Annotated in this window: 105 protein-coding genes and 1 tRNA gene (2 of these 106 cut by a window edge); 62 read left to right on the forward strand and 44 right to left on the reverse strand. The window is 67.9% G+C overall.

Going from position 1 to position 111,054, the window contains the following annotated elements; all coding sequences use genetic code 11:
* On the reverse strand, window positions 1-1,827 hold the 5' portion of the coding sequence (locus ACK4E3_RS10900; protein WP_409700474.1) for a PAS domain-containing sensor histidine kinase. 609 nt of this gene lie to the left of the window's left edge; 1,827 of the gene's 2,436 nt are visible here — the first part of the coding sequence; its start codon is at window positions 1,825-1,827; its stop codon lies off the left edge, out of view.
* 160 nt (window positions 1,828-1,987) lie between these two features.
* On the reverse strand, window positions 1,988-2,593 hold the full coding sequence (locus tag ACK4E3_RS10905) for a hypothetical protein (protein ID WP_409700477.1): 606 nt from the start codon (window positions 2,591-2,593) through the stop codon (window positions 1,988-1,990).
* 187 nt (window positions 2,594-2,780) lie between these two features.
* On the opposite strand from ACK4E3_RS10905, the gene ACK4E3_RS10910 reads away from it, so the two are divergent.
* Together ACK4E3_RS10910 and ACK4E3_RS10915 are read left to right on the forward strand one after the other, a co-directional pair.
* Entirely contained in the window at window positions 2,781-5,003 is a 2,223-nt protein-coding gene (locus ACK4E3_RS10910; protein ID WP_409700480.1) for a TonB-dependent hemoglobin/transferrin/lactoferrin family receptor, read from the forward strand.
* A 24-nt stretch (window positions 5,004-5,027) separates the two neighbouring features.
* Entirely contained in the window at window positions 5,028-6,026 is a 999-nt protein-coding gene (locus tag ACK4E3_RS10915) for a DUF6607 family protein (protein ID WP_409700483.1), read from the forward strand.
* A 91-nt stretch (window positions 6,027-6,117) separates the two neighbouring features.
* On the opposite strand, the gene ACK4E3_RS10920 is transcribed toward ACK4E3_RS10915, so the two are convergent.
* The gene (locus tag ACK4E3_RS10920; protein WP_409700486.1) at window positions 6,118-6,528 is read right to left on the reverse strand and encodes a CBS domain-containing protein; all 411 of its coding nucleotides are present in this window, start codon (window positions 6,526-6,528) and stop codon (window positions 6,118-6,120) included.
* Between the two features lie 97 nt (window positions 6,529-6,625).
* Here ACK4E3_RS10920 and ACK4E3_RS10925 point away from each other — a divergent pair, with 97 nt between their 5' ends.
* From ACK4E3_RS10925 to ACK4E3_RS10940, 4 genes are all read left to right on the forward strand, one after another.
* Complete coding sequence (locus ACK4E3_RS10925) at window positions 6,626-8,128, forward strand: aldehyde dehydrogenase family protein (protein WP_409700489.1); 1,503 nt, start codon at window positions 6,626-6,628, stop codon at window positions 8,126-8,128.
* Between the two features lie 77 nt (window positions 8,129-8,205).
* Window positions 8,206-10,047 (forward strand): monovalent cation:proton antiporter-2 (CPA2) family protein, encoded by a 1,842-nt coding sequence (locus ACK4E3_RS10930; protein WP_409700493.1) that lies wholly within the window; start codon window positions 8,206-8,208, stop codon window positions 10,045-10,047.
* Between the two features lie 32 nt (window positions 10,048-10,079).
* Window positions 10,080-11,084: a tRNA dihydrouridine(20/20a) synthase DusA gene (gene dusA / locus ACK4E3_RS10935; RefSeq protein WP_409700496.1), complete on the forward strand. Its 1,005-nt coding sequence runs from the start codon at window positions 10,080-10,082 to the stop codon at window positions 11,082-11,084.
* Entirely contained in the window at window positions 11,081-11,917 is an 837-nt protein-coding gene (locus ACK4E3_RS10940; RefSeq protein WP_409700499.1) for a sulfite exporter TauE/SafE family protein, read from the forward strand. Before dusA ends, ACK4E3_RS10940 begins: the two co-directional genes overlap by 4 nt.
* A gap of 3 nt (window positions 11,918-11,920) precedes the next feature.
* On the opposite strand, the gene ACK4E3_RS10945 is transcribed toward ACK4E3_RS10940, so the two are convergent.
* Together ACK4E3_RS10945 and ACK4E3_RS10950 are read right to left on the reverse strand one after the other, a co-directional pair.
* A complete protein-coding gene (locus ACK4E3_RS10945) occupies window positions 11,921-12,379 on the reverse strand; it encodes a TIGR02281 family clan AA aspartic protease (RefSeq protein ID WP_409700502.1) in 459 nt (152 codons plus the stop codon).
* 99 nt (window positions 12,380-12,478) lie between these two features.
* Window positions 12,479-12,712 carry a DUF1289 domain-containing protein gene (locus ACK4E3_RS10950; RefSeq protein ID WP_409700505.1) on the reverse strand — a complete coding sequence of 78 codons (234 nt, stop codon included), beginning with the start codon at window positions 12,710-12,712 and terminating at the stop codon, window positions 12,479-12,481.
* Window positions 12,713-12,939: 227 nt separating this feature from the next.
* On the opposite strand from ACK4E3_RS10950, the gene ACK4E3_RS10955 reads away from it, so the two are divergent.
* Window positions 12,940-13,089 (forward strand): hypothetical protein, encoded by a 150-nt coding sequence (locus ACK4E3_RS10955; protein ID WP_409700508.1) that lies wholly within the window; start codon window positions 12,940-12,942, stop codon window positions 13,087-13,089.
* 130 nt (window positions 13,090-13,219) lie between these two features.
* Entirely contained in the window at window positions 13,220-14,023 is an 804-nt protein-coding gene (locus ACK4E3_RS10960; RefSeq protein ID WP_409700511.1) for an enoyl-CoA hydratase-related protein, read from the forward strand.
* Window positions 14,024-14,028: 5 nt separating this feature from the next.
* Here the strand turns inward: ACK4E3_RS10960 and ACK4E3_RS10965 are convergent, their stop codons facing one another.
* From ACK4E3_RS10965 to ACK4E3_RS10980, 4 genes are all read right to left on the reverse strand, one after another.
* Entirely contained in the window at window positions 14,029-15,042 is a 1,014-nt protein-coding gene (locus ACK4E3_RS10965; RefSeq protein WP_409700515.1) for an HlyD family secretion protein, read from the reverse strand.
* A 27-nt stretch (window positions 15,043-15,069) separates the two neighbouring features.
* The gene (locus ACK4E3_RS10970) at window positions 15,070-15,825 is read right to left on the reverse strand and encodes an ABC transporter ATP-binding protein (RefSeq protein WP_409700518.1); all 756 of its coding nucleotides are present in this window, start codon (window positions 15,823-15,825) and stop codon (window positions 15,070-15,072) included.
* Window positions 15,822-16,997, reverse strand: a complete 1,176-nt coding sequence (locus tag ACK4E3_RS10975) for an ABC transporter permease (RefSeq protein ID WP_409700520.1) — start codon at window positions 16,995-16,997, stop codon at window positions 15,822-15,824. The genes ACK4E3_RS10970 and ACK4E3_RS10975 overlap by 4 nt, the downstream gene beginning before the upstream one ends.
* A gap of 61 nt (window positions 16,998-17,058) precedes the next feature.
* Entirely contained in the window at window positions 17,059-17,754 is a 696-nt protein-coding gene (locus ACK4E3_RS10980; RefSeq protein WP_409700523.1) for an HAD-IA family hydrolase, read from the reverse strand.
* A 147-nt stretch (window positions 17,755-17,901) separates the two neighbouring features.
* Between ACK4E3_RS10980 and glmU the strand changes: the two genes are divergently transcribed.
* From glmU to tdh, 8 genes are all read left to right on the forward strand, one after another.
* Window positions 17,902-19,239: a bifunctional UDP-N-acetylglucosamine diphosphorylase/glucosamine-1-phosphate N-acetyltransferase GlmU gene (gene glmU, locus ACK4E3_RS10985; protein ID WP_409700526.1), complete on the forward strand. Its 1,338-nt coding sequence runs from the start codon at window positions 17,902-17,904 to the stop codon at window positions 19,237-19,239.
* Between the two features lie 3 nt (window positions 19,240-19,242).
* The gene (gene rpiA / locus ACK4E3_RS10990; RefSeq protein ID WP_409700529.1) at window positions 19,243-19,929 is read left to right on the forward strand and encodes a ribose-5-phosphate isomerase RpiA; all 687 of its coding nucleotides are present in this window, start codon (window positions 19,243-19,245) and stop codon (window positions 19,927-19,929) included.
* Between the two features lie 33 nt (window positions 19,930-19,962).
* Entirely contained in the window at window positions 19,963-21,345 is a 1,383-nt protein-coding gene (gor, locus tag ACK4E3_RS10995) for a glutathione-disulfide reductase (protein ID WP_409700532.1), read from the forward strand.
* Between the two features lie 85 nt (window positions 21,346-21,430).
* Window positions 21,431-22,804, forward strand: a complete 1,374-nt coding sequence (locus ACK4E3_RS11000; RefSeq protein ID WP_409700535.1) for a class II 3-deoxy-7-phosphoheptulonate synthase — start codon at window positions 21,431-21,433, stop codon at window positions 22,802-22,804.
* A gap of 4 nt (window positions 22,805-22,808) precedes the next feature.
* Complete coding sequence (locus ACK4E3_RS11005) at window positions 22,809-23,354, forward strand: prephenate dehydratase domain-containing protein (RefSeq protein WP_409700538.1); 546 nt, start codon at window positions 22,809-22,811, stop codon at window positions 23,352-23,354.
* Between the two features lie 76 nt (window positions 23,355-23,430).
* A complete protein-coding gene (locus ACK4E3_RS11010) occupies window positions 23,431-24,384 on the forward strand; it encodes a DUF4232 domain-containing protein (protein WP_409700541.1) in 954 nt (317 codons plus the stop codon).
* Window positions 24,385-24,469: 85 nt separating this feature from the next.
* A complete protein-coding gene (kbl, locus tag ACK4E3_RS11015) occupies window positions 24,470-25,675 on the forward strand; it encodes a glycine C-acetyltransferase (RefSeq protein ID WP_409700544.1) in 1,206 nt (401 codons plus the stop codon).
* 8 nt (window positions 25,676-25,683) lie between these two features.
* Complete coding sequence (tdh, locus tag ACK4E3_RS11020) at window positions 25,684-26,724, forward strand: L-threonine 3-dehydrogenase (RefSeq protein ID WP_409701256.1); 1,041 nt, start codon at window positions 25,684-25,686, stop codon at window positions 26,722-26,724.
* A gap of 36 nt (window positions 26,725-26,760) precedes the next feature.
* Here tdh and ACK4E3_RS11025 read toward each other — a convergent pair whose 3' ends face one another.
* Entirely contained in the window at window positions 26,761-28,176 is a 1,416-nt protein-coding gene (locus tag ACK4E3_RS11025; protein WP_409701259.1) for a DEAD/DEAH box helicase, read from the reverse strand.
* 284 nt (window positions 28,177-28,460) lie between these two features.
* Entirely contained in the window at window positions 28,461-29,489 is a 1,029-nt protein-coding gene (locus ACK4E3_RS11030; RefSeq protein WP_409700547.1) for a DNA topoisomerase IB, read from the reverse strand.
* Between the two features lie 98 nt (window positions 29,490-29,587).
* On the opposite strand from ACK4E3_RS11030, the gene rlmJ reads away from it, so the two are divergent.
* Window positions 29,588-30,412, forward strand: coding sequence for a 23S rRNA (adenine(2030)-N(6))-methyltransferase RlmJ (rlmJ, locus tag ACK4E3_RS11035; RefSeq protein WP_409700549.1), 825 nt, complete (start codon window positions 29,588-29,590; stop codon window positions 30,410-30,412).
* A gap of 23 nt (window positions 30,413-30,435) precedes the next feature.
* On the opposite strand, the gene ACK4E3_RS11040 is transcribed toward rlmJ, so the two are convergent.
* Window positions 30,436-31,542, reverse strand: coding sequence for a PA0069 family radical SAM protein (locus tag ACK4E3_RS11040; protein WP_409700552.1), 1,107 nt, complete (start codon window positions 31,540-31,542; stop codon window positions 30,436-30,438).
* Window positions 31,543-31,670: 128 nt separating this feature from the next.
* Here ACK4E3_RS11040 and ACK4E3_RS11045 point away from each other — a divergent pair, with 128 nt between their 5' ends.
* From ACK4E3_RS11045 to hisIE, 8 genes are read left to right on the forward strand one after another with little or no spacing between them, the layout of a single operon-like run.
* Complete coding sequence (locus ACK4E3_RS11045; protein WP_409700555.1) at window positions 31,671-31,982, forward strand: YerC/YecD family TrpR-related protein; 312 nt, start codon at window positions 31,671-31,673, stop codon at window positions 31,980-31,982.
* Window positions 31,979-32,866: an ATP phosphoribosyltransferase gene (hisG, locus tag ACK4E3_RS11050; RefSeq protein WP_409700558.1), complete on the forward strand. Its 888-nt coding sequence runs from the start codon at window positions 31,979-31,981 to the stop codon at window positions 32,864-32,866. Before ACK4E3_RS11045 ends, hisG begins: the two co-directional genes overlap by 4 nt.
* A 3-nt stretch (window positions 32,867-32,869) precedes the next feature.
* Window positions 32,870-34,177, forward strand: coding sequence for a histidinol dehydrogenase (hisD, locus tag ACK4E3_RS11055; protein WP_409700561.1), 1,308 nt, complete (start codon window positions 32,870-32,872; stop codon window positions 34,175-34,177).
* On the forward strand, window positions 34,174-35,523 hold the full coding sequence (locus ACK4E3_RS11060; protein ID WP_409700564.1) for an imidazoleglycerol-phosphate dehydratase HisB: 1,350 nt from the start codon (window positions 34,174-34,176) through the stop codon (window positions 35,521-35,523). The genes hisD and ACK4E3_RS11060 overlap by 4 nt, the downstream gene beginning before the upstream one ends.
* Entirely contained in the window at window positions 35,520-36,137 is a 618-nt protein-coding gene (hisH, locus tag ACK4E3_RS11065; protein ID WP_409700567.1) for an imidazole glycerol phosphate synthase subunit HisH, read from the forward strand. Before ACK4E3_RS11060 ends, hisH begins: the two co-directional genes overlap by 4 nt.
* Window positions 36,131-36,844 carry a 1-(5-phosphoribosyl)-5-[(5-phosphoribosylamino)methylideneamino]imidazole-4-carboxamide isomerase gene (gene hisA / locus ACK4E3_RS11070; protein WP_409700570.1) on the forward strand — a complete coding sequence of 238 codons (714 nt, stop codon included), beginning with the start codon at window positions 36,131-36,133 and terminating at the stop codon, window positions 36,842-36,844. Before hisH ends, hisA begins: the two co-directional genes overlap by 7 nt.
* On the forward strand, window positions 36,834-37,601 hold the full coding sequence (hisF, locus tag ACK4E3_RS11075; RefSeq protein WP_409700573.1) for an imidazole glycerol phosphate synthase subunit HisF: 768 nt from the start codon (window positions 36,834-36,836) through the stop codon (window positions 37,599-37,601). Before hisA ends, hisF begins: the two co-directional genes overlap by 11 nt.
* The gene (hisIE, locus tag ACK4E3_RS11080; protein WP_409700576.1) at window positions 37,598-38,254 is read left to right on the forward strand and encodes a bifunctional phosphoribosyl-AMP cyclohydrolase/phosphoribosyl-ATP diphosphatase HisIE; all 657 of its coding nucleotides are present in this window, start codon (window positions 37,598-37,600) and stop codon (window positions 38,252-38,254) included. Before hisF ends, hisIE begins: the two co-directional genes overlap by 4 nt.
* Before the next feature lie 14 nt (window positions 38,255-38,268).
* On the opposite strand, the gene ACK4E3_RS11085 is transcribed toward hisIE, so the two are convergent.
* Both ACK4E3_RS11085 and ACK4E3_RS11090 read right to left on the reverse strand, forming a co-directional pair.
* Window positions 38,269-39,708 carry an aldehyde dehydrogenase family protein gene (locus tag ACK4E3_RS11085; RefSeq protein WP_409700579.1) on the reverse strand — a complete coding sequence of 480 codons (1,440 nt, stop codon included), beginning with the start codon at window positions 39,706-39,708 and terminating at the stop codon, window positions 38,269-38,271.
* Window positions 39,705-40,961, reverse strand: coding sequence for an NAD(P)/FAD-dependent oxidoreductase (locus tag ACK4E3_RS11090; protein WP_409700582.1), 1,257 nt, complete (start codon window positions 40,959-40,961; stop codon window positions 39,705-39,707). The genes ACK4E3_RS11085 and ACK4E3_RS11090 overlap by 4 nt, the downstream gene beginning before the upstream one ends.
* 137 nt (window positions 40,962-41,098) lie before the next feature.
* Between ACK4E3_RS11090 and ACK4E3_RS11095 the strand changes: the two genes are divergently transcribed.
* Together ACK4E3_RS11095 and ACK4E3_RS11100 are read left to right on the forward strand one after the other, a co-directional pair.
* A complete protein-coding gene (locus ACK4E3_RS11095) occupies window positions 41,099-41,404 on the forward strand; it encodes an SCP2 sterol-binding domain-containing protein (protein WP_409700584.1) in 306 nt (101 codons plus the stop codon).
* Window positions 41,405-41,545: 141 nt separating this feature from the next.
* Window positions 41,546-42,751 (forward strand): acyl-CoA dehydrogenase family protein, encoded by a 1,206-nt coding sequence (locus ACK4E3_RS11100; RefSeq protein ID WP_409700587.1) that lies wholly within the window; start codon window positions 41,546-41,548, stop codon window positions 42,749-42,751.
* Between the two features lie 354 nt (window positions 42,752-43,105).
* On the opposite strand, the gene ACK4E3_RS11105 is transcribed toward ACK4E3_RS11100, so the two are convergent.
* Complete coding sequence (locus ACK4E3_RS11105) at window positions 43,106-43,726, reverse strand: sigma-70 family RNA polymerase sigma factor (RefSeq protein WP_409700590.1); 621 nt, start codon at window positions 43,724-43,726, stop codon at window positions 43,106-43,108.
* Window positions 43,727-43,915: 189 nt separating this feature from the next.
* Here ACK4E3_RS11105 and egtB point away from each other — a divergent pair, with 189 nt between their 5' ends.
* Both egtB and egtD read left to right on the forward strand, forming a co-directional pair.
* A complete protein-coding gene (egtB, locus tag ACK4E3_RS11110) occupies window positions 43,916-45,202 on the forward strand; it encodes an ergothioneine biosynthesis protein EgtB (protein WP_409700593.1) in 1,287 nt (428 codons plus the stop codon).
* Window positions 45,203-45,216: 14 nt separating this feature from the next.
* A complete protein-coding gene (gene egtD / locus ACK4E3_RS11115) occupies window positions 45,217-46,158 on the forward strand; it encodes an L-histidine N(alpha)-methyltransferase (RefSeq protein WP_409700596.1) in 942 nt (313 codons plus the stop codon).
* 16 nt (window positions 46,159-46,174) lie between these two features.
* On the opposite strand, the gene ACK4E3_RS11120 is transcribed toward egtD, so the two are convergent.
* Entirely contained in the window at window positions 46,175-47,179 is a 1,005-nt protein-coding gene (locus ACK4E3_RS11120; protein WP_409700599.1) for an endonuclease/exonuclease/phosphatase family protein, read from the reverse strand.
* Between the two features lie 119 nt (window positions 47,180-47,298).
* Between ACK4E3_RS11120 and ACK4E3_RS11125 the strand changes: the two genes are divergently transcribed.
* The 3 genes from ACK4E3_RS11125 to ACK4E3_RS11135 all read left to right on the forward strand — a co-directional run bounded on the left by ACK4E3_RS11125 (window position 47,299) and on the right by ACK4E3_RS11135 (window position 49,116).
* Window positions 47,299-47,760 (forward strand): DUF4112 domain-containing protein, encoded by a 462-nt coding sequence (locus tag ACK4E3_RS11125; protein ID WP_409700602.1) that lies wholly within the window; start codon window positions 47,299-47,301, stop codon window positions 47,758-47,760.
* Window positions 47,761-47,827: 67 nt separating this feature from the next.
* Window positions 47,828-48,388: a sigma-70 family RNA polymerase sigma factor gene (locus tag ACK4E3_RS11130; RefSeq protein ID WP_409700605.1), complete on the forward strand. Its 561-nt coding sequence runs from the start codon at window positions 47,828-47,830 to the stop codon at window positions 48,386-48,388.
* Window positions 48,385-49,116, forward strand: coding sequence for an anti-sigma factor domain-containing protein (locus ACK4E3_RS11135; RefSeq protein WP_409700608.1), 732 nt, complete (start codon window positions 48,385-48,387; stop codon window positions 49,114-49,116). Before ACK4E3_RS11130 ends, ACK4E3_RS11135 begins: the two co-directional genes overlap by 4 nt.
* A gap of 205 nt (window positions 49,117-49,321) precedes the next feature.
* Here ACK4E3_RS11135 and scpA read toward each other — a convergent pair whose 3' ends face one another.
* Together scpA and ACK4E3_RS11145 are read right to left on the reverse strand one after the other, a co-directional pair.
* A complete protein-coding gene (gene scpA, locus ACK4E3_RS11140; protein ID WP_409700611.1) occupies window positions 49,322-51,496 on the reverse strand; it encodes a methylmalonyl-CoA mutase in 2,175 nt (724 codons plus the stop codon).
* Window positions 51,493-52,938, reverse strand: coding sequence for a methylmalonyl-CoA mutase family protein (locus tag ACK4E3_RS11145; RefSeq protein ID WP_409700614.1), 1,446 nt, complete (start codon window positions 52,936-52,938; stop codon window positions 51,493-51,495). The genes scpA and ACK4E3_RS11145 overlap by 4 nt, the downstream gene beginning before the upstream one ends.
* Window positions 52,939-53,164: 226 nt before the next feature.
* Here ACK4E3_RS11145 and ACK4E3_RS11150 point away from each other — a divergent pair, with 226 nt between their 5' ends.
* The 6 genes from ACK4E3_RS11150 (at window position 53,165) to ACK4E3_RS11175 (ending at window position 56,681) form a co-directional block, all read left to right on the forward strand.
* The gene (locus ACK4E3_RS11150; RefSeq protein WP_409700617.1) at window positions 53,165-54,889 is read left to right on the forward strand and encodes a DUF2793 domain-containing protein; all 1,725 of its coding nucleotides are present in this window, start codon (window positions 53,165-53,167) and stop codon (window positions 54,887-54,889) included.
* 1 nt (window position 54,890) lies between these two features.
* Window positions 54,891-55,031, forward strand: coding sequence for a hypothetical protein (locus ACK4E3_RS11155; protein ID WP_409700620.1), 141 nt, complete (start codon window positions 54,891-54,893; stop codon window positions 55,029-55,031).
* Complete coding sequence (locus ACK4E3_RS11160; protein WP_409700623.1) at window positions 55,028-55,246, forward strand: hypothetical protein; 219 nt, start codon at window positions 55,028-55,030, stop codon at window positions 55,244-55,246. Before ACK4E3_RS11155 ends, ACK4E3_RS11160 begins: the two co-directional genes overlap by 4 nt.
* Window positions 55,243-55,893: a lysozyme gene (locus ACK4E3_RS11165; RefSeq protein ID WP_409700626.1), complete on the forward strand. Its 651-nt coding sequence runs from the start codon at window positions 55,243-55,245 to the stop codon at window positions 55,891-55,893. Before ACK4E3_RS11160 ends, ACK4E3_RS11165 begins: the two co-directional genes overlap by 4 nt.
* A gap of 190 nt (window positions 55,894-56,083) precedes the next feature.
* Entirely contained in the window at window positions 56,084-56,455 is a 372-nt protein-coding gene (locus ACK4E3_RS11170) for a hypothetical protein (RefSeq protein WP_409700629.1), read from the forward strand.
* 4 nt (window positions 56,456-56,459) lie between these two features.
* Entirely contained in the window at window positions 56,460-56,681 is a 222-nt protein-coding gene (locus ACK4E3_RS11175) for a hypothetical protein (protein ID WP_409700632.1), read from the forward strand.
* A 16-nt stretch (window positions 56,682-56,697) separates the two neighbouring features.
* Here the strand turns inward: ACK4E3_RS11175 and ACK4E3_RS11180 are convergent, their stop codons facing one another.
* Entirely contained in the window at window positions 56,698-57,597 is a 900-nt protein-coding gene (locus tag ACK4E3_RS11180) for an SDR family NAD(P)-dependent oxidoreductase (RefSeq protein WP_409700635.1), read from the reverse strand.
* Window positions 57,598-57,861: 264 nt separating this feature from the next.
* On the opposite strand from ACK4E3_RS11180, the gene ACK4E3_RS11185 reads away from it, so the two are divergent.
* A complete protein-coding gene (locus tag ACK4E3_RS11185; protein WP_409700638.1) occupies window positions 57,862-59,010 on the forward strand; it encodes an OmpA family protein in 1,149 nt (382 codons plus the stop codon).
* A 431-nt stretch (window positions 59,011-59,441) separates the two neighbouring features.
* On the opposite strand, the gene ACK4E3_RS11190 is transcribed toward ACK4E3_RS11185, so the two are convergent.
* Complete coding sequence (locus tag ACK4E3_RS11190) at window positions 59,442-59,648, reverse strand: hypothetical protein (RefSeq protein ID WP_409700641.1); 207 nt, start codon at window positions 59,646-59,648, stop codon at window positions 59,442-59,444.
* Window positions 59,649-59,787: 139 nt separating this feature from the next.
* Between ACK4E3_RS11190 and ACK4E3_RS11195 the strand changes: the two genes are divergently transcribed.
* A complete protein-coding gene (locus ACK4E3_RS11195; protein ID WP_409700644.1) occupies window positions 59,788-59,910 on the forward strand; it encodes a hypothetical protein in 123 nt (40 codons plus the stop codon).
* A gap of 9 nt (window positions 59,911-59,919) precedes the next feature.
* On the opposite strand, the gene ACK4E3_RS11200 is transcribed toward ACK4E3_RS11195, so the two are convergent.
* Window positions 59,920-60,591 (reverse strand): OmpA family protein, encoded by a 672-nt coding sequence (locus ACK4E3_RS11200; protein ID WP_409700647.1) that lies wholly within the window; start codon window positions 60,589-60,591, stop codon window positions 59,920-59,922.
* 286 nt (window positions 60,592-60,877) lie between these two features.
* Here ACK4E3_RS11200 and ACK4E3_RS11205 point away from each other — a divergent pair, with 286 nt between their 5' ends.
* The gene (locus tag ACK4E3_RS11205; RefSeq protein WP_409701262.1) at window positions 60,878-61,786 is read left to right on the forward strand and encodes an isopenicillin N synthase family dioxygenase; all 909 of its coding nucleotides are present in this window, start codon (window positions 60,878-60,880) and stop codon (window positions 61,784-61,786) included.
* On the opposite strand, the gene ACK4E3_RS11210 is transcribed toward ACK4E3_RS11205, so the two are convergent.
* Window positions 61,787-62,500, reverse strand: a complete 714-nt coding sequence (locus tag ACK4E3_RS11210; RefSeq protein ID WP_409700650.1) for a tRNA1(Val) (adenine(37)-N6)-methyltransferase — start codon at window positions 62,498-62,500, stop codon at window positions 61,787-61,789.
* Between the two features lie 285 nt (window positions 62,501-62,785).
* On the opposite strand from ACK4E3_RS11210, the gene ACK4E3_RS11215 reads away from it, so the two are divergent.
* The gene (locus ACK4E3_RS11215; protein ID WP_409701265.1) at window positions 62,786-63,754 is read left to right on the forward strand and encodes a polyprenyl synthetase family protein; all 969 of its coding nucleotides are present in this window, start codon (window positions 62,786-62,788) and stop codon (window positions 63,752-63,754) included.
* A gap of 4 nt (window positions 63,755-63,758) precedes the next feature.
* On the opposite strand, the gene ACK4E3_RS11220 is transcribed toward ACK4E3_RS11215, so the two are convergent.
* Window positions 63,759-64,982 (reverse strand): pyridoxal phosphate-dependent aminotransferase, encoded by a 1,224-nt coding sequence (locus ACK4E3_RS11220; protein ID WP_409700653.1) that lies wholly within the window; start codon window positions 64,980-64,982, stop codon window positions 63,759-63,761.
* 86 nt (window positions 64,983-65,068) lie between these two features.
* On the opposite strand from ACK4E3_RS11220, the gene ACK4E3_RS11225 reads away from it, so the two are divergent.
* From ACK4E3_RS11225 to ACK4E3_RS11260, 8 genes are all read left to right on the forward strand, one after another.
* A complete protein-coding gene (locus ACK4E3_RS11225; protein WP_409700656.1) occupies window positions 65,069-65,494 on the forward strand; it encodes a hypothetical protein in 426 nt (141 codons plus the stop codon).
* Between the two features lie 12 nt (window positions 65,495-65,506).
* Window positions 65,507-66,229: a TVP38/TMEM64 family protein gene (locus ACK4E3_RS11230; RefSeq protein ID WP_409700659.1), complete on the forward strand. Its 723-nt coding sequence runs from the start codon at window positions 65,507-65,509 to the stop codon at window positions 66,227-66,229.
* Between the two features lie 225 nt (window positions 66,230-66,454).
* Window positions 66,455-67,495, forward strand: coding sequence for a rod shape-determining protein (locus ACK4E3_RS11235; protein ID WP_409700662.1), 1,041 nt, complete (start codon window positions 66,455-66,457; stop codon window positions 67,493-67,495).
* A gap of 157 nt (window positions 67,496-67,652) precedes the next feature.
* Window positions 67,653-68,708 carry a rod shape-determining protein MreC gene (mreC, locus tag ACK4E3_RS11240; protein WP_409700665.1) on the forward strand — a complete coding sequence of 352 codons (1,056 nt, stop codon included), beginning with the start codon at window positions 67,653-67,655 and terminating at the stop codon, window positions 68,706-68,708.
* 8 nt (window positions 68,709-68,716) lie between these two features.
* A complete protein-coding gene (locus ACK4E3_RS11245; RefSeq protein ID WP_409700668.1) occupies window positions 68,717-69,223 on the forward strand; it encodes a hypothetical protein in 507 nt (168 codons plus the stop codon).
* Window positions 69,220-71,280, forward strand: a complete 2,061-nt coding sequence (gene mrdA, locus ACK4E3_RS11250; RefSeq protein ID WP_409700671.1) for a penicillin-binding protein 2 — start codon at window positions 69,220-69,222, stop codon at window positions 71,278-71,280. Before ACK4E3_RS11245 ends, mrdA begins: the two co-directional genes overlap by 4 nt.
* A complete protein-coding gene (rodA, locus tag ACK4E3_RS11255) occupies window positions 71,277-72,428 on the forward strand; it encodes a rod shape-determining protein RodA (RefSeq protein WP_409700674.1) in 1,152 nt (383 codons plus the stop codon). Before mrdA ends, rodA begins: the two co-directional genes overlap by 4 nt.
* Window positions 72,425-72,901 carry a DUF6173 family protein gene (locus ACK4E3_RS11260; RefSeq protein WP_409700677.1) on the forward strand — a complete coding sequence of 159 codons (477 nt, stop codon included), beginning with the start codon at window positions 72,425-72,427 and terminating at the stop codon, window positions 72,899-72,901. The genes rodA and ACK4E3_RS11260 overlap by 4 nt, the downstream gene beginning before the upstream one ends.
* Here ACK4E3_RS11260 and pip read toward each other — a convergent pair.
* Window positions 72,898-73,872 (reverse strand): prolyl aminopeptidase, encoded by a 975-nt coding sequence (pip, locus tag ACK4E3_RS11265; protein ID WP_409700680.1) that lies wholly within the window; start codon window positions 73,870-73,872, stop codon window positions 72,898-72,900. The genes ACK4E3_RS11260 and pip overlap by 4 nt on opposite strands.
* Window positions 73,873-74,072: 200 nt before the next feature.
* Here pip and ACK4E3_RS11270 point away from each other — a divergent pair, with 200 nt between their 5' ends.
* Window positions 74,073-75,239 (forward strand): MFS transporter, encoded by a 1,167-nt coding sequence (locus tag ACK4E3_RS11270; protein WP_409700683.1) that lies wholly within the window; start codon window positions 74,073-74,075, stop codon window positions 75,237-75,239.
* Here ACK4E3_RS11270 and ACK4E3_RS11275 read toward each other — a convergent pair.
* From ACK4E3_RS11275 to ACK4E3_RS11285, 3 genes are all read right to left on the reverse strand, one after another.
* On the reverse strand, window positions 75,215-75,856 hold the full coding sequence (locus tag ACK4E3_RS11275) for a hypothetical protein (RefSeq protein WP_409700686.1): 642 nt from the start codon (window positions 75,854-75,856) through the stop codon (window positions 75,215-75,217). The genes ACK4E3_RS11270 and ACK4E3_RS11275 overlap by 25 nt on opposite strands.
* A 122-nt stretch (window positions 75,857-75,978) precedes the next feature.
* Entirely contained in the window at window positions 75,979-78,834 is a 2,856-nt protein-coding gene (locus ACK4E3_RS11280) for a tipN (protein ID WP_409700689.1), read from the reverse strand.
* A gap of 223 nt (window positions 78,835-79,057) precedes the next feature.
* Window positions 79,058-79,237, reverse strand: coding sequence for a hypothetical protein (locus ACK4E3_RS11285; RefSeq protein WP_409700692.1), 180 nt, complete (start codon window positions 79,235-79,237; stop codon window positions 79,058-79,060).
* A 277-nt stretch (window positions 79,238-79,514) separates the two neighbouring features.
* On the opposite strand from ACK4E3_RS11285, the gene ACK4E3_RS11290 reads away from it, so the two are divergent.
* On the forward strand, window positions 79,515-80,897 hold the full coding sequence (locus ACK4E3_RS11290) for a phospholipase D-like domain-containing protein (protein ID WP_409700695.1): 1,383 nt from the start codon (window positions 79,515-79,517) through the stop codon (window positions 80,895-80,897).
* Here the strand turns inward: ACK4E3_RS11290 and ACK4E3_RS11295 are convergent.
* Genes ACK4E3_RS11295 through folD form a run of 4 tightly spaced genes read right to left on the reverse strand, consistent with a single transcriptional unit; the run spans window position 80,870 to window position 83,920 of the window.
* The gene (locus ACK4E3_RS11295) at window positions 80,870-81,625 is read right to left on the reverse strand and encodes an endonuclease/exonuclease/phosphatase family protein (protein WP_409700697.1); all 756 of its coding nucleotides are present in this window, start codon (window positions 81,623-81,625) and stop codon (window positions 80,870-80,872) included. The two genes, ACK4E3_RS11290 and ACK4E3_RS11295, sit on opposite strands and share 28 nt — an antisense overlap.
* Window positions 81,626-81,675: 50 nt before the next feature.
* Entirely contained in the window at window positions 81,676-82,332 is a 657-nt protein-coding gene (locus ACK4E3_RS11300; protein WP_409700699.1) for a hypothetical protein, read from the reverse strand.
* Window positions 82,332-82,955: a TPM domain-containing protein gene (locus ACK4E3_RS11305; RefSeq protein WP_409700702.1), complete on the reverse strand. Its 624-nt coding sequence runs from the start codon at window positions 82,953-82,955 to the stop codon at window positions 82,332-82,334. Before ACK4E3_RS11305 ends, ACK4E3_RS11300 begins: the two co-directional genes overlap by 1 nt.
* 32 nt (window positions 82,956-82,987) lie before the next feature.
* The gene (folD, locus tag ACK4E3_RS11310; protein WP_409700705.1) at window positions 82,988-83,920 is read right to left on the reverse strand and encodes a bifunctional methylenetetrahydrofolate dehydrogenase/methenyltetrahydrofolate cyclohydrolase FolD; all 933 of its coding nucleotides are present in this window, start codon (window positions 83,918-83,920) and stop codon (window positions 82,988-82,990) included.
* 138 nt (window positions 83,921-84,058) lie between these two features.
* Here folD and ACK4E3_RS11315 point away from each other — a divergent pair, with 138 nt between their 5' ends.
* A complete protein-coding gene (locus ACK4E3_RS11315; protein ID WP_409700708.1) occupies window positions 84,059-85,975 on the forward strand; it encodes a PPC domain-containing protein in 1,917 nt (638 codons plus the stop codon).
* Between the two features lies 1 nt (window position 85,976).
* Here the strand turns inward: ACK4E3_RS11315 and hutH are convergent, their stop codons facing one another.
* Together hutH and hutU are read right to left on the reverse strand one after the other, a co-directional pair.
* Window positions 85,977-87,515 carry a histidine ammonia-lyase gene (hutH, locus tag ACK4E3_RS11320; RefSeq protein WP_409700711.1) on the reverse strand — a complete coding sequence of 513 codons (1,539 nt, stop codon included), beginning with the start codon at window positions 87,513-87,515 and terminating at the stop codon, window positions 85,977-85,979.
* 6 nt (window positions 87,516-87,521) lie between these two features.
* Window positions 87,522-89,210 (reverse strand): urocanate hydratase, encoded by a 1,689-nt coding sequence (gene hutU / locus ACK4E3_RS11325; RefSeq protein WP_409700714.1) that lies wholly within the window; start codon window positions 89,208-89,210, stop codon window positions 87,522-87,524.
* A 58-nt stretch (window positions 89,211-89,268) separates the two neighbouring features.
* Here hutU and ACK4E3_RS11330 point away from each other — a divergent pair, with 58 nt between their 5' ends.
* The 3 genes from ACK4E3_RS11330 to ACK4E3_RS11340 are packed head-to-tail and all read left to right on the forward strand — an operon-like array spanning window position 89,269 to window position 93,054.
* Window positions 89,269-90,216 carry an arginase family protein gene (locus ACK4E3_RS11330; protein WP_409700717.1) on the forward strand — a complete coding sequence of 316 codons (948 nt, stop codon included), beginning with the start codon at window positions 89,269-89,271 and terminating at the stop codon, window positions 90,214-90,216.
* Window positions 90,209-91,438, forward strand: a complete 1,230-nt coding sequence (hutI, locus tag ACK4E3_RS11335) for an imidazolonepropionase (protein ID WP_409700720.1) — start codon at window positions 90,209-90,211, stop codon at window positions 91,436-91,438. The genes ACK4E3_RS11330 and hutI overlap by 8 nt, the downstream gene beginning before the upstream one ends.
* Window positions 91,435-93,054: a phytoene desaturase family protein gene (locus tag ACK4E3_RS11340; RefSeq protein WP_409700723.1), complete on the forward strand. Its 1,620-nt coding sequence runs from the start codon at window positions 91,435-91,437 to the stop codon at window positions 93,052-93,054. The genes hutI and ACK4E3_RS11340 overlap by 4 nt, the downstream gene beginning before the upstream one ends.
* 8 nt (window positions 93,055-93,062) lie before the next feature.
* Here ACK4E3_RS11340 and ACK4E3_RS11345 read toward each other — a convergent pair whose 3' ends face one another.
* Window positions 93,063-93,440 carry a response regulator gene (locus ACK4E3_RS11345; protein ID WP_409700726.1) on the reverse strand — a complete coding sequence of 126 codons (378 nt, stop codon included), beginning with the start codon at window positions 93,438-93,440 and terminating at the stop codon, window positions 93,063-93,065.
* Between the two features lie 232 nt (window positions 93,441-93,672).
* Between ACK4E3_RS11345 and ACK4E3_RS11350 the strand changes: the two genes are divergently transcribed.
* Window positions 93,673-93,747, forward strand: a tRNA-Val gene (locus tag ACK4E3_RS11350).
* A gap of 80 nt (window positions 93,748-93,827) precedes the next feature.
* Here ACK4E3_RS11350 and ACK4E3_RS11355 read toward each other — a convergent pair.
* The 9 genes from ACK4E3_RS11355 to ACK4E3_RS11395 all read right to left on the reverse strand — a co-directional run bounded on the left by ACK4E3_RS11355 (window position 93,828) and on the right by ACK4E3_RS11395 (window position 102,471).
* Window positions 93,828-94,217 (reverse strand): hypothetical protein, encoded by a 390-nt coding sequence (locus tag ACK4E3_RS11355; protein ID WP_409700729.1) that lies wholly within the window; start codon window positions 94,215-94,217, stop codon window positions 93,828-93,830.
* Between the two features lie 70 nt (window positions 94,218-94,287).
* Window positions 94,288-94,827: a copper chaperone PCu(A)C gene (locus ACK4E3_RS11360; protein ID WP_409700731.1), complete on the reverse strand. Its 540-nt coding sequence runs from the start codon at window positions 94,825-94,827 to the stop codon at window positions 94,288-94,290.
* 53 nt (window positions 94,828-94,880) lie between these two features.
* Window positions 94,881-96,179, reverse strand: a complete 1,299-nt coding sequence (locus ACK4E3_RS11365) for a PepSY-associated TM helix domain-containing protein (protein ID WP_409700734.1) — start codon at window positions 96,177-96,179, stop codon at window positions 94,881-94,883.
* An 84-nt stretch (window positions 96,180-96,263) separates the two neighbouring features.
* Window positions 96,264-98,249, reverse strand: a complete 1,986-nt coding sequence (locus tag ACK4E3_RS11370; RefSeq protein WP_409700737.1) for a TonB-dependent receptor family protein — start codon at window positions 98,247-98,249, stop codon at window positions 96,264-96,266.
* Window positions 98,250-98,317: 68 nt separating this feature from the next.
* Complete coding sequence (locus ACK4E3_RS11375) at window positions 98,318-98,704, reverse strand: hypothetical protein (RefSeq protein ID WP_409700740.1); 387 nt, start codon at window positions 98,702-98,704, stop codon at window positions 98,318-98,320.
* Window positions 98,705-98,753: 49 nt separating this feature from the next.
* Window positions 98,754-99,371, reverse strand: a complete 618-nt coding sequence (pth, locus tag ACK4E3_RS11380; protein ID WP_409700743.1) for an aminoacyl-tRNA hydrolase — start codon at window positions 99,369-99,371, stop codon at window positions 98,754-98,756.
* A gap of 77 nt (window positions 99,372-99,448) precedes the next feature.
* Window positions 99,449-100,090, reverse strand: coding sequence for a 50S ribosomal protein L25/general stress protein Ctc (locus ACK4E3_RS11385; protein ID WP_409700746.1), 642 nt, complete (start codon window positions 100,088-100,090; stop codon window positions 99,449-99,451).
* Window positions 100,091-100,281: 191 nt separating this feature from the next.
* Window positions 100,282-101,364 carry a hypothetical protein gene (locus ACK4E3_RS11390; RefSeq protein ID WP_409700749.1) on the reverse strand — a complete coding sequence of 361 codons (1,083 nt, stop codon included), beginning with the start codon at window positions 101,362-101,364 and terminating at the stop codon, window positions 100,282-100,284.
* A 171-nt stretch (window positions 101,365-101,535) separates the two neighbouring features.
* Window positions 101,536-102,471: a ribose-phosphate pyrophosphokinase gene (locus ACK4E3_RS11395; RefSeq protein ID WP_409700752.1), complete on the reverse strand. Its 936-nt coding sequence runs from the start codon at window positions 102,469-102,471 to the stop codon at window positions 101,536-101,538.
* A 267-nt stretch (window positions 102,472-102,738) separates the two neighbouring features.
* On the opposite strand from ACK4E3_RS11395, the gene ACK4E3_RS11400 reads away from it, so the two are divergent.
* The 4 genes from ACK4E3_RS11400 to ACK4E3_RS11415 all read left to right on the forward strand — a co-directional run bounded on the left by ACK4E3_RS11400 (window position 102,739) and on the right by ACK4E3_RS11415 (window position 109,324).
* Window positions 102,739-103,587, forward strand: coding sequence for an outer membrane protein assembly factor BamD (locus ACK4E3_RS11400; RefSeq protein ID WP_409700755.1), 849 nt, complete (start codon window positions 102,739-102,741; stop codon window positions 103,585-103,587).
* 51 nt (window positions 103,588-103,638) lie between these two features.
* On the forward strand, window positions 103,639-105,342 hold the full coding sequence (gene recN / locus ACK4E3_RS11405; protein WP_409700758.1) for a DNA repair protein RecN: 1,704 nt from the start codon (window positions 103,639-103,641) through the stop codon (window positions 105,340-105,342).
* Window positions 105,343-105,422: 80 nt separating this feature from the next.
* Window positions 105,423-107,651, forward strand: a complete 2,229-nt coding sequence (locus tag ACK4E3_RS11410; protein ID WP_409700761.1) for a S9 family peptidase — start codon at window positions 105,423-105,425, stop codon at window positions 107,649-107,651.
* Window positions 107,652-107,797: 146 nt separating this feature from the next.
* A complete protein-coding gene (locus ACK4E3_RS11415; protein ID WP_409701269.1) occupies window positions 107,798-109,324 on the forward strand; it encodes an amidase in 1,527 nt (508 codons plus the stop codon).
* A gap of 4 nt (window positions 109,325-109,328) precedes the next feature.
* Here ACK4E3_RS11415 and ACK4E3_RS11420 read toward each other — a convergent pair whose 3' ends face one another.
* On the reverse strand, window positions 109,329-109,823 hold the full coding sequence (locus ACK4E3_RS11420) for a GAF domain-containing protein (protein WP_409700764.1): 495 nt from the start codon (window positions 109,821-109,823) through the stop codon (window positions 109,329-109,331).
* 317 nt (window positions 109,824-110,140) lie between these two features.
* On the opposite strand from ACK4E3_RS11420, the gene ACK4E3_RS11425 reads away from it, so the two are divergent.
* A protein-coding gene (locus ACK4E3_RS11425; RefSeq protein WP_409700767.1) for a tetratricopeptide repeat protein crosses the window boundary here: on the forward strand, window positions 110,141-111,054 show its 5' portion. The gene runs 487 nt beyond the window's last position; only the first 914 of its 1,401 coding nucleotides appear in the window; its start codon is at window positions 110,141-110,143; its stop codon lies beyond the right edge, outside the window.

The following is a 111,054-nucleotide window of genomic DNA, read 5'->3' on the forward strand; positions in this document are numbered from 1 at the left end:
GAGGATGTCCTTGGCGTAACCCTTGTATCTCGGGTCGCCGAGGGGGCCGAACATCTCGGTGGACATGATCTCGGAGAAGCCGTTGATGGCGTTGAGCGGCGTGCGCAACTCGTGGCTCATGTTGGCGAGGAACTCGCTCTTGGCCTGATTGGCCGCTTCGGCGCGCGTCTTGGCGACCTCGTACTTGCGTGCGAGTTGCGACAGGTGCTCCTGGCTTTCTTCCAGCCGGTCAACCATGCGCTGAAGCTCCTCGGCAGCGAGGCGACGGTCTTCTTCCTGGCGCTTGATGGGTGTGATGTCGGCGGCGATCACCACCGAGCCGCCGTCGCCGGTCAGGCGCTCTGACACCTGCAGCCAGCGCCCGTCGTGCAGCTCGACCTCCTGCACGCCCGCCCGGCCCGAGGTCGAGGGGGCGCTGGAGCGGATCGCCAGGCTGGCGATGCGGTTCAGGTCATCGCGCGGCGCACCCACCTTCAGCACCTTGGCCGAAAAACCGAAGGCGTCCTGAAAGGCCTGATTGCACAGGATCAGACGACCGTGGCGGTCGAACAGCACAAAGGCATCGGAGATGCTCTCGATGGCATCGCGCAGCCGGTTCTCGGCGGCCATGGCGCGTGCTCGCGTGATGCGGGCCTCGGTCACGTCGATGGCCACGCCTATGATCTCGTCATAGCCATCGTGGGCGCGCGTCCCCTGGGCCTGACCGCGCGCATCGAGCCAGCGATAGGCACCGCCTTCAAGCTCGACGCGGAAACTGACCTCGAAGGTGCCATAGGCCGCCGCCTGCCCAAGGGCATGGATCACCCGCTCGCGGTGGCGGGGATGCACGTGCGCCAGAAAGTCGTCGCCGCTCAGCCTGCCGCCGGGTTCCAGCCCCATCATGTCCGCCATGACGTCCGAGAGCATGACGCGGTCATCGCTCAGCGACCATTGCCAGACCCCGCAGCGCGCCGCCTCGACAGCCATGCGAAAGCGCCGCTCGCTGTCGGCCCAGATGCGGTTGGCCGTCTCGGCGCGACGGCCCTGCACCAGCAGCAGCACGGTCAGCCCCACCCCGATCACCAGTGGACCCAGCAGGATCCACACACTGCCCAGCAGCTCTGTGAAAGTGCCCATGGGCGTGGGCGCAGGCCGGGCAGCCAGGGCGAGCAGCGGCATCTGGCCCACGGGCCGCACCGCGGCGCTGATCCGATCGTCGGACGCGGCCAGGGCATCGGAGCGGCTGGCCTCTTGCACGGCTTCGAGGGTCAGGCCGTAAAGCTCGCTTACGTTGGCGATGCCGCTGCGGGTGCTGCTGGTCAGGATGCGCCCGTCAGGACTGGCCAGCGACACGACCACGTCACGCTCGATGGCGATGGGACGGGGCAGGGTCACGCGCGCAACCACATGGCCGCCTCCATCGAGGCGAAGGGCGACATAGACCTGGCCCGTGCTGTCCGCCGGAGCGATCTGAAGCTCGGCGGCCGGGTCGTCCAGACGCCTGATCACGCCCTCGAACCCCTCGCCTGTGCTCGCCACGACGCGCCCGCCAGCGGCAAGCTGCGCCATCGGGGTGTCCACGAGGCCCGCTGATGCGGTTTCCAGCGCCTCCATGGGGTTGCGCCCGGCGCGGGAAAGGGCGCGCTCTGCGGTCGAGAGGGAGGCGACCACCGGACCAAGGGCAGCTTCGGCATCGGCGGCGGCGAGGCGGGCCTGGGTGTTCAGAAGGCGCGCCGTCTCCAGACCCTCGGTGGTCGGGCGAGAGCCGATCTGCTGGGCGTAGAGCAGGGTGAAGATGGACAGGCCCACCGCCGCGGACAGGATCAGGATACGAACCCAGGCGGGCATGGCGACGCCCGCGCGGGCGCCCGCGTCATGATCTGTGGACCGGCGACCGGGCCGGTTATGGCGGCGTTCCTTGCCGCGCACCCGCAGCTCTCCCCTGATGATTCGACCCGTTCAGGCGAGGGTAGGCTGCGTCGCAGATTCGTGTCGAGCCGTTATGCGCTCAGGCGGCGCGCTCGCGCGCGGGGCTGGCGGACCCTGCGGTCATGGGGCCGGGTGAGGCCGGCTCTGACACATCGACGGTGCGCAGCACCTCTCGGATGGATTTCAGCGCCGCCTCGGCCTCGCGGGCCAGACGGCGCATTTCGGGGGGCGCATCCTCGGGGCTTTCGGCCACGGCATCGCGCATGGCCTCGGCCAGCTTCATCAGCCGGGGCGCCGCCGCGATCAGGCGGGCCTGAAACTCGATCTTCTCGGGATCGCGGTCGTATTCCGCACCGGGCACGCGCCAGCCGCCCCAGTCGGCCTCGTCCGTCACCACGATGGGATAGGTGCCCGGATGGGGATGATGCAGACAGTCCTCGGGCGCCTGCCACTTGTTACGCCCGCGCATCAGTCGCCAGTGATCTCCGGCCTGCTGGTCGGCGTCGTCGCCGGGAAGCAGCAGCTCGTGGGGCAGGAACTCGCGCCCGAGCCCGACGTCGTAGGTGACGCGCACCGGCTCATCAAAGCCCTTGGCCCAGACAGGCCGGACCTTCTCGATGTGGGCCCATGCGCCGACGCATTCGACCCAGACCTTCTGGCCTTTCTGAAACTGAGCGCGCGCCATCCATCAAACCCTTTTCTGATACAGCCCGGCGAGTTTGCCCCAGCAGGGTTAGCGGGCCGTTTCACGCGGCACAGTTTTTCGAATTGATATTGCGTCTGATAATCGTTCGCAGTAATTGCCCCCGGCATAGTCGGAATCGCCGTTCGGGAGCGCGGCGGGACCGACACACTCAAGGATCATTTTCCCAATGCACAACGCTTCCCACAGCCGCCCCCAGATCGCATCGGCGTCCCTGCTGGCCCTCGCCCTGTCCGCCGGACTGGCCTGTCCGGCAGCGGCCACAGAGCCCGAGCCCGGCGAGGGCGCAACGCGCGTTGCCCCCGTCACCATCATCGCCACCCGCAGTCCCGAGAGCGTCGACACCGTTCCCGCCACTGTGAGCGTGATCACCGAAGACGAGATCGAGGCCAACATCGTCACGGACCTCAAGGATCTGGTGCGCTACGAGCCGGGCCTGAGCGTGCCCACAAGTCCGGTTCGCTTCTCGGCGGCCCTTTCGGGTGCGGGGCGCGACGGCAACTCGGGCATCACCATACGCGGCCTTGGCGGCGACCGGGTGCTGATGGTCGTCGACGGCGTGCGCGTGCCTGACGGCTTCAGCTTCGGTGCCCAGAACGTGGGCCGGGGCGGCTATGCCGATCTGGACACCATGAGCCGCGTGGAAATCCTGCGGGGCCCGGCCTCGGCCCTCTATGGCTCGGACGGCGTGGCCGGGGCGGTCAGCTTTACCACCCGCGATCCCGAGAGCCTGCTGGGAGAGCGCAGCTTCGCGGGCCGTGCGCGCATCGGCTACACCTCCGCAGACGAGGGGCTGGTCGGCAGTCTCAATCTGGCCGCGCGCGCGGGCAGCCTGTCGGGCCTGGTGTCCTACACCCACCGCGAGGCGAGCGAGACCGACAATCAGGGCACCGTGGACACCGAGGACGCCAGCCGCACCCGCCCCAATCCGCTGTCGCTTGCCTCGGACGCTTGGCTAGGCAAGCTGGTGTGGGCTCCCGCCGACAATCACCGCCTGCGCCTGACGCTGGATCACTTTGATTCGCACATGAGCGGCGATGCGCTCAGCTCACGCTCTGCGACCGTGCGCCAGGTGCTGGCCGAGGACGAGATGAGCCGCACGCGCGTCAGTCTCGATCACCGTTTCGAGCGGGCTCTGGGCCTCGATCAGGGCTTCTGGTCGCTCTACTGGCAGCAGTCCGAAAGCCGCCAGTTCACCTATGAGGACCGCGAGCCTCTGGTGGACCGCACCCGCGATGTGACCTTCGACAACCGCGTGGTCGGTCTGGCGGTGGAAGGTCAGCGCAGCCTTGCCCTCGCAGGAGTCGAGCACCGGCTGGTGTTCGGCGGCGATGTCTCGCGCACCCGCCAGGAAGGCATTCGCGACGGCACTGTGCCGCCAGCGGGCGAGACCTTTCCCGCCCGCGCCTTTCCGATCACCGACTATACGCTGGCTGGCATCTTCATACAGGACGACATCCGCCTGATGGGTGGCCGGCTGATCGTGACACCGGCCCTGCGCTTCGACGCCTTTGAACTGACCCCGCGCGATGACGCGCTCTACACCGGTGCCATCGTGGGCCGCAGCGACAGCCGCCTGTCGCCCAAGCTGGGTCTCATGTACTGGGCCACGCCCAACCTGGGGCTCTATGCCAGCTATGGCTCGGGCTTCAAGGCGCCCACGCCGCTACAGGTGAACAGCGCCTTCTCGAACCCCGTGTTCGGCTATGTCTCCATCCCCAATCCCGATCTGGGGCCGGAGACCAGCGAGAGCGTGGAAGCGGGTTTCCGCCTGCGCGACATCGAGACCTTCGGCGCGCGCTGGGCGCTCTCGGTCACGGCCTTTCATGCCGACTATGACGACTTCATCAGCCAGCAGGTGGTGGGCGGCAGCTTCACGCCTGCGGACCCGGCCATCTATCAGTATGTCAACCTGACGGCAGTGCGGGTGCGGGGGCTGGAGGCGCGCACCTCGCTGGACTGGGACAACGGCGTGGGCGTCTTCGCGGCCCTGTCCCTGACGGAGGGCTGGCAGTCGACGCCAGCGGGTGAAGTGGCCCTGGCGAGCGTCGATCCGGTGCGTCTGGTGGCGGGCCTGACCTATACGGCCCCTTCGCGCCGCTGGGGCGGACAGTTGTCCGTCAATGCCTCGGGCACCCGCTCCAATCTGCAGACCCGGGCGCTGTCCTGCTACCCCGGCTGCTACCGGGGTGACGCCTTTGCCGTGGTCGATGCCACCGCGTGGTGGGACGTGACCGAGCAGGCCAGCGTGCGCGTGGGCGTCTTCAACCTGCTCGACGAGACCTATGGCTGGTGGAGCGACGTGCGCGGCCTCGCGGCCACCTCGCCGGTGCTCGATGCCTACACCCAGCCGGGGCGCAACTTCGGTGTGTCCCTTGGCTATCGCTTCTGATCCTTTGATACGGGAGACCTGATTATGAAACCCAGACTGACCTCGGCCCTGTTGGCCATGGCCCTTGCCGCCGGCGCGTTGAGCGCAGGCTTGCCCTCCGACGCCCTTGCCCAGACACCGGCAGCGACGGCCAGTGCAGAGCGCGCCCGGTTCGAGGCCGACCGCGCCGCCATCCTGGCTCAGGTCGGTGATTATCGCGTGCGTTTCGACATGCGCGAGACCACGGCGTTTCATGCAGGCTACACCCCGCTGGAGCCCAAGCTGTCGGGCGGTTTCGAGATCGTGCGGGTCATCGAGGACACCGGCACCTTCATCAGCCTCCAGCACATTCTGGTGATGGAACACGGCGGGCAGGCCATGGTCATCAAGCACTGGCGCCAGGACTGGACCTATGAGCCCGAAAGCGTCCTGACCTATGCCGGTCCCGACCAGTGGGTGCGGAGCCCGGTCGCCGAGGCCGAGCGGCGCGGGGCCTGGTCCCAGACCGTCTGGCAGACAGACGATTCTCCGCGCTATGGCGGCGTCGGGCGCTGGAGCCACGATGACGGTCTGGTGCAGTGGACCAGCAATGAGACCTGGCGCCCGCTGGCCCGCCGCGATGCCACGCGCAGCCCCGTCTATGACCGCTATGTCGGCGTGAACCGCCATGCGCTAACGCCCCATGGCTGGGTGCATCTTCAGGACAACGTCAAGATGGGCGTAGGAGAAGGTGATGCGGGCGACCTGGTCGCCTATGTCCACGAGGACGTGGTCAACACCTATCGCCGCAGCGACGAGTTCAGCCCCCGGGCTGGTGATGACTACTGGGCGGCAACGCAAGGCTACTGGCAGGCCGTGCGCGAGGCCTGGGACGCGGCCATAGCGCGCTCGGGCGGCGTGCGGATCGAGGAGCAGGCCGACTGGGGCTCGGTGGTCAGCGAGCGTCTGATGGGCCTGGCCGATCAGGTCGCATCGGGCGCTCTTGATGAGGCCGTGGCCTCGGCGCAGGCGCAGGCGCTCATCGCCGAGGCCACCTCGCGCTGATCGGGTTGGCTGCCGGGCAGGCGTGCGAACCCGCCTGTCCGGTGGTAACAGGGCCGCCCTCGAGCTCCCGGCGGGGGCGGCCCGCCTTGTCCTAGCTGCGCGAGATGCTCTCGAGGGCCTCGCCCGCATACTTCTCCTTGACCCGGATCGACAGGTCGCCCAGCGAGACCACGCCCACGAGCTTCCTGTCCTTGTCCACGATGGGCAGGCGCCGGACCTGCCGCTCGCTCATGAGGTGCAGGACGGTCTTGAGGTCCTCGTCGTCGCGGCACCAGGCAACGTCATGGGTCATGACCTCGGACGCGCGGGTTTCGGGGCTGGCACCGATGGCGAGCGCACGCACGGCAAGATCGCGGTCGGTCAGTGTGCCCACCAGCCGCTCGCCGTCGCACACGGGCACGAAGCCGAACCCGCCGCTGGCCATGTGGCTGGCGATGCTCTGGATGGTGTCGTCGGGCCGGGCGACCACGACATCCTTCGTCATTACGTCACGAACTTTCACGGGCGCTCTCCTGACTGGCCGATGGGTGCTGCTCAAACCCGTGGCGGGGCAGGCCAGTTCCGTCTAGGACCGTAGCGCCTGTCAGGAGACCGCGCCCATGCCCCCCGAGCCCGTTGCCACGACCGCCCTCGAAATCCTGACTCGCCTCGGCGTCAGCGTGAGGGAAGGGGACTTGCGCGTTCAGACCCCCATCGATGGCTCGGAGCTGGTGTCCATCGCCACATCCTCGGCCAATGAGATCGGGCAGGCCTCCGAGCGCGCGCTGGAGGCTTATGATGCCTGGCGCAAGGTGCCCGCGCCGCGCCGCGGCGAGCTGGTGCGCCTGCTGGGCGAGGAGCTGCGCGCCGCCAGGTCGGAACTCGCCGCGCTGGTCACCATCGAAGCGGGCAAGATCGCCTCGGAAGGGGCGGGCGAGGTGCAGGAGATGATCGACATCTGCGACTTCGCCGTGGGCCTGTCGCGCCAGCTCTATGGCCTGACCATGCCCTCCGAGCGTCCCGGCCACCATATGCGCGAGGTGTGGCAGCCGCTGGGGCCGGTGGCGATCATCTCGGCCTTCAATTTTCCCGTGGCGGTCTGGGCGTGGAATGCGGCCATCGCGCTGGTGTGCGGCAACCCCGTGATCTGGAAGCCGTCGGAAAAGACGCCGCTTACGGCACTGGCGACCCAGGCGGTCATGGCGCGGGCGCTGGCGCGCTTCGGCGATGGGCCGGAACATCTTTCCCAGGTGCTGATCGGCGGGGCGGACGTCGGGGCGGCCCTGGCGGGCGATGCGCGCATACCGCTCGTGTCGGCGACGGGCTCTACACGCATGGGCAGGGCGGTCGCCATGAGCGTCGCCGCACGGCTGGGCCGCAGCCTGCTGGAGCTGGGTGGCAACAATGCCATGATCCTCAGCGACAGCGCCGATCTCGATCTGGCCGTGCGCGCCATCGCCTTTTCGGCTGTCGGCACCTGTGGCCAGCGCTGCACGACCTTGCGCCGCCTGATCGTGCACGAGGCGGTGGCCGACACCCTGATCGCGCGGCTGCGCAGCGCCTATGAGACCTTGCCCATCGGCGATCCGCGCAACCCTTCCACCCTCGTCGGGCCTCTGATCGACGAGGCGGCGCGCGACGACTTTGAGGCCGCCATCGCCCGCGCCGTGGACGAGGGCGGGCGTCTGGTCTGCGGGGGCGAGCGCCTGGCAGGCGCAGGTGCCTATGTACGCCCGGCCATCATCGAGATGCCGCTGCAGACCGATGCTGTCATGCACGAAACCTTCGCGCCGATCCTGTATGTGCTGCGCTTCGAGCGTCTTGAAGACGCCATTGCCATGCAGAATGCCGTGCCTCAGGGCCTGTCCTCGTGCATCTTCACCGAGCGCATGCGCGAGGCCGAGGCGTTCCTGTCGGCCTGGGGCTCCGACTGCGGCATCGCCAATGTGAACATCGGGCCTTCGGGTGCCGAGATCGGCGGGGCCTTCGGAGGCGAGAAGGACACCGGCGGCGGGCGCGAGAGCGGGTCCGATGCGTGGAAGGCCTATATGCGTCGCCAGACCCAGACGGTGAACTTCTCCGGTGCCCTGCCTCTGGCCCAGGGCGTGCGTTTCGATCTGTGAGGCTGATCGCCGATATTTTCGGGTGACAGCGCGGCCCTGGCGGGGTTTGCTGCTTGGATCAGGGGCAGGGGGCGATCATGGCGGCAGAACAGGCAGGTCCGGGGCTTGAGCACGCGGTGGCGCTGCTCGCCGCAGCGGTCATCGCGGTGCCCCTGTTTCGCAAGGCGGGCCTCGGCTCGGTGCTGGGCTATCTGACCGCCGGCCTGATCATCGGGCCCTTCGGACTGGGCCTGTTCACCGACCCCGAATCCATACTGCACGTCGCCGAGCTTGGCGTGGTGATGTTCCTGTTCGTCATCGGTCTGGAGATGAGACCCCGGAAGCTGTGGGCGCTTCGTGGCGAAATCTTCGGGCTTGGCGCCGTGCAGGTGCTGGTCTGCGCAGGCCTGCTGACGGTCGTGGGCATTGCGTTCGGCTTCGATCCCATCGTCGCGACCATAGGCGCGTTCGGCTTCGTGCTGTCCTCGACTGCGGTGATCATGCAGATGTTGTCCGAGCGCGGCGAGACCGCAAGCCCTTCGGGCCAGAGGTCGATCTCGATCCTGCTGTTCGAGGATCTGGCCATCGTGCCGCTGCTGGCGGGGGTGGCGATCGTGGCCTCGCTCATGGGCCTGCAAAGCGGCTCGGAGCGAACGGCAGCACAGGCCATCATGATCGCCATTCTGGTGATCGGCGTGGTGATCGTGGCCGGGCGCTGGCTGCTCAACCCGCTGTTCAGGGTGCTGGCGGCCACGGGCGCGCGCGAGGTGATGACGGCGGCGGCCCTGCTGGTGGTGCTGGGCACGGCGGCCTTCATGGCGTGGGGCGGGCTGTCCATGGCCATGGGGGCATTTCTGGCCGGGGTGCTGCTCTCGGGCTCGGTGTTCCGGCATCAGCTGGAGGCAGACATCGAGCCGTTCCGGGGCATCCTGCTGGGGCTTTTCTTCCTGAGTGTGGGTATGGCGCTGGACCTGTCTGTGGTGCTGTCCGACTGGCAGATGATCGCCCTGGGCGTGGTCAGCTTCATGGCTGTGAAGGCCGTGGCCATCTATGGCGTGGCGCGGCTGTTCAGGGCCGACAATCGCGAGGCCATGACGCGCGCGGCCCTGTTTGCTCAGGGCGGCGAGTTCGCCTTCGTGCTCTATGCGGCGGCATCGGCGGCGGGACTGTTCGATGCCAGGGCCAATGCCACCATGACCGCCATCGTGATCCTGTCCATGGCTCTCACGCCGCTGGTTCTGATCGCGCTGCGCCGCCTCATGCCGAGGCCCGTGGTGTCCACCGAGGGTGTGGATCCGGCCGAAGACCTGCACGGGCGGGTGCTGATGATCGGCTTTGGCCGCTTTGCCCAGGTGGTCAGCCAGCCGCTACTGGCGCGCGGTGTCGATATCTCGCTTATCGAGAACGATGTGGAGATGATCCAGGCGGCGGCCGAGTTTGGATTCAAGGTCTATTACGGAGACGGCGAGCGTCTCGACGTGCTGCGCGCCTCGGGCGCGGGCGAGGCCGAGCTGATCCTGGTGTGCGTGGACAAGCCCGAGGCCGCCGATCACATCGTCACCCTGTGCAAGGCCGAGTTCCCCCATGCCAAGGTTTTGGCCCGCGCATACGACCGCGGCCATGCGCTGCGCCTGATCGCCGCTGGCGTGGACTATCAGCTTCGCGAGACGCTGGAGTCGGCGATGGTTTTCGGACGCGAGGCCCTTCGGGCGCTGGGTGTGGAGGATGGCGAGGCTGCGGACATCATGAGCGACGTGCGCCGCCGCGACGAGGAGCGGCTGGAAGTGCAGATTGCAGGCGGCATGTATGCCGGGCGCGACCTGATGCGTGGCAATGCCGATCCGGTGCCTGGCCCCCTGGTTCGCCCGCGCCGCGAGAGCCGTGCCCTGACGCCAGAGACCGCCGCCGTTCTCGCCGACGAGGCCCCGGCCAAAGATTGATCTCGGGCGCGTCTGCGGGCATGGGAAGCGCCATGACCGCCCCCTATGCAGGCAGTGCGCGCTTTTCCGTGGCGCCGATGATGGACTGGACCGACCGGCACTGCCGTGCGTTTCACCGTGCGCTGACCCGCCGCGCCCTGCTCTATACCGAGATGGTCACCACCGGCGCCGTCATCCATGGTGACCGGGAGCGACTGATCGGCTTCGATGCGCTGGAACATCCGGTGGCGCTGCAACTGGGCGGCTCGGACCCCGATGATCTGGCGCAGGCCACGCGGATCGGCTGCGAGGCCGGGTACGACGAGATCAATCTGAACGTGGGCTGCCCGTCCGACCGGGTTCAGTCGGGCCGCTTCGGGGCCTGCCTGATGCGCGAGCCGGAGCTGGTGGCCGCGTGCGTCTCGGCCATGATCGCAGCCAGCACCGTGCCCGTCACCGTCAAGTGTCGCATCGGGGTCGACGATCAGGACCCTCGCCAGGCCCTGCCCGAACTGGTGGACCGTTGTGCCGATGTTGGCGTGCGCCACTTCATCGTCCATGCCCGCAAGGCCTGGCTCAAGGGGCTGTCGCCCAAGGAGAACCGGGACGTGCCGCCGCTGGACTATGTTCTTGTCCACGCCCTGAAGGCTGAACGTCCCCACCTCGACATCAGCATCAACGGCGGGATCGCCACCTTGGAACAGGCGCTGGAGCAACTCCATCACGTCGACGGGGTGATGTTGGGGCGCGCCGCCTATCACGAGCCTGCGCTGCTGGGCCGGGTCGATGCGGCGGTGTTCGGCTGTGCCGATGCGGATGTCGGGCCGTTCGAGGCGGTGGAGCGCCACAAGTCTTATCTGGCCGCCCGCCTTGCCGAGGGCGTGCCGCTGTCGCACATGACGCGGCATATGCTGGGCCTGATGCACGGCCTGCCCGGCGCGCGCAGCTGGCGACGCATCCTGACTGTCGAGGCGATCCGCCCCGGAGCCGGGCTGGAGGTGGTCGAGCGCGCGGCCGATGCGGTGCGCGAGGCCTGCGCGCGCAAGGCTGCGGCTTGATCACCGATCCCCAGAGCCTCGATCTGATGACTCTTGGCCTCATGGGTCTTGCCCTGCTGGGCGCAGGCGTGCTGGCGGGACTGGTCGCAGGCCTGTTCGGGGTGGGCGGAGGCACGGTGATCGTGCCGGCGCTCTTCTATGCCTTTGCCGTGCTGGGTCTGGGGGGCGAGGCCAATCTTCATGTGGCGGTCGGCAGTTCGCTGGCCGTCATCATCGCAACCTCGCTGCGCTCGCTCGCGGCTCATCGCAGGCACGGCGCGGTGGACGAGGACGTGCTGAGGCGCTGGACGCCCTGGGTGGCGCTGGGCGCGCTCATCGGGGCGGGGCTGGCGGGACTGGCCGATCAGGGCACGCTCGGAATCATTTACGGCGTCTGCGTCACGCTTGTGGCCCTGCACATGATGTTCGCGCCCACGGGCCGGGGGGTGTTCAGAGCCATGCCCGAAGGATGGCTGCGTCGCCTGATCGCCAGTGTGATCGGCACCTTGTCGGCCATGATGGGCGTGGGCGGCGGCGCGCTGGGGGGCATGGTCATGACCGCGTGCGGGCGCAGCATCCATCAGGCGGTTGCCACCGCATCGGGCTTTGGTCTCGCCATCGGTATTCCCGCCACCATAGGCTTCGTAGTGGCGGGATGGAGCGTGGCCGGGCGGCCTCCGCTGTCGCTGGGCTTCGTCAATGCGCCCGCCGTGCTGGTCATGGCTCTGGTGACGACGCTCGTTGCCCCTTGGGGTGCGGCACTCGCCCACCGGCTCGATCAGGTGATGCTGAAGCGCGCCTTTGCCGTCTTTCTGCTGCTGACGGCCATGTCGATCGTGGCAAAGGCGCTGTGAGGCTCAGCGCCTGAGCGTGATGGCACTCGGCGTCGCCTCAATGCGTGACAGGCGGCCCAGATAGCTCATGCCCAGCAGCGAGGCGTGAAGGCCGTCCTCGAACACCAGCGCCTCGACCCGCTCGACGCGCGCGCCGTCCACCGAGACGTGCGACAGCTCCACGGGCGCGGCGCGGGCCGGGCCGGATGCGGTCAGCACCTCGCGCCGGAAATCCTCGGGCGCAGGCTCAAGGCCCAGGCGTGCGGCATCGTGACGGGTCAGGGCCACCATGCTCGAGCCCGTGTCGACCAGAAAGCGCACCGGCGCGCCGTTGACCTCGGCCACGGCCCAGTAGTGCCCGTCCGCTGCACGCGCCACACTGGCATCGCGCGGATAGCTGCCATCGAGAAGGTAATAGGCGCCCAGTGCCGCGGCCGTGGCCATGGCAATCACCCCGCCTGAGCGGAAGCCGAACTCGTACATCCCACCACTCGTTACTTGCGCCGCTTTTTGCGGCTTGTGGGAGCACATTAGCGCGCAGGCGTTTTTATCCGGTGAATCGCGCGCTACGGTGGGCAAGTGTCAGTTGGCGCGGGCGCCAGGCCAGGCGGAAAGGCCGAGTTTCTCTGGCGAAATCAGTTGCCTGCGCGCCGAGAGCTGATCGAGAATGATCGCCCGCTCTTCATCCGTATAGCGCGCCCAGGCGGCGATCTCCTGCAGCGAGCGGAAACAGCCCAGGCACAGTCCGCTCTCGCCATCTACCGCACAGACCTTGATGCAGGGCGTCAGAACGGGACGGGCGGGCGAGGTGCTCATCGCCCTCCCATAGGGTGATTTTCGCAGGCGCTGCAACGGCCCGCACGATGATCTGGAGGCCTGCCAATGCGACGGTTGTGCGAAAAATGCTCCGAAAACGGATTAAACCTTGCGCTTTGTGACGATTGTGCGACAATGCAGGAGTGACGCGAAACGACTAAGAGGGTGCAAGCCCCTGCAAGCCGTCCGCGTCTCTTTTCCTCGTTCAAGCGAAAGGAGACGCCAATATGAACGATAAAGAACGCAACATGCAGCACGCCATGATGTCTTTTGCCCTGATGGGCGGGATGCTGGTGAGCCCGCGCCTCGTGCGCCAGTCCAGGGTCGAAAGTCGCCCGCAGGACTTCGTGACAACGCCGAGAAAACCGCGCGGGTAAGCGAAATCCGTCATGGCGAGGTGAGCTTCTGCGAAGGCAGCAAACCACCGAGCCTGACACACGCACTTGAAATGCATGGCCCCGGTCTTCATCAGAAGGCCGGGGTTTTTTCACGCAGGCAGGGTGCACCATGGCGAGCGATCTTCTGAAGCTGGAGTGGCGGGGGCCGCTGGCGATCATCACCATGCAGCGCGCCGGGCGACTGAACGCCCTGCCGGACCTGGATGATGGTCAGGCCTTCGAGACCGTGTGCCGCCAGATCAACGAGACGCCAGCGGCCCGCTGCGCGCTGCTGCTGGCCGAGGGCCGCGCCTTCAGCGCCGGGGGCGACCTGCGCGCGATGAGTGAGCGCCGCGACCTGTTCGCCGGCACGGGCACGGACATCCGCGAGCGTTACCGGCGGGTGGTGCACCGTATCGTCCGCGCCGTGCACGAGCTGGAGGTGCCCCTGATCGCGGGCGTGAATGGTCCGGCCATGGGGCTGGGCTGTGACCTGGCCGGACTGGCCGACATCCGCATCGCATCAAGCGAGGCGCGCTTCGGTGTGCCGTTCCTCAAGCTCGGGATCATTCCGGGCGATGGCGGGGCGTGGCTGTTGCCGCGCCATATCGGCCATGCGCGCGCGGCCCAGATGCTGTTCACCGGCGAGAGCATCGAGGCGGAGAGGGCGCTGAAATGGGGTCTGGTCAACGAGGTGGTGCCCCCCGAGGCGCTGCGGCAGACCTGCGAGGCCTGGGCCGCGCGCATCACCGACAAGCCGCCTCAGGCCCTGCGAATGGCCAAGGCGCTGCTGCGTCAGGGGCGGGAGGCCAGCTTCGAGCAGATGCTGGAGCTTTCGGCAGCCATGCAGGCGCTGGCGCACCTGAGCGAAGATCATCTGGAGGGTGTCGAGGCCGTGCTGGAAAAGCGACCGGCCCGCTTTACCGGAGCCTGAGGGCGTCAGGATGCGCGGCGCTGGGTGCGCATGGCCTGATCGGGCCCGACACCCGCGCCGCTGGCACGCGGGGCACCGGCCTGCTCGCCCGGCTTCATGAACTTCACCAGCACGCGCTGGCCGATCAGGAACGGCGCGCCCTCGGCCGAGACCACCACCTCGACCACGCGCTCGTCGGCCCGCTGGGAGGGGTCGTCCGATTGCAGACGCCTGGCCCCGAACACGCCCGCGCGCCGCAGCACCTGACCCACGTGGATCTGGTCGGGGTTGCCCTCGGGCGTGATCTCGACCTGCTGGCCGACGCTGATGTTGGGAATGTCCGCCTCGACGATCTCGGCGCGCACGATACGTGCGGTGTCGGGCTCGAGATCGAACATGGTCGAAACATTCAGGGTCGAGGCGCCCGAGCCGGGCTGGGCATAGCGCCGCGCGATACGCCCGCTCATGGGTGCGCGGATGATGGTGAGTTCGAGATTGTACTGGGCCTCGTTCAGGCGCGCGCGCGCGGTCTGGACTGCGGCCTGCTGGCTGGCAAGGCGCGCCTCGGCCATGGAGATGGCATCGCGCGCCTGATCGAGACGCTGGGCGGCGATGTAGTTGCTGGCCGCCAGCTGGTTCATGCGCTCGAACTCGCGCTGGGCCGTGGACAGATCCACGCGGATGGTGGCCAGGGCGGACTCGGCCTGACGCACCTCGGCGGTGGCGCGCTGAACGGCGAGGCGGGCCTCGGCATCTTCCTGACGGGCCAGAATCTGACCGGCGGTGACGATGTCGCCTTCGTTGACATAGACCGCGCTGACCACGCCGCCGCGCCGCGCCGCGACCTGAATCACGCCGCCCTCGACGTCTGCCCGGCCATTGGCAATGGCGGCATAGGGGCTGACGGGTGTGGCGGCGACCGCCTGCTGCCGCTCGGCCTCGGCGGCCTGCTGGCCGCGCACGATCACGAAGCCCGCAATGATGATCACCACCAGAATGAGGGCGATCCAGAGCCACTTGTTCTTGAGAAGGCAGGCCATTTCGGGTGGTCTTTCCTTGGGGCGGCGTCAGTGATGAGAGGCCAGGGTGGCCTCGGGGTCGGGGGTGCGGCGCGTATCGTCGAGGATGCGGCCGTCTTCGATGTGGATGATGCGGTCGGCCCAGGCTTCGAGACGCGGGTCGTGGGTCACGCAGATGACCGCCGCCCCGTGCTCGGTTGCGGCGCGGCGCAGCAGGCGGATCACGACCTGACCGTTCTCGCCGTCCAGCGCAGAGGTGGGCTCGTCGGCGAACAGAAGCTGGGGGTCTTTCGACAGACAGCGTGCGATGGCCACGCGCTGCTTCTCGCCGCCCGAAAGCTCCGAGGGGCGCTGGTTCATGCGGTTGCCGAGCCCGACTTCCTCGAGGGCGGCCCTGGCGCGGCGACGCGCCTCGGCGCGATCAAGGCCCTGATACTTCAGCACCGTCATGACCTGTTCGAGCGCGGTGAGGGCGGGGAACAGGTTGAAGCCCTGGAAGATGAAGCCGCAATTCTGAAGCCGGAAGCGGTCGATGCGCCCGGGCGACAGCTTCCACAGATCGTCGATGTCCAGCGCGTCCACCCGGCCCTCGTCCGGGCGCAACAGACCCGAGAGGGCCGCGACCAGGGTGGACTTGCCCGAGCCCGACGGCCCCATGACCATGGTCAGATCACCATGACGCGCGTCGAAATCCACGCCCTTGAGCACCTCGATATAGGAGCGCCCGGTCTTGAAGCGCTTGACCAGCCCCTTGGCCTCAATGGCGAAGTCGCCGTGCCTGCCGTGTGTCTTGGTGGCGCTCATCGCAGCAGGTCCGCAGGCTGGCTCTTCTTGAGGACGCCGAGCGAGAGAAAGCCCGAGGCCATGGCGATCAGCACCAGTCCTCCCCCCACGAAGATCAGCAGCGAGGCGGGCAGGGCGATGATGACGCCGTTCATGGTCGCCAGCAGCTTGACCAGCCAGGTCAGGCCGATGGCGGCGAGCACGCCGACGATGCCGACCCAGAAGCTCAGCTCGATGACGATGTTGCGCAAGCTGCCCATGCCGACGCCCAGCGCCCGCAGCGAGGCGAATTCCTTGATGTTGGCCATGATCGCCCCGCGCAGTGTCTGCCAGGTGATGGCCACGCCGATGATGGTGCCCAGCACCACGCACCCGCCGATGATGATGACGAGGATGCCCTCCTCGAACATGGCGCTGGCATTGGCGGCGGCCAGCTCGCTGCGCGTCCATGCCCGGTACTGACCCCCGCCCATCTCGTTCAGCTGGGCCGCCACGATCTCGGCGCGCTCGGGGTTCTGGATGCCGACCATCAGCGGCCCGACCCTCTGGCTGGAATCGCTGGTCTGGCCGAGCATCCGCATGGTGTCGCGGCTCATGATGATGGTGGCCTGCATCATGTTGGGATAGCCGCGGGTGATGGCCGCCACGCGCACCGTCTGGCCGTTATAGATGGCCCGGTCGCCCAGATTCACATCGAGACGCTGGATGTCGGTCTCGTCGATGGCGATGGTGTAGGGCTGGCGCAGCGCATTGATCAGGTCATCGGAATAGTCGACCGGAATGGTCACCGCGCCCGGCGTGGTGTCGATCACGCGCGCCTGCACGAACTGCTGACGCGGCGCGCGCTGGCGGGCGCGCTCGGCCGGCGACAGGGTCGGGTCGAAGTTGCGGATGCTCTGGAAGCTGCCCCCGGAACCGGCGAGCGGGCGCACTTCGGTGACTTCGGTATGGCGATAGATCAGCGGGATGAAGCGGCGCGGCACGCCCGAAGGACCACCCATCAGGCTGGTGGCACCGGGCTGCATGATCATGATGTCGGCGCGAGAGCGCTCGATCTGGGCGGTGAAGCCCTTGCCGATACCGATGAACACACCGGTCATGGCCAGCACCAGCAGACCGGACAGCGCCAGCGCCATCACGGCGGCCATGTAGCGACGCCATTCGTAAAGCAGTGTTCTGAGCGCAAGCGACATGAAAGCCGGACACCTTCCCCTTGTGGCTTCCTATCTGACGCGGGCGAGGGTTGGAACCAAGTTAAATCGGGGTAAGGCCGAAGTCGCGGCTCAGGCGGGCGATTTCGCCGGGTAACTCGTCGAAGTGGTCGATCAGGCCGTCAGGCTCCAGCTGTCCGGCTGGCGTCTCGGTATAGCCGAAGCTGACCAGGATACAGGGTATCTGTGCGGCGCGTGCGGCGTTCAGGTCCGTGGCGCTGTCCCCGATCATGATGGCGCGGGCAGGCTTGCCGCCACAGGCCGCGACGGCCTCGATCAGATGGGCCGCGGAGGGCTTGCGCGCGCTGACGGCATCGGCGCCGACAATCGCCGCAAAGCGCGATTTCAGCCCGAGAGCCTCAAGCAGGGCCACGGACAGGTCTGTGCGCTTGTTGGTCGCCACGCCGAGGCGCGCGCCTGAAGCCGCAAGGTGGTCGAGCGCATCCGTCAGCCCTGCGAACGCCCGGCTCTCATCGGCGATGCGCGCGCGATAAAGGTCGATGAAGCGGTCCAGCTCGGCGGGGGCCTGCGTCTCGTCCCACGGTGCGCCTGCCTCTGCATGACCGTGGCGCAGCATTGCCAGGGCTCCGTGCCCGACCAGATGGCGGGCGCTGGACAGGGGCACGCCGCGCAAGTCTTTCTCCGCCAGCATGGTGTTGAGCACCCCGATCAGGTCCGGGGCGGTGTCGATGAGTGTGCCGTCCAGATCGAACAGCACGGTCAGGCCGTCATGGGTCATGGTCCGGGCTGTGCCGCCTGCGCCGCGCTGACGCAAGTGCCCTGCAAGGAACGTGACGCAGAAGGCGCACGCTCGCCACGCCTTCGGCTTTGGGCTAGACGGGCAGGGGGCGGATTCGCTCCGGACCGAGCTGCGGGAGAACCTTTCATGAGCGCGCGCGCCGCTGTCATTCTGGCCGCTGGCCAGGGCACCCGGATGAAGAGCCCCCTGCCCAAGGTGCTGCACCGCGTGGGCGGACGGGCCATGCTCGACCATGCCATTGATGCGGCAGAGGCGCTGGGCTGCGCGCGCATAGTCGTCGTGGTCGGCAACCATTCGCCCGAGGTGCGCGCCCATGTCGCGCAGCGGCTGGGCGAGGCCAGCATCGCGGTTCAGGATCCGCCGCTGGGCACCGGCCACGCCGTGCTGGCAGCAAGGCAGGCGCTAGAGGGCTTCGAGGGCGATGTCGTCATCACCTATGGTGATGTGCCCTTGCTGCACGCCGAAGACATTGCGCCCGTGTTCGGCTCGGGGGCGCTCAGTGTGATCGGTTTCGAGGCGCGCGATCCGGGCGACTATGGTCGGCTCGTGATGGAAGGGGACACCCTTGCCGCGATTGTCGAGGCCAAGGAGGCGAGCGCAGAGGTGCTGGCGCTGCGCACCTGCAACTCGGGCGTGATGTGCGCGTCTGCCGCCCTGCTGTTCGATCTGCTGGGCGAGGTCGGCAACGACAATGCCAAGGGCGAATACTATCTCACCGACGTGGTGGCACTGGCGCGCGCGCGCGGCGTCGCGACGCGGGCGGTCATGGCCGCAGAGGACGCGGTCATGGGCGTGAACTCACAGGTCGAGCTGGCCGTGGCCGAGGCCCTGTTCCAGCAGGTCCAGCGCGAGACGCACCTTGAGCGCGGGGTCAGCATGAGCGCGCCCGACACGGTGCATTTCTCGTGGGATACCGAGATCGAGCCCGGAGCGGTCATCGAGCCCTATGTCGTGTTCGGACCCGGCGCCTCGGTGCGCTCGGGCGCGCGCATCCGCGCGTTCAGTCATGTCGAGGGCGCGCTGGTCGAGGCGGGCTGCGAGGTCGGCCCCTATGCGCGCCTGCGCCCCGGTGCGCGCCTGCGCCAGGGCGCAAGGGTGGGCAATTTCGTCGAGGTCAAGAACGTCGAGATGAAGGCCGGAGCCAAGGCCAATCACCTGTCATACCTCGGCGACGGCGTGATCGGTGCGGGCGCGAACATCGGCGCGGGCACGATTTTCTGCAACTATGACGGCTTCTTCAAGCACCGCACCGAGATCGGCGAGGGGGCCTTTGTGGGCTCCAATACCGCCCTTGTCGCGCCGGTGACTATCGGTGCCGGTGCCATGGTGGGCTCGGGCTCGGTGATAACCAGCGATGTCGCGCCGGGCGATCTGGCACTGGCACGCGGGCGACAGGAGGTGCGCGCAGGCTGGGCGGCGCGCTTCATGGAGCGGATGCGCGCCAAGAAGGCCATGAAGGGCTGAGCCATGTCGTCTGACGAGCAGAAGAAGCGCGCTGGCGAGGCGGCAGCACAGCGCGTCGAGGCGGGCATGGTGGTGGGCCTGGGCACAGGCTCCACGGCGGCGTGGTTCGTGCGGGCGCTGGCGGACCGGGGGCTGTCTGGTCTGCGCTGCGTTCCGACCTCAGAGGCCACGGCGGATCTTGCGCGCGAGCTTGGGCTGCCGCTGTCGACGCTTGAGGATACGCCGCGCATAGATCTGACGGTGGACGGGGCCGACGAGGTGGGACCGGGGCTGGCGCTCATCAAGGGCGGCGGCGCGGCCCTGCTGCGCGAAAAGCTGGTCTGGGAGGCCAGCGCGCGCTGCATCGTCATCGCCGATGCGGCCAAGGTGGTCGATCGCCTCGGCCGCTTTCGCCTGCCCATCGAGGTGGTCGCCTTCGGGCACCGCACCACGGCCAATCGCATCGCGGATGTGCTGGCGGATCACGGTTTCGGCCAGGGTGCCGCCCTGCGGACCGCCGAGCGCGGCATCGTGCGCACCGATGGCGGAAATGTTATCTATGACGCGCCCTCGGGGGTGATCGAAAACCCCGCCCAGCTTGCCGCCGACCTCAAGAGCCTGACCGGCGTGGTCGAGCACGGCCTGTTCCTCGATCTGGCTGACGAGGCGATCATCGGTTTGGATTCCGGGGTTGAGCACCTAAATCCGTAAATCCCCCTGTGACTTCCTGCCGAAAGTGCGACCATGAGCGAGAGCTACGACTACGACCTTTTCGTCATAGGGGCGGGCTCCGGCGGGGTGCGGGCGGCGCGACTGGCGGCGCTGGACGGCAAGCGCGTGGGCGTGGCCGAGGGTCATCGCATCGGCGGCACCTGCGTGATCCAGGGATGCGTGCCCAAGAAGTTCATGGTCTATGCCTCGGAAGTCTCGCATCACCTGAAGGTTGCCGAGGGCTATGGCTGGACCATCCCGGAGGCGCACTTCTCGTGGAAGTCCTTCATCGAGTGCAAGGACATCGAGATCGCGCGGCTGTCGGGCATCTATGCCGCCAATCTGGCCAAGGCGGGGGCCGATGTTTTCCATGCCCACGGCCGCCTGAAGGACGCCCATACCGTAGAGCTGGTGGGCAAGGACCGCACCGTCACGGCCCGGACCATTCTGATCGCCACGGGCGGCAAGCCATGGGTGCCGGACGCCCTGCCCGGCATCGAGCACGCCATCACCTCGGAGGAGGCCTTCCACCTCAGCGATCTTCCGCGCAGCATCGTGGTGGTGGGCGGCGGCTACATCGCCGTGGAGTTCGCCGGCATCTTCGCGGGCCTCGGCGTCGAGACCACACTGGTCTATCGCGGCCCCAACATCCTGCGCGGCTTTGACGACGATGTGCGCGCCCATCTCGCCGGAGAGCTTGAGCGGCGGGGCATCCGCGTGGTGCTGGGCTGCCAGCACGCCGAGATCCGCAAGGAGGGTGATCGCCTGATCAGCGTGATGGAAACGGGCCAGAGCTTCGAGAGCGATCAGGTCATGTTTGCCACCGGGCGCGTGCCCAACACCCATGATCTCGGGCTGGAGGCGGCAGGCGTCACCCTGACCGAGGGCGGCGCCATTGCTGTGGACGCGTTCTCGCGCACCTCGGTCCCGAACATCTGGGCCATAGGCGACGTCACCGACCGTATGAATCTCACGCCCGTCGCCATCCGCGAGGCCGTGGCCTTTCATCAGACCGTGTTCCGCGACACGCCCTCGCGCTTTGATTATGAGGCCGTGCCCACGGCTGTGTTCTCGCAGCCGCCGGTGGGCGTGGTGGGACTCAGCGAGGCTGAGGCGCGCAAGGCCGTCGGCCCCGTCGACATCTATCTCACCCGCTTTCGTCCCATGAAATACGCCTTCATGGGCCTTGATGAGCGCACCTTGATGAAGCTGGTCGTCGAGCCCGAGAGCAACCGCGTTCTGGGCGTGCACATCGTCGGGCCGGATGCGCCCGAGATGATCCAGCTGGCCGCCATCGCGGTCAAGGCGGGCCTGACCAAGGCCCAGTGGGACGCCACCTGTGCGCTGCACCCCACGGCGGCCGAGGAGCTTGTCACCCTGCGCGAGAAACAGCCCGTTCTGGATATGGCTGGCTGACTTCTGGCGGCCGCGCCCGCCCGGGCGTGCCGACGATTTGTCGCGTGCGATTGTGGCAGGCGCACACGAGGACTAGATTGGGCTCATGAACACGCGCTGGCAGCCTTCCTCATGGCGGACCCGACCGGTCAAGCACATGCCCTCCGACTACCCGGACGCGCAGGCGCTCGCGCGCGTCGAGGGCGAGCTTTCGGGCCTGCCGCCTCTGGTGTTCGCGGGCGAGGCGCGGGCGCTGAAAGATCGGCTGGCCAGCGTGGCCGAGGGGCGGGCCTTCCTGCTTCAGGGCGGCGACTGCGCCGAGAGCTTCAAGGAGTTCTCCAGCGACAACATCCGCGATGCCTTTCGCCTGATCCTTCAGATGGCGGTGGTGCTGACCTTTGCCGGGCGCAAGCCGGTGGTGAAGGTGGGGCGCATCGCCGGTCAGTTCGCCAAGCCGCGCAGTGCCGATTTCGAGACGCTGGAGGGCGTGACCCTGCCCAGCTATCGCGGCGACAACATCAACGGCATGGACTTCGAGGCAGCCACGCGCACGCCTGACCCCGAGCGCCTGCTGCGCGCCTATCATCAGTCCAGCGCCACGCTGAACCTGCTGCGGGCATTCGCCAGCGGTGGCTATGCGGACCTCTACAACATGAGGCGCTGGACGCTGGGCTTTGGCAGCGATGATGCCTATGGCGCGCGCTATCAGGATCTGGCCGACAAGATCAGCGAGGCCCTGGCCTTCATGGAGGCGGTCGGCATCACGCCCGAGACGCACCCTCAGCTCTCGCGCGTGGAGATGTTCACCAGCCACGAGGCGCTGCTGCTCAACTTCGAGCAGGCCATGACCCGTCAGGATCAGGAGACGGGCGAGTTCTACGACACCTCGGCCCATATGCTGTGGATCGGCGAGCGCACGCGTCAGCTTGACGGCGCGCACATCGAGTTCGCGCGCGGCATCAGCAATCCCATCGGGCTGAAGTGCGGCCCGACGCTGGAGCCGGACGAGCTGCTGCGTCTGATCGAGGTGCTCAATCCGGGCAATCAGGCCGGACGCCTGACGCTGATCGGGCGTTTTGGTGCCGACCGCGTGGGCGCGCGCCTGCCTCTGCTCATGCGGGCCACGCGTGATGCTGGCGCCAGGGTGGTCTGGTCGATCGACCCCATGCACGGCAATACGCTGAAGGCGGCCAATGGCTACAAGACCCGCCCCTTCGACCGTATCCTGACCGAGGTTCGCACTTTCATCGATGTGGCCGAGGCCGAGGGCGTGCATCCGGGCGGTGTGCACCTCGAGATGACGGGCCAGAACGTCACCGAGTGTCTGGGCGGCGCTCAGGCCCTGACGGAAGATGATCTCATGAGCCGCTATCACACCCATTGCGATCCGCGTCTCAACAACAGCCAGGCGCTGGAACTGGCGTTCCTGGTCGCCGAGCGGCTGCGGGCGCTGAACGCCAGCCGCTCTCAGGCCGCGTAGTCTCATGGGCACGGGGCGCATCGCATATCAGGGCGTGCCGGGCTCCTACAGCTTCGAGGCCTGCCTTGCGCTGAGACCGTGGGACACGCCCGTGGGCTACGAGACCTTCGACGAGACCCTGCGCGCGGTCGACGAGGGCGAGTGCGACTATGCCGTGCTGCCGGTGGAATCGAGCCTGTCCGGCACGATCAGGGAGAGCGGCGCGCTGATCGAGGCCTCTCATCTGGTGGTCATGGGCGATGTCTGGCGGCCGATCCGCCTGATGCTCATGGCCGTGCCCGGTGCCCAGCTTGGCTCGATCCGCGTGGTCGAGAGCCATCCGGTGGTGCTGGACCAGTGCCGTGGCACCTTGAGGGCGCTAGGCTTGAGCGCGCGCGAGGCCTTCGACACGGCGGGGGCGGCGCGAGACCTGGCTCTGGCGGACGATCCGACGCGCGCGGTGATCGCCCCGGCCAGCGCCGCCGAGCTATATGGCCTCCAGACCCTGCGCAGCGACGTGCAGGACAGCGACGACAACCGCCTGCGCTTTCAGGTGCTCGGCAGGCCCTGAGCCCCGCCAGCCACCCTGCGGAGCCATTCGCAACCGCCTGCGTTAAGGCACAGGCTTAACCGGAGTGACTCTTGCCATGATCAGCAATGCCTCGCGTTCCATCGCTGTGAGCGCCCTTGCGCTGAGCCTGTCTCTGGCCGCGTGCAATCGTGAAGCCGCCACCGACACGGGCGAGGAGGTCGTGCGCGAGCCCGATCTGAGCGCCACGGCACCCGTGGGTGGGCCGCTGTCCTATGCCTGCGAGAGCGGCCGGTCGATCACCGTCACCTATCCCGATCCCGCCACGGCGCAGGTCAGCTATGACGGGCGCGAGATCGCCATGCGCCTGGTCGAGGCGGCCAGCGGCGCGCGCTATTCGGGCGACGATCTGGAGTGGTGGACGCGCGCCCGCGAGGGCCTGGAGGAAGCCACCTTGTCGCGTATGGGCCCCAACAGCGATGTGGGCGTGGCGGTGCTGGAGCGCTGCGTGCGCCCCTCCAGTGCCGCAGGCGGGATTGCTCCGCCCGCCAGCGTTGACGAGACACCCCTCATCCTGCCCGAAGGCCCCCTGAGCGCGCCGGAGTCTGCGGCGGCGGGCACGACGACAGCCGATGGCGCACCTTGCCGCGGTCCCGCCCTGACACTTGCGGTGGTCGGGACGCAAGGGGCTGCGGGCACGACGGCGACCACCCTTGCCCTGACCAACCGGGGCAGCACGGCGTGCACCTTGCAGGGCTATCCGACGGTCGGCCTGATCGGCGCGGATGGTCAGGCGCTGACCTCCCTGCGCTCGGAGCCCCGCGCCCCTGCCGGACAGCGCGAGGGCACGCGCCCGCCGACCATCACCATCCGCCCCGGCGAGCGCGCCTATTTCGACGTCAGCACCAGCAACGTCCCCGGCCAGGGGCAGAGCCAGTGCCCCAGCGCAACGCGTATCCAGGTCACGCCCCCGCTCGATACGGCCCGTGCCAGTGTCGAAGCCCGCGTTCAGGCCTGCGGCGAGCGCGTGCGCGTCAGTCCTGTCCGGGCCAGCGAGGCCGAGGGCGGCTGACGGTTGGCGTCGGCGGCGTTTCGGCTTAATGCCCTCTGCGGATGCCGCTGCCACTGCCGGGCAGCCCGCCGCACAGAGAGGCCCGATGACCGACTACACCACCGCCAGCTTTCATGCTCGCGTGCGCGATACGCTCAGCGAGATCGACACCCAGGGCCTGACCAAGCCCGAGCGTGTCATCGCCTCGCCGCAAGGCCCGGTGATCACGGTGGCCGGACGCGAGGTGCTGAACTTCTGCGCCAACAACTATCTGGGGCTGGCGGCGGACCCGCGTGTCGTGCAGGCGGGCCTGGATGCCCAGTCGCGCTGGGGCGCGGGCACGGCCAGCGTGCGTTTCATCTGTGGCACGCTGGAGATCCACAAAGAGCTCGAGGCGGCAATTGCGACCTATCTGGGCTTTGAGGATGCCATCCTTTTCGCCGCCGCCTTCGATGCCAACGGCGGCATCTTCGAGCCCCTGTTCACCGAGGACGACGCCATCGTCTCGGACAGCCTGAACCACGCCTCGATCATCGACGGGGTGCGCCTGTGCAAGGCGCGCCGCTATCGCTTTGCCAACTCGGACATGGATGAGCTGGAGGCGCGCCTGAAGGAGGCCCGCGAGGGAGGCGCGCGCGACATCGTGATCGTCACCGACGGTGCCTTCTCGATGGACGGCTACATCGCGCGCCTGAACGACATCCGCGTGCTGGCCGACCGCTATCAGGCGCTGATCATGGTTGATGACTGCCACGCGACGGGCTTTCTCGGCCCGCAGGGGCGCGGCTCGTTCGCGCACCACGGCGTCAAGGTGGACTTTGTGACCGGTACCTTCGGCAAGGCGCTGGGCGGGGCCATGGGCGGTTTCATCTGCGCCAGCGGCGAGGTGGTGAGCCTGCTCAAGCAGCGCGCGCGCCCCTATCTGTTCTCCAACGCACTGAGCCCCGCCGTGTGCGGTTCCTCGCTGGAGGCCATCCGCATCGCCGGGGGCGAGGAGGGCGATGACTTGCGCCAGCGCCTGTTCGCCAATGCCGCGCGCTTCCGCACGGCCATGAGCGGGCACGGCTTCGATCTTCTGCCCGGCGAGCATCCCATCATCCCGGTCATGCTGGGCGATGCGCGTCTGGCCCAGGACATGGCCGCACGGATGCTGGAGCTGGGCGTCTATGTGATCGGCTTCAGCTTCCCCGTGGTGCCGCGCGGCCAGGCCCGAATCCGCACCCAGATGTCCGCCGCCCATAGCTTTGACCATATCGACGCCGCCGTGGACGCCTTCGTCACGGCCGGCAAGGAACTCGGAGTGATCGCATGACTGAGACCATGAAAGCCCTCGCCAAGACCCGACCCGCAGAGGGGCTGGAGCTGATCGAGGCGCCGGTGCCCGAGGCCGGGCCGGAGGACGTGCTGATCAAGGTGCGCCGCGCGGCCATCTGCGGCACCGACATCCATATCTGGAACTGGGACGAGTGGTCCCAGAAGAACGTGCCCGTGCCCATGATCACCGGCCACGAGTTCTCGGGCGAGATCGTCGCCATCGGCAAGGATGTCAACCGCCCGCTCAAAGTCGGCCAGCGCGTTTCGGTCGAAGGCCACGTGATCGACCTCAACAGCGAGGCGGCACGCGCGGGCCACTTCCATCTCGATCCCAACACGCGCGGCATCGGGGTGAACCGTCAGGGCGCCTTCGCAGGCTATGTCGCGGCCCCGGCCTTCAATGTCATCGAGTTGCCCTCTGACGTCAGCGATGACGTGGCCTCCATGCTCGATCCGTTCGGCAATGCGGTGCATACCGCCCAGCAGTTCGACCTGCTCGGCGAGGACGTGCTGGTCACAGGCGCAGGCCCGATCGGCATCATGGCCGCGGCGGTCGCACGCCACGCCGGTGCGCGCACCGTGGTGCTGACCGACATCAACGACTATCGCCTCGAACTGGCCCAGAAGGTCGCGCCGGGCGTCCGCACGGTGAACACCACGCGCGAGGATCTGCACGACGTGATCCACGAGCTGGGCATGAAGGTCGGCTTCGATGTGGCCCTGGAGATGTCGGGATCGCCCATCGCCTTCAGACAGTGCGTCGACACCCTGATCATGGGCGGCGGGCTGGCGCTGCTGGGCATTCCGTCAAAGCCCATGGAGACGGACTGGGGCGCGATCATCCTCAAGGCCCTGACCATAAAGGGCGTGTATGGGCGCGAGATGTTCACCACCTGGCGCAAGATGCTGGGCCTGCTGAACGCCGGCCTCGATCTTGACCCGCTGATCACACACCGCTTCGACTTTGCCGACTATCGCGAGGGCTTCGAGGTCATGCGCTCGGGCAAGTCCGGCAAGGTGATCCTGAATTGGGAAAAGGCGGCCTGAGGGCCGCCTTCTCTTTCAGTCCATCAAGGTGCTGTCTCAGGCAGACTGGGGCTTGCGCCTGCGACGGCGCTTGATCTTGAAATCGCCTTCGACGGCGGGCTTGCGTTCGGCGCTCATGGGATCATAGGCCGGACGGGCTGCCGGAGCCGCAGCGCGAGGCCCGGTGCCTGCACCCTTGCCCCGCCCGCGCACACGGTGGGGCTGGCCGCCGCCGTCAGGGCGCACGGTGGCACCGCGGGTGCGGCGGCGTGAGCGCGGCTCGGGTGTCTCGCGCTCGGGCATGGTGGGCTTGCGGCCCACGCCCGCCTGCATGATCGAGGCATCAAGGGCGGCGAGGGCCTTGTCGTTGCGCCGGTCCCAGCTCTTGATCTTCTGGCGCGTGGTACGCTCGATGTCGCGCAGCAGCTTCATCTCGTCGGGCGAGACCAGGCTGATGGCCACGCCGTCCGCGCCCGCGCGCGCGGTGCGTCCGATGCGGTGGACGTAGGACTCGGGCACGAAGGGCAGCTCGAAGTTCACCACATGGCTGACCGCATCGACATCGATACCGCGCGCGGCGATGTCGGTGGCGACCAGGGCGCGAAGGCGACCGGCCTTGAAGGCCTCCAGGGTGCGCTCGCGCTGGGACTGGCTCTTGTTGCCGTGGATGGCACCGGCGCTGACGCCGCCCGCTTCCAGATAGGCAGCGACCTTGTCCGCACCGTGCTTGGTCTTGGTGAACACCAGACAGCGCTTAAGCCTGTCGTCGGCAAACATCTCGGACAGCAGGGCGCGCTTGCGGCCCGCCTCGACGATGATGACGCCCTGGTCGATGCGCTCGACGGTGGTGGCCTGGGGCGTGACCTGCACGCGCACCGGATCCTTGAGCAGCTCGGCGGCCAGCTTGCCGATCTCGGTGGGCATGGTGGCCGAGAAGAACAGGTTCTGGCGGCGGCCGGTCATGCGCGAGACCACCTGGCGGATCGGCTTGATGAAGCCGAGGTCCAGCATCTGGTCCGCCTCGTCGAGCACGAAGATCTCCACGCCCGACAGGTCGATGTTGCGCTGCTGGACGTGATCGAGCAGGCGGCCGGGTGCGGCAACCAGCACGTCGAGGCCCTGCTTCAGGGCGCGCTCCTGCGGGCCGTATTTCACGCCGCCGAAGATGACGCCGATGCGAAAGCCCATGTTCTGGCCATAGGCGCGGAAGCTGTCGGCGATCTGGCTGGCCAGCTCGCGCGTGGGCGACAGGATCAGGGCGCGCGTCTGGCCCGGGCGCGGAGGGGTGCGGTTCTCGGCCAGGCGGTGCAGGATCGGCAGGGCAAAGGCCGCCGTCTTGCCGGTGCCGGTCTGGGCGATGCCCAGCAGGTCGCGGCCCTTTATCACATCGGGAATGGCGCGGGCCTGAATGGGCGTGGGGGTCTCGTAGCCTTCACGGGCAAGCGCGCTCAGCAGAGCACCGTTCAGGCCCATGTCGGAGAAGGTTATGTTGGTCACAGTCTTGTCTGTCTTTCGATCAAGGGCGCGCGCGAGTGCGCGGGCCCGCTCCCGGCCATGGACCGGAAGGCTTCAGCGGGCACCGTCCCGCGTGATCGGACAGCGAATGAAACTGGAAATGGGCCGGTCGCTCGACAGTCTCGCCAGCGTGCAGGGAGACCTGCAATATGGCTTTCACGCGCTGGAGCGCACCGGACATCGCGTTGTGCGATGCAGCGCAAATGGGCCTTGTCGCGTTCCAAGTCAAGCGAAGAGCGCAGTCACCTCTTGTCGAGCAGGCGAATGAGGGCAACCTCGAAGCCCTTGGTCCGGCTGCCCGGAAGGCTCTCGCACAGGGCTCCGGCTTCATAGAGTTCGATCACACGCGGGTGCACATAGCTGGATCGGCACACCGCCGGGGTGTTGCCCAGCCGTCGCGAGACATCGCGCACACAGGCCGCCACCGTGCGCCGGGCGCTGCGCTCGCAGCTCGGCGGCGCCTGATCGCGCAGGAAACGCGCCGCAGACAGTGTGCCCGCCCAGGTGCGGAAATCCTTGGCCGAAAAGGACTCCCCGATGTGCTCGCGGATGTAGGCGTTCACCGCATCCGAGGTCAGGGGCACCATGTCGCCGTCCTCATCGCGATACTTGAACAGGTGCTGGCCCGGCAGCTCATGCAGGCTGCGCACGATGCGCGCCAGCCTGCGGTCGCGCACGCTGAGGCGGTGCTCCACACCGCTCTTGCCGCGAAAGGCGAATTGCAGGCCCGTGCCGTCCACCTCGATATGGCGCTTGTGCAATGTGGTGAGGCCATAGCTGCGGTTCTGGCGGGCATAGGTCGCGTTGCCCACGCGGATCAGGGTGATTTCGAGCAGGCGCACGACCGTTGCGCAGACCTTCTCCCGGCACGGCCCGCGGCGCGACAGGTCGCGCTCTGCCGCATCGCGCAGGCGCGGCAGGCGGCGGGCAAAGCCGATCAGGCGCGTGAACTTTTCCTCAGCCTGAAGCGAGGTCCAGCTGGCGTGATAGCGATACTGCTTGCGGCCCTTTTCATCGCGCCCGGTGGCCTGGATGTGGCCGGTGGCCTGGGCACAGATCCAGACATCCTTCCATGCAGGCGGAATGGCCAGCGCCTTTATGCGCTGCAAGGTGTCAGGGTCTCGCACCGGGGTGTTGTCCTGATCGACATAGCGAAAGCCCCGGCCAGCGCGAAGGCGCCGGATTCCGCCCATCTCGTCGCTGCAATAGGTGAGACCATGGCGGGCGATATCGCCCTCGGTTCCTGTCCTGAACGTTGCACCGTCCGCCATCTGCTGATCCCGAGGCCCCGAGCGGGCAGGAGACAAATCCGGCAGGGGCGCGTGCGGTTCCGCCTTGACCGGCGAGAGAGGATCGGTCCTGTGGTGCCATGAACTATCGTCACGCCTATCACGCGGGGAACTTCGCCGACCTGCTCAAGCACGCTCTGGTGCTGTGGCTGCTGGAGCGGATGCCGCGCCCCCTTGCGGTGATCGACACCCATGCGGGTGCGGGGCTCTATGATCTGGGGGATGGCACTCAGGCCCGCTCACGCGAGGCCGAGGCCGGGATCGGGCGTCTGATGGGGGCGCCGCGAGCCTCCATGCCGGGCGCACTGCGGATGCTGGCCGAACGGGTGGAGCGCCTGAACGACGCGGAGGTGCGCCTCTATCCGGGCTCGCCGCGCCTGATCGTCGGGGCTCTGGCCCGTGAGGACAGCTACTGCGGCTTTGAGCTGAACCCCGAGGTGCTGGCCCTGCTGGAGCGGGTGCTGGCCGACCACGACAATGCCCACGCACGCGGGGCCGATGGCTATGACGGCCTGATGGGCGAGGTGAGGGCGGAGAAGGCGTCCAATGGACTTCTTGTGCTGATCGACCCGCCCTTCGAGCGCGCCGATGACTATGTGCGCTCGGCCGAGGCCCTGCGCGGCGTCGTGGATGCGCTTCCCGACGCGGTGGTTGCCCTATGGACGCCTCTCAAGGACATGGAGACCTTTGACGGCTGCCTGCGCCGTATAGAGGGCATGGCCGCACCAGTCAGCGTGATCGAGACGCGACTGCGGCCCCTGACCAATCCCATGAAGATGAACGGCTGTGCCATGATCATCGCCAATGCGCCCAAGGGCCTCGATGATGAAGGTCTGAGCGTGGCTAGATGGATCGCGCAGCATCTGGGCGAGGCAGGGGCCGAGGGCCGGACCTGGCGGCTGTAAGGCGCAGATGTGCCTCCGCCCGCTTATGCAAACAGGTCGAGCTGTGGCCTCATCTGTTCGGGCACGCGGAACTGGGTGGTGTCGAGGTCGTGGCGCGGGCGCGTCAGGCCATGGCGTTTCACCGCCATGCGAAAGCGCGAGGCGATCAGTTCGGCGACCGGTCCTTCGCCGCGCATACGCTCGCCAAAGCGCGCCTGATAGGCCTTGCCAGAGCGCATCTGGCGCACCAGCGACATGACTCGCCGCGCACGCTCGGGCCGGGCGGTATGCAGCCACTGCTCGAACAGCTCATGGATCTCGAGGGGCAGGCGCAACACGACATACATGGCGGTACTGGCACCGGCCTCGGCGGCGGCCTCAAGCACCGCTTCCATCTCGTGATCGTTGAGGCCGGGGATGACGGGGGCAAAGCCCACGCCAACCGGAACGCCCGCCTTGCTGAGGGCGCGTATGGCATCGAGGCGGCGGCGCGGTGTCGCGGCCCGCGGCTCCATCGCACGGGTCAGGGCCGGATCGAGCGTGGTCAGCGAAATGAAGGCCGAGCAAAGCCGCCGCTGTGCCATGCGCGAGAGGATGTCGAGATCGCGCACGATCAGGGCCGACTTGGTGATGATCGAGAACGGCTGGTTGAAGGCCTCGAGCACTTCGAGAATCTGGCGCGTGATCTTCTGCTCGCGCTCGACGGGCTGGTAGGGATCGGTGTTGGCGCCGACGTGGATGCGCACACAGCGATAGCGCGGATTGGACAGCTCGCGGCGCAGCAGGCGCGGCGCATCGGGCTTGAAGAACAGACGGCTCTCGAAATCCAGGCCCGGCGACAGGCCCATATAGGCATGGGACGGGCGCGCATAGCAGTAGATGCAGCCGTGCTCGCAGCCACGGTAAGCGTTGATCGACAGGTCGAAGCCGATGTCCGGGCTGTCGTTGCGCGTCAGGATGCGCCGTGCCGTCTCGGGCGTGAGGGTGGTGCGCAGTGGCGCATCGGGCTGGCTCTCGTCTGCCCAGCCGTCATCGAAGGCCTCGTGGCGATAAAGCTCATAGCGCCCCGACGCATTGGCCCGCGCCCCTCGCCCGCGCGCAGCCTCGCCGAGGGGGTTGGCGCGTGGGCCGGGAATCTTGGCATCGCTCATGGACCGAGAATAGGCCGCCGCGTGCACCTCGACAAGAACAAAAGTAGAACAATGGCCCTCAGATAATGCGCATCTGCGACACAAAGGCCCTTGCCAAGCGCGTTTCATCGTAATAACACGCCGCCACAATGAAACAGCAGCCCGCCAATCCCGATCTCGCAGACCTTAGCGACGCCCTGCTCAGCTTGCAGAGCCGCGCCGAGGTCGAGGCCTTTCTGGCCGATCTGTGTACTCCTGCCGAGCTTCGTGCCTTCGCCGAGCGCTGGGCCGTCGCGCGCCTTCTGGCCAAGGGCGACATGCCCTATCGCGAGATCGCCGAGACGGTGGGCGCCTCGACCACCACCGTGGTGCGCGTGGCGCGCTATCTGAAAGACATGCCCTACGGCGGCTATCGCATGGTGCTGGACCGGCGCGTGTCAGGCGCGGAGGCGGGCCAATGAGCACCGAGCCCGGACGACTGCGCATCGCCATCCAGAAAAGCGGACGACTGGCGGAGCGGAGCCTTGCCTTCATCGAAGCGGCGGGCCTGCGGGTGATGAAGGGCGCCAACGAACTGCTCTATCGCATCGAGAACCAGCCCATCGACCTTCTGCGTGTGCGCGATGACGACATCGCCACCCTGGTCGGCGACGGGGTGTGTGATCTGGGCATCGTGGGGCTGAATGTGCTGAGCGAGCAGGAGCGCGGCGAGCAGGAGGGCGGCGCGCAGGTGCTGATGCGGCTGGGCTTCGGGCGCTGTGCACTGAAGATTGCCACCCCGCCGGGGCTGCAATGGCACGGGCCCCAGAGTCTGGCGGGTCTGCGCATCGCCACCAGCTATCCCGTGGTGCTGGGCCGCTGGCTGAAGGAGCAGGGCGTGGATGCGCGCATCGTGACCATGCGCGGTGCGGTCGAGGTGGCCCCGCGCCTGAAGGTCAGCGACGCCATCTGCGATCTGGTGTCCACGGGTGCGACCTTGGAGGCCAACGGCCTTATGGCCCGTGACCTGGTGCTGGAGAGCGAGGCCGTCCTGATCCGCTCGCACGCCGCGCCCGAGCCTGCCCTTGCTGATCTGCTTCAGAGCGTAGAGGAGCGCTTTGCCGGTGTGGTTGCCTCGCAGGGCTCGAAATATGTGATGATGAATGCTCCGCGCAGCGCGCTCGACGCCATATCGCGCATCCTGCCCGGAGCCGGAGCGCCGACCGTCACGCCCCTGGCGGGCCGCGACGATGCGGTGGCCGTGCACGCTGTCTGTCAGGAGTCGGTGTTCTGGGAAACGCTGGAGCGCCTGAAGGGCGCGGGCGCGTCCTCGATCCTCGTCCTGCCCATCGAAAAGATGATGTGAGCCATGTCGCCGTTCACCCTGATCGACTGGGCGAGCCTCGATGCGCCCGCCCGCATGGCGGCCCTCGCCCGGCCGCGCCAGCGCACCAGCGATGACCTGCGCGCGCGCGTCAGAACTATCTTCGACGATGCCGAGGCGCGCGGCGATGCGGCGATCATCGAATGGGCACAGCGCATCGACGGCTTTGCCCCACGATATTTTCCCGTGACCACAGAGGCCGTCGCACGCGCCCGGGATGGCCTGGACCCGGCCGATGTCGAGGCGCTCGAGATGGCGGCGCGCAACATCCGTAGCTTTCACGAGGCCACGGCCCCGGCGCGCGAGATGCTGGTGCAGACCCAGCCCGGGCTGGAACTGATCCGGCGTAACCGGCCCATCGGCTGTGCGGGGCTCTATGTGCCTGCGGGCACAGCCCCGCTGTTTTCCAGTCTGCTGATGCTGGCCATTCCCGCCCGGATCGCCGGGGTGCGCGAGAGGGTCGCCGCGTGCCCTCCCGGACCTCTCGGCGAGCCCCATCCGATGATGGTGCTGGCCGCAGACTTTTCGGGGCTGGAGGGCCTGTGGCTGATCGGCGGGGCCCAGGCCATTGCCGCCATGACCTTCGGCCTGTATGGCATGACGCGCGCGGACAAGCTGTTCGGGCCGGGCAATGCCTGGGTCGCCGAAGCCAAGCGTCTGGCCACCAGTCTGCCCGGCGGCCCCGGCATCGACCTGCCTGCCGGCCCGTCCGAGCTGATGGTCATTGCCGATGACAGTGCCGATCCCGAGGTGGTGGCGGCCGACCTGCTCAGCCAGGCCGAGCACGATCCTTCTGCCCAGGTGCTGCTGGTCACGCCGTCCGAGGCCCTGATCGCGCGTGTCGCAGAGGCGCTGGAGCGCCAGTCGGCCAGCCTGCCGCGTCATGAGGTGGTCACCCGCGCGCTCACGGCGGCGCGCGCTGCGCTGGTGCGCGACACTAACGAGGCGCTGGACGTCGCCAACCTTCACGCGCCCGAGCATCTGTCGATCCAGACCGAAGACGCCGACGCTCTGGCCGGGCGGGTCGAGCGGGCGGGAACGGTCTTTGTCGGCGCGAGCATGGCCGAGACCTTCGGGGACTATCTGACCGGGTCGAACCATGTCCTGCCCACCGATGGTGCGGCCAGAGCCTGGTCGGGGGTGAGCGTCTCCAGCTTCATGATCACCAGCACCCTTCAGAAGGTGAGCCGCGAGGGCGCGCGCGCCCTGGCGGGACCGGCGGCGCGTCTTGCCCGGCTGGAGGGACTCGAAGCCCACGCACGGGCGGCCGACATCCGTGCAGGTGTGTCATGAGGGCGCCCTTCACCGCCCTGGTGAGCGATGGCGAGGCCCTGCGCGATGCGCCCGGCGAGCCCAAAGCCCTGCGTGCCCGCCTCGCCGAGGTTTTCGGCCTTGAGCCCGACGAGGTGCTGATCGCCGGCGGCACCCTCGATGCCCTGCGTGCGCTCGCCATGGCGGCGCGGCAGGAGGGTGCGGCGCTGAACCTCGATGACCGCTTCCTGACGCCGCAGGAACAGCGCTGGCTGTCGGCTCTCGCCCTTCAGGGGAGCACCGGCACCTCGTGGCGCCTGCGCGATGACCGTTACGGCCTTGGCTATGATGGTCTCGGGAGCGACGGCGAGATCGTCCTGCGCAGCCTTGGCGGAATCGAGGGTCTGGCCGGAGCCCCCGTGGCGGTGCTGATTGCTGCGCCTGACACGCTGTCGCGGATCGCGCCGTTCGTCACCCCCCTGAGTGTGCCCGTGGCCCGGCTCGCCGCCCAGGCGCTCGATCCGTCGCGCATGATGGTGCTGATGGAGCGGGTTGCGCTCGTCCGGGCCGAGCAGGTCCGGCTGGCCGAGGCGCTGGCACAGGTGCCGGGCATCAACGATGTCGCCGCCCATGGCTGGCTGCTGGAGTGCTCATGCGCTGATGATGCGGTGCGCGCTGCTCTGGATGTCAGCTTGCGCCGTCACGGCATCAAAGCCGAGCTGACGGACTCAGGCCTGCGCCTGGCCGTGGGAGAGCCGCGCGACAACGACCGCCTGATCGCGGCGCTGACGGGCGGTGCGGTGAGCGAGCCTGTGCGCGTGGCCGAGGTGGTGCGCGACACCAGGGAGACCCGCATCGTCGCGCGTGTCGATCTGGATGCTGCGGCACCCGTGCGCGTCAGCACCGGCGTGGGCTTTTTCGATCACATGCTGGATCAGGTCGCCTCCCATGGCGGCTTTGCGCTCAGCCTGTCGTGCGAGGGTGACCTTCACACCGATCCGCATCACACCATCGAGGACAGCGCCCTGGCGCTGGGCGCGGCGCTGCGCAAGGCGCTGGGCACGCGCGCAGGCATCGGCCGCTTCGGCTTCAGCGTGCCCATGGACGAGACTCTGGCCAGTGTGACGCTGGACCTGGGCGGGCGGCCCTACAGCCGCTTCGAGGGCAGCTTCGTCATGGAGCGCATCGGTGAATATCCGACCCAGCTTACCGCCCATGTGTTCCGCTCTCTGGCCGATGCTCTGGGCGCGTCGATCCATGTCAGGGTGAGCGGCGAGGACGATCACCACAAGACCGAGGCCTGCTACAAGGCGCTGGGCCGCGCGCTGCGCCAGGCGATCCGGGTGGAAGGCGGGGGCGTGCCCTCCACCAAGGGCGTGATCGCGTGAGCGAGGTGGTGCTGATCGACATGGGCTGTGGCAACACGGCCTCGGTGATGTTCGCGCTGGAGCGCCTTGGCGCGCGCGCCTTCATCAGCAGCGATGCAGGCGAGATCGCGTCGGCACCGCGCGCCATCCTGCCGGGCGTTGGCGCGGCAGGGCCGGCCATGGCGCGCCTGCGCGAGCGCGGGCTGGACCTCGTGGTGCGCGATTACCCGAGGCCGCTGCTGGGCATATGCCTCGGGATGCAGGTGCTGTTCGAGCACAGCGAGGAGCAGGACACGCCCTGTCTCGGTCTGATTTCCGGCCGCGTCGGCGCCATTGCGCCGGGTGCCCATGGCCCGTCGCCGCACATGGGCTGGAATGCGCTTGTGCACCGCAAGGACGACCCGCTGCTCATCGGCATAGATGAGGGCGCCTACGCCTATTTCGTGCATGGCTTCGGCGCGGCGCAAAGCCCGGCGTCTCTGGCGCTGGCGGACTATGGCGGGCGGTGGTCGGCAGTGGTGCGACAGGGGCTTGTGTGGGGTTGCCAGTTCCATCCCGAGCGCTCTGGCGAGGTGGGCGCGCGCATCCTCGAGAACTTCCTGAATCTGCAAGAAGGCGAGCGCGCGTCATGCTGATCTATCCGGCCATAGACCTGATCGCGGGTCGTTGCGTGCGCCTGATGCACGGGCGCTTCGATCAGGTCACGACCTATGACGACGACCCGCTGGCGCGCGCGCGCAGCTTTGCGGGTGAGGGCGCCCAGTGGTTGCACTGCGTGGACCTAGATGGCGCGCGTGAGGGTCGTGCCGTTCAGGGTGAGACCCTGTCACTGCTGGCGCGCAGCAGCGGGCTGAAGGTGCAGGCGGGCGGCGGGGTGCGCTCGCTCGATGACGTCTCGTCGCTGCTGGATGCAGGTGTCGCGCGCGTGGTGGTGGGCTCGCTGAGTGCCAAGGCCCCGGAAGTCGTCCGCCAGTGGCTGAAGGACATCGGGCCGGAGCGGCTCTGTCTGGCGCTGGACGTGCGAGGGGCCGAGGTGCTGAGCGAGGGCTGGCAGCAGGGCTCGGGCCGCGCCCTGTCAGAGCTGATCGCGTTTTATGGCGATGCGCTGTGCCATGTGCTCATCACCGATGTCAGCCGCGATGGCGCCATGACCGGGGTGAACACCGCCCTCGTGCGCGAGGTGCTTGAGATGGCTCCGCACTTGCGGGTGCAGGCATCGGGCGGTGTGGCCGGGCTTGAGGACGTGCGCGCCGCGCGCGCAGCCGGAGCCGATGGCCTGATCGTCGGGCGCGCGCTCTATGAGGGCGTCTTTTCTCTGGGTGAGGCCCTCGATGCTGGCTAGGCGCATCATTCCCTGCCTCGACGTGATGAACGGGCGCGTGGTCAAGGGCGTGCGCTTTCGCGGCCATGAGGACATGGGCGATGCGGTCGAGCTGGCGCTGCGCTATCGCGATCAGGGCGCGGACGAGCTGGTCTTCTATGACATTACCGCCTCACCGGAGGGCCGCACGCTGGATTATGGCTGGGTGCGCGAGATCGCGCGCGGGCTCGACATTCCCTTCTGCGTGGCGGGCGGCTTGCGGCGCGTGGAGGATGCCCTGCGCTGCCTGGAAAACGGGGCGGACAAGATTTCCGTCAACTCGCCTGCGCTCGAGCGTCCCGAACTGATCGCCGAGATCGCCGGGCGGGCCGGACGCCAGTGCGTCGTCGTGGGCGTGGACAGCGAGCCGACCGAGGGGGGCTGGCGCGTGCATCAGTACACCGGCAGCGTGTCTGCCTCGCGCGCCACCGGGCGCGACACCCTGCAATGGCTGCGTGAGGTCGAGGCGCTGGGCGCGGGCGAGGTTGTGCTGAATTGCATGAACCGCGATGGCGTGCGTGAGGGCTATGACATCGAGCAGCTGCGCGCCGCGCGCGATGTGCTGACCATCCCGCTGGTCGCCTCGGGCGGTGCGGGCGCGGCGGCGCATTTCGTGGACGTGTTCGCGAAGGCCGATGTGTCGGGAGCCCTGGCGGCCAGCGTGTTTCACAAGGGAGTGCTGAGCGTGAGCGACGTGAAGACGGCCCTGCGCGAGGCGGGCGAGAGGGTGCGGTCATGAACGCGGTTACGGGCGCCGGGCGCCGCATCAGGCGCGCTGACGATATTGCGGCCATCGATTTTGCCAAGGGTGGCGGGCTGATCCCGGCCATCGTGCAGGATGCCGACACCTTGCAGGTGCTGACGCTCGCCTACATGGACGCGGCGGCGCTGGGCGAAACGCTGGAGTCTGGTGAGGCGACGTTCTTTTCCCGCTCGCGCGGCGGGCGCTGGAGGAAGGGCGAGACCTCGGGCAACCGCCTTCATGTGGTGGACATCGTCCATGACTGTGATGCCGATGCGGTGCTGGTGAAGGTGCGCCCCCTCGGGCCTGCCTGCCACGAGGGCACGGTGAGCTGCTTCGAGGGCGAGAGCGCACCGGGCGCAGGCTTTCTGGCCGCGCTGGAGGCGATCATCGACGGGCGGCTGAAATCGCCTGATCCCGGCAGCTATACGGCGAGCCTTGCCGCCAAGGGTCTGCACAAGGCGGCGCAGAAGGTGGGCGAGGAAGGCGTCGAGGTGGCGCTGGCCACGCTCGCCGAAGACGACGAGGCCCTGCTGGGCGAGGCGGCCGACCTGATGTTCCACCTGCTGCTGGTGCTCAGGATGCGTGCGCTGCGTCTCGACGAGGTGATGGATGTGCTGCGCGCGCGCCACCAGCAGCGCACCGGGTAGTGCCTCAAGCCATCTCAGGGCAGGGTGTAGGCGGTCTTGACCTGGGTGTAGAAATCCACGGCGGCAAAGCCCTGCTCGCGCTGGCCGTAGCTGGAGCCCCTGGTGCCGCCAAAGGGCACATGATAGTCCACCCCCGCCGTGGGAAGGTTGACCATGGCCATGCCTGAGCGGATCTCGCGCTGAAAGCGCCGCGCGGCGCTGAGCGAGTTGGTGACGATGCCCGCTGACAGGCCGAACTCGCCGTCATTGGCCACGCTGAGGGCCTCGTCCAGATCGGCGACACGGATCACCGAGGCGACAGGGCCGAACACTTCTTCCTGATTGATCCGCTGGTGCGATCGCGTGCCCGCCAGCAAGGTGGGTTGCACGTACCAGCCGGGCGTGGCCGCCTCTACGCGCTCGCCGCCCGCGACCACCTCGGCACCGTCTTCGCGGGCAATGTCGATGTAGCGATAGTCGGTGGCCTGCTGGGCCTCGCTCACCGCCGGGCCGATCTGGGTCTCGGGGTCGAGCGCATGGCCGATGCGAAGGCTGGCAACGCGCGCGCCCAGCTTCTCGACGAAGGCGTCATGCACCCCCTCGCACACGATCAGGCGTGACGAGGCCGTGCAGCGCTGGCCCGTGGACATGAAGCTGCCGTCCAGCGCGATCTCTACGGCGCGTTCCAGATCGGCATCGTCCATTACGACCAGCGGGTTCTTGCCGCCCATCTCGAGCTGGACGCGGGCAAGGCGGCGCGCGCAACCCTCGGCGACGCCCTGGCCGACTTTCTGGGAGCCCGTGAAGCTGACCGCGGCGATGGCGGAATGGTCGACGATGGCCTGACCCACATCCCCGCGTCCGATCACGAGGTTGAACACGCCCTTGGGCAGGCCCGCCTCGATCAGGACCTGCGCCAGGGTAAAGGCGGTCGCCGGTGTCGGTCCTGCGGGCTTGAGCACCACCGTATTGCCGAAGGCCAGCGCGGGGGCCGCCTTCCAGGCCGGGATGGCGATGGGAAAGTTCCACGGCGTGATCAGCCCGATGACACCCAGCGCCTCGCGCCGGGTCTCGACCTCGACGCCTGCGCGCACCGAGTCGAGCCGCAGGCCGTGGCGGCGCAGGGCCTCGCCGGCGAAATAGCGGAAGATGCGCGCCGCGCGCAGCGTTTCGCCAATGCCTTCCTTTAGTGTCTTGCCTTCCTCGCGCGACAGCAGGGTGCCGATGGCCTCCGCGCGCTCGAACAGGAGCTGGGCCGTGCGCTCCAGAATGTCGGCGCGGACCTCGGGGCTGGCAGCGGACCAGCCGGGCAGGGCGCGCGCGGCGGACTGAACGGCGGCATCGACCGTTGCCGCATCGCCTTGGGGCGCGAGGGCCACCACCTCGTTTGTATCGGAGGGATTGCGGATTTCGCTGGCCGCCTCGCCGGGGCGATCTGCACCGATGATGTGTGTCAGGGTCAGAGGGCTGGTCATCGTGCGACCTCCTTCATGGAAACAGATGGGTCGGCAAGGCGGTCGGGATCGACTGGCGTGCGCCGGGCGATGAGCTGGCGGCCCATCATGAACTCGGGCGGAGCGTTGACGGCCTCGACGGCACGCAGCGTCTCGCCCATCAGGTGAAACACCGCCAGAGCGCCCTCGCGCTCTCGCACGATCACGCGGTCGGCATCGAAGGGCAGGCCCGCGATCTGCAGTTTCAGATCATACTGATCGGACCAGAACCACGGCACCTCGGGTGAAGGGGCGGGGCGGCCGGTCAGATGGGCGGCGACCTGGCGGGCCTGTTCTAGCGCATTGGGCACGCTCTCAAGACGGAAGTGGCGGCCCTCATAGAGCGGCAGGGGCCGCCAGGTCACATCGCCGATGGCATGGATGTGAGGCACGCTGGTGCGCGCGGCGTCATCGACCACGATGCCATTGGCGCATTCCAGCCCCGCGGCGCGGGCGAGCTCGTCATTGGCCAGACCGCCGATGCCCACCAGCACCAGATCGGCGGCAATCTCGCGCCCGTCATCGAGAACCACCGCGCTGACGTGGCCCTCCGCGCCGATGATCTCGGCCACTCGCGCGCCGGTGAGGATGCTCACGCCCTCGCTGCGATGGCGGGCTTCGAAGAACAGGGCCAGGGCCTCGCTGGCCACGCGGTAGAGGCAGCGCGGCTCGCGCTCGATCACCGTCACCTCGGCACCGAGGGCGCGGGCGGAGGCGGCTGCCTCAAGCCCGACATAGCCGCCCCCTGCCAGAACGACGCGACAGCCGGGGCGGATGCGCTGCTTCAGGGCTTCCGCATCGGTGATGCTGCGCAGCGAGAGCACGCCTTCAAGCTCCGCGCCGGGCACCTCAAGGGGTCGCGCGCGCGAGCCCGTGGCAATGATCAGGGCGTCATAGGGCGTCTCGCCATGGCCATGGCGCACCACGCGCTCGGACGGGTCGATGGCTTCGGCGCGCGTGCCGCCCAGCCAGGTGATGTCCTGCTCCGCCCAGGCGCTTTCGGGGCGCAGCAGCAGGGCGTCGAGATCGGCCTCGCCCTTGAGCCAGGCCTTGGACAGCGGCGGGCGCTGGTAGGGGGCATGGGGCTCGTCGCCCAGCAGGGTGATGGCGCCTTCAAAGCCATACTGGCGCAGATTGAGCGCGGCGCTGCCCCCGGCGTGCCCGGCCCCCAGGATCAGGACGTGAGCGGGGCGCGGCGGGGCCGGTGTTGCGAGAGTGGTGTCGGAGGCGGTCACGGCGTGAGGATTAGGCGCTCGGGAGGACGAGGGAAAGGGCGTTGGCGGCTCTTGACGTTGGGTGATCTTGTCGCGCTTTCAACCCCGCGATAGGGATACGCCTCCTGTTCATCAAACCCCGCAATAGGGAGACTGCCATGCCCGATCTGGCTCAGGTGACCGACCACATCCGCAACGCGGTCGGCGAGAACTCCGGCCTCGGCAAGACCGTGAAGCTGGACTTTGGCGACGACGGCAAGATCTATATCGACGGGGCGTCCAGCCCGAACACCGTCACCAACGAGGACAAGCCCGCCGATGCGGTGGTGCAGATGAGCTGGGACGATTTCCTCGCGCTGTCCGAAGGCCGCCTCGATCCCATGATGGCCTTCATGCAGGGGAAGATGAAGATCCAGGGCGACATGATGCTGGCCCAGCGCCTGGCTCCGCTGCTGAAGTCCTGATGCGCTCAGGGCCTTGCCTTGCCATAGCGTGATGCGCGGCGCGGTGCCCCCAGGGCCCGCGCCGTCTGCTTTTCCGGCCCGCATGGATGCCGATGCCGTGCCAGCCGCGCCTTACATCCCCTCTTGCATGGATCAGTGACTATGGATTTCGAACCCGGCGCGCGCGGACGCGAATGGCTGGACCGTCTGAAGGCCTTCATGGACGCCCATGTCTATCCGGCCGAGGCAGACTACTGGGCCGAGGTGCGCGAGGACCCGAGGCGCCAGCCGCCCACCATGGAGCGGCTCAAGGCCGAGGCGCGCAAGGCGGGGCTGTGGAACATGTTCCTGCCTGACAGCCAGCACGGCGCTGGCCTGACCAACCTCGAATATGCGCCTCTGGCCGAAGAGATGGGCAAGGCGCTGTGGTCGGCCGAGGTGTTCAACTGCAATGCACCCGACACCGGCAACATGGAGGTGCTGCACCTCTATGGGAACCCGGACCAGCAGGATCGCTGGCTGAAACCCCTTCTGGCGGGCGAGATTCGTTCGGCCTTCCTGATGACCGAGCCCGACGTGGCCTCCTCGGATGCCACCAACATCGAGACCCGCATCGAGCGCGACGGGGATCACTATGTCATCAACGGGCGCAAGTGGTGGTCGACCAACATGGGCCACCCGAACGTGGCCGTCACCATCGTCATGGGCAAGACCGATCCCGAGGCCGGTCGCCATGTGCAGCAGTCCATGATCATCGTGCCGACCGACACGCCGGGCTTTCGGGTCGAGCGGATGCTGAGCGTGTTCGGCTATGACGAAAAGCCCATCGGCCACGCCGAAGTGCGCCTCGACAACGTGCGTGTTCCTGCGGAAAACCTGATCGCGGGCGAGGGGCGCGGCTTCGAGATCGCCCAGGGCCGTCTCGGGCCGGGGCGCATCCACCACTGCATGAGAACCATCGGCTGTGCGGAAAAGGCGCTGGAGCTGATGTGCCGCCGCCTGACCAGCCGCAAGGCCTTTGGCAAGAGCATCGGCGAGCACTCGGTCTGGGAACAGCGGGTGGGTGAGGCGCGCACCAATATCGAGATGTGCCGCCTGCTGGTGCTCAAGGCGGCCTGGATGATGGACAAGGTGGGCGCCAGGCATGCCCGCTCCGAGATCGCCCAGATCAAGGTGGCCGCGCCGCGCATGGCTTTGCAGGTGATCGACGATGCGATCCAGGCCTACGGCGGGGCAGGGGTGTCGGGCGACGTGGAACTGGCCGCCATGTATGCGATGATCCGCACACTGCGCATCGCCGATGGCCCCGACGAGGTTCACAACCGCACCATCGCGCGCATGGAATACGCGCGCCACATCGCCTCCTGAGCGGGCAGGGGCGGCGTTTCGCCTCTGCCACAGTTGCGCCTTAATTGTGCTCTGGCGATGCCGCGCGGTCTTTACGACGACGGGGCTCGGGTGGCTAATGCCGGACGGCGCCGGGGGGCGTGGAAGTTCGGGATCGTGCGGACATGGCACAGGACGACGCACAGGACGACAGGTCAAGGGGCTCTGGGTCGCGGCGCAGGGCTGGTCCCCCCGCGAGCCAGCGCAACGGTCAGGGCGAGGCCGTCGCCGCGCGCCTGAAGAAGGCTTTCGACGCCTTGAGCGCCGAGCCCGTTCCCGCGCATCTGGTCGGTGTCCTGGGCGCACCAAGGCGCGACCGGCGTCAGTAGGGCACCTTCAGAGCGGCCCTGAGCCCGCTTCGGCTTCGTTCTCTTCAGGCAGGTCCAGCATCTTTGCCAGACGGGTTCTGGCCCGGTTCACGCGGCTCTTGATCGTGCCGAGCGCGCAACCCGAAATCTCGGCTGCCTCCTCGTAGGAAAGACCGGCGGCCCCGACCAGGACGAGCGCCTCGCGGTGCTCGGGCGGCAGGGTGTTGAGGGCCGCCTGCAGGGCGTGAAGCTCCATGTTCAGGTCCTGAACCGGATCGGCGGTCAGGCTGGCGGCGTGTTCGCCGTCCGAGTCCTGAACCTCGCGCCTGCGCTTGGACAGGGCGGTGTACCAGGTGTTGCGCAAGATGGTGAAAAGCCAGGCCCTGAGATTGGTGCCCTGCTGGAACCTGTCGCGATTGGTCCACGCCTTGATGAGCGTGTCCTGCACCAGATCGTCGGCGTCGGAGGGATTGCGCGACAGCGACCACGCGAAGGCACGCAGCGAGGGGATCATGGCAATGAGGTCTTCGCGCCACGGATCAGGGCCGCCCGCAGAAATCTGCCCGCTCTTGTGGTTCGAGGAGTCGATGCTTCCCGAGTCGCTGGTGTTGCAAGGCTCTGACGCTTCGAGCCCGGATACTGAAGACATGGACGAAGCCTGGCTGAAGCCTGCCGGAAAATCGGGGTGGCGTGCGCAGTTGGGGCACGCGACATGAACGCGGGGGGCGGCGGCGCGTTCCTGTAAAATCGGCCGCAGGGCCTTTTTGGGATTGAAGCGTCGTCCCGGGGCTCTAGGCTGGAGCCGGGTCGGAACATCAGAGATGAAGAAAGGCTGTCGATGCTGATCGAGCCGTCCGAGACCCGCGCGGGCGCTGCCGGCCTGCATGACGTGCCGCAGTCGCCGAACGATGCCGCAGAACTTTACAGGTCCGTGCGGCGCGAAAGCGAGCGCAGGGCCGCGCCCCTGTCATCTGAAGATGCCTGCGCCCAGTCCATGACCGATGCCAGCCCCGCCAAGTGGCATCTGGCCCACACCAGCTGGTTCTTCGAGACCATGCTTCTGGCCGCAGAGCCGGGCCATGAGCCCGTCGACGGGCGTTATGACCGCTTGTTCAACTCCTATTACGAGGCGTTGGGCGAGCGGGTCGCGCGCGATCAGCGCGGCCTGATGACCCGGCCCTCCCTCGATGAGGTCATGGCCTATCGCCGTGCGGTCGATGTGCGGATGATCGCCCTGATCGCGCGGCGGCCGGGCATCGGCGGCGACTATCTGTTCCAGCTTGGCCTCGCCCACGAGCAGCAGCATCAGGAGCTTATGCTCAGCGACATCAAGCACCTGCTGTCGCGCTCGCCCTTCCATCCGGTCTATGAAGCCGTGCCTGACAAGGGCGAGGGCCGCGCTCTGCCAGAGGCGCTCTGGAGCGCCTTCGAGGGCGGGTTGCATGAGATCGGCGCGGGCAGGGAGGGTTTTGCCTTCGACAATGAGCGTCCCGCCCACCGCATCTGGCTGGAGCCCTTCCGCATCGCCCATCGCCCCGTGAGCAATGCAGAGTGGATCCGCTTCATTGATGCCGGCGGATATGAGGACGTCAGCCTGTGGCTGTCGGACGGCTGGGCGCGCGCGCGGGCCGAGGCATGGTGCGCCCCGCTCTACTGGCAGAAGCGCGACGGCGTCTGGCATCGTTTCGGTCTGGACGGCCTGAAGCCCGTGGCCCTCGATGAGCCGGTCTGCCACATCAGTTTCTATGAGGCCGACGCCTATGCGCGCTTCGCCGGTCACCGCCTGCCGACCGAGGCCGAATGGGAGATTGCTGCCCATGCGTTCGGCCCTTGCAGGGCTGCCGAGGGCCTTGTTCCTGCAAGCCTGAACCCCGATGGCGCGCCCCAGATGATGAGCGGCGGGGTCTGGCAGTGGACGTCCTCGTCCTATGGTGCCTATCCGGGCTTTGCGCCGACCCCCGGCGTGGCGGGCGAGTACAACGGCAAGTTCATGGCCAACCAGATGGTGCTGCGCGGTGGTGCCCATGCGACACCGCGGGGCCACACGCGCGTGAGCTATCGCAATTTCTACTACCCCCATCAACGCTGGCAGTTCGCGGGCCTGCGCCTCGCTTCCAGCGACTGAGCACCGGAGATTTCGTGCATTCCGAGACATTCCTGAAGGCGCTTCAGGACGGGCTGACCCGTCCGAAGAAAACCCTGTCGCCCAAGTGGTTCTATGACGCCGAGGGCTCGGCCCTGTTCGAGCAGATCACGCGGCTTGAGGCCTATTATCCGACACGCCAGGAAAAGCAGCTTCTGCGCGCCATCGCCCCTGAGCTGTGCGCCCGCGTGCCCGAGGGTGCCGTGCTGGTCGAGTATGGCAGCGGTGCCAGCGAGAAGACCCGCATCCTGCTGGATGCCTGCCCACAGATCGGAACCTATGTGCCCATCGACATCAGCGAGACCATGCTGAACGAGGCCGCAGACGCCATTGCCGACGACTATCCGGCGCTTCGGGTCGAGCCGCTGGTGGGCGATTTTCTCTCGCCCATCGACCTGCCTTCCGACATCGCTCACCTGCCGCACATCGGCTTCTTTCCGGGCTCGACCATCGGCAATCTGGAGCAGGACGAGGCGGTGTCATTCCTTGCTGCGGCACGCGAGACGCTGCGCAGCGAGAGCGGCGGTGACGGGAGCACCCAGCTGATCCTCGGGGTGGATCGCGTGAAGGACGAGGCGACGCTGATCCGGGCCTATGACGACGATCTGGGTGTTACCGCGCGCTTCAACCGCAATGTGCTGGCAAGGGCGAACCGGGAGCTTGGACTGAATTTCGATCTGTCAGGCTTTGCCCACCGCGCTTTGTGGAACGCCGAACACGAGCGCATCGAGATGCATCTGGTCAGCAACTGTGCCCAGAGCGTGGACGTGGGCGGAGTCACCGTCCGCTTCCAGCCGGGCGAGAGCATCCACACCGAAAGCTCGCACAAATATACGCTCGAGCGGCTGGAGGCGATGGCGACGCAGGCGCGCTGGCGCGTGGCCGATGTCTGGACCAGTGCGGATCCGGCCTTCTCGGTGGCGCGGCTGGTGGCCTGAGCTTGAGCCCCCGGGATCAGGGCGCGCTGCGGCCTACACGGGCGGGGCGTGCGCGCCTGATCTCGACGATGACCGGTGAGTGATCCGAGCCGGTGGGCACCGCGAGGGTGCGTGCGCTGATGCTCAGATCGCGACTGACGAACACATTGTCGATGCCGATGCGGAAGGGTGCGGGCAGAACGGACGGCCAGGTGCCGGGCCATGACGGTGCCGAGGCCAGTCCCCCCTCGAGGCGAAGGCGCTGGCCTATCCCCGTGGCGGGCGTGGAGTTGAAGTCTCCGGCAACCACGTGCGGCCCCTCGATCCGTCCCAGCCGCTCGATCAGCCGGTCCAGCTGGTGATCCTGAGCGCCGTGATGCAGGAAAGGCCACGGGCGCGTCAGGTGCGCGCCGGTGAGGCTGAGCGGCCCCAGAGGCGTCTGGGTCCGTGCGTGCATGGCGGCGATGCCGTCCAGATGCTCAATAAGCTCGCCCTGAAGCGGATAGCGCGAGGCGATGACGCCGTGGTTCATGCGGTAAGGCCCGCCGACGACGGCACTGTTCAGGCGATGGGGATGCTCGGGCAGGATGCGCGCCATGCGCGCGTCGTCGAGCAGGATGCGCGAGTTTATCTCGGTCAGGATCACGATGTCGGCCTCGGCCTCGCGGATGGAGCGGGCGATGGCCGTGACGTTCTCGTTGCGGATGTAGATATTGGCCAGATAGAGCCGCACCGTGGGCGAGTCGCGCTCGGCTCGCGCGCCCGCAGGCACAAGCTGGGGTGCCATGGCCGTGCTCAGCACCATGCAGGCAAGGGCCATGGCGGCGGCCATGCGCGGGCGGCGCAGGGCAAGGCACGCCCCGATCAGCATCAGCCCGCTGACGAAGGCCGGAGCGGTGAACTGTGACAGCAGCACCGCCTCGCGTGAGGGCGAGCCGGACAGGTCGGCTGCGCCCACGGCCAGCAGGCCCGCCAGCGCGGCCAGGGCGAGCAGCGTCAGGCCAGGGCTGTGCAGCTTGCGGGGGGCTGGGACGTGCGGCACGGACGCAGGCGCTCCATTCGGAAATGACGGACACTCACCCGAATGGGGCGAAAACCTTGCTGGCGCGTTGAGCGGAGATGATCCTTAATGCGAGGGTCTGGTGAGGGGAAGGGTCTGCCATGGCCAGAAAGAGCCTGCGCGACATCGAGCGCATCTGGACCAATGTGGAGGGCATCAAGAAGTTGTCCGACCGCGCGATCCCGCTGGGACCGTTCGGCATCGGGCTTGACGGCATACTGACGTGGATCCCGGGTGCGGGCGGGCTTTACAGCGTGGTCGTGGCCCTGTGGCTCATGACGCAGGCAGTGCGGGCGAAGGCGGCACCGGCGACGCTGGCCCGCATGGCCTTCTATCTCGGCATCGACACGGTAGCGTCGGAAGCGACCATCGTGGGTTCAGCCATCGACTTCTTCTGGCAGGGGCACCTGATGGCCGCCAAGGCCCTGCAACGCGACATCGAGACCACGCACTGGGTCGAGACGAGCGCGCGCGAGGCCCACGAAAGCGGTGCCCATGCGCAGCATCTTGAGACTGTCCGGCGTGATCCCGCGTTGCGGCGGATCGTCTATCTTCACGACTGAGGCCTTTGTGGTCTTGACCTTCCGGGCTGCACCCGGTCCACTGCCATGGCAGGTAACGAGGTTCTGAATGAGCGCCATGATGACGCGTGAGGAGCTGGCTCTGGCTCTGGGAGAGGCCGCGCGCGGCGATCGCGCCGCCTTCAAGCGGGTCTATGAATCCACCTCGGCGAAACTGATGGGCGTTTGCCTGCGTATCTTGCAGGACAGGGGGCTCGCAGAGGACGTCTTGCAGGATATCTATCTTACAGTCTGGCGCAGGGCGGACACCTTTGATCCCGCCCGGGCAAGCCCGATCACTTGGCTGGTGACCATCGCGCGCAACCGCTCGATCGACCGCCTGCGCCAGTCCTCTGCCGCGCGCCTCTCTCCGGTGCCGGTCGAGGAGGCCCACGATCTTGCCGACGATACCCCGCTGGCGTCGGACACGGTGGAGCAGGCTGAGGACGTGCGCCGCCTGCACGGCTGTCTGGACGAACTCGATGCCAAGGTCGCGCACTGCATCCGCACGGCCTTCATGGAGGGTGTGACCTACGATACCCTGGCCCAGCGCGAGAGCGTGCCGCCGGGAACCATGAAGAGCTGGATCAGGAGGGGCCTGCTCCGTCTGAGGGCTTGCCTGGAACAATGACCGATCAGCCGCTGACCCCCGCCGAAGACGACATTGCCCTTGCCGGCGAGCTGGCGCTGCGCACCCTCTCGCCCGAGGAAGAGGCCGCCGCCCTGCGCCGGCAGGCCAGCGACTCCGCCTTCGCCCGCGAGGTCGAACGATGGAACGAGCACCTTGCCCGCTTTGTAGCCGAGGTCGCGCAGGTCGAGCCGTCTGCCGCCCTGTGGAGCCGCATCGAGGCGCAGCTCGCGGCTGGATCAGGGAGCAGTGGCGCGGCCAACGACAATGCGCCGCTCACCTTCTGGCGCCGCTGGGCCATCGGCTCGACCGGCCTGCTGGCCGCGAGCCTCGCCGCCATTGCCGTGCTGGTCAGCCAGCCCGCACCGGTGCCGCCGGAGCCTCAGCCCACCGTCATGCGCGTGGCGACCCTGACGCTAGAGAACGGCGCGGCTGCGGTAACGCTGGCCTATGACGCCAGCACGGGAAATCTCTATCTGGCCCCCACCGATGTCATGGAGGGCGATGTGCGCGTGCCGCATCTGTGGCTGGTGCTGCCCGACGGCAATGTGCAGCTTGTCGGTGCCATCAATCCGACCGAGCCCGCCACCCACAACCTGCCCGAACAGCTTGCGGGTCTGGCGGGACAGGCCGCTGCCCTGGCGGTGTCGATGGAGCAGCCCGGCCATACCCCCGGCGCGCATCAGCCTGACGGGCCGGTGGTCGCGCAGGGCGCTGTGACCTCGCTGTAAGTCTTTACCGGGCAGCAGGCTTCGGCGGCGATCGCGAGATGAAAATCGCACGGCGGCTGCATCCGCCTTTTTGTCACTGACGTAAGTGCTTATGTCCGAGTCGCTGCGGAGCAAGGGTCACGCTCCGCTGGTCCTGACAGCCGAAGCTCGGACAGCGGGGAGATCGGCCCAGCCCTTCCGGTGGTCTCCCCGCACCGCTGTCGGGTCAGGCCTTGGCGCCACCGGCAGGAGGCTGCGAGTAGCCGAGCCGCGCATTGAGCCGCTCCAGCAGGTCCACCGCGCAGTCCGCGATCACCGTGCCGGGCGGATAGACCGCAGCAGCGCCCATTTCCAGCAGGGCCGGGACATCGCCGGGCGGGATGACGCCGCCCACCACGATCATGATGTCGGGACGCCCCAGCTTTTCCAGTTCGGCCTTGAGCTCGGGCACCAGCGACAGGTGCCCCGCCGCAAGCGATGATGCGCCCACCACGTGAGCATCGCTCTCGACAGCAAGCCTCGCGGCCTCGGCAGGTGTCTGGAACAGGGGGCCGGCCGTCACCTCGAAGCCGATGTCGCCATAGGCCGATGCCACCACCTTCTGGCCGCGGTCGTGACCGTCCTGGCCCAGCTTGGCGATCAGGATGCGCGGCGGGCCTCCGTCGTTCTCCACGAAGGCGGCAACCATGTCGCGGGCGCGGGCGAGGCGTCCGTCGCTTCCGGCCTCGCGGCCATAGACCCCGCGCACGGTGTCGACCTTGGCCACATGGCGCCCGAATATGGCCTCGACCGCATCGCTGATCTCGCCCACGGTGGCGCGCGCGCGGGCGGCATCCACCGCCAGGGCCAGCAGGTTCTCTCCCCCGGCCGCGCCGCGGGTCAGGGCCGCGAGGGCGCCCTGACAGGCGGCTTCGTCACGCTCGTTGCGCAGGCGTTGCAGCTTCGCGATCTGGCGGGCGCGCACCTCGGCATTGTCCACCTTCAGCACCGGCACATCGTCGGCCTGATCAGACAGGTAGCGGTTCACGCCCACCACGCTCTGGCGGCCGGTGTCGATGCGCGCCTGGGTGCGGGCGGCGGCCTCCTCGATGCGACGCTTCGGGATGCCGGCCTCGATGGCGCTGGCCATGCCGCCTAGCGCCTCGACCTCCTTGATGTGAGCGAGCGCCTTGACTGCCAGATCGTGCGTCAGCCGCTCGATGTAGGCGCTGCCGCCCCAGGGATCGGCGGTGCAGGTCATGCCGCTTTCGCGCTGGATGAAAATCTGGGTGTTGCGGGCGATGCGCGCCGAGAAATCCGTTGGCAGGGCCAGCGCCTCGTCGAGGGAGTTGGTGTGCAGGCTCTGGGTGCCGCCGCCGACGGCCGCCATGGCCTCGACCAGTGTGCGCGCCACATTGTTGAAGAAATCCTGCGCCGCCAGAGACCAGCCCGAGGTCTGGCAGTGCGCGCGCAGGGCCAGGGACTTGTCGCTGGCGGGGTTGAAGTTCTGCTTTATCAGCCGCGCCCACAGCAGGCGCGCGGCGCGCATCTTGGCGATCTCCATGTGGAGATTCATGCCGATGCCCCAGAAGAAGCTCAGGCGCGGGGCAAAGGCGTCGATATCCAGCCCGGCCCTGATGCCTGCGCGCGCATACTCCACCCCGTCGGCCAGGGTATAGGCCAGCTCCAGGTCCGCCGTCGCTCCGGCTTCCTGCATGTGATAGCCGGAGATGGAAATGGAGTTGAAGCGCGGCATCTTCTGCGAGGTGAAGGCGAAGATGTCCGAGATGATGCGCATGGAGTGGTGCGGCGGATACACATAGGTGTTCCGCACCATGAACTCCTTCAGGATGTCGTTCTGGATGGTGCCCGACAGCTTTTCGGGCGGGACGCCCTGTTCCTCGGCGGCCAGGATGTAGAGCGCCATGACCGGCAGCACGGCCCCGTTCATGGTCATGGACACGCTCATCTGATCGAGCGGAATGCCGTCGAACAAGGTGCGCATGTCGAGGATGGAGTCGATCGCCACGCCCGCCATGCCCACGTCGCCGGCCACGCGGGGATGATCGGAGTCATAGCCCCGGTGCGTGGCCAGATCGAAGGCGATCGACAGGCCCTTCTGTCCCGCCGCCAGGTTGCGACGGTAGAAGGCGTTCGACTCTTCGGCAGTCGAGAACCCCGCATACTGCCGGATCGTCCACGGGTTGGTGACATACATGGTCGGGTAGGGGCCGCGCAGGAACGGCGCGATGCCCGGCAGGCCCTGCACGAAGTCAAGCTCCGCCAGATCACTGGCCTCATAGCGGGGCTTCACCTCTACCCCCTCGGCGGTAAGCCAGGGTCCGCGCGCAGGTGAAGGAGCGGAGCCACAGCCGGGCGCGTAGGCGAGGGCGGAGAAATCGGTGTCGGAAAGACGGCTCATTGTGCAGCCTCCGTATCGGGGGCGACCTGTTCGAGACGGACGGGCTCCAGCGCCGGGCAGCGGCTGTCGGGTCCGTCATGGCGCACCTCGGGCCACAGGCTCTCGTCGAGCCGGGGCTCGACGTCCACGCCGGGAACCTGCTCGTGAGCATCAGGATAGAGGGTGACGCCCAGCACCGGGCGCCGCCCGTCACGCACCTCGGCCAGCAGGCGCTCCCGGCTGTCCATGACGCCATCGCTGATCAGGCCGCTCTCGCTCGCCTGCCACAGCCCGCCTGCGGCCTCGATGCGCTGCATGAAGGCCCAGCCCGCGCGCGCCAGATCGTCGGTCAGGCTCTCGATGAAGGCGCTGGAGCCCATGGGATCATCGACGCGGCCGAGGTGGGCTTCCTCCATCAGGACCAGCTGGATGTTGCGCTTCTGGCGTCGCGCCAGATCGGACTCGCCGCCCAGTGGCTCGGTGAAGCCGTCGAGCACCACGGCGTCGGCCCCGCCCGTTCCCGCCGCAAAGGCCGCCGCCGTGAGGCGCAGCAGATTGGTCCACAGATCGCGGCTGGCCAGCATACGGCGCGACGAGCGCACCTCGATCACCGGGCGGTGGCTGACTCCGATCTGATCGAACACCCTTGCCACCATGGCCCGCGCGGCGCGCAGCTTGGCCACCGACAGAAACACCTGGGCATCGCTGCTGAGCCCGATCACGATGCGCGCAGCAGCCTGCTCGGGTGGCAGACCCGCAGCCTCAAGCGCCCGAAGCCAGTCGATCAGGCTGGCCAGCATCACGCCCAGCTCCTGCGCCTCGCTGCCTCCCGCCTCGTGCACCACACGGCCCGAGGCCATGAAAAGCTGGGCGTGGGGATAGGCCCCCATATGTCGAAGCCCGGTCTGGACGGCGGCGCTCAGGTGCGCGGCGGCCGGGCCGGGCGTGCGTCCGTGGCGCAGCAGAAAGGATGCCGGGTCAAGGTGAAAGGCCAGCTTGGCATTGGGTGCGCCCTTGGCCAGAACCGCCAGAGCGTTGGCGGCCAGCGGGCCATGCAGCCCCGCGTCCAGCGCGACAGGTGCCAGTTCGAGCAGCACGCCGTCCAGCACCAATGCCAGCGTATCGGGGTCGAGGGCCGCCAGACCTCCCTCGCGCGGATCGAGGTTGACCAGCAGGGAGGCCGCGCCGCCCCTCAGATGTTCCAGCGCCTCGCTGTTGGCCCCCGCCGCGCCGCGCCGCCCGAGGCCGACGCGCAGATCCCATGGCCGCTCGGGATCACTGCCGGTGGCCGGGCGTGCCTCAAGCCTCGGTCCGGGACCGGGCCGGTAGAGCGGGCGGATGCGCAGGCCATCGAGCGTCTCGCTCTCGAGGGTGTCGGCGCTGGCGCCTTTCAGCACGCGCTCGGTGAGGCGCTGCCACTGTTCGGGCGCGGGGGCGGGGAAGTCTTGGGCCAGTTTCGTCACGCTGGCGGTAGTGCTGTGCGCGGGCTGACCCGTCAAGTCGCGACGCGGATACAGCGCCCGGCGAAGGGCGCGGTGTGCAAACCATGCGCTCTGATCTGCGGGGTCTTTTCCCCTTGAATTCAGAACGATGCCGGTGCGCCTGCGGAAAGTTCGCGCACTCGCCGCGGCGCGCCGGAGCCTTTGCCGGGGTTACTTCCGCCCTGTCGAACAGAAAGCCCGCGCCGCCGTGTCCAGCGATCCCTACAATCACCAGTCCGCCCGGCTGAAGCTCGATTATCTCGCGCCCAACCAGCTTCAGAAGCACCTGACGCTCAACGAGACGATCACCCGGCTCGATGCCCTAATTGCCTGCGCGGTGGACGGCGCGGACGTGTCCGATGCCCCCGCAGATGCCGTGGACGGCACCCTGATCATCACCGGCGATAGCCCGGAGGGCGACTTGTCCGCCTTTGCGCCCGGTGCGCTGTTGCAGAAGGATCAGGGCCTGTGGACCCAGATCGAGGCACCTGACGGACTCATCGTGCTGGACCGTCATGCCGGAGCGCTGATGGTGCGTCATCAGGCCGGATGGCACGATGCGGCCGCGCTGATCGGCCCGCTCTCCAACCTGACATCGCTCGGCATCAATACCACGCCTGATGCGCTGAACCGTTTTGCCGCGCGGCTGAACGCTGCGCTGTGGACCGCCCAGCCCGTCGGGGACGGGGGCACGGGTGACTTGCGCTATGTGCTGAACAAGGAGGCAAGCGCCCACACGCTCTCGCTTCTGTTCCAGAGCGACTGGCAGGGCCGTGCCGAGTTCGGGCTGATCGGCGATGACGACTTCACCTTCAAGGTCTGTGACGATGAGGGTCAGTGGCGCGAAGCCCTGAAGATCGACCGCAGCGACGGGCGGGCCAGCTTTCCCTGCGGTGTGCGCGGCCTCGTCCAGCCGGTGCTGGTGCGCGGGCAGCAGCCCGGCCCGGTGTTCACGCTGGATGCAGGTGCCCTCAGCCTGCGCGCAGGCGTTGGCCTGTTGCTGGACGGTGCAAGCCACCTGATCGAGACGGCGCGCCCGGTGGTCATGCCGACGCTCACCGCCGGAGCGGACTACGAGGTGTTCTTCTGCCGCGACGAGGTGCTGCGCGCCTGTCCCGCTGGCCAGACTCCGGCAGGGTTTTCGGCGGGCGAATACGTCTGTCTCGGCGGCTTTCATCACGCACCCGGCGAGAATGCGCCCGCACAGGACGGCGGCACGACGACGGCCGCGATCAACCCTTATTCGATCTGGGATCTGGGCTGGAGGCCCGCGGGTGCCAGCGCACGGGGCATGGCACTGGTCGGCGGGCGCTTCTGGGCCGACATCTATCTGCTGGGCACCGCCCACCTGACCCACGGCACCAGCGCCCATGGCCAGACCATCGCCGACAGCGAGTCCCTGCCGCCCATCCCGCCCATGTTCGGCGGCAACGGCACCAGCACCTATGGCAGCTTCAACTGGTGGGCGGCGGCAGAGATCATGGCCGCGCACGGCAAGCGCCTGCCTACCTATCAGGAATACATCCAGCTCGCCTTCGGTGTGCGTGAGGCCGTCTCGCGCGGCAACGACCCTGTGACCACAGGCCTTGGGACGAGCAATACAGGCAGCAGCCAGCTCGATCACCGCTTCACCTCGCGCTGGGGCGTGATGCAGGCGGCAGGCGTGGTTCTCACCTGGCTGGCCGACTTCAGCTTTCGCATGGATGGTGCGGACTATTCGGCGGCCCAGACCTTTTCCTACAAGTCGACGGGCATGGCGCGCGGCAATGTGCTCAGCCAGGCCAGCACGGGGCTCAGCGCCCAGCTTGGCGGGGGTGGCTGGAACTTTGGCGCCCAGAGCGGCTCGCGCGCTCTGATCCTCAGCCTGATGCCCTGGAGCCAGGGCAACAACCTGGCTGCGCGCGGGGTCTGCAACCACTGGACGGGGCTGTGAGATGAGCCCTGCGCACCCCTTCAGCGACCTCAGCGTGCCCGACCCCGACCTGTTCGAGGAGGCCGATCACTTCAGCCTGGAGGACTGTCAGGCCGAGCTGGGCGTCCGTGCCAATCATGACGATGCGGGCGAGGACGCATGACCCCGCACCAGCTCAAGCACTTCATCGGAGACGTGGCCCGGCCCTTCTGCCTGATTGCTGTCGGGGCCGCGACCGCATGGGCCATAGTCTTTCGCACCGATGTTGCCGCGATCGTAGCGGCCGGGACCATTCTGGCCGCGCTGTATGGCGCGAAGGCCATGGAGGTGGCGGGCATCGCCCGTGAGCAGGCCCGTCACCAGGGGGATGCACAATGACCCGCAAGGTCCTGTTCGATGCCGTGCGCCCGTTCGCGCCGGGCGGTCGCCTGACGCCCGCTCATGTGACCCTCATCGACGCGGTGGCCGATGCATTCGGCCTGCCTGCCGAGGGCGCGGGACATGATGACGCCCGCGCTCGTCCGGCTTCGCCGTCCCGACCCGACGCGGGCGCTGCGATGCGGACCAGCCCCGAGGGCATCGCGCTTATCCATTCGTTCGAGAGCCTGCACCGGGTGCTGCCTGACGGGCGCATCGCCGCCTATCCCGATCCCGGCCCCACGGGCCTGCCCTGGACCATCGGCTGGGGCTCGACCGGCCCTGACATTGGCCGCGATACCATCTGGACGCGGGCGCAGGCCGATGCGCGCTTTGCCGCCGATCTGCGCCGGTTCGAGGACGGCGTGATGCAGGCGCTGGGCGGCGCGCCGGTCACGCAGAGCCAGTTCGATGCACTGGTCAGCTTTGCCTACAATGTGGGCATCAGCGCCATGGCGGGCTCGACGCTTGTTCGCAAGCACAAGGCGGGCGACTACGCGGGCGCACAGGCCGAGTTCGCGCGCTGGAACAAGGCCAAGGGGAAGGTCTTGCCGGGCCTGACCCGCCGCCGCGCCGCAGAGGCCGCGCTTTATGGGCGCAAGCCATGATCCGCGCCGACGAGATCGAAGCTGTCGAGGCTCTGCGGCTGGCTTGGCGCGAATACCAGCGCGCGCCACTGGGGCGCCTGAACGCCACCGCCGAGGCGCTGCGCGATGCAGCCTAGGCCTGCGGGTGGAAATGGAACGGTGACGACCTGCCGCGCTGGGTGTCCCGCTATCTGAAAGAGAGGGTCGCCGCATGATCCGCGCCGCCATCCGCACCCTGTCGCCGTCCGCATGGGCCACCGTGGCCCTGTGCGCGCTCCTGCTGATCATCATCGCCCTGTGCGCCGTCGATCACCGGGCAAGGCAGAGCGAGCGCCAGCGCGCCGCTGAGGCCGCGCAGGCCGCCAGCTCAGCCAGCGCGGGTGAAACCCTCGCCAGAGACGCCATCGGCCAGTCCGAGGCCAGCGCAAGCCGCGAAGCCGCCATCACCGACCAGACCGGGAGAAACCGCGATGCGATCCTATCCGCCCCTGATGCGGGCAACACCGCTGGCGATGCTGGCCGCACTGGCCTTGAGCGCCTGTGCCAGCGCGCCGCCTATCGAGACGACCCGGCCTGTCGTTGACTGCGTGGGCCTGATCCCCGAGCGCATCCGCGCCAGCGTGCCGCCTCCCGCACTGCCGCAGGCGAACACCGTGGGCGAGTGGGTGGCGTTCGGTGACGGGGCCGTGGCCGCGCTGGAGATCGCCAACGACCGGAAAGAGACCGTGCTCGCCATTATGCAGGCGTGTCAGGCCGCGCAGGGCCAGATCAACGCGTCCGCACGGCGCAGGTGGTGGCAGGTGTGGTGAGGGTGGAGCTTGCGCCCTAACGCCCGGCGGCTTGCGCCTTCATCAGCTCATGCACCGCCTGTACCGCGCCGGAGGCTGGGACTTGCTCGCCCTCGCGCTCTGCCACCTCGGCCAGCCTTTCGAACAGGCGCTCTGCCATGTCCGGGCCGTCGCTGATGTGCACGCCCCGGGTGAGGGTGATGTTGACCTGCTCGAAGCTGCCTGCGCCCGCGGCGAGAATGGTGCGCGTGGGTGCCTGTTCGCAGACAAGGCAGACCATGGCCGGGGTGACGCGCTCGGGCTGCAGCTGATCGAGCGGTAGGCCGGGCAGGTCTTCGGTCATGCGCGTGGCGGCGGTGGGGGCTAGGGCATTAACGCGGATGTCGTGCTTTGCGCCCTCCAGAGCCAGCGTCTGCATCAGGCCGACAACGCCCATCTTGGCCGCGCCATAGTTGCTCTGGCCGAAATTGCCGAAAAGCCCCGACGACGAGGTGGTCATGAGGATGCGGCCATAGCCCTGCTCTCGCATCGCATCCCACACCGCCCTGGTGCAGATCACCGATCCCATCAGGTGTACGTCGAGCACGAAGCGGAAATCCTCCAGCGTGCCCTTGGCGAAGGTCCTGTCGCGCAGCACCCCGGCGTTGTTGACCAGCACATCGACGCGGCCCCATCGCGAGAGTGCCTGCTCGACCATGGTTTCAACGGCGGCGGAATCGCTGACCGAAGCGCCATCGGCCATGGCCTCGCCGCCCGAAGCGGTGATTTCTGCGACAACGGCTTCAGCGGCACTCAAGGTGGAACCGGTTCCATCGCGCGCGCCACCCAGATCGTTCACGACCACTTTTGCGCCTCTTTTGGCCAGTTCCAGCGCATGGGCCCGGCCAAGGCCTCCGCCGGCACCGGTGACAATGGCCACACGCCCGTCAAATCGCATAACAGTGTTCCTAATCATTTCAGTCGCTTAGCGAGCAAGGGTTACAGGCTCCGCCATAACCGCGTGTTATAGGACACAGGGCAAGGGCGAAAGCGTTATGGCCAAGGTTTTTGTGTTGGAACTGGGCAACAGGTGCCGTATTTGTGGCCTAAGTGTGGAACTCGCGCAGTTTCGCACCGTTTGGGGCCTATCGGGTGCACGGCGGCTTGCTGCTGGTGCCCGGGGCTATCTCTAAAGAGACGTGTTTTTCAAAACGAGGTCACTATGAAGTTGAAGCTTCTGGCTGGCGCCGCCGTCTCCGTGCTCTTCGCGGCGACAAGCGCCTCGGCTGAGCCGGACGGCTGGTACGGCGCCCTCGACATCGGCGGCCACTGGCCGTCGACGATCGAGGCTGATTCGTCCGGTCCGACGACCGCAACCTGGGATTGGGACCTGGAGCCCGGCTGGACCGCCATGGTCCGTCTCGGCTACCGCGTGAACCCCGCCTGGCGCGTGGAACTCGAAGGCGGCTACCGCACCGGTGAACTGGGCACGGTTCTGGGCGCCAGCCCGGCCTATCCCGGCGGTCTGTGCAACGTGAACCTGACCACGGCCTGCTCCATCCCCGATGGTGACATCCGTGCCTGGTCGCTGATGGCCAACCTGATCTACGACTTCGGCTCGCCGGACTCGATGATCCGCCCGTTCCTGGGCGTTGGCGTGGGTGCGAACCGCATCGACGCTGAAGGCGCTGGCTGGGTCCGCGGCAACCCCGCTGTCCTGCACACCTTCGACGACCAGTCGACCCACCTGGCCTGGCAGGTTCTGGCCGGTTTCGCCTGGGCGATCGGCGAGCGCACCAACCTCGACTTCACCTACCGTTACTTCCGCTCGGACGCCGAGTGGGACACGGCTACGGTCGGCGCCGCCCAGCTCGGCACCTGGTCGGGTGACTATGAGGATCACTCGTTCACCGTCGGTGTTCGCGTGGCCTTCGGCGCCGTCGCGGCTCCTCCGCCGCCTCCGCCGCCCCCGCCGCCTCCGCCTCCGCCTCCGCCCCCGCCGCCTCCTCCGCCCCCGCCGCCGCCTCCGGCCCCGGTGACGCGTGAGTTCGTGGTCTACTTCGAGTGGGACCGTGCGGACATCAACTCTGCTGCCCAGCAGGTGATCAACGAGGCCGTGGCCTATGCCCGCTCGGGTCGTCCGACCCGCGTGGCTCTGGTCGGCCACACCGACACCTCGGGTTCGGCGGCCTACAACCAGCGTCTGTCCGAGCGCCGTGCGCGCGTCGTGGCTGATGCCCTGGTTGCCGGCGGCATCTCCAGCTCGATCATCACGCTGGAAGGCCGTGGCCAGAACGACCTGGCCCGTCCGACCGCGGATGGCGTGCGCGAGCCGCTGAACCGTCGTACGGAAATCACCATCAACTTCTAAGTCTGATCTGTGCGGGCCCGGCCTCGGCCGGGTCCAATCAGACCGGAACAGAAGCGATGGCGATCGCCAAAGCTACAGCCGCCCGTCAGAGCAATCTGGCGGGCGGTCTGCTTATGGGCTCTCGTCTGGGGCTCCTGCGTTCCGGGGCTCCTGCGTTCCGGGGCTCCTGCCTGTCGGGGTTACTGCCTGTCGGGGTTCTGGAATCTGCCGGGTGAGGATCGGGGCTGGTGCAGGCTTTACAGCCCCTGCGCGCCTTCACTCATTGCATGAGGGCGGTTTCAGTCGGGCGGCATTGCGGCTTCTGATGCGCGCGCTCGTGTGCATGGGCACCGCGGCCCTCGGGCACTTATGCACCCTCGGTTTTGCAGGTTCCTGATCCGGGATGATACGGGCGCAACCGAAGGCGCAGGGCTCGGTGCCCTCCGCCAGCCTCAGCCGCGGTGATCGACGGTGATGTAGTGGGTTTCGGCGCTGTCCGGGATCAGGGCCTCTGCGGCCACGATCACCAGAGATGCTGTTAGAACGGCCGTGCCAATCGCCAGCAGAGCAAGCCGTGCGCCGCGCAGCAGTTCCATTTCAGCTTCCAGCTCTGCCAGACGCTGCTGCCCCCGCGTGACGAGATCCGCCGCTGCACGCACTGGCCATTTCAGGTTCACGCATCTGCCCCGCTGCGAACGCTTGACGCTTCCTGCGGCACGGACCGAGCCGGGAGCCGCATAACGCGAATCTCACAGAGCACGGGCGGGCAGGGCGATTCAACCGCTGCAGTATGAATTCATGGAAAAACGCTCTGCAGCCGAAAATCAGGGCATCATGGCCGCCGTTGCGCGGGTGCACTGCCTGCTGCCGGATGCAGAAAAGGGCGGCGAGCCGTTGCCCGCCGCCCTCTATACTGCCTGAGTGTCGCGATCAGCCGCGCAGCGGTGCGATCTTGATCTCGACGCGGCGGTTCTGCTGGCGCCCTTCGGCTGTGGCGTTGGAGGCGATCGGCTCACGCGAGCTCATTCCGGCCACATAGAAGCGCTCACGCATGACATTGCGCGAGATCAGATATTGGGCCACGGCCGAAGCACGGCGCTCCGACAGCGGCTGGTTGATCGCGTCGTTGCCGGTCGAGTCGGTGTGACCGATCACGTCGATGGTGGTCTGGTTATATTGGTTCAGCACCCGCGCCACGTCATCGAGCAGCGGATAGAGGTCGGGGCGGATGCTGGCATCGTTGACCGCAAACGTCAGGTCGCCGGGCATGCGCAGATAGAGATCGTCACCCTGGCGGATGACCTGCACGCCGGTATCGGCCAGCTGCTCGCGCAGGGCGGCCTGCTGGCGGTCCATGTAGTTGCCGACCGCGGCCCCGGCGAGGGCACCCACGCCCGCACCGATGAGGGCGTTGCGGCGGCCCTGCTCGGAGTTGGAGGTGTTGGTCAGATAGCCGAGGATGGCACCGCCCACCGCACCGGCGATGGCGCCCGTGCCGGTGTTGTTGCGCACCTGCTGGCCCGTATAGGGGTCGGTGGTGGTGCAGGCGGCGACCAGAAGGGCGGCGGTGGCCGCACCCGTCATGATGATTTTAGCGCGCATAGTCGTGTTCCCTAGCCGTGACAGGCATCTGTTGGCGGCTTCCTTGCCGCGTGGCCCCAGAACGCAGGGCCAACGGCATAGGTTCCGATTCCGACATGGCGGCTGCGGCATGAATGGCGTCTGACAAATGCCTCATTGGGCGCTAAAAGGCGCACTCGCATCCCCGGCCTGTGCCCGGGGCCATCAGAAGTGCACCGCCGGTTTGACCATGATCCCTGCTGACAACGCCCCCACTTCCAGCCAAGCCCCCGCCGACCATGGCGGCCAGGGCATCGTGCCGGTTTCCATGAGCCTCGCCCGTCAGGACTTTCAGGCGTTTTCGGAGGCCCTCGGCGCATCCTTCGCGCGCTACGGTTTTGCGGTGGTCGCGGACCACGGGCTTGATCAGGCGATGCTGGATGCGGCGGTGGAGGATACCAAGGCCTTCTTTGCCCTGCCTGACGGCGTGAAGCGGCAGTATCACCAGCCGGGCACGGGCGGCGCGCGCGGCTACACGCCTTTTGGCACCGAGGCAGCCAAGGACGCGGCGGTCGTTGATCTCAAGGAGTTCTGGCACACGGGGCGCGAGCTGCCCGAGGGGCATCCCTACCGGGCCTATATGCGCGACAATGTCTGGCCGGTTGAGGTGCCGCGCTTTCGCGAGAGCATCAGCACCATGTACGGGGCGCTGGACGAGCTGGGCCGCAAGCTGCTGATGGCCATCGCCCGCTATCTGGGCCTGGACGACAGCTATTTCGACGACAAGGTGGCGCTGGGCAACAGCGTGCTGCGCCTGCTGCACTATCCGCCCATCCCCGCCGATGCCCCCGGCGTGCGCGCCGGTGCGCACGAGGACATCAATGTCATCACCCTGCTGCTGGGTGCCGAGGAAGCGGGGCTGGAGATCAGGGAAAAGGACGGCTCCTGGCTGGGTATCAATCCGCCGCCCGGAGCCCTGGTGGTGAACATCGGCGATATGCTCCAGCGCCTGACCAATCATGTGCTGCCGTCCACCACGCACCGGGTGGTGAATCCGGTCCCGGAGCGGCGCGGCTTTTCACGCTACTCGACGCCGTTCTTCCTGCATTTCGAGCCCGAGTTCGAAATCCGCACCCTGGAAAGCTGCGTCACGGCGCACAATCCCGACCGCTACCCCGAGCCGATTACCGCTGATGGCTATCTGAACCAGCGGCTGCGCGAGATTCGCCTGCTCTAGCTAGCGCCACTCCAGTGCGCGCTCGCCGCGCAGGATCGCCTCGGCCTGCGGCGTGTGGCGGGCACCCTCGCGCGTATGCATGACGAGCGCGGGCAGCAGGGTCAGGGGCGCGCGCCCGGTCTTGACGGCGCGCACGATCACCCGCTTGGCAGGGGCGTCGTCATGAGGATGAACGGGCCGGATCATGAAAGACCCGGCCTTGGGCGCAAGGCCCGCCAGAATGTCGGCCAGCCGCTCGGCGCGATGGATGATGACGATCTCTCCGCCCTCTCGCACCGCCTTCAGAAGAAAGCCGAGCCAGGCACCGAGACCATCGTCCGCGATCCATGCGCCGCGGCGCTCGGGGGCGGGCGCGCGAAGCTTCGTCTCGTCGTCGAAATAGGGCGGATTGCACAGCGCCAGATCGAAGGCAGGCTCGCCCAGGGCGCGAAAGCCGTGGGCGACATCGCCGCGCACGATCCGCACGCGCTCGCCCATGGCGTTGTCATCGGCATTGGCGCGCGCCAGGGCCACAGCCTGCTCGTCGCGCTCGAGGCCCGTCAGCTGTGCCTCGCGGTTGCGTGCGGCCACCTGCAACAGGGCCGCGCCCACCCCGCACCCTGCCTCGATGATCCGCAAGGGACCATGGCGCTGGCAGGCCGCTGCCAGCAGGCCCGCATCCATGCCTGCGCGATAGCCGTGTCGCGGCTGGGTGAGGGTGATCGTGCCGCCCATGAGCCGGTCGCGCCGCACGTCTGATGGGCTGTGGGGTGCACCTTCCTCTGCGTCACTGACTACGCTTGACCCTGACATACCGCCTTCGCATGGTGCTGCTGGTGCAGGATCAAGATTGACCCCGCGCGCTCGCCTGTTCATGACAGGCGCGCGATCAGCTTATTCCAACCGGCCAGACCTGTCTTGAGTATGCATGGCCGGTCATTTCGTGAGTGCTTCTTGGACGCAATCGGAAAACACGCCGTAGCCACGACGGGCGAGCGCACCCAGCGCGCGCGCGGCAGCATGGATGCGCTGGCGGCTCTGGCCGCACCGGACATGGCGCGCGTCGACGCCTTGATTCTGGAACGCATGGCCTCGGACGTGCCGGTTATTCCGCAACTGGCCGAGCATCTGGTCGCCGCCGGTGGCAAGCGGATGCGCCCGCTGATCACCCTGGCCGCCGCGCGTATGCTGGGCGATGACGTCAGCGCCGCCGTCAAGCTGGCCGCGGCCGTTGAGTTCATCCATACGGCGACCCTGCTCCATGACGACATCGTCGATCAGTCGGACATGCGCCGTGGCAAGGTGGCGGCCCATCTGATCTGGGGTTCGGCTTCCAGCGTGCTGGTCGGCGACTTCCTGTTCGCGCGGGCCTTCGAGCTGATGGTCGAGACCGGCAACCTGGCCGCACTGGGCTCTCTGGCGCGTGCATCAAGGGTGATTGCCGAGGGCGAGGTGCTCCAGCTCAGCCGTGCGCGCGATCCCGACCTCGACGAGCCGACCTACATCCAGATCATCAGCGCCAAGACCGCCGAGCTGTTCGCCGCCGCCGCAGAGAGCGGTGCGATAGGGGCAGGCGGCGGTGCCGGTCAGGTCGATGCCCTGCGCAACTTCGGTCTGCACCTCGGCCTGGCGTTCCAGCTCGCCGACGATGCGCTGGACTATGGCGGGCTGTCCGAGACGCTGGGCAAGAACGCGGGCGACGATTTCCGCGAGGGCAAGGTCACCTTGCCGCTGCTGCTGGCCATGGCGCGCACGCGCGGGCGCGAGGATGCGTTCTGGCAGCGGGTCATCGCTCGCCGCGAGCAGGGCGAAGGCGATTTTACCCGGGCGCGCGAGCTGATCATCGGCACCGGGGCGCTGGCGGCCACTCTGGAGCGGGCCGGCGAGCACGCCGATCAGGCCAGGGCAGCCCTCTCGCGTTTCGATGACGGGCCCTGGTTGCGCGCCCTGTCCGACCTGGCCGACTTTGCCGTCACGCGCGCCTCCTGAGCGCTCAGCCCAGGCTATCGCAGAAGTGCCGGATGCGGGCGCAGGCCTCGGTTAGCACATCGTCTCCCGTAGCATAGGAGATGCGGAAAAACGGAGACAGACCAAAGGCTTCTCCGTGAACGGCCGCCACGCCTTCGCTGTCGAGCAGGGCGGTGACGAAGGCCTCGTCGCTGTCGATAACCGTGCCGTCCGGTGCCGTCTTGCCGATCAGGCCCGCGATGGAAGGATACACATAAAACGCACCCTCGGGCACGGCACAGGTGATGCCTTCGCATTCATTCAGGGCCTGCACCACCAGATCGCGCCTGCGCTGGAACACCTTGCGGCGCTCGTCCATGAAGTCCTGCGGCCCGTCGAGGGCGGCAAGGGCCGCCCACTGGCTGATGGAGCAGGGGTTGGAGGTGGTCTGGCTGGCCACCTTGCGCATCAGGTCGATCAGGGGCTTTGACCCGCCCGCATAGCCGATGCGCCAGCCGGTCATGGCATAGGCCTTGGACACACCGTTCACTGTCAGGATGCGATCCATCAGATCGGGCGCGACCTCGGCAAGGGTGCAGAAGCGGAACGAGCCATAGGTGAGGTGCTCGTACATGTCGTCGGTCAGCACCCAGACGTGCGCGTGGCGGCGCAGCACCTGCGCCAGAGCTTCCAGTTCGTCGCGCGAATAGGCGGCGCCCGTGGGATTGCTGGGCGAGTTGAGAATCAGCCAGCGCGTGCGCGCCGTGATCGCGCCCTCGAGCGCACCGGGCTGCAGCTTGAAGCCGGCATCGGCACCGGCTTCCACAACCACGGCCTCACCGCCAGCAAGGCGCACCATGTCGGGATAGGACACCCAGTAGGGCGCGGGCACGATCACCTCGTCACCGGCAGACAGGGTCGCCACCAGCGCATTGTAGATCACTGCCTTGCCGCCCGGCGCGACATGAATCTGGGAAGGCTCGTAGCCAAGTCCGTTCTCGCGGGCGAACTTGCGCACGACGGCGGCCTTCAGCTCGGCCATGCCGTCGGTGTCGGTGTATTTGGTCTCGCCGCGCCCGATGGCCTCGATGGCGGCCTGCTTGACGAAATCGGGCGTGTCGAAATCGGGCTCACCGGCACCAAGCGAGAGAATGTCGCGTCCCTCGGCCTTGAGCGCGCGCGCGCGCGCCGTGACGGCGAGCGTGGCCGAGGGCTTGACGCGGGCGAGGGCGGCGGACTGCAGCGCTGTGGCGGCCTTAGATGACGACATTCTCACTTTCCAAGCTATCTGGCCCGGTTTACGTGCCAAGGCAGGCGTGTGCAATGCGGGGGCCGGAGACGATGAGCGCAAATCCCATGGCAGGATGTGTCCTGGCACTGGTGGTAATCGGTGTGACAGCCATTGCCGAACCGGCTGCTGCACAGAGCGCGCCTGAGCGTGACGCGGCCACACTGGTCGAGGGCGTCACCATTACGGGCAGCCGCGACTGGCGCCTGATCGTCGAGGTCGAGGGCGCCCAGAGCCCCGAGTGGCTGGTGTCCTCTCGCCCCGTAACCGGCATCAGCTGCGGCGATCCGCGCTGGAGCTATCACCCGCATCAGTCCCCGAGGCTGTGCTGGTTGCGCCGCGCGCCCGGTACCGAGGTAGTTCTCAATGCCATGGCCCCCACAGGCGGCTGGCGCATTGAATGGACCGGGTGCGAGCCCTTCGGTGACGGTCGCAGCTGCCGCCTGACCCTGACCGAGGCCGATCAGGTCGTGCGCGCCCGCTTCGTGCCCTAGGCGATCTGTGCCGTGCGCCGCCTGATCGACTTTCTGTTCAACATGGAGACCCGCCGCTGGCGCACCCTGGCGGTGGGCGCGGTGCTGATCCTTGCGGTGGTCGCGGTCTATCTTCTGGGCCGCAGCCAGCTCGGCCTCGAGGCCGAGGAGCGGCTGGAGGCCTGGCTGAGCGGCTATGCCGGCAGCCCGCTGGCCTTTGCGGCGACGGTGGCCCTGTTCGTGGCCGCAGCCTTCGTCGGCGCACCGCAGTTCGTACTGATTGCGGCGTGTGTGGTCGTGTTCGGGCCGAGCCTCGGGTTCTTCTACAGCTGGGGTGCCACGGTGATCTCGGCAGCTGTGACCTGGGGGCTGGGGCGCGTGCTCGGCCTTGGCCCCATCGAGCGGATGCAGAGCCGCACGGTGGCGCGCCTGACCGCCTTCATCGGACGCAATGCCTTTTTCGCCAGCTTCATCATCCGCAATGTGCCATCGGCACCGTTCATTGTGGTCAACATGGTCTTCGGGGCCATGCGCGCGCCGTTTCTCGCCTTCATGGCAGGCTGTGCGCTGGGCGTGCTGCCCAAGACAGCGCTGGTGGCCTTCTTCGGTGGCGCAGTCATGGTGGCGGCCACGGGAGACGGCACCCACACCACGCTCATTCTGGCGGCGATCGCCATGGTCTGGCTGGCTGTGATGCTGGGGGTGCGCGAGCTGGTCCGGCGGCGCAATCCTGCGCTTTCGCGGCTCAATGAGTAGGCGCGCGTCGCGGCCTCGTCATGGCAGGACAGTGGATAAGCGAAGACCGCTGCACGCGAATCTCTCGCAGGGCTTGAAATTGCCCCTTCGAGCGGGCAAACGGGCCCATCGGCCTAAAGGCGAATGACGTAACGCAGGCTGCGCTTTGGGGAAGGCGCGGCGGGGGCGTCGCCAGAGGGCCGCCATCGCCTATACGGCTGCATCATCGACGGTTTGCGAACGCCCATGAGCTTTTTCCCTTTCGGCGCCATCTCCAGTGACATCGCCATCGACCTCGGCACGGCCAACACGCTCATCTACATGAAGGGCAAGGGCATCGTGCTGAACGAGCCCTCGGTCGTGGCGCTCCGAAACGTCGGCGGCCGAAAGGTTGTCCACGCGGTCGGCATAGAGGCCAAGCAGATGCTGGGCCGCACCCCCGGCCACATGGAGGCGATCCGCCCCATGCGCGACGGCGTCATCGCCGACTTCGAGGTCGCCGAGGAGATGATCAAGCACTTCATCCGCAAGGTTCACAACCGCAAGGGCTTCGTGAACCCCAAGGTGATCGTGTGCGTGCCTTCGGGCGCCACGGCGGTCGAGCGTCGCGCCATCAATGATTCGTGCCTCAACGCCAATGCGCGCCGCGTCGGCCTGATCGACGAGCCCATGGCCGCCGCCATCGGCGCGGGCCTGCCCATCCACGAGCCGACGGGCTCGATGGTGGTCGATATCGGCGGGGGCACCACCGAGGTGGCCGTGCTCTCGCTCTCGGGCATCGTCTATTCGCGCTCGGTGCGCGTGGGCGGCGACAAGATGGACGAGGCGGTGATCGGCTACATGCGCCGCAACCACAATCTGCTGATCGGCGAGACGACTGCCGAGCGCATCAAGAAGGACATCGGCACCGCGCGCGTTCCGCCCGATGGGGAGGGCCTGTCCATCGAGGTCAAGGGCCGTGATCTGATGCAGGGCGTACCGCGCGAGGTACGCATCTCCGAGCGTCAGGCCGCCGAGGCCCTGGCCGAGCCGGTCAGCCAGATCATCGACGCGGTGAAGGTTGCCCTCGAGGCCACCCCGCCCGAACTGGCCGCCGACATCGCCGACAAGGGCATCATGCTGACCGGCGGCGGCGCGCTGCTGCGCGGACTGGACGGCGAGATCCGCGACCAGACGGGCCTGCCCGTGTCGGTGGCCGACGATCCGCTCTCCTGCGTGGCCATCGGCTGCGGCCGTGTGCTGGAGCATCCGCGCTGGATGAAGGGTGTGCTTGAGGCGAGCCTCTGATTTTGTTGGCGGATCGGGCCGCAGGGTCTGGTCCGATCGTGGCAAATCGCTAACAATGCCCACATGATCCGCGCGGCATCGGGGTGCTTGCGCGCAGGTCAGGACCAAGGCACCGGAAGTCCGCGCTGCGCGGACCACGCATCGGGAAAGGCGCGCCGTGGCGTTTCGCGACGGACCGTTCGATAATCTGAAGGTTCCGCTGATCTGGACGTCGGCGCTGGTCGCGCTCGCCCTGGTCGTGGCGTCGGTGCTGCTGCTGCTGAGCGATCAGCGCGCGGGCAGGACCGATGCCGAGGGCCTGACGGTGCGCGACACCTTCGAGGCGGGCGCAGGCCCGGTGAACGGCATCTTCGCTGCGCCCGTGCGCTGGGTCGGACAGGCCAGCGATTATGTGCGCGGCTACTTCTTCGCGGTCTCCGAAAACCGCCGCCTGCGCGCGGAGATCGCGGAGCTTCAGGCTGTGCGCGATGCCAACATCGCCCTGACCAACGTCAACCGCCAGTATGAAGCCCTGCTTGGGATCCGCACCGAGCCGCCCGTCAGTGCGGTCCACGCCCGCTCTATCTCCGAGGCGAGAGGCCCGTTCGTCAACGCCCGCCTGCTCGACGTGGGCTCCAGCCGTGGCGTGCGCGTGGGCAATCCCGTCATCAACGAGCACGGGCTGGTCGGGCGCATCGTGGGCACCTCCGGCGGCGTCAGCCGGATGCTGCTGCTGACCGACGTGGCCAGCCGCACGCCCGTGCTGATCGATCGCAGCGATGCGCGCGCTGTGCTGGCCGGTGACGGCAGCGGCAATCCGCGTCTCGAATATGTGCGCGGCGAGGACTCGGTGCGCGAGGGCGACCGCGTGCTGACCTCGGGCGATGGCGGCGGCTTTCCGCGTGGGCTCCCCATCGGGGTGGTGGCGCGCGGCATCGACGGCACCTGGCGCGTCAAGCTGTTCTCGGATCGCGGCGCCATCGATTTCGTGCGTGTGCTCCTGTTCGAGGACTTCAGCCAGCTCGTCGACGCCGAGGCCCTGAACGCACCACCCCTGGCCGCCCTCGAGACCGCTCCGCCGCCCGATCCGCGCACCGCGGCCGCCATCGCCGATGCCCAGGCGCGCCGCGATGCCCGCGCGCAAGCCCAGGCCGGTGCGCAAGCCAGTGCCCCGGCCAGTTCGGCTGCCAGCACCTCCCCCGCTTCCGCCTCTCAGCCGGAGCCTCAGCCGTGAGACGGGGCATGACGGTCCGCGTGGTCGGCCCGCTGCAATGGATCGTCTATCCGTCGCTGGTCGCCATGCTCGCCACCATCGTGATGGCGACGCCCGTCAAGGTGTTCGGCCTGAGCCTGCCCGAGCCGGTGGTGCCCATGGCGCTGGCATTTGCCTGGCCGCTTATCCGCCCGTCGATCATCGGTCCGGCTGCCCTGTTCGCGCTTGGCCTCTATCTGGATCTGCTGTGGTTTGCGCCGCTGGGAATGTGGGGCCTGTCGCTGCTGGCGGTCTATGGCGTGATCCTGGCCATGCGCCAGCTCATCGTGGGGCAGGAGACGGCCGTCCTGTTCGCATGGTTCGGCGGCTGCACGCTTTTTGCCTTTCTTCTGGCCTATCTTGTCATGACCCTGGCGGCGGGGCGGGCTCCCAGTGCCCTGTCGCTGGTCTGGCAGATTCTGGCGACGCTGGTGATGTTCATTCCCGCTGCATGGATGATCGAGACCTTTGACGACGGAGACGTGCGCTTCCGATGAGCCATGAGCCGTCCATCTATTTCAAGGACGTCAACGAGCGACAGGGCTCGTTCCTGCGTCGCACCTTCCTCTTGGGTGGGGCGATGGCGCTGGGCATCGGGGTGCTGGCCGGTCGCCTCGGCCAGCTTCAGGTGATCGAGCGCAACCGCTATGCCACCCTGGCCAGCAACAACCAGTTCAACTTCCGCCTCGTGCCCCCGCCGCGCGGCGAGATCGTGGACCGCGAGGGCACGGTGCTGGCGGGCAACCGGCCCAGCTTCCGCGTGCTGGTGGTGCGGGACGAGACCCGCGACCTCGATCAGACGCTCGACCTGCTGGGCCGCCTGCTGCCCGACGTCAACGAGCGCCGCCGCACCATCATCCGCGAGGTCAACGCCGCCCCGCGTTTCGTGCCCGTTCCGGTCAAGAGCGACCTGAACTGGGAGGAGTTCGCGCGGGTCAACCTCTATGCCAACGAGCTGCCCGGCGTCATGGTCGACATGAACGAGGCGCGCTACTACCCGCACGGCGGGGTGTTCGCCCATGTGGTCGGCTATGTGGCCAAGGTGGCCGATACCGATGTCGCCGCCATCCGCGAGCGGGGCGAGGAGGTCGAGCAGATCCTCTATCACCCCGGTTATCGCATTGGACGTCAGGGCATCGAGCGCACCCTGGACGGGCATCTGCGCGGTCAGGCGGGGGGGCAGCGCGTGGAAGTGGATGCGCGCGGGCGCATCGTCGGCGAGGATCAGGAGGGCTCGCGCCCGCCCACGCCCGGCAGGCGCGTCGAGCTGACCCTCGATGCCGATGTGCAGGCGCGCGCCATCGAGGTGTTCGGTGACGAGTCGGGCTCTGCGGTGGTGATGAACATCGAGACCGGCGACATCGTGTGCATGTCGTCCTCGCCCTCGTTCGATCCGAACCTGTTCGTCTCGGGCGTGCCCTCGCGCATCTATCGCGAATGGGCGGACTATGAGCGCAGACCCCTGCTGGACAAGGCACTCTATGGCACCTTCCCGCCCGGCTCGACCTTCAAGATGACCACGGCGCTGGCGCTGCTGGATGCGGGTGTCAATCCGGCCGAGCGCGTCAACTGCTCGGGCGGCTATTTCTTCGGCAACCGCACCTTCCGCTGTCACCGGCGCGGCGGCCACGGCCCGCAGAACATGCACGACGCCATCAAGAACTCGTGCAACGTCTATTTCTACCATATGTGCAACCGCGCCGGAGTCGACCGCATCGCCCGCGTGGCCGAGGCGCTTGGCCTGCACCAGACCTATGACATCGGAGTGCCGAACCAGCGCCGCGGCGTCATGCCCTCGACCGAGTGGAAGCGTCAGGCCTATCGCGATCCGGCCCAGCAGCGCTGGTTCCCCGGCGAAACGCTCTCGGTGGCGATCGGGCAGGGGGCCATCGAGGTCAACGCCCTGCAACTGGCGGTCATGACCGCGCGCATCGCCAACGGCCGCAAGAAGGTCAATCCAAGGATCATCAAGTCCATCGGCGGGATCGAGCAACCCTCCGGCGGCGACGTGCCGGACATGCCCTTCTCGCAGGAGCACCTCGACATCGTGCGCACGGGCATGGCCGCCGTGGCCAATGATGTCAGCGGCACGGCCTATCGCGCCAGCCAGCTTCACCTCGGTGACATCCTGATGGCGGGCAAGACCGGAACGGCCCAGCCTCGCGGCGGGCTGCGGCGGGGCACCACTGTCGGCTGGCCCCTGCGCGACCACGGCCTGTTCGTCGCCTTCGCGCCCCACGATGCGCCCCGCTATGCCATCGCCGTCATCGTGCAGCACGGGGGCGGATCGCGTCTGGCCGCCGAAAAGGCGCGCGAGATCATGCGCGTTGCCCTGCTGAAGGATCCCGACATGCGTGCGCGCATCGAGCGGCCCCTTCCGCCCGAGCCTACCGGTCCCTTCGAGGAAGAAGACCCCGAGGCCTTCTCCGCACCGGAGTTCTCGCCCGCCCCGCGCGTGGCCGAGCCGACCGTCTCGATCAACCCGCCCGAGATCATCAGCGAGCCTTCTGCCTCACCAGGCGCGGCACCGTCCGCAGGGGATAGCCAGCCATGACCGCCTCTGCCCTCACGCGGCCCGGCGAGCGGGCGCGCCTTCCGGTCAAGATCGGCGAGATCGACTGGCGCCTGACGCTGATCATTTCGATCCTCGCGGGCATCGGCGCGGTGATGCTCTATTCGGTGGGCGGCGGCTCTTGGTCGCCGTGGGCCGGGGCGCACCTGACCCGCTTCGGGTTCACCCTGGTCATCATGCTGGTGCTGGCTCTGGTGGATATCAGGGTCTGGTTCATGATCGCCTATCCGGCCTGGATCATGGCCCTGCTGCTTCTCGTCGGGGTCGAGCTGTTCGGATACACGGCCATGGGTGCGACCCGCTGGCTGGACATCGGCCCCCTGCGTCTGCAGCCCTCAGAGATCATGAAGGTGGCCGTGGTGCTTGCCCTGGCCCGCTGGTATCACGGCGCCTCGGCTCAGGACGCGCGGTTTTCGTGGAAGCTGATCTTTCCCATCGGCATCATCATGATGCCGGTCCTGCTGGTGGCCAAACAGCCCGATCTGGGCACGGCGGTGCTGATCGTGCTGACCGGCGGGTCGATCATGTTCGTGGCGGGCCTCAGCTGGAAGATCATCGCCGCAGCGGTGGCAGGCGCGGCCGTGGCCATCCCGCCCTTCATCGCCTTCGTGCTGCATGACTATCAGCGCGAGCGCATCATGACCTTCATGAACCCCGAGGCCGATCCTTCCGGCGCGGGCTATCACATCCTGCAATCCAAGATCGCCATGGGTTCGGGCGGGGTGTTCGGGCGGGGCCTTGGCCTGGGCAGCCAGAGCCAGCTCGAGTTCCTGCCCGAAAAGCAGACCGACTTCATCTTTGCCTCCGTGGCCGAGGAGATGGGGCTGCTGGTGGGACTGGTGGTGCTGGGTCTTTATCTGGCGGCCATCGTGATCTCGCTGCGCATCGCCTCCCAGTCCCACAGCCATTTCGGCAGGCTGGCCGCCGCGGGCGTCACGGCGACCTTCGCCTATTATGTGCTGATCAACGGGGCGATGATCATGGGTATGGCGCCGGTGGTGGGGGTGCCCATGCCGCTGTTGTCATATGGCGGCACGGTGATGCTGACGGTGATGATCGGCTTCGGCCTCATCCAGTCGATCCGGGTGCACCGCTACACCGAACTGCCGCGCGGCAGGGGCCTGATATGAGCCCGCCCCACCCCCTCGATGACGCCCCTTCGGCAGCGGCAGCGTCAGAAGCCGGTATGGACTGCGGTGGCGAGCCCTGTCCCCAGCCCGTGACCGCCATCGGGGCGGGTGAGGATGCCCGCCATCTGGCCGAGGGCCTGCGCATGCGTGCCAATCCGGCCGAGTGGGCCTATGTGCGCCTGCTGCGCCTGATCGCCGATTTCGAATCCCGCCTCGATCCGGGCGAGGAAATGGCGGTGCGTCTGGTCGGCCTGCCCGGCGATGGCACCATGCAGATTGACGATATCGGCTTCTGGGGCCCGGACCTGATCCTGCTGATGGGCCGCAATGCCCATGGCAAGCCCGTGCGCCTCGTCCAGCACTACAATCAGCTCAATGTGGCGCTGAGCGCCGTGCCCAAGCCCGAGGAGCGCGAGCAGGCACGGCGGATCGGCTTTCAGCTGATGCAGAACGAGGGTGCAGACCCGTCCTAGAGGGTGGCTGCCCAGTCGGTGGCCCGCACGAGGCTGTCTATGATGCCGGGCTCGGTCGAGGCGTGACCGGCATCGGGGATCATCTCGAAGCGCGCCTCCGGCCAGGCCCTGTGCAGCGCCCAGGCGCCCGAAGCAGGCGTCACCACGTCATAGCGACCTTGGGTGATCCAGGCCGGTATGTGTCGGATGCGCGCGATGTTGTTGAGAATCCAGTTTTCCTCGGGGAAGAAGCCGCCGTTGGTGAAATACCAGTTCTCGATGCGGGCAAAGGCGACGGCAAAGGCGGGGTCGGCGAACTTGTCGGGTCTGGCATCGGGGCCCTGAACGCTGACCGTCTCGCCCTCCCAGCTCGACCATGCGACGGCGGCCTGCTCGCGCGCGGCGCGATCATCGCCCATCAGACGCTTGTAATAGGCGCCCATCAGATCATGACGCTCGGCCTCGGGGATCGGTGCCAGATAGCGCTCCCACGCATCGGGAAAGATCATCGATGCGCCTTCCTGATAGAACCAGTGCAGCTCCTTGCGCGTCAGCAGGAAGATGCCCCGCAGGATCAGGGCGTCCACCCGCTCGGGATGGGTGATCGCATAGGCCAGCGACAGGGTTGAGCCCCACGAGCCGCCGAACACGGTCCAGCGCTCGATGCCGCAGCGCTCGCGCAGGCGCTCGATGTCCTCGATCAGATCCCATGTGGTGTTCTCGTCGAGCACCGCATTGGGCGTAGAGCGACCGCAGCCGCGCTGGTCGAACAGCACCATGCGCCACTTGTCGGCATCGAAATAGCGACGCATCCCCGGCGATGTCGCCCCGCCCGGTCCGCCATGAAGGATGAGCGCGGGCTTGCCGCCGGGCCTGCCGCACTCCTCGTAATAGATGTTGTGAATGCCGCCCGTGGGCATATGGCCGAAGGCAAACGGCTCTATTTCCGGGAAAAGCTCCCGGCGCGGTGACTCTGACACTGTAAACGCCATCAACTGTGGATCCTGACGCTTGGCAGCCTTGAGGCCAATGTCTTGACAGAGTGTGAGTGCGCGCACTCTCATGCGAACGCTGCCGTGTTCGGCCACCGATCTATGGCACGGAGGGATGGCGCACACGAGGCGATATTTGCCTCCGCCCGGGCGGATAAAGTCGCAGCCGCCGCCTCGTGCCCATGCTAGGGGGCGCGGTGATGGCGTCGAGAAACCGCACCGCTCTGAACTATGCGCTGATCTTTGCAGCGAACGGGATCAGCCTGCCGTTCGCGGGCCTGTGGTTCCAGTCGCGAGGACTGTCGGGTGCCGAGATCAGCGTGATCCTGGCCGTGCCCATGCTGGCGCGCCTGATCACCGGGCCGATGATCGCGGTGTGGGCCGACGGCTTTCGCTATCGCCGCACGCCGCTCAGCCTGCTGGCCCTGATCGCGGCGCTGGCTTACGGAGCGGCGGGTCTGGCGGACGGCTTTGCCCTGTGGCTGCCGCTCTGGCTGGTGGCGGCCAGCTGTGCGGCGGCGCTGGTGCCCTTGTCCGATGTGCTGACCCTGCGTCTGTCGGCGCGCGAGGGCTTTGCCTTCGGTGTCCCGCGCGGCGTGGGCTCGGCGGCCTTCGTGGGTGCCAATGTGGGCATGGGGGCACTGCTTGTGCAGGCCCCGCCGGATGTCATCATCCTTGGCATCGTGATCTCGACGCTGCTGGCGGCGCTCGCCGCGCGTGTGGTGCTGCCGCCCGAGCCGGTTAGCGAGACGGGGCCGACGCGAAAGCGGGACCGGTTCGCGGGTATGGGTCGGCTCGTTGCCGACCCGGTGTTCATGACGGCCATTCTGGCTGTCGGCACCATTCAGGCGACCCACGGTTTTCTCTATGCCTTCTCGGCTATCGAGTGGAAGGCGCGCGGCATATCAGAGGCCATGACCGGCCTGCTGTGGGCCTTTTCCGTGGTGGTGGAGATCGCCTTTCTGTGGGTCATCGACCCGTGGCGACGCCGGCGCGGCATCGGCCCGTGGGCTTTGCTGATGGCGGGCGGCGTTGCAGCGGTGTTTCGCTGGACGGCTCTGGCGACAATGCCGCCGCTGTGGCTGCTGTGGCCCTTGCAGGCCCTGCACGCCCTGACCTTTGCCGCCGTGTTCATTGCCGGGCTGGAACTGGTGGAGAAGCTGAGCCCGCCCCAGCACGCGACCGCAGCCCAGACGCTCGGTTCGACCCTGTCGTCAGGCGTGCTGATCGGTCTGGCCACCTTGTTGGCGGGGCCGCTGTATGACGGCTATGGCGCGCTGGGCTATGGCGCGATGAGCCTCATGGCGATGCTGGGGTTGCTGGCGGGCTGGCGCCTGCGCCCTCACGCACTTGCGCGCAGGCTCTGAAGGGGCGAGCGCCGCGTCATCACCTCGGCCACGCTGGACAGGCCTGACACCAGGCTTTCCTCTGCCAGTCCTGCACGCAGGCGCAGCAGCACGACCCCCGGCATCTCGCTCAACTCGTCCATGGCCAGCAGCACGCTGTGCAGGATCTCGGAGCTGTCGTCCTCGGGCTCGTCCTGCAAGGTGCGCGCCTCGTGATCGGTGCCTTGCAGGGCGCGCAGGATTTCCGCCGCCGGTGTGGGCGCGCGCACGATGCTGGGCGAGGTGACCGGCGCTGCGGCCTTGCTTCTCGAGCCGTTGCGGCGGCGCACGGCGCGAAGCTGCAAGGTGAAATCGGCGATGGCCCCCTCGTGGGTCAGCAGCATGAGCGCGCGAGACCCGCTCTGGCGCAGGGCGGCCATCACCGCGCCCGCGACCGCCTGGGGCTGGACATCGGGCAGGGGCAGCCACTGACCGCCCGTTGCCGTCTCGATCATGTCAGGGGAGAAAGGCTGTGCAGGTCTCGACAGGGAACACAGAAGAAGGCCGGTGCGCCGCGGGCCTTCGCCCCCCGGTTTGCCGTCGCCTGCGTCCTCACCGCCCCCGCGGCTGGCATCGTCGTCCACCGGCCTGTCCAGCATGCCCCTGCCCATGACGTTTCCGTGACACGGAACCCTGTTCAGAAGGGCGGGTGCGGGTCAAGCCCATTTGCGTAGCGGGGTGCGGAATCGCGTTGCCCAGTGTCTTCTGCCCGGCTGTGTCCTCAGGTCAGATCGCCGACGGCCGCATCCAGCAGCAGGAAGGCGCGGCCCGCGTCGCTGGCCAGCAGGTCGAGCACCTCATAGCCGCGCGGGTCCGAGCGTGCGGCGGCGCGGACCATGGCGGCATACTGGCGCACATACTGCTCGGCGTCCTCGCGCAGTTCGTCGATGCTGAGCACCCGCCGCGACAAGGAGCGCACGGCAGCAGGCGCGACGCGGCGCACGATCTGGCGGGCGCGCTCGCCCTCGAGGTCCTGAAAGGCGACGGCGGCCTCCTCGACACGCGCACGCGGCAAAAGCGCATTGGGATCGACACCCAGCCTGCGAATGGCATCGGTGAGCCGCTCGGTCAGCTGGCTCGGCGGTGCGGTCTGGCCAAGTTCAAGCGGTGCCTCCTCGCCATCGCTGCCCGGCTCGCCACCCAGATCGCTCCAGCCCAGCGCCTCGTCCAGATCGCGGCGCGTGTCGGCCCTGGCGGGATCGGCACTGCGGCGACCAAAGCCACCGCGTGCGGGCTCGCCGTCACGCAGCTTGTCGGCTTGGCCGTCCTGGCTGCCCGAGCGGGTGCCCGAGCGGGTGCCTGAGCGGCTGTCGGTGCGGCTGTCAGCGGGGGTCTCGGGCCCGGCTTCAGAGCGCGGCATTTCGGAAGCGGTCTCGTGGCGGGCCGGTCGCAGCGAAGGCTCCAGCGGGGGCAGCTCGCGTCTGCGCCCGGCCAGCGGAGAGTCGCCCGAGACCACGCCCATGAGGCGCACGGCTTCGGACAGCATGTCGTAGTTCCGCTTTACCCGGTCCTGGAAGGCGGCATCGACGGCCTGGGTTTCCTCGGCGGCCTTGCGCGAGGCTTCCGACAGCAGGCCAAGGCCCTCCTCGACGCTGGCGCGCACCGCCTCCATGCGCTCGCGCGCTTCGGCGGGCAGGCGCTCGGCCCGCTCGTCGATCTGGCGCACCGTGTCCTCGACACTGGCGAGGGTTTCGCGCAGGCGGTCCATGTGCGTGCCCAGCCGCGCGACGGCCTGCTCGCCTGCCTCGTCGACCATGCCGGCGGTGTCAGCGATGATCTGGCGAGCGGCCTTGATGCGGGCATCGGCGGCGTCCTCGGCCTGGCGCGCCGCCTCGAACAGGGCCTCGGCCAGACGATCCACGCGCGCCTGCGCCTGTTCGGTCGCCTCGCTGGACAGGGCGCGGGCCTGATCGGCGGCACCTTTCAGCGCGGCCAGCGCCGCAGCCGTTTCTTCGGCCAGGGCGTCGCGGGTCTCTGCGGCCAGGGCCTCGAAGCGGTCGAGGGATTGCTTGGTGGCGGAATCGAAGTTGTCCGCCTCGCGGTTGGACATCTCGGACAAGGCCTGGAACTGATCGACCGCAGCCTCGACCAGATCGCGCAGCGCCTGGGCACCGCTCTCGCTGATGTCGCCCATCTCGCTGGCGGCGTGGCGGGCGGCAGACAGTGCCTCGGCAAGCTGGGCGCGCTGGCTCTCGAGCTGGGCGGCGAAGTCTTCCTGCTGGCTGCGAAGGCCGTAGGCGGCGGTGACAAGGGCGGCGCGCTGCTCTCCGAGCCCTTCCTCCACCGTGCGAATCTGATCGGCCACGCCCGCGCCCGCGTTCTCCAGCCGCAGGGTCTGGCGCGACAGGTCTTCAGCGGCCAGACGTGCCGCCTCCTGGGCCTCGACGGCGGCGGCGGCCATGTCGGCGGTGCGCGACGCCATGGCCGCCTCGGCCTCGCGAAGCTGGGTCTGGGCGAGGTCGGAGGCATCCACCACCATGCGCCCGTGCTGCTCGACCGCTTCCAGCACCGTGATCGCCGACTTGTCGAGCAGGGCCGCCAGGTCGCTGAGCTTGCGGTGCTCGGCGCTGAGCTGTTCTCCGAGGCGCTGGGATGACTTCAGCGCCGTTTCGGCGGCCTCGCCAAGGCGCGCGCTCTCGCTCGACAGGCTCTCGCGCAGGGCAGTCAGATCGGTGCGCGCCTTCTCGAGGGTCAGGTGCGCCAGGTCGATGTCCTCGCGCAGGCCCTGCACGATGCCCGCCGCATCGCGTGCGGCCAGGGCCGTTGGGGCCACCAGAGCCTCGGCCAGATCACGTGCGCGCGCCGTCTCGAAGGCCAGCGCTGCGCCCTGACGGATGGAGCGGGCGAGCGCGAACAGCAGGCCCACGGGTGCAAGGGTGACCAGGGCCATCAGGGCCAGGCGCAGCGGGTCGAGATCAAAGAAGCCCGAGCCGTATTCAAAGGCGAACCAGGCCGCGATACCGCCCACCCACAGGGCGCAGGCGAGACTGGCGATCAGGTAGGCACTGCGCGCCGGCGGCTTGCGCGGCGAGGTCGGCGCGACGGGCGCGCCAGCGGTGGTGCCTGCGCTGACGGCGCGGGTCTGGGCTGTGGCCGGAGGCGTGCCTGCGCTCTCGTCCATGGGCACCATCGCCGGGGCAGGACCGGCACGGGTGCCGAAGCGCGCGCGCGTCTCGGCCGCATGAGGCGCGTCCGGCGCGGGCTTGCCCGAGGATGGCGAAGCGGTTTCGGTTTCGGGCTCACTCTCGGGCCGGGGGGCAGTGTGAGAGATGGCGACATCGCCCTGGTCGGCAGCCCTCGGCGCAGGGCCGTCGACCGCCGGGCGCAGGCCAAGACGCTGCTGGCTGCGGCGTGAGGGTGTGACCACGCGGCGCGTGCGCTGGGCCAGCGCCTCGGCCTCGGGGTCTGCGGCCCCGGCGGCAGACGTCTCGGGCTCTGGTGTGGCGGGCTCCTGGGCGGCGGGCTCTGGCTTGTCTACAGCAGGCACGTCAGAGGCAGGGGCGTTCGTCTCAGGCTCGGAGTCGCTGAGATTCAGGGGATGACGCTTGCGCACCTTGGCGCGGGTCTTGTCTCGCATACCGGGCTCACGAACATGACAGGCAACATGACGGAGGGCACGGGGCGAGTGATCGGGCTCCAGCCGGATCGCCAGTCCCCCCATGCACCTGACGCGCCAAAGACCCTAGCGGCTTGCGCCTGCCAGTGAAAGCCGCGCGCGGGGATTCAGCGCAGAGCGGGGGCGGACACGTCGTCAAAAGCTGGGGAAGAAGGCAAGGCCAAGCAGCCGGGTTGCCACGCGATCAGCAGTCCTGCGACTGAACCTCGCGGGCGCGTTGGCCGTGGCGGGCCGTCTCGCAGTCCGACACCCTCTGCACCTCGGCGGGGCGGTCAGGGGGGCTCACCGTCACGCCGAACGGCGCGAGCGCCAGGGCCGTCAGAAAGACCACGACCGCCGTGATGATGCCGATCAGCGTTTCCACCGCCGATACCCCTTGAATATGCCCCTTGCGGAGCGGTCCGACACGTCCCTTATGCGTGAAAACGCGACGCAGGACAATGTTACGCGATTGAACGATGCGTGCCACTGGCGCGTTTTGCGCTCACTCATCAGGACCGGATGACGATCACTGCGGCGCTGTCACGCAACTGCCACGCTGCGGCGCATAGTGATGATCAGGCGAGGGGCGAGGCGAATCGGTGATCAGGCCATTGTTCGAACCGGGCAGGACGTGCTGGCGCGTGGAGCGTGCCGGGCGCATGGCCATCCTCATGGAGAACGACGCCTATTTCCGTGCGCTCAGCGCCGCCATCTCCAATGCGCGCCGCTCGATTCTGGTGCTGGGCTGGCAGTTCGATCCGCGCACCCGCCTCGACCCGCAGTCGGCGTTCGATGACCATCAGGCCCAGATCGGCCATCGCCTGCGCATGATGATCAAGGATAATCCCGATCTGGAGGTGCAGCTGCTGATCTGGGGATCGCCCCTGCTGATCGCCGCCTCCCAGAGCTTCTTTCCCTATCGCGCCCAGAGGTGGTTCTCGCGCAGGCTTGCCGATTTCAGGCTTGATCGCACGCGCGTGCCCGGTGCCTGTCATCACCAGAAGGTCATTGTCATCGACGACAAGCTGGCCTTCTGCGGCGGCGGCGACGTGGCGACGGACCGCTGGGACAGCGAGGAGCATCTCGACCACGATCCGCGCCGCTGCCTGCCCGGCGGGGTGATCTGCAAGCCGCGCCACGAGGTCATGACCATGGTCGACGGGGCTGCCGCCCGCGCGCTGGGCGACCTGGTGCGACAGCGCTGGCTGCGCGCGCGCGGCGAGGCGCTGGTGCCAGTCGAAACCGATCTCGACCCCTGGCCGGAGATGGTCACGCCCGACCTTGTCAATGTTGACATGGCCATAGCGCGCACCGACGCCGAGCAGCGCGGCGCTGAAATCCGCGAGAACGAGGCGCTGTATCTGCGCATGATCGCAGACGCAAAATCATTGATATATCTGGAAAATCAGTACTTCACTTCAAGTCGCATCACAGATGCGCTGGTTGCCCGCCTGAAAGAGCCCGACGGGCCGGAGATCGTGCTGATGTCCACGGCCCTCAGCCCGAGCTGGTTCGACGGCATGACCATGGATCCGGCGCGCGGCGTGCTGATCGAGCGTCTGGAAGCGGCCGATCACCATGACCGTTTCACCGCCTGGTGCCCCCTGACCGAGGAGGGTGATGCCATCATCGTGCACTCCAAGGTCGCGATCATCGACGACCGTGTGATCCGCGTGGGCTCGACCAATCTCAACAACCGCTCGCTGGGCCTCGACACAGAATGTGATGTCGCCGTGCTGTCCGACACGCCCGAGAGCCGACAGGCCATCCGCCGCTTTCGCCATCGCACCCTGGCCCATTTCGTCGGGGTCGCGCCCGACACCTTCGCCGCCCTCGAGCTGGAAACGGGTTCGGTCAATGCCGCCATCGAGGCGCTGGGCGCGGCGCGGGTGCGCAATCTGAGTGCGGTGCCTCCCTCGCGTCTGGGGCGGGCCATTGCCGCCTGGCACCTTGGTGATCCCGTGGCGCCCTCCGATGCCTGGCGCCCCTGGAAGCGCCCGCGTGCCCTTGGTGCTCAGGGCATCGTCGAAGCCGTGTCCTGAACCTCGAAGTCGATGGCCAGCGGCAGGTGATCCGAGGCCATGCGCGCCAGAGGAGAGCGTCCGCTCTGGACCCGCAGAGGCCTGACACCCTCGTTGACGAATACATGGTCGATGCGGATCGCGGGAAAGCCCGAGGGGAAAGTCTTGATCGAGGGCTTTAGCCCCAGCGCGCGCTGGGCGTCGGTCAGGCGCTCGGTCAGGATTTGATAGGGTCGCGTTATCGAGGTGGCGTTGAAGTCGCCGGTCAGCAGGATCGGCCCGTCCGCCTCGGGATGGTTCAGCCACTGCGGCCCGCACAGGGCGCGCGCCTGAAGTCGCTGCTCGCGCGGGACCAGTCCGAAGTGGGTGTTGAACACATCCAGCGTGCGGTCCTCGGCCACGGTCACCCGCACCCACAGGGCGCCGCGAGGCTCCAGTCCGGGTATGCCCCCCACGGTGGGCAGCGCCGCCGCCCTCACCAGCCGATGGGGCAGTGCGGTCAGGATCGCATCGCCATAAAGCTCCTCCTCGACCCGCATGGCCGGATGGAACTGGAAGCTCATCTTTAGCTGTTCGGCGATGGCGTGGGCCTGATCGACGCCGCGGGTGCGTGCCCGCCCCACGTCCAGCTCCTGCAGGCACACGATGTCGGGCTCAAGCTCGGCGATGACCCCGGCCACGCGGCCGACATCGAGGCGCTTGTCCATGCCCACGCAGCGGTGGACGTTATAGGTGACGAGACGGGTCATGGCTGGATGGAGCCGTCCTGCCGATCAACTGCGACGTCAATGGGGCACGATCATTCGGCGGCAAGAATGATGGGCGCGGCCATGGAGCCGAGGGCGTCCTCCAGCGCGTCCAGCAGGGCGATGACGCCCGCTTCGGCGTTCTTGCCCGATGCCATCACAGCCGCCTCGTGGGCTGCCAGCACACTGCGCAGCGACGCCTCGCTCGAGTCTGTCCAGCGCCGGGCCAGCGCTCGATTGGGCTGCATCACCAGATCGGGCCCGAGGCTGATGACCATGGCTTCACAAGAAGTCAGCTCTGCGAGGCCCGCGATTTCGAGCTGGTGACGCGCGGCGCGCGACTGCACCATCATGCGCGCGAAGCGGGGCATGGCGCGAAAGATCTTGGCGCTGGAGCCCAGCAGCATCAGGACCGCGACGCAGGCCGCCCCGGTCAGGGACATGGCGCTGATGGTAGCCGCCTGATTGATCTGGGCGGCGCTGGCATGCTCGGCGCTCCAGCCCGCGCCGAGGCCCGGCAGCCAGCCGGCGTGAAAGCCGACGCTGATCCACAGGGCAGGCAGAAGGACGAGAGCCATCACGGCCAGACTAAGGATCAGGCGCGACCACAGATGCGGCGGCGTCTCGGCGATCAGGCGAACCTCAACGCCGGTGCGCTGGCGAAAACGCGCGCAGGCATCGGCCAGGGCGGGGGTGAAAGGGTGGGCCATCAGCGTGCTCCCAGGGCGCGAGGCTGGCGCGGGCGGCGGCGGCGCATGACAGTGGGCAGGAACACGGCAAACAGGGCCGTCAGCGAGGCGGCGACGTAGGCCGCCGGGTTCGGGCGCGCCTCGGGCACGCTGGACGGAGCGCTGTCGGCGGCCATGATCTGATCGAGGCCCGTGCGGATCGCGCGGCGCGGCGCGGCACGCACCAGAGCCGGGATCATGTGGCGGGTGATGATGGCCGTGAGCCTTTCGTCGTCGAGCCCGGTGGCGCTGCCTGCCCGGATCAGCACCTTGCGGGCCGCAGGCGCAATGAGCACAACAACCTCGCGCTCGGCCAGCGGACCTTCCAGTTCGCGCGCGGCGACGTCCGCCAGCATCTCGCCGCGCCCCGGCTCCTCGATCAGCACGCGGATGTCGAGCCCGCCATCGCGGTGGTGCTGTTCGAGCCGATCGTGGATTTCCTGATGGAAGGCCGCTTCGGTCAGGATGGTGCGCTCGACGTGGCGCATGGCTGGCGCGCGCGTCTCGGCAGCAGCCTGTGCGCCAGAGATGCCCATCAGCGACATGACCATGAAAGATAGCGCCAGCGTCGCCGCCAAGGCGCGCCTGAGGTTGTGTCCCGTCACAACCACCCCCCTGTAGTGTGCTCCCGACCGTTTCAATCGGCCAAGATGGCCTCGGGATCAAGCCCGTGGGCGCGCGCGGCGGCCGTGACGGTGTTCATGAGCAGGCAGGCGATGGTCATGGGGCCGACCCCACCGGGCACGGGCGTGATGTGTCCGGCCACGCTCAAGGCCTCATCGAAGGCCACATCGCCAACCAGCCGGGTCTTTCCTTGCGCGGCCAGTTCCGGGTCGCGGGTGGGCACGCGGTTGATGCCCACATCGATGACGCAGGCCCCCGGGCTGATCCAGTCGCCGCGTATCATCTCGGGTCTGCCTACCGCCGCCACCAGAATGTCGGCGCGGCGGCACAGTGCGGGCAGGTCACGGCTGCGCGAATGGGCTATGGTCACGGTGCAGTGGCTGGCCAGCAGCAGCTGGGCCATGGGCTTGCCGACGATATTCGAGCGCCCCACCACCACGGCCTCGAGGCCCGACAGATCGCCCAGCGTTTCCTCCAGCAGGATGCGACAGCCCAGCGGCGTGCACGGCACCATGGCCGGCAGGCCCACGCTGAGGCGCCCGGCGTTCTGCACGTGAAAGCCGTCCACGTCCTTGGCCGGGTCGATGGCCGCGATCACGGCATCGGCGTTCATGTGGGCGGGCAGGGGAAGCTGAACGAGGATGCCGTGCACGCGCGCATCGGCGTTGAGGCGCGCGATCAGCCGGAGCAGTTCGTCCTCGGGCGTGTCCGCGTCGAGGCGGATGGTGTCCGAGACCATGCCCGCCTCGCGGGTCTGCTCGCCCTTCTGGCGGACATAGACATGACTGGCCGGATCGTCGCCGACGATCACCACCGTGAGGCCGGGCACCAGATCATGCTCGCGTTTCAGCGTCTCGACCGCACGGGCCACCCGCGCCCGGATCCGCGCGGCGCTGGCGCGCCCGTCGATGATGCGGGCGGAGGGCGTTGGGGCGTCGGAATTCATCGAATCTGGCTCCGGTCGCGCGATCAGGGGCGCGCACGTAACAGCGTTTGGGAAAATGTCCGTTGTGCGTGCGCAGCGATTTACAGACCCGCGATTTGCGCGTCTATGCTGGCGCAGAACAATCGGGGGAATACGATCATGACTCGCGCCTTCAAAGCCCTTTCAGCCGGAGTCTGTGCAGCGGCACTGCTGATGGCGGGCGCTCCGGCAGCTCTGGCGATCCAGCCGATACCGGTGGTCCAGGCCGAAAGCCAGCCCGCGCCGACACGGGGCGCTCCCGTGTCTGCCGGACAGAGCGTTCAGGGCACCTTGAGCGAAGACGACGTGCCCCTGACCAATGATGATGAGTTCGAGCCGATCCCTACAGTGGTGCATCTTTTCCAGGTGCGCGCCGGTGAGCGATATTCCATTGCGCTCAACGCCGATGAGTTCGACCCCTACCTGACCCTTGTGCGGCGTCGGGGCGATCAGATCATCACCCTGCGCGAGGACGACGACAGCGGCGGCGAACTGAACAGCCTGATCACCTTCACCGCAGGCAGCAACGAGACGCTGGAGCTGTGGGTATCGAGCTTCCTCGGCTCATCGTTCGGCGATTATGAACTGGCGGTGCAGTCTCTGGGCATGGCGCCGCCCGCGCCGCGGCCCACACCCGCCCGCATCGGGCAGAGCCTCGACGGCATCCTCAGCGCAGAGGGGCCTCAGGACGAGGAAGGGAGACCTTTCAATGCCTACAGCGTGCGGCTGAACCAGGGCCAGAGCGTCCAGGTCGATCTCACTTCCGAAGACTTCGACACCTATCTGGTGATCGGCGTGATGGAAGATGGCGTATTTGTCCCGCTGCGTGAGAATGACGACTTCGGCGGTTCGCTCAACTCGCGCATCCTTCACGTCGCAAGCCAGACCGGCGATCACATCATCCGCGTTCTTGCCTTTGGCGGATCGGGGGAGGGTGCCTACAACCTCTCGGTTCGTCTGCCGCCCGAGCCCGCGCGCCCTGCGGCTCTGACCGTTGGTCGGACCGTCGACGGAGCCATCACGGCCGAGTCACTCGAAGACGCCGACATCGGCCTCTACCAGCCCTTCACGATCCGCGTCCGGGCCGGACAGCGCCTGAGCTTCATCATGCGCTCGGAAGATTTCGATACCTACCTCTATCTGGGCCAGGGGTCCGGCGGAGCGTTTGCGGAATTGGCCAGCGATGACGACGGGCTCGGCGAGGGGCTGAACTCGCTTCTGACCTACACCTTCGAGCGCGCGGGCGACTATCAGGTGCGCGCGACATCGTTCTCGGGCTTCGGGCAGGGTAATTTCACCCTCGAGGTGCGCGAGGAGCGGCCCGAACCTGCGCCGACCGCCATCCGCTTTGGCCAGAGCATCGAGGGGCGGCTGCGCGAAGGCGGCCAGACGGATGCCCGCGGTCGGCTCTACGACACCTATCGCTTCACCGGTGCCGAGGGGCAGCGCGTCGAGATCATCATGCGTTCGGGCGATTTCGATACCTATCTCGAGCTGTCGCGCGCCGAAGGCGGCTTCTCGGTGATCGCTTCGGATGATGATGGTCTGGGCGAGGGGCTCGATTCGCGCCTGCTTTTCACCCTGCCGGAAAGCGGCAGCTATCTGATCCGGGCGCGGCCCTTCGCCGCCAACGGTTCCGGCGCCTATTCTCTGGAGCTTCGTGACCGGGGTGCAGAGCCGCGCGCCGGGTCCATGCTGATTGGCGAGGTGGTGCGCGGCTCGCTCAGCGATGCGGACGAGGCGCTGTCCTCGGGGGCCTATTACGACACCTACCGCTTTCAGGCACGCGAGGGCGACAAGCTGAGGATCAGCATGATTTCCAACAGCTTCGATGCTTTTCTCGTCCTTGGCCGCGACAGCGACAGCGGCGGTTTCAGCTCAATCGCCACCGATGACGATGGCCTGTCCGATACCCACGCCGTGATCGATTACACCGTGACCACCACGGGCACCTATGTCATCCGGGCCACCAGCTATGGCCCGCGCCAGACCGGCCCTTATGTGCTGATCGTCGATCGCCAGCCGACGGGCGAGTGATCTATCCGAGCCTGATCTCGGCGGGGCAAAGGTCGGCAAGCCAGCCCACCTCGACCGCCTCGGCGGCGCTGGCGATGGCGTCGGCGAAATAGCGGTCGCGCTTCAGGGGCTCGACGCGGCTGCGGATTCGCGCCAGGGCGGCCTCGATCGGTGGCGAGGAGGCCAGCGGTCGCCAGTGCTCGATGCCCTCGCAGGCCGCCAGCGCCTCGATGCCGAGGATGTTCGCGACGTTGTCCGACATCTGCAGCAGGCGGCGCGCGCCGTGGGTCGCCATGGAGACGTGATCTTCCTGCCCTGCCGAGGTGGGCACGGTGTCCACCACCGCCGGATGGCTGAGCTGCTTGTTCTCGGACGTCAGTGCCGCGGCTGTCACCTGGGCGATCATGAAGCCGGAGTTCAGGCCGGGGTCCTGGGTCAGGAAGGCGGGCAGGCCGCTCATCTTGGGATCGATCAGAACCGCCACGCGGCGCTCGGACAGGCTGCCGATCTCCGCCAGCACCAGCGCCAGCTGGTCGGCAGCAAAGGCCACGGGCTCGGCGTGGAAGTTCCCCCCTGAAAGCACCTCGCCGGTGTCGGGGAACACCAGCGGATTGTCGGTCACGGCATTGGCCTCGATCAGCAGGGTGTGGGCGGCTGCGCGCGCCACATCAAAGGCCGCGCCCATGACCTGAGGCTGGCAGCGGAAGGAATAGGGATCCTGCACCCGCCCGCAGCCCTCGCGGTGGCTCTCGCGGATCGCGCTGTCCTCCAGCAGGGCGCGCAGGGCCGCTGCCGTGGCCATCTGGCCGGGCTGGCCGCGCAGGGCGTGGATGCGCGCATCGAAGGGCGTGTCGGAGCCTTTCAGCGCATCGGTGGACATGGCCCCTGTGACAAGGGCGGTGCGCAGCAGGCTCTCGGTGCGGATCAGCGCTGTCAGGGCCAGGGCCGTGGAGCACTGGGTGCCATTGAGCAGGGCCAGCCCTTCCTTGGCCGCAAGGGCAATGGGCGCGAGCCCGGCCTTTTCAAGCGCGACAGGGGCGGGGTGCCAGCCGTCCTGATAGAAGGCCTGGGCGCGCGGCTCTCCGATCATCACCGCGCTGAGGTGCGCCAGAGGTGCCAGATCGCCCGATGCGCCCACCGAGCCCTGCCCCGGAATGGCGGGGATCACGCCGCGGTTGAACATCTCGATCAGCAGGTCGATGGTCTGTCTACGCACGCCTGACGCCCCGCGCGAGAGCGAGGCGATCTTGAGCGCCATCAGCAGGCGCGTGGTGCCCATGTCGAGCAGGGCACCGACACCGCAGGCGTGGCTGAGCACCAGATTGGTTTGCAGGCGCTCCAGATCGTCGCGCCCGATGCGCGTGCTGGCCAGCAGGCCAAAGCCCGTGTTCACACCATAGACGCTGCGGTCATCCTCGATGATGCGCGCGATGGTGTCTGCCCCGGCGATGACGGCGGCGCGGGCTTCGGGGGCAAGCTCCAGGGTCACGGGCTGGCAGGCGATGTCGCGCAGGTCGGCAAGGCTCAGCGGCGCGCGGCCGATCATCAGGGTGCGGGACATGGGGGTTCAGTCCAGAGAGGGAAGGTTGAGACCGTGCGTGCGAGCACAGTCGCGGGCGATGTCATAGCCGGCATCGGCGTGGCGCATGACCCCGGTGGCCGGATCGTTCCACAGCACGCGCTCAAGCCGTCGCGCCGCCTCGGGCGTTCCATCGGCCACGATCACCACGCCCGAGTGCTGGGAATAGCCCATGCCCACCCCGCCGCCGTGATGCAGTGACACCCAGCTTGCGCCGGACGCGGTGTTCAGAAGCGCATTGAGCAGCGGCCAGTCCGAGACGGCATCAGAGCCATCCATCATGGCCTCGGTCTCGCGGTTGGGGCTGGCGACCGAGCCGGAATCGAGGTGATCGCGGCCGATCACCACCGGTGCCGACAGTTCGCCCGAGGCCACCATATCGTTGAACATCAGCCCGGCACGGTGCCGCTCGCCCAGACCGATCCAGCAGATGCGCGCGGGCAGGCCCTGAAAGGCGATCTTGTCGGCGGCCATTTCGAGCCAGCGTTGCAGGCCCTCGTTGTCGGGGAACAGGCGCTTCATGGCCGCGTCGGTCTTGCGGATGTCCTCGGGATCACCCGACAGGGCCGCCCAGCGGAACGGGCCGATGCCGCGACAGAACAGCGGACGGATATAGGCGGGCACGAAGCCCGGAAAGCTGAAGGCGGCCTCCAGCCCCTCGTCCTTCGCCACCTGGCGGATGTTGTTGCCATAGTCGGTGACGGGGATGCCCTGGCTCTGAAAGTCCAGCATGGCCTGCACATGAGCCCTGATCGAGGCGCGTGCGGCGCGCTCGACGCTGGCGGGGTCGCTCTCGCGCATGGTGAGCCACTGCTCGACGCTCCAGCCCGCAGGCAGATAGCCGTTGACCAGATCGTGCGCGCTGGTCTGGTCGGTGACGAAATCGGGCCGGATGCCGCGACGGACCATTTCGGGAAGGATTTCCGCCGCATTGCCGAGCAGGCCGATGGAGCGGGGCGTGCCCGCCTTCAGGCTCTCGTCCAGCAGGGCCATGGCCTCATCGGGGCTCTCGGCCATGACATCGAGATAGCGGGTCTCGAGGCGCTTTTCGATGCGCGATCTCTGGCACTCGATCGCCAGACAGGACGCGCCCGCCAGCGTCGCCGCCAGCGTCTGTGCGCCGCCCATGCCGCCCAGGCCCGCCGTCAGGATCCAGCGGCCCGACCAGTCGCCGCCGAAGTGCTGGCGCCCGGCCTCCATGAAGGTCTCGAAGGTGCCCTGGACGATGCCCTGGCTGCCGATGTAGATCCACGAGCCCGCCGTCATCTGGCCGTACATCATCAGGCCCTTGCGATCGAGTTCGCCGAAGTGATCCCAGGTCGCCCAGCGCGGCACGAGGTTCGAGTTGGCGATCAGCACGCGCGGAGCGTCCTCATGGGTGCGGAACACGCCGACCGGCTTGCCCGACTGGACCAGCAGGGTCTGGTCGGCCTCGAGCGCGCGCAGGCTCTCGACGATGCGGTCAAAGCTCTGCCAGTCGCGCGCCGCACGCCCGATCCCGCCATAGACCACGAGGTCTTCGGGGCGCTCGGCCACCTCAGGATCGAGATTGTTCATCAGCATCCGCAGGGCCGCTTCCGCTGCCCAGGTGCGCGCCGTGCGCTCCGGCCCGCGAGGGGCACGCACGACACGGGTGTTTGAGCGGGAGATTTGAGCGGGATCGGATTGAGTCGTCATGTCCGCGTCTCTACTCTGTGCGCTGCCGACACGCAAAACGAGCCGCGAAGGTTTCCATTTGAGTCCCACCGATCCTGCCCCGCCTGCGTCGTCGCCCTTGCTGCAATCGGAGGCTCTGGGCTGGCTGTCCATTGCCGACCTGCTGGGCGATCATCAGGGCGCGCCCGTGGCTCTGCTTGGCGTACCGCTGGGCGAGCGCTCGCTGACGCCGGGGCGCTGCGATCTGGGACCGGCCACCTTGCGCGGCGTGCTGGCGCGGCTTTCCACCTATGACCTCGAGACGGGGCTCAGCCTCGATGATCTGCGGGTGCATGACGCGGGCGATGTGACGCTGAAGGCGCTGTCGCCAGCCGAAGCCTTCGAGCCGGTCAGTCAGGCCGTGCAGGCGCTTTTTCCGCGCGATCTGGTGGTGATGATGGGCGGCAACAATGCCATCACCCGGCCCGGGGTTCATGCTCTGGCGGGCGAGGCCGGCGGCCTGGAGCGCGTGGGCCTGCTGACCCTCGATGCCCATTTCGACCTGCGCGATCTGGATGCGGGCCTGACCAACGGCAATCCCGTCTCGGCGCTGCTGGAGGACGGTCTGCCGGGGCGCAACATCAGCCAGATCGGCCTCGCCCCCTTTGCCAACACGCGCCGGGCGCACGAGCGGGCCATGGCGGCAGGAATAGAGGTGGTCAGCCTCGGCCAGTGCAAGGCGCAGGGGCTGGCCGAGGTGACAGCGCGTGCTCTGGCGCGCCTCAGCGGCCACTGCGACGCCATCTTCGTGGACTTCGACATCGACGTGATTGACCGGGCCGCCTTTCCCTCAGCCCCCGGCGCGCGCCCCGGCGGCGTGAGCGCAGACGCCTTCTTCGAGGCCGCCCGCCTGATCGCCGCCCACCCCAAGGTCATGGCTGTCGACCTGACCGAGTTCGATGCCTCTCTTGAGGTGGGAAATCTGGGTGCCCTGACCTTGGGGCGCTGGTTTGCCGAGATCCTTGCAGGATATGCCAGCCGTGGCTGAGTGCGCCGAGCGCCTGATCACCGGATGCCGGATTGCGTGCCTGCGGCCCGAGGAGGAAGGCTTCGGCCTGATCGAGGATGCCAGCGTCATCGTGCGCGATGGCCGCATCGCCTGGGCGGGGCCGCGCCGCGAACAGCCCGAGGACGTGCCTTCTCAGGTGGACGATCTGGGCGGGCGTCTGCTTACACCCGGCCTGATCGACTGTCACACCCATCTGGTCTTTGCTGGCAACCGGGCGGCCGAGTTCGAGCAGCGGCTGAAGGGTGCCACCTACGAGCAGATCGCGCGGGCGGGCGGCGGCATCGTCTCCAGCGTGCGCCAGGTGCGCGCGGCCAGCGAGGACGAGCTGATCGCCCAGAGCCTGCCGCGCCTGCGCGCGCTGATGGCCGAGGGCGTGACAACCGTCGAGATCAAGTCCGGCTATGGCCTTGATGAGGCGTCCGAGCTGAAGATGCTGCGCGCCGCGCGTGCACTGGGCGCGATCACGGGGGTGCGTGTGCGCACCAGCTATCTGGCGCTGCACGCCCTGCCGCCGGAGTATCGCGACGCGCGCGGTGCCTATGTCGACAGGGCCGTGGATGAATGGCTGCCGCGCGCCCACGCCGAGGGGCTGGTCGACATGGTCGATGCCTATCTTGAGCCCATCGCCTTCGATCAGGACGAGGTTTCGCGCCTGTTCGCACGGGCGCGGGCACTGGGCCTGCCGGTGCGCCTTCATGCCGATCAGCTCAGCGACGGCGGCGGGGCTGGGCTGGCCGCGCGGCATGGTGCCCTGTCGGCCGATCATGTCGAATATGCCAGCGAGGCCGGCGTGCGAGCCATGGCCGAGGCGGGGGTCGTGGCGGTGCTGCTGCCGGGAGCCTATCTGGCCCTGCGCGAAGAGACGCCTCCGCCTGTCGATCTGATGCGTCGGCACAAGGTGCCCATGGCCGTGGCCAGCGATCTCAATCCCGGAACCTCGCCATTGAATTCCCTGCTTCTGGCCGGGGCGCTCGCCTGTGCCCAGTTCCGCCTGACGCCTGAGGAGGCGCTGAAGGGCATGACCTGCGTGGCTGCGCGCGCGCTCGGCCTTGCCGGAGATGTAGGGGAGATCAGGGCGGGCCAGAGGGCCGATCTGGCCGTGTGGGATGTCAGCGATCCTGCAGAGCTGTGCTACTGGCTGGGCCGTCCGCTCTGTGCAGGCAGCTACATCGGCGGCGTGCCCGTGGCGACGCGATCATGAGCGCGCAGGGCCTCGATGCCGTCATCATAGGCGGCGGGCACAACGGGCTGGTTTGTGCATGGTATCTGGCGCGCCGGGGCCTCAAGGTGGCGGTGTTCGAGCGACGCCACCTGCTGGGCGGGGCGGCGGTGACCGAAGAGTTCGTGCCCGGCTTTCGCAACTCCACCGCCAGCTACACCGTAAGCCTGCTCAATCCGAAGATCATCGCCGACATGGATCTCGCCCGCCACGGGCTGCGGATCGTGGAGCGGCGCGTGGCCAATTTCCTGCCCACCGAAGATGGCCGGGCCTTGGTCATGGGCGGGGGCGAGACCGAGGCCAGCATCGCACAGTTCGCGCCGGGCGATGTGTCGCGTTTCGCCGACTATTCCCGCCGCCTCGAGGTCATCGCCGATCTTCTGCGCGCGCTGATCCTGACCGTTCCGCCCAACCGCACGGAGGGCACGCTTTCAGGGCTGGGCGAGCTGATCCGGGCCGCAGGCCTGGGCCACAGGCTCTCGCGCCTCGACATGGAGGCCCAGCGCGATCTTCTGACCCTGTTCACCCGCTCGGCTGGCGAGTGGCTGGACGACACCTTCGAGGCCGAGCCGCTCAAGGCCGTGCTGGGCTTTGACGCGGTGGTGGGCAATTTCGCCAGTCCCTACACGCCGGGCTCGGCCTATGTGCTGCTGCACCATGTGTTTGGCGAGGTGAACGGGCGCAAGGGGGCATGGGGCCATGCCATCGGCGGCATGGGCGCGATCACTCAGGCCATGGCCGCAGCCTGCGCCGAAGCGGGAGTGCAGCTCTTTACCGACAGCGCCGTCTGCGAGGTGCTCAGCGAAAAAGGCCGCGCCACGGGCATCGTGCTGGACGATGGCCGCACGATCCGCGCGCGCTGTGTCGTGGCCAATGTGCACCCGAAGCTGCTGTTCGATAAGCTGGTGGACCCCGCCGTGGTGCCCGAGACCTTTTCCGCCCGCATCAGACAGCACAAGTCAGGCTCGGGCACCTTCCGCATGAACGTGGCGCTCAGCGCGTTGCCCCGGTTCACGGCGCGGCCAGAGGGCACCGATCACCTGACCGCAGGCATCATCATCGCGCCGAGCCTCGCCTATATGGACCGCGCCTGGCGCGAGGCGTGGGACAATGGCTGGTCCAGCCAGCCCATCGTCGAGATGCTGATTCCCTCGACTCTCGACGACAGCCTTGCGCCCGAAGGTGCCCACGTCGCCAGCCTGTTCTGTCAGCACGTGCGCCCTGATCTGGGCAAAGATACGAACGGTATGCGCGCCGACTGGCCTGACACCCGCGAGAGGATTGCCCGGCTGATGATCGAGACCGTGGACCGCCACGCTCCCGGCTTTGCCGCCTCGGTGGTTGGCCACATGGCGCTGGGTCCGATTGATCTGGAAGAGCGCTTTGGCCTCGTTGACGGCGATATCTTCCACGGAAGGCTTTCGCTGGACCAGCTGTTCAGCGCCCGGCCCGTGCTGGGCCATGCCGATCACCGCATGGTGCTGCCGGGGCTTTATCTGTGCGGCTCAGGTGCCCATCCGGGCGGGGGCGTGACAGGCGCGCCCGGTCACAACGCCGCGGGCGTCATCCTGAAGGATTTTCGTGCCCGCAGGCTCTAGGTTGTGGTTCAGGCCCGGCTGATCCCGAGTGCGCGCAGGATCGCGCTGCGCACGCCGTCCTCGGTATAGGGCTTGTGCAGGGTCTGGCGGCCCTGCCACTTCGCGGGAAGGCCGCCCTCGCCGTAGCCGGTCGAGAACACGAAGGGTATGCCCAGCGCGTCCAGCCGCTCGGCCACCGGAAAGACCTCGCGCCCGTCAAGGTTCACGTCGAGGATGGCAGCGTCCGGGCGCTCGCCGCCGTCGAGCAGGGCCAGGGCATCGTCCACGCTGGCTGCCGGGCCGGATACGCCATAGCCTGCGTCACCCAGCATGGTTTCCAGCAGCATAGAGACCAGAGCCTCGTCTTCGACGATCAGGATGCGGCGCAGGTGTTTTGTGTCACTCATTACTCGTCGTCCCGCCCCCGACCACCCGCAGCGCCATTTCAACTGCAAGTTGTCGTCGATTGAGTTCTCGCCCGGTGAGTATATCACTTTCACGCTTCTGCAAAGCTGGCCCCGGGAAATGGCCGTGCCGGTGCCCTGTCATGCACTTCCGCCAAGGCGCAATCTGGCCCTTGCCCTCTTGGCCAAGGCGGGCTATGTCCGCGCCTCCCGCGGCGCAGAAGCGCGCGAGGACGGACGCGTAGCTCAGCGGTAGAGCACCTCGTTCACACCGAGGGGGTCACAGGTTCAATCCCTGTCGCGTCCACCATTTTTTCCCGACCATCGACCCTCTCCCTGCAACCGAGGCACTGTCCTGACGGGGTCAGATGGATGCGCGTATTGCCCGCGCTAGCGGCTGTCGTCGCTGTCCCTGTTCTGGGATGCCGCTGCGGGGCGCTGGCCGGCTTCGAGAATCGGCAGGCCGGCCTCGGTCGGCACATAGATCACATTCTGGCCGTTGCGCGAGAGCTGGTTGATCCAGAGATAGCGAAGATAGCCGTCCGGCCCGCCCAGCCCTTCGGCGATGATGCGGTTGGCTTCGGCCACGCCGCGCGCGCGCTCGATCTCGGCCTGGGCGTCGAGGCGGGCAATCTGGCGGTTCTGTTCGGCGCGTGCCAGCTCGGCACGCCCGCGCATTTCCTCGGACCAGACGCGATAGATGGGAAACAGCGCCAGCGCCGCGATCACCAGAACCACGGCGAGAATGCCGGATACCATCCCAAAGCTGCTGCGGCTCATGACCGTCTCCCTGGATCAGTGCCCATCACTCGCAGGGCAACGGCCATGGGGTCAAGCCCACGGCCATAGGCTAGTGGGTGTGCTCGTCACCGTCACCCGGACCGCTCCCGTCCGATGCGTCCGCCGTTGGTGTCTCGGGTGACATACCCGGCAGGGAGGGCTGGCGCACATTGGCGCGCAGGCTGACGGGGGCGGCGTTCTCGAAGGTGAGTGTGAGCGGCACCGTCTCGCCGTCGCCCAGCGGCGCAGCCAGGCCCAGCAGCATCAGGTGGTTGCCCCCCGCTTCCAGCCGGGCCGACTCACCGGCGGGCAGGGCAAGGCCGCCTTCGAGCGCGCGCATGGTCATCATGCCGTTCTCGGTCGCCATTTCGTGAATCTCGATACTGGCGGCCAGCGGGCTGGAGACCGAAACCAGCCGGTCGTCGCGGCTGGCTGTCAGGGTCATGTAGCAGGCCGTGATGTCGCGCCCGATCGCCGTGGGGCGGCAGGTCGCATCAACGATTTCCACCACGGCGAGCGGCTCGCTTTCATCGCTCTGGGCAGGGGGCGAGCAGGCGGTGAGGCCGAGCGGGGCTGCGAGGCAGCTGACGAGGAGGAGGCGCTTGATCATGGCAGGAGGCGTGCTCGGTATGGATGCTGACGTCATGGAGTATGCGTGGGCCTTCATATGGGTCGCGCCCTGGCGGCTAGCCAGAGGCGCTCGATCGCCAGCATGACCAGAAATGACAGCCCTGTCAGCGGGTAGAGCACCAGCAGGGGTGCGGTGAGCAGCCAGAACGTCCGCGGAATGCGCGCATCGCCGGGCGGCGGCTGAAGGCGCCCGCGGCCCCGGCGCAGTACCGAGATGATGCCGCTGGCTGCGAGAGCGATCAGGCCGAGACAGCCGATCAGCATGATGATGCGGTTGATCTCGCCATACTGGGTGCCCTGATGCACGGCGATGCCCCATTCCACGGCCCGCGCGCCGGGGCCGAAGTCGCCGTAGCCGATGTCCGAGACGATGCGTGCGCTGGCCGGATCGAGGTGCAGGATGCGCGTCGTCTCGACCTGACGGCCTGTGTGACTGGCGCGGATGGCCTCGCCGGGGCGCGGGGCGAGGCTGAGTGTCCAGGGCCGGGGCAGGGCGGCGCCCTCCACCTCGGCGATCACCTGGCCGAGGCTCGCAGTGTGCGGGGCGTGACTGGTCATGGCCGTGCCCTGAACTGTCCAGGGCTCGGCATGGTCATGGCCCTGATGCTCGCCCGTCGAGACGAGGCCCTGCACGGCGGGGCGGCCCCAGTCCATGTGATTGATCACCTGACGCAGCCCATCGCCCCAGATGATCGACCAGGGCATTCCCGTAACGGCCAGAAAGGCGATGACGATGCCGACAAAGGCCCCGGTCACGGCATGGACATCGCGCCAGAAGATGCGCTGGCGCGTGGTGCCTCGCACCGTGACGATGCCGCCTTCCTGTCCCTTGCGGGGCCACCAAAGGAAGATGCCGGTGACCACCAGAACGATGGCCCAGCCCGCCACCACCTCGATCAGGGCGTTGGCGAAGGGGCCAAGAATGCTGAGGCTGTGCAGATCGCGCACCGTGGCCATGACGCCGCCATGGGCCATGGCACCCTGATACTGGGCCGTGGCGGGATCGACGAAGGCCGTCAGGCGGCCGTCCGGGTGCTCTATGGTTATGCGGACGGCCCGTGCGGGGTCTGCGGGCATGATGAACTGGCTGGCGCGCCCGCCCGTGCCCACCTCTGCGGCGCGGACCCACCGCTCGGGCGCCAGCGGCTCGGTGATCTGAGCGCTGGCCGGAGCCGATGCCCTGTCCATGCGCCCGGCGCTGATGGCATCGATCTCGTCGGCGAACAGATAGATCATTCCGGTGACCGCCAGCAGCACCAGAAAGGGCAGGGTGATCACTCCGGCATAAAAGTGCCAGCGCCATACCCCGTTGCGTGTCGGTGTCTGTCTCATCTCAGCGCCTCACGCGAAGACCGACGAACAGGCTGCGCCCCTCGCCGGGAGTGAAAACTGCGGTCGAGGCGATGCGGGCATCGGTTATGGCAGAAAACTCGGGCGTATAGCGCCTGTCCCCCAGATTGCGCGCTTCGGCGAATACCTCGATGCCGTTGCCCAGCTCGCGCCTGCGGTCAGGCCCAGAACCTCATAGCCGGGTGCCTTGAGGGTATTGGCATAGTCGACCCAGACATCGCTGATGCGCCACTCCACCGAGGGGCTGAGAAACACGCCGCTGGCATGACGCCATGTCAGCTCGGCGCGATACTGATGCTCGGGCACGACCGGCAGGCGGTTGCCCTGCCACAGCGTGTCGCGACGAAAGCGGAAATCGCTCCAGTTCCAGGTCTGGCGCAGGCTGGTCGTGCCGCCGAACATTTCGCCCAGGTCCAGCTCCAGCCCGGCCTCGATGCCCTGATGCAGGGTCCGGTCGGCGTTGAAGGTCGCGGCGGGAATGTCCGGTCCGGTGATGAAGTTCAGGATCTCGCCGTCGATGTGGCTGCGATAGAATGCGATGTCCCAGCCGATACGGCCCCGGCGTCCTCGCGAGCCGATCTCGAAGGTCACGGCGTCCTGCGCCTCGATGGGCACGAAGCCTGTCAGGGGAGCTTGTACAAGCGCGCCATAGTGGGGCGGCTCGACCGAGCGCGAGATGTTGGCAAAGACCTGCGCGCCGTCAGGTGCTTCCCACATCACGCCCACGCGCGGTGCGAACCAGCGATAGGTGATGTCATCGTCATTGGCCGGGTTGAGGCGGTCGGCGTAGTCACGCGTGGCATGGCCCAGCGAGCCGCCTGCGACCAGGGCCAGGGCAGGGGTCACGAACAGGCGGCCCTCGGCGAACAGGTCGGTGGCGCTGGCGCGTTGCTGGCCGTTCGCGGTCAGGGCACCGGGGCTGCCCGCCAGATTGACGAAGCGCAGGGCATCCACGCGCCCGTCGCGGTGCGAGATGCCATAGAACAGCTCTGCGCGCCGCCCCATGAAGCTGCCGGTCCAGTCGGCGCGGGCGAACAGGCCGGCAGTGCGGCTGTCCTGATCGATCACCTGAAAGACCGGGTGCCACAGGTCTTTGCGCCAGCCCCAGACGGCGGCATCGACCACGGTGTTTTCGCTGATCCGCCAGCGGGTCTGGAGCGAGACGCGCAGCAGTTCGATGTCGCGCGCGTGGCGACCGGCGACCGATCCGGGATTGGCCATGCGCGGGCTGTTTCGCACCTGATCGAGGGTGAGGTTGCCGGGAATGTCCTGCCGCACGTCCGCGCCCTGCACGATCAGGCGGATTTCCCGATCCTGGCCGAGGCTGTAGCCGAGGTTGAGGTGGCCGCGCGCCTGTGACTGGCGGGCGTTGTCGCGCCAGCCATCGGAGATCATGCCGCTGACGCCGAAATAGCCATCCCGGTTGCCCTGACCCCCCGCCACGGAGGCCGCCAAGCGTCGCGTGTCCCACGAGCCCGCCTCCAGCCGCAGCATGGCGGGGCTGGTGGCGGTGTGACCGGTAGGCGTTACCAGATTGATCGCGCCGCCAAGCTGGGCCCCGCCAAAACGCAAGGTGTTGGCGCCCTTCCAGACCTCGATGTAGCGCGCGCCGAGCGCATCTATGCCCTGAAAGTCGGAAAAGCCGTCCGCGTCGGCGTAGGGAACACCGTCCTGGGCGAACAGCACGCCGCGCTGGTGAAAGCCTTGGCCGATGCCGGAGCCGCGGATCGACAGGCGCCCCTCCTCGCCATATCGGCGCTGGGCATGGACGCCGGGCACGTTCCTCAGGGTGTCGGCGAAGTGGGTGGCAAAGCGGCGCTCATAGGTCTCGGAGGCGACCACGGCGACCGCACCGGGTGTGCGTGCCAGAAGGGCCCGCGCGTCCTGAACCACCTGCGGGTCATCGGGGTTGGGACGGGCCGTCACGATCAGGGTTTCGACGACGGTGACGCCGGGTTCTTCGCCTTCAAGGGCGAGTGCGGGCAGGGCGAACAGGCTGGCGGCAAGGCCAAGGCTCAGCGCAGAGGCCTGCGCCGTGAGACGATAGGACATGGGAGTTTCCTGAAATCAGCAGAGATGAGGGTCCGACCGCGCGGGCCGGAGCGGCAGGGGTTCGCTGATCAGGAAAGGGGCGGTGCAGTCGAGGGCGGCCTGGGCGGTGCGCGCGCAGGCGGCGGTGTTTCATGACGGGCCTGTTGCCATACCACGGGCTCGCCGGAGGCTGCGGGCGCAGCGACTTGCACGACCAGGGGGGCGGGCAGCGCCGTGGCCGAGGCCATGATGCATGACGCGCATTTCAGGCCCTCAAGGCCCTCGCTCTGGCTGAGGTCGAGGCTGCGCGGGCCTTCGGGCGTGCACAGCACCACCGCATCGCCATGAGCCGTGCTGGCGGCCAGAGCGGGCGGCAGCAGTGCGGCAAAGGTCAGGGCAAAGGTGGCGCACACCAGCGCCAGTGCCCGCCAAAGTGGCCAGCTTGAACGCTGCTTGTGATGCGCGACGCGGCTCATGAAAGCGCTCTAGCTAGGCTGAGCGCCCGTGTCCATGCGACAGCTTCACCTAGCTGTCGCCCGATGTCTTTCGGGGGTCGAGTTTGGGGGCGGGTGCAAGGCGCAGCACCTCGGCCTGGAACTTTTCATCCTCACCGGCCACCATCAGGGGCAGGCTGTCGGCGATGGCGTCCAGCATGGGTCGCAGCCAGGCCAGCTCGGCCTTGTGGAAGTCGGACAATACATGGCCATGCACCAGCGCCTTGTCGCCGGGATGGCCGATGCCCAGCCTCATGCGGCGAAAGTCGGCACCGATGTGGCTGATGGTCGAGCGGATGCCGTTCTGGCCCGCCGCGCCGCCACCCGTCTTCATGCGCAGGCGACCGGGTGCCAGGTCGATCTCGTCATGCATGACGATCACGTCGGCGGGCTGGAGGCGAAAGAAGCGCATGGCCTCGCCGATCGCGCGTCCGCTCTCGTTCATGTAGGTCTGGGGCTTGAGCAGCAGCACCCGCACCGGCCCGGCATCGGTCTTCACCTCGCCGTCGCGGGCGATGGACTGGAACTTGGCGCGCTCCGGCCCGAAGGACCAGCGATCGGCAATGGCGTCTGCGGCCATGAATCCGATGTTGTGACGGTTGCCCGCGTATTTGGGGCCGGGATTGCCCAGACCGGCGAGGATCAGCATGGCTCAGGCTCCGGATGCGAAACGGCCCCGCCTCGGATACCGAAACGGGGCCGCAGAATGAAGCGCGATGACGCGGATCAGTCTTCCGATTCGCTCTCTTCAGTGGTTTCGGCCGTGGACTCCTCGGCGGCCTGATCGGCGGCTTCGGACAGGGCGGCGGACGACACCTTGATGGTGGCGATCACGAAATCGCGGTCGGTGATGGTGGGCTGGGCGCCTTCGGGCAGGGCGATGTCCGACATGCGGATGGTGTCGCCCAGCTGACGGCCGGTCAGATCGACGACCAGCTCCTCGGGGATGCGGTCGGCGCGGACACTGATCTCGACGTCGTGACGAACGACTTCGAGCGAGCCGCCCTCGCGGAAGGCGGGGCAGTCATCGTGGTTCTTGAAGTGCACGGGAATGGCGATCTTCACCGGAGCCTTCTCGTCCACGCGCATCAGGTCGAAGTGCACCGGCACGTCCGACACGGGGTGGAACTGCACGTCCTTGGCAATGACCGGCTGGGTCTCGTCACCGTACTTCAGGGTCACCAGGTGGCCCAGCAGCTTGCCGGTGTAGAGCGACTTGCGGAAGGAACGCTCGTCCACGGCGATCGGCACGGGGCCAAGCTCGCCACCGTAGAGGATGCCGGGCACCTTGCCCGAACGGCGCGCGGCGCGGGCGCTGCCGGTGCCGACGCCATCGCGGACTTCGACGTTCAGAATGATCTCGGCCATAGGGCTCGCCTCAAAGCAAAGCCGCCTGCCCGAAGTGCCCGGCCTTGGCCGGTACAGGCGGCGGGGGTCGTGGACCCGTAAAATCAGGAGCGCGGGCTATTACACGCTTCAATCCCGATACGCAACCGCCCCCGCGCACGAAGCGAAGGGGCGGACCGGTCATCGGCGCGGGCCGATGGGAAGCGTGGCGATCAGTTGCCCGGCTCGGCGGCTGTCTCGGCCGCATCGCGGGTGGCGCCCTCGACCGAAGGGGCCGAGGCGATCAGGGTCACGGGTGTGGGCAGGCTCATGGTCACGGCGCCTGCGCTCTGCACGGTGCACTGGGCCAGATCGCTCATGATGTGGCGCCCCACACAGAACATGTCCTCATAGTGCGGGCGCGAGGCGGTCAGGCACTGGAACAGGTTCAGCTTGGACATCCGCAGGCAGAACTGGTGGGTGCTCTCGTCGGACAGAATGTTGGTCGTCTCGATGCTCTCGTCGCCCGCAGCCCCCAGAACCGCGAGGGCGGCGATGGAGAGCGAGCGGATCACCGCAGGGGTGTAGGGCGGGTCCTGCTGGGCGCGCGAGAGGTCCAGACCGTTGCCGGTGTGGGCGGCGGCGAACAGGCGGGCCGATTCTTCGGCGGTGGGCAGCATGGGCGCGGCCGACAGGGCCTGAACGTGGGCGATGCGCGCGGGGCGGTCGTTGACGGCCTGAACCGCCCAGCGGCGCCGCGGATCGTTGCGCTCCTGAATGGTGTAGGCGTCGTTCTCGATCGACTGGCCCAGCGCCGCGATGGCCTGGGCTTCCTGAAGCCAGGAGGCCGCGACCATGCCCGCAGCCTGACGCGCGCCGGGAAGCTGGGCGGCATAGACCGGATCGGCCAGAATCTGATGGATCATGGTCTGGCGCGCCTCGGGGTCCGTGCCCATCCGGCGCACGCCCTCGACGAACTCGCTGGACTGCAGGGCCACGATCACCCCGTATGCGATCATGCCGCGCGAAAGCTGGTTCGGCTCGTAGTTGGCGCCGCGGTTGAGCGCGACATGGATGGCGTCACCGCTCTGGAAGCCGCCTTCCATGGCCGACATGTCGCGCATGAAGGCCAGATAGATCGAGGCCGCCTCGCTGACCGAGCTGTTCAGCGCCAGCACGGGCGGCGGCGGAGGCGGCGGAGGCGGCGGGGGCTCGGGAGCGGTGCTCTCACACGCCACCAGAACACAGGCAGACAGGGCGGCGGCGATAAAAAGGCCCTTGCGGCCCGTCGGGAAGGTGCGGCGCAATCCGATCATCAAGGCGTTTCCCCGTGCGGGGCCCCCTACTGTTTGGCTCACACCCCCTGCGAGCCCGGCGCATCGAGCAAGAAGGAGGCGTGCAAGTCAAGGACCGCAGGCGCCGCCTGACTGCGCCCGGTCCGATCTCACGAAGGGGATTATAACGCCGCGAGAAGTCTTGTTCGATGCTTAATCGAACAGTTTGGAGACCGATTCCTCGTTGGAGATGCGCCGGATCGCCTCGCCGATCAGGGCTGCAACCCCGACAGTGCGTATCTTTGGGCAGTCCTTGACGGCCTGGGGCTGCTCGATGGAGTCGGTGATCACAAGTTCGTTGAGAACCGAGTTCGTGACCCGCTCGACCGCCGGGCCCGACAGCACGCCGTGGCTGATGTATGCGGAAACCTCCGATGCGCCCCGATCGATCAGGGCCTGGGCGGCGTTCACGAGCGTGCCGCCGGAATCCACGATGTCGTCGAACAGGATGCAGCGGCGCCCCTCGACATCGCCGACGATGTTCATGACCTCGCTCTCGCCCGCGCGGGGCCTGCGCTTGTCGACGATGGCGATTTCCGAGCCCAGCCGGTCTGCGAGGGTGCGCACACGCACCACGCCGCCCACGTCCGGCGAGACGATCATCAGGTCCGATGGTTTGGGGTAATGCTGGCGTACGTCCTGGGCCAGCACGGGCAGGGCGAGCAGATTGTCGGTGGGAATGTCGAAGAAGCCCTGAATCTGGCCCGCGTGCAGGTCCATGGTCAGGACGCGGTCGGCACCTGCGCGGGTGATCAGATTGGCCACCAGCTTGGCCGAGATGGGCGTGCGCCCGCCCGTCTTGCGGTCCTGACGCGCATAGCCGAAGTAGGGCATCACCGCCGTGATGCGCCGCGCCGACGCCCGCGCCAGGGCATCGATGCTTATCAGCAGCTCCATCAGGTTGTCGTTGGCGGGAAAGCTGGTGGACTGGATGACGAACACGTCCTCGCCACGCACGTTCTCGTCGATGGTGACGAATACCTCGTTGTCGGCGAAGCGGCGCACGTCCGCGCGGGTCAGCGGCAGATCGAGGTGGGCGGCAATGCCCTGGGCCAGCGACCGGTTCGAGTTCCCCGACATGAGCTTCATGGTCCGGTCATCCTTTCGCCGTGATCGCAGGTCTGATTGATCGAGGTGGGGGCTGGTCCCCGCGCGCCTTCTATAGGTCAGGGACGGTCAGGTGAAGGGCCATGGCGCCTCAATCCGCCGCCTGCGGCCTTGAAGCATCCGCTTTGCCGCGAGCAAGCGCTTTGTCGATTGTCGCAGCGGAGCCTGCTGGTATAGATGCCTGATGCCGGGAGTGCCGGTGTCGGCGGCCCTGATCCCCGCCTTCGTTCGATAAGATGAGGTCCACTGTTGTTTGCCAAGGCTAGCCGATCCGGTCTGATTGCGGTGTCCGCCCTGATGGTGGCAGCCACCCTGAGCGCCTGTGTGGGCGATCGTCAGCGCCCCCGCCTCGTCTATGAGGAACGCCCGGTGGAGCTGCTCTACAACACCGGCTTCCAGCGCATCGAACAGCGCCGCTGGCGCGATGCCGTGGACTATTTCCAGGAGGTCGAGCGTCAGCACCCGTTCTCGGAGTGGTCGCGCCGCGCCATCCTGATGCAGGTCTATGCGCACTATCAGAACCAGCGCTATGCCGATGCCATCGCGGCGGCCGACCGTTTCATCCGGCTGTATCCGGGCAGCCCCTCGGCGGCCTACGCCTATCACATGAAGGCCGTGTGCTACTTCGAGCAGATCGTCGACGTGGGCCGCGATCAGGCCTCGACCAATCAGGCCCTGCTGGCCCTGCGCGAGGTCGTGCGCCGCTATCCCAACTCGCCCTATGCCACCGACGCGCGCGTCAAGATCGACATGGTCAATGACCAGCTCGCGGGCAAGGAAATGGAGATCGGCCGCTGGTACCAGCGCCAGCAGCAGCCGCTGGCGGCCATCAACCGCTACCGCACCGTGATCGACAACGAGGAGTTCCAGCGCACCTCGCACACGCCCGAGGCGCTGTATCGTCTGGTCGAGGTCTATCTGACGCTGGGCCTGCGCGATGAAGCCATCCGCAACGGCGCGGTGCTCGGCCACAACTTCCCCGGAACGGTCTGGTATTCGGACGCCTACCGCCTGCTGACCGCCGAGGGTGCCCAGCCCGAGGTGGCTCCCGAGGGCGGGACGCGCCGCAACTGGCTGAGCCGCATCCTGCCGGGCTGATCGCGCCTCGCGGCGAGGTCCGGCACCGCAGAATCGGCTAGAACATAGGCCATGCTGAGCCTGCTATCGATTCGCGACGTGGTGCTGATCGAGGCCCTGGACCTGGAGGTCGGGCCGGGCCTCACCGTGCTGACCGGCGAGACGGGCGCGGGCAAATCCATCATTCTCGATGCGCTCGGCCTGGTTCTGGGCGCGCGCGCAGATGCAGGCCTCGTTCGGACAGGCGCGAAGGGTGCCTCGGTCAGCGCCAGCTTCGACCTGCCCCCCGACCATTCCATCTTTTCCCGGCTGGCCGAGCGCGGGATCGATGCCGACCCCTCCGAAGGGCTGATCCTGCGCCGTACGCTCGGCAGCGACGGGCGCAGCCGCGCCTTCATCAACGATGCCCCGGTGGGCGTCACGGCGCTGCGCGAGATCACCACTTCGCTTGTCGAGGTTCACGGCCAGCACGAGACCATCGGTCTGCTGGATGCGCGCACCCATGCGGGCCTGCTCGATGCGTTCGGCGCCCATGCCGGCCAGCTGGCCGAAGTGCGTGCGGCCTTTGTTGCCTGGCGGGAGGCCCGGCGCAGGCTGGACGAGATGCGGCTTGAGGCCGAGCGGGCCGCAGGCGAGGTCGAGGATATGCGCGCCACCCTCGATGAACTGGACCGGCTCAACCCGCGCGAAGGCGAGGAAGCCGATCTGGCCGGAGAGCGGGCCATTCTGGGCGCGTCGGAAAAGGCGCTGGCCGATCTCGATGCAGCGCGGGAGGCGCTGGGCGGCGACGCCCTGACGCAGAAACTGGCCCAGGCGCACCGGGCCATCACGCGCGCGGCCGAGCGGATCGGGCCTTCGCTCTCGGGCGATCATCCGGTGCTGGCGCGCCTTGGCGATGCAGCCGAGGCCATCGACCGCACCCTGGTCGAGGCCACAGAGGCGCTGGCAGCGGTGGATGGTGTGGCCAGCGTGTTCGATGTCGATCCCAGCCGTCTGGAGCGGGTCGAGGAGCGCCTGTTCGAGCTGCGCGCCATGGCCCGCAAGATGCGCATGGATGTGGAAGGTCTGGGCGTCGAGCGCGAGCGGCTGCGCGCGGTCCTGCACCGCATCGAGGACGGCGGGGCGGCGCTGGCCGAGGCCGAGGCCGATCTGGCACGCCTGCGCAGAACCTTCGAGGGTGCGTGCGCCAGCTTGAGTGCGGCACGGGCCGCCGCCGCCGAGAGGCTCGGCGCGGCCGTCATGGCAGAACTGGAGCCCCTGCGCCTTGGCCGGGCACGCTTTCATGTCGCGCTCACGCCTCTGGCCGACGATCAGTGGGGCGAGCAGGGTGCCGAGCGCGTCCGCTTCGAGATCAGCACCAATCCCGGCAGTCCCTTCGGCCCGCTGGATGCCATAGCCTCGGGCGGCGAGCTGGCGCGCTTTGCGCTTGCGCTCAAGGCGGCGCTGGCCTCGCGGGGCGACGGACCCCAGCCGCTCATGATCTTCGATGAGGTTGACCAGGGCGTCGGCGGTGCCGTGGCAGAGGCCGTGGGCCAGAGGCTGGATCGTCTGGCACGGGACGCGCAGGTGATGGTCGTGACCCACTCGCCCCAGGTGGCGGCCTTCGGGCGCGCCCACTGGAAGGTGTCCAAGGCCGAAGCAGGCTCCGGCACCGTGACCCGGCTCGACGTGCTCGGCACCGAGAGCAGCGAGGAAGAGATCGCGCGTATGCTGTCGGGCGCAGAGGTCACGGACGCGGCGCGCGCGGCGGCAAGAGCGCTGCGGCGCGCGGGCTGAGGCACGCCCCGCGCCTGGCTTGGGTCATTATGGCCTTTCGGGGGATGACGGGGGCGAAAAGCGCCGCTAGCTTGGCCGCCATGAAACGTCTCGTTGCGCTCGCGGCCATCGCCGCCCCGCTCATCCTGATCGTCACACCTGCGGCTGCACAGGAAGGCCGCCTGACCGTGGAGCGGGTCTTTTCAGACCCCAGCCTCAGCGGGCCGATCGCCCGGGGCGTCAGCCTGTCGCCCGATGGCGAGCTGGCCGCCTTCCTGCGCTCGCGCGAGGACGATGTGGATGTGCTGGACCTGTGGGCAGCGCCTCTGGATGGCACCGAGCCCTATCGCCTGATCGACGCGCGCGCGCTGGTTCCCGAGGCCGGCGAGCTCTCCGAGGCCGAGCGCGCCCGGCGCGAGCGCATGCGCATCAGCCAGCGCGGCGTGGTCGAATATGCATGGGACAGCCAGGGCCGCTACATCCTTGCGCCGCTGGAAGGTGACATCTTCCTCGCCTCGCGCGCCGATGGCAGCGTGCGCCGCCTGACGGAAACGCCTGCTGACGAGATTGACGCCAAGGTCTCCCCGCAGGGCAACTATGTCTCGTGGGTACGCGAGCAGAACCTTTACATCCACGACCTGGCCACGGGGCGCGAGCGCGCCCTGACCACGGATGGCGAAGGCACGCTGAGCTGGGCGACAGCAGACTTCATCGCTCAGGAGGAAATGGACCGCGACACCGGCTACTGGTGGAGCCCGGACGAGCGTTACATCGCCTTGGCGCGCGTGGACGAGAGCACGGTGGACATCGTGCCGCGCTTCGACATCGCAGGCGGCAGCGCAACCATGGTCGAGCAGCGCTATCCGCGCGCGGGCCGTCCCAACGCGGTGGTGGACCTCTATGTGATCGAGGTGGCCAGCGGGCGCATGACGCGCGTGGATCTGGGCCAGAACCGCGACATCTATCTGGCGCGTGTCAACTGGTCCAAGGACGGGCGCACCGTCTATGTCCAGCGCCAGTCGCGCGACCAGCGAACCCTCGATCTGCTGGCCGTGGATGCCGCCACCGGGCGCGGCCCGGTGATCCAGAGCGAGACGTCGCCCGCGTGGGTCGATCTGACCCACGACTTCAATGCCCTGAGCGATGGCAGCTATCTGTGGAGCTCGGTGCGCGACGGCAACCGGCACATCTATCATCATGCTTCGGACGGAAGCGTGATCCGCCAGCTGACATCCGGCGACTGGCCCGTGCGGCGCATCACTGCCGTCAACGAGGAGGCGGGGCTGGTCTATTTCGTAGCCTCGCCCGAAACGCCCATCGAGCAGCATCTTCTGGTCGTGCCGCTGGACGGCTCGGCGCCCGCGCGCCAGCTCACCCGCGCCGGTGGCTGGTGGACCGTGGATGTGGCCAGCGACGGATCGGGCTTCGTGGGCACCTATTCCGACCCGAACACGCCGCCCCAGACGGCCCTGTTCGACAATGAGGGCACCTTCGTGCGCTGGATCGAGGAGAACCGCCTCGATGCCTCTCACCCCTACTATCCCTATCTGGCCCGCCATGTGACACCGCGCTACGGCACCTTGCGCAGCGAGGACGGGCACGAGATGCACTATGCCCTGCTGCTGCCGCCTGACTTCCAGGAAGGACGCCGCTATCCGGTGATCCTCGATGTCTATGGCGGGCCGGGCGTGCAGCGCGTGACCCGCGGCTGGCAGCCGATCAATTCGCGCCTCTATCTGGAGGCGGGCTACATCGTCATGCGCATGGACAACCGCGGCTCCAGCAACCGCTCGGAAGCCTTCGAGAAGGCTCTCAACCGCAGGCTCGGCACCGTCGAGGTGGACGATCAGATCGTAGCGCTCGACTGGCTGCGCCAGCAGCCGTTCGTCGACCCTGAGCGGATGGGCGCGACGGGCTGGAGCTATGGCGGGTTCATGACCCTGATGCTGCTGACCGACGAGCGTTCGGGTCTGGCTGCTGCGACCTCGGGCGCGCCGCCGACCGAGTGGGGCCTCTATGACACCCACTACACCGAGCGCTTCATGGGCACGCCAGAAGAGAATGTGCAGGGATATGCCGACTCTGACGTGGTGGCGCGCCTCGACCGGCTGTCGGGCCGTCTGCTGCTGATCCACGGCATGGCCGATGACAATGTGATCTTTGCCAACACCACGCGGGTGCTGGAGGCGTTGCAGGTGCGGGGCGTTCCCTTCGACACCATGCTCTATCCCGGCCAGCGCCACGGCATCCGCGGCAATGAGCGGGGGCTTCATCTGTGGCGGACCTATCTCGAGTTCTTCGACCGCAACATCGGCGAGGGACGCCGCTAGGGCGCAGCCTTGCCACGGGCCTGCTGGCACTCGGCCTTGCGCTGGGCGCCGCAGGCTCCGCAGCGGCTCAGGCGGGGCCGGACTGGCTCTCGAACCCGCATGAGCGGGCGGCATCGGCGGCGGCACTGCTGCGCAGCGAGCCGCTCATTGCCTACGAGGATGGCGCTGCCCTGCTGGAGCGCCAGAGCGGGGGCCTGTCCGCCGAGGCCATCACCCGTCAGTATCTGGAGCGCATCGCGGCGCTGAATGACGGCGAGGCCATCGCGCTTCGGGCTGTCATTGCGGTCAATCCTGCGGCCATGGACGATGCGCGCGCCCTCGATCAGGCCCGTGCGGGCGGGCAGGTGCTGGCGCTGCACGGCCTGCCCGTCCTCATCAAGGACAATATCGAGACCCGCGAGCTGCCGACGACGGCGGGCTCGCTGGCCCTGTCGGCCAATGCACCGGGGCGCGACGCCCCGCTGGCGGCACGTCTGCGCGAGGGCGGCGCGATCATACTGGGCAAGGCCAATCTGTCCGAATGGGCCAATATCCGCTCGGCAGGCTCGATCAGCGGGTGGAGCGCGGTGGGCGGTCTGGTGCGCAACCCGCATGCCCTGGATCGCTCGGCCTGTGGCTCAAGCTCGGGCAGTGCCGTGGCGGTGGCCGCGGGCCTTGCGTGGGCCGCCATCGGCACGGAGACCGACGGCTCCATCGTCTGCCCTGCGGCCGTCAATGGCATCGTCGGTTTCAAGCCCACGGTGGGCCTTGTCTCGCGCACGCACATCATTCCCATCAGCGAGAGCCAGGACACCGCCGGTCCCATGACCCGCAGCGTGCGTGATGCAGCCCTGATACTTGGCGTCATCGCAGGCTCGGACCCGAGCGACCCGGCCACCATTGAGGCCGATGCGCGGCGCGAGGACTATGCGGCCCTGCTCGATGCCGGATCGCTGGCGGGCACGCGCATCGGCGTGGTGCGCTTTCTGACCGGCTATCACGCCGAGACGGATGCCACCTTCGAGGCCGCCTTGCAGGTGCTGCGCGATCAAGGTGCCATACTGGTCGAGATCACCACGGGGCCAGACCGGGCGGCCATCGGCAGGGCCGAGTTCGCGGTGCTGCTGAGCGAGCTTCGCACCGGGCTCAACGCCTATCTGGAGAGCACCGACCCGGCGCAGGTGCCGTGGCGCAGCCTGTCGGACATCATCGCCTTCAACCGGGGCGAGCCGCGCGAGCTTGCCCTGTTCGGCCAGACCTATTTCGAGGCTGCGGAGCGCACATCAGGGCCGGACGATCCCGACTATCTCGCGGCGCTGGAAACCTCGCGGAGACTGGCTGGCGAGCAGGGGATCGACGCCATGCTGAGCGAGCACGATGTGGTGGCTCTGATCGCACCCACCACCGGCCCGGCCTGGGCCATCGACGTGATCTATGGTGACCGCGTGGCAGGCTCGGCCAGCCAGCTTGCCGCCGTGGCCGGTTATCCGCACCTCACCGTGCCCATGGGGCTGGCGGAGGGCATGCCGGTAGGTCTGTCGTTCTTCGGCGCGAAATGGAGCGATGCGCTGATCCTCTCGCTGGGTTACGCCTTCGAGCAGGCCAGCGGCGCGCGTGTGCATCCCGCCTTGGCGCCTTCGGTGGAGGCGCGCCCCGAGGTGGCCCGTGCCCTGCGCCCGGCGGGGGCGCACTGAGGCGTCAGGCGGCAAAGACCTTGTGCATCAGGCGCTCCAGCGCCTCGGCGTCCACCTGATCGAAAGCCGCCTTTTCGGTCGCGTCCACGTCCAGCACGGCGATCAGCGCGCCGGTGGCATCGAATACCGGCACCACGATCTCGCTTTCGGAGCGCGAGTCACAGGCGATGTGGCCGGGGAAGGCGTGCACGTCCTCGACGATCTGGGTCTTGCGCTGTGCCGCTGCCGTGCCGCACACCCCGCGACCGAAGGCGATGCGCAGGCACCCGAGCGTGCCTTGATAGGGGCCGACCACCAGCTCGTCGCCTTTGGCCGGATCCACCACATAGAAGCCCGTCCAGAAGAAATGCTCGAAGGCATCGTTCAGCATGGAGGCAACGGTGGCCATCTGCGCCACCCGGTCCGATTCGCCCTCCAGCACCGCCAGGATCTCGCCCTCCAGCTCAAGATAGCGCGCGCGCTTGTCTTCGGGCCGGTCGTCGCGGGGCTGATAGCTCATGAATTCACCTGAGAGGGGAGAGAACTGTGGCTTCGGTGAGATAATGCACAGCCCATCTTCGCGCCAGAGGCGTGAGAGTGATGGCACAAGCGTGGCAGGTCTTACGGCCAAGCTTATGAAGAATCGCGCAAAACGAGATTTCTTCGCCTCATCGGCAACGGCTTCACCTCATTGGCGTTAACCTTGACAGCTGCTTACCTTGGTCAGCACCCTCGCTTTCGGGCGTGGTGGGGCCAGTCGGGGCTTGGGGTTATATGTGGGGTAGAAGGTCTCCTGACGCTGACCGGATCGGTCGTGGCCGCAGTGCGTGGCCGCTCGTGGCCGTCGCAGGTCTGATTGCCGCCGTATCGCTGGGCGTGGCCAGCTGCGGCGATCGTATGCCGCCGTGGAAGCGCGACGTGCGTGATGCCTCGGCACAAGGCTGCCCGCGACCGACATCCGTGTTGCAGGGCGCGGACTTCAACGATCAGGAACGCGAGATCCGCCACCTGCGGCGTCTGGCCTTCCGCGGCGACTTCTTTGCCCAGCTCGAGCTTGGCGCACGCTACGCCTCGGTTCGCGAGACCGACCGCAACCTCAACGATCCCATCGAGGCCTCGACCTGGTACGCCATGGCGCTGGCCAACGCTGAGGGCTATGCGCCGATCAACCGCGCGGTGCGCGACGGCATCTTCGGCTGGCGGCCGCTGTCGCGCTATGACGACTGCCGGGCGTTCGAGCGCTCCCAGGCCTATCTGCAGCTTGAGCGCCATCTCAGCCGCATGACACGCGAGGAGCAGGACCAGGTGCGCGACCGGGTCATCTATGTGCTCTCGACCCAGGATGCTGCCGGCTATCGCACGCTGGCGCGCCTGCATGACGCGCTCTACGGACCCTTTGGCGAGCCTGCCGACAACCGCGAGGCGCGTCGCGCGCTTGGCTATCGCGATGTCGGCGACCGGGGCCGTCGCGGCGGCTACCGCTCCACGCTGAACCTGTTCCCGCGCAACGACGTGGACGCCTATCTCTACAACTATCTGGCGGTTCAGACGGGCGACGTGGGCGCTTATGTGCTGCTGCGCGACTTCGAGCGCTCGGCCGATTACCGCCGCAACTACGGCACCTTCGTCGAGGCCAAGGCGCGGCGCTGGGTGCCGCCCTTCGAGTTCTATCCCAATACCGCGCCGCGCTCGGGCGTGCCCCATTCGGACGAGAGCCGCGCGCGCGGTGATGCGCACGAGTTTGCCTTGCA

Origin of the sequence: Brevundimonas sp., assembly GCF_046299595.1 — a bacterium.
Taxonomy (GTDB): domain Bacteria; phylum Pseudomonadota; class Alphaproteobacteria; order Caulobacterales; family Caulobacteraceae; genus Brevundimonas.

What these genes read in the sequence shown, in the direction of transcription:
- ACK4E3_RS10905 (WP_409700477.1), bottom strand. Translation starts at nt 2,593, where the DNA reads ATGGCGCGCGCTCAGTTTCAGAAAGGCCAGAAGGTCTGGGTCGAATGC.
- ACK4E3_RS10910 (WP_409700480.1), top strand. Translation starts at nt 2,781, where the DNA reads ATGCACAACGCTTCCCACAGCCGCCCCCAGATCGCATCGGCGTCCCTG.
- ACK4E3_RS10915 (WP_409700483.1), top strand. Translation starts at nt 5,028, where the DNA reads ATGAAACCCAGACTGACCTCGGCCCTGTTGGCCATGGCCCTTGCCGCC.
- ACK4E3_RS10925 (WP_409700489.1), top strand. Translation starts at nt 6,626, where the DNA reads ATGCCCCCCGAGCCCGTTGCCACGACCGCCCTCGAAATCCTGACTCGC.
- ACK4E3_RS10930 (WP_409700493.1), top strand. Translation starts at nt 8,206, where the DNA reads ATGGCGGCAGAACAGGCAGGTCCGGGGCTTGAGCACGCGGTGGCGCTG.
- dusA (WP_409700496.1), top strand. Translation starts at nt 10,080, where the DNA reads ATGACCGCCCCCTATGCAGGCAGTGCGCGCTTTTCCGTGGCGCCGATG.
- ACK4E3_RS10945 (WP_409700502.1), bottom strand. Translation starts at nt 12,379, where the DNA reads ATGTACGAGTTCGGCTTCCGCTCAGGCGGGGTGATTGCCATGGCCACG.
- ACK4E3_RS10950 (WP_409700505.1), bottom strand. Translation starts at nt 12,712, where the DNA reads ATGAGCACCTCGCCCGCCCGTCCCGTTCTGACGCCCTGCATCAAGGTC.
- ACK4E3_RS10955 (WP_409700508.1), top strand. Translation starts at nt 12,940, where the DNA reads ATGAACGATAAAGAACGCAACATGCAGCACGCCATGATGTCTTTTGCC.
- ACK4E3_RS10960 (WP_409700511.1), top strand. Translation starts at nt 13,220, where the DNA reads ATGGCGAGCGATCTTCTGAAGCTGGAGTGGCGGGGGCCGCTGGCGATC.
- ACK4E3_RS10965 (WP_409700515.1), bottom strand. Translation starts at nt 15,042, where the DNA reads ATGGCCTGCCTTCTCAAGAACAAGTGGCTCTGGATCGCCCTCATTCTG.
- ACK4E3_RS10970 (WP_409700518.1), bottom strand. Translation starts at nt 15,825, where the DNA reads ATGAGCGCCACCAAGACACACGGCAGGCACGGCGACTTCGCCATTGAG.
- ACK4E3_RS10975 (WP_409700520.1), bottom strand. Translation starts at nt 16,997, where the DNA reads ATGTCGCTTGCGCTCAGAACACTGCTTTACGAATGGCGTCGCTACATG.
- ACK4E3_RS10980 (WP_409700523.1), bottom strand. Translation starts at nt 17,754, where the DNA reads ATGACCCATGACGGCCTGACCGTGCTGTTCGATCTGGACGGCACACTC.
- glmU (WP_409700526.1), top strand. Translation starts at nt 17,902, where the DNA reads ATGAGCGCGCGCGCCGCTGTCATTCTGGCCGCTGGCCAGGGCACCCGG.
- rpiA (WP_409700529.1), top strand. Translation starts at nt 19,243, where the DNA reads ATGTCGTCTGACGAGCAGAAGAAGCGCGCTGGCGAGGCGGCAGCACAG.
- gor (WP_409700532.1), top strand. Translation starts at nt 19,963, where the DNA reads ATGAGCGAGAGCTACGACTACGACCTTTTCGTCATAGGGGCGGGCTCC.
- ACK4E3_RS11000 (WP_409700535.1), top strand. Translation starts at nt 21,431, where the DNA reads ATGAACACGCGCTGGCAGCCTTCCTCATGGCGGACCCGACCGGTCAAG.
- ACK4E3_RS11005 (WP_409700538.1), top strand. Translation starts at nt 22,809, where the DNA reads ATGGGCACGGGGCGCATCGCATATCAGGGCGTGCCGGGCTCCTACAGC.
- ACK4E3_RS11010 (WP_409700541.1), top strand. Translation starts at nt 23,431, where the DNA reads ATGATCAGCAATGCCTCGCGTTCCATCGCTGTGAGCGCCCTTGCGCTG.
- kbl (WP_409700544.1), top strand. Translation starts at nt 24,470, where the DNA reads ATGACCGACTACACCACCGCCAGCTTTCATGCTCGCGTGCGCGATACG.
- tdh (WP_409701256.1), top strand. Translation starts at nt 25,684, where the DNA reads ATGAAAGCCCTCGCCAAGACCCGACCCGCAGAGGGGCTGGAGCTGATC.
- ACK4E3_RS11025 (WP_409701259.1), bottom strand. Translation starts at nt 28,176, where the DNA reads ATGGGCCTGAACGGTGCTCTGCTGAGCGCGCTTGCCCGTGAAGGCTAC.
- ACK4E3_RS11030 (WP_409700547.1), bottom strand. Translation starts at nt 29,489, where the DNA reads ATGGCGGACGGTGCAACGTTCAGGACAGGAACCGAGGGCGATATCGCC.
- rlmJ (WP_409700549.1), top strand. Translation starts at nt 29,588, where the DNA reads ATGAACTATCGTCACGCCTATCACGCGGGGAACTTCGCCGACCTGCTC.
- ACK4E3_RS11040 (WP_409700552.1), bottom strand. Translation starts at nt 31,542, where the DNA reads ATGAGCGATGCCAAGATTCCCGGCCCACGCGCCAACCCCCTCGGCGAG.
- ACK4E3_RS11045 (WP_409700555.1), top strand. Translation starts at nt 31,671, where the DNA reads ATGAAACAGCAGCCCGCCAATCCCGATCTCGCAGACCTTAGCGACGCC.
- hisG (WP_409700558.1), top strand. Translation starts at nt 31,979, where the DNA reads ATGAGCACCGAGCCCGGACGACTGCGCATCGCCATCCAGAAAAGCGGA.
- hisD (WP_409700561.1), top strand. Translation starts at nt 32,870, where the DNA reads ATGTCGCCGTTCACCCTGATCGACTGGGCGAGCCTCGATGCGCCCGCC.
- ACK4E3_RS11060 (WP_409700564.1), top strand. Translation starts at nt 34,174, where the DNA reads ATGAGGGCGCCCTTCACCGCCCTGGTGAGCGATGGCGAGGCCCTGCGC.
- hisA (WP_409700570.1), top strand. Translation starts at nt 36,131, where the DNA reads ATGCTGATCTATCCGGCCATAGACCTGATCGCGGGTCGTTGCGTGCGC.
- hisF (WP_409700573.1), top strand. Translation starts at nt 36,834, where the DNA reads ATGCTGGCTAGGCGCATCATTCCCTGCCTCGACGTGATGAACGGGCGC.
- hisIE (WP_409700576.1), top strand. Translation starts at nt 37,598, where the DNA reads ATGAACGCGGTTACGGGCGCCGGGCGCCGCATCAGGCGCGCTGACGAT.
- ACK4E3_RS11085 (WP_409700579.1), bottom strand. Translation starts at nt 39,708, where the DNA reads ATGACCAGCCCTCTGACCCTGACACACATCATCGGTGCAGATCGCCCC.
- ACK4E3_RS11095 (WP_409700584.1), top strand. Translation starts at nt 41,099, where the DNA reads ATGCCCGATCTGGCTCAGGTGACCGACCACATCCGCAACGCGGTCGGC.
- ACK4E3_RS11100 (WP_409700587.1), top strand. Translation starts at nt 41,546, where the DNA reads ATGGATTTCGAACCCGGCGCGCGCGGACGCGAATGGCTGGACCGTCTG.
- ACK4E3_RS11105 (WP_409700590.1), bottom strand. Translation starts at nt 43,726, where the DNA reads ATGTCTTCAGTATCCGGGCTCGAAGCGTCAGAGCCTTGCAACACCAGC.
- egtB (WP_409700593.1), top strand. Translation starts at nt 43,916, where the DNA reads ATGCTGATCGAGCCGTCCGAGACCCGCGCGGGCGCTGCCGGCCTGCAT.
- ACK4E3_RS11125 (WP_409700602.1), top strand. Translation starts at nt 47,299, where the DNA reads ATGGCCAGAAAGAGCCTGCGCGACATCGAGCGCATCTGGACCAATGTG.
- ACK4E3_RS11130 (WP_409700605.1), top strand. Translation starts at nt 47,828, where the DNA reads ATGAGCGCCATGATGACGCGTGAGGAGCTGGCTCTGGCTCTGGGAGAG.
- ACK4E3_RS11135 (WP_409700608.1), top strand. Translation starts at nt 48,385, where the DNA reads ATGACCGATCAGCCGCTGACCCCCGCCGAAGACGACATTGCCCTTGCC.
- scpA (WP_409700611.1), bottom strand. Translation starts at nt 51,496, where the DNA reads ATGAGCCGTCTTTCCGACACCGATTTCTCCGCCCTCGCCTACGCGCCC.
- ACK4E3_RS11155 (WP_409700620.1), top strand. Translation starts at nt 54,891, where the DNA reads ATGAGCCCTGCGCACCCCTTCAGCGACCTCAGCGTGCCCGACCCCGAC.
- ACK4E3_RS11160 (WP_409700623.1), top strand. Translation starts at nt 55,028, where the DNA reads ATGACCCCGCACCAGCTCAAGCACTTCATCGGAGACGTGGCCCGGCCC.
- ACK4E3_RS11165 (WP_409700626.1), top strand. Translation starts at nt 55,243, where the DNA reads ATGACCCGCAAGGTCCTGTTCGATGCCGTGCGCCCGTTCGCGCCGGGC.
- ACK4E3_RS11170 (WP_409700629.1), top strand. Translation starts at nt 56,084, where the DNA reads ATGATCCGCGCCGCCATCCGCACCCTGTCGCCGTCCGCATGGGCCACC.
- ACK4E3_RS11180 (WP_409700635.1), bottom strand. Translation starts at nt 57,597, where the DNA reads ATGCGATTTGACGGGCGTGTGGCCATTGTCACCGGTGCCGGCGGAGGC.
- ACK4E3_RS11185 (WP_409700638.1), top strand. Translation starts at nt 57,862, where the DNA reads ATGAAGTTGAAGCTTCTGGCTGGCGCCGCCGTCTCCGTGCTCTTCGCG.
- ACK4E3_RS11195 (WP_409700644.1), top strand. Translation starts at nt 59,788, where the DNA reads ATGGAAAAACGCTCTGCAGCCGAAAATCAGGGCATCATGGCCGCCGTT.
- ACK4E3_RS11200 (WP_409700647.1), bottom strand. Translation starts at nt 60,591, where the DNA reads ATGCGCGCTAAAATCATCATGACGGGTGCGGCCACCGCCGCCCTTCTG.
- ACK4E3_RS11205 (WP_409701262.1), top strand. Translation starts at nt 60,878, where the DNA reads ATGAGCCTCGCCCGTCAGGACTTTCAGGCGTTTTCGGAGGCCCTCGGC.
- ACK4E3_RS11210 (WP_409700650.1), bottom strand. Translation starts at nt 62,500, where the DNA reads ATGGGCGGCACGATCACCCTCACCCAGCCGCGACACGGCTATCGCGCA.
- ACK4E3_RS11215 (WP_409701265.1), top strand. Translation starts at nt 62,786, where the DNA reads ATGGATGCGCTGGCGGCTCTGGCCGCACCGGACATGGCGCGCGTCGAC.
- ACK4E3_RS11220 (WP_409700653.1), bottom strand. Translation starts at nt 64,982, where the DNA reads ATGTCGTCATCTAAGGCCGCCACAGCGCTGCAGTCCGCCGCCCTCGCC.
- ACK4E3_RS11225 (WP_409700656.1), top strand. Translation starts at nt 65,069, where the DNA reads ATGGCAGGATGTGTCCTGGCACTGGTGGTAATCGGTGTGACAGCCATT.
- ACK4E3_RS11235 (WP_409700662.1), top strand. Translation starts at nt 66,455, where the DNA reads ATGAGCTTTTTCCCTTTCGGCGCCATCTCCAGTGACATCGCCATCGAC.
- ACK4E3_RS11245 (WP_409700668.1), top strand. Translation starts at nt 68,717, where the DNA reads ATGACGGTCCGCGTGGTCGGCCCGCTGCAATGGATCGTCTATCCGTCG.
- mrdA (WP_409700671.1), top strand. Translation starts at nt 69,220, where the DNA reads ATGAGCCATGAGCCGTCCATCTATTTCAAGGACGTCAACGAGCGACAG.
- rodA (WP_409700674.1), top strand. Translation starts at nt 71,277, where the DNA reads ATGACCGCCTCTGCCCTCACGCGGCCCGGCGAGCGGGCGCGCCTTCCG.
- ACK4E3_RS11260 (WP_409700677.1), top strand. Translation starts at nt 72,425, where the DNA reads ATGAGCCCGCCCCACCCCCTCGATGACGCCCCTTCGGCAGCGGCAGCG.
- pip (WP_409700680.1), bottom strand. Translation starts at nt 73,872, where the DNA reads ATGGCGTTTACAGTGTCAGAGTCACCGCGCCGGGAGCTTTTCCCGGAA.
- ACK4E3_RS11270 (WP_409700683.1), top strand. Translation starts at nt 74,073, where the DNA reads ATGGCGTCGAGAAACCGCACCGCTCTGAACTATGCGCTGATCTTTGCA.
- ACK4E3_RS11275 (WP_409700686.1), bottom strand. Translation starts at nt 75,856, where the DNA reads ATGCTGGACAGGCCGGTGGACGACGATGCCAGCCGCGGGGGCGGTGAG.
- ACK4E3_RS11280 (WP_409700689.1), bottom strand. Translation starts at nt 78,834, where the DNA reads ATGCGAGACAAGACCCGCGCCAAGGTGCGCAAGCGTCATCCCCTGAAT.
- ACK4E3_RS11290 (WP_409700695.1), top strand. Translation starts at nt 79,515, where the DNA reads ATGGCCATCCTCATGGAGAACGACGCCTATTTCCGTGCGCTCAGCGCC.
- ACK4E3_RS11295 (WP_409700697.1), bottom strand. Translation starts at nt 81,625, where the DNA reads ATGACCCGTCTCGTCACCTATAACGTCCACCGCTGCGTGGGCATGGAC.
- ACK4E3_RS11300 (WP_409700699.1), bottom strand. Translation starts at nt 82,332, where the DNA reads ATGGCCCACCCTTTCACCCCCGCCCTGGCCGATGCCTGCGCGCGTTTT.
- folD (WP_409700705.1), bottom strand. Translation starts at nt 83,920, where the DNA reads ATGAATTCCGACGCCCCAACGCCCTCCGCCCGCATCATCGACGGGCGC.
- ACK4E3_RS11315 (WP_409700708.1), top strand. Translation starts at nt 84,059, where the DNA reads ATGACTCGCGCCTTCAAAGCCCTTTCAGCCGGAGTCTGTGCAGCGGCA.
- hutH (WP_409700711.1), bottom strand. Translation starts at nt 87,515, where the DNA reads ATGTCCCGCACCCTGATGATCGGCCGCGCGCCGCTGAGCCTTGCCGAC.
- hutU (WP_409700714.1), bottom strand. Translation starts at nt 89,210, where the DNA reads ATGACGACTCAATCCGATCCCGCTCAAATCTCCCGCTCAAACACCCGT.
- ACK4E3_RS11340 (WP_409700723.1), top strand. Translation starts at nt 91,435, where the DNA reads ATGAGCGCGCAGGGCCTCGATGCCGTCATCATAGGCGGCGGGCACAAC.
- ACK4E3_RS11345 (WP_409700726.1), bottom strand. Translation starts at nt 93,440, where the DNA reads ATGAGTGACACAAAACACCTGCGCCGCATCCTGATCGTCGAAGACGAG.
- ACK4E3_RS11355 (WP_409700729.1), bottom strand. Translation starts at nt 94,217, where the DNA reads ATGAGCCGCAGCAGCTTTGGGATGGTATCCGGCATTCTCGCCGTGGTT.
- ACK4E3_RS11360 (WP_409700731.1), bottom strand. Translation starts at nt 94,827, where the DNA reads ATGATCAAGCGCCTCCTCCTCGTCAGCTGCCTCGCAGCCCCGCTCGGC.
- ACK4E3_RS11365 (WP_409700734.1), bottom strand. Translation starts at nt 96,179, where the DNA reads ATGAGACAGACACCGACACGCAACGGGGTATGGCGCTGGCACTTTTAT.
- ACK4E3_RS11370 (WP_409700737.1), bottom strand. Translation starts at nt 98,249, where the DNA reads ATGTCCTATCGTCTCACGGCGCAGGCCTCTGCGCTGAGCCTTGGCCTT.
- ACK4E3_RS11375 (WP_409700740.1), bottom strand. Translation starts at nt 98,704, where the DNA reads ATGAGCCGCGTCGCGCATCACAAGCAGCGTTCAAGCTGGCCACTTTGG.
- pth (WP_409700743.1), bottom strand. Translation starts at nt 99,371, where the DNA reads ATGCTGATCCTCGCCGGTCTGGGCAATCCCGGCCCCAAATACGCGGGC.
- ACK4E3_RS11385 (WP_409700746.1), bottom strand. Translation starts at nt 100,090, where the DNA reads ATGGCCGAGATCATTCTGAACGTCGAAGTCCGCGATGGCGTCGGCACC.
- ACK4E3_RS11390 (WP_409700749.1), bottom strand. Translation starts at nt 101,364, where the DNA reads ATGATCGGATTGCGCCGCACCTTCCCGACGGGCCGCAAGGGCCTTTTT.
- ACK4E3_RS11395 (WP_409700752.1), bottom strand. Translation starts at nt 102,471, where the DNA reads ATGAAGCTCATGTCGGGGAACTCGAACCGGTCGCTGGCCCAGGGCATT.
- recN (WP_409700758.1), top strand. Translation starts at nt 103,639, where the DNA reads ATGCTGAGCCTGCTATCGATTCGCGACGTGGTGCTGATCGAGGCCCTG.
- ACK4E3_RS11410 (WP_409700761.1), top strand. Translation starts at nt 105,423, where the DNA reads ATGAAACGTCTCGTTGCGCTCGCGGCCATCGCCGCCCCGCTCATCCTG.
- ACK4E3_RS11420 (WP_409700764.1), bottom strand. Translation starts at nt 109,823, where the DNA reads ATGAGCTATCAGCCCCGCGACGACCGGCCCGAAGACAAGCGCGCGCGC.